At 68.0% G+C, this 113,483-nt stretch carries 100 protein-coding genes (2 of these 100 running past the window's edge); 52 read left to right on the top strand and 48 right to left on the bottom strand.

Translation table 11 applies throughout. The features are described from left to right. Positions 1-499, bottom strand: the 5' portion of a protein-coding gene (locus AB4120_RS11275) for a response regulator (protein ID WP_144197271.1). It extends 191 nt beyond the left edge of the window; only the first 499 of its 690 coding nucleotides appear in the window; its start codon is at positions 497-499; its stop codon lies off the left edge, out of view. 235 nt (positions 500-734) lie between these two features. Between AB4120_RS11275 and recA the strand changes: the two genes are divergently transcribed. The 11 genes from recA to AB4120_RS11220 all read left to right on the top strand — a co-directional run bounded on the left by recA (position 735) and on the right by AB4120_RS11220 (position 11,228). Then, positions 735-1,799 (top strand): recombinase RecA, encoded by a 1,065-nt coding sequence (gene recA / locus AB4120_RS11270; protein ID WP_144197272.1) that lies wholly within the window; start codon positions 735-737, stop codon positions 1,797-1,799. A gap of 85 nt (positions 1,800-1,884) precedes the next feature. After that, entirely contained in the window at positions 1,885-2,343 is a 459-nt protein-coding gene (recX, locus tag AB4120_RS11265) for a recombination regulator RecX (protein WP_441642251.1), read from the top strand. 336 nt (positions 2,344-2,679) lie between these two features. Continuing rightward, positions 2,680-3,354: a DUF2889 domain-containing protein gene (locus AB4120_RS11260; protein WP_441642250.1), complete on the top strand. Its 675-nt coding sequence runs from the start codon at positions 2,680-2,682 to the stop codon at positions 3,352-3,354. Positions 3,355-3,443: 89 nt separating this feature from the next. Further along, the gene (sucC, locus tag AB4120_RS11255; protein ID WP_144197275.1) at positions 3,444-4,610 is read left to right on the top strand and encodes an ADP-forming succinate--CoA ligase subunit beta; all 1,167 of its coding nucleotides are present in this window, start codon (positions 3,444-3,446) and stop codon (positions 4,608-4,610) included. A gap of 84 nt (positions 4,611-4,694) precedes the next feature. Then, positions 4,695-5,576, top strand: coding sequence for a succinate--CoA ligase subunit alpha (gene sucD / locus AB4120_RS11250; protein ID WP_144197276.1), 882 nt, complete (start codon positions 4,695-4,697; stop codon positions 5,574-5,576). A gap of 279 nt (positions 5,577-5,855) precedes the next feature. Further along, the gene (locus tag AB4120_RS11245) at positions 5,856-6,551 is read left to right on the top strand and encodes a TerC family protein (RefSeq protein WP_149136653.1); all 696 of its coding nucleotides are present in this window, start codon (positions 5,856-5,858) and stop codon (positions 6,549-6,551) included. Between the two features lie 260 nt (positions 6,552-6,811). After that, positions 6,812-7,315, top strand: a complete 504-nt coding sequence (locus tag AB4120_RS11240; RefSeq protein ID WP_262389480.1) for a pilin — start codon at positions 6,812-6,814, stop codon at positions 7,313-7,315. 221 nt (positions 7,316-7,536) lie between these two features. Then, positions 7,537-8,064: a pilin gene (locus tag AB4120_RS11235; RefSeq protein WP_149136651.1), complete on the top strand. Its 528-nt coding sequence runs from the start codon at positions 7,537-7,539 to the stop codon at positions 8,062-8,064. Between the two features lie 11 nt (positions 8,065-8,075). Beyond that, entirely contained in the window at positions 8,076-8,600 is a 525-nt protein-coding gene (locus AB4120_RS11230; protein WP_441642249.1) for a pilin, read from the top strand. A gap of 230 nt (positions 8,601-8,830) precedes the next feature. Further along, positions 8,831-9,295, top strand: coding sequence for a pilin (locus AB4120_RS11225; protein ID WP_441642248.1), 465 nt, complete (start codon positions 8,831-8,833; stop codon positions 9,293-9,295). A gap of 148 nt (positions 9,296-9,443) precedes the next feature. Then, positions 9,444-11,228 carry a PglL family O-oligosaccharyltransferase gene (locus AB4120_RS11220; protein ID WP_441642247.1) on the top strand — a complete coding sequence of 595 codons (1,785 nt, stop codon included), beginning with the start codon at positions 9,444-9,446 and terminating at the stop codon, positions 11,226-11,228. A gap of 54 nt (positions 11,229-11,282) precedes the next feature. On the opposite strand, the gene AB4120_RS11215 is transcribed toward AB4120_RS11220, so the two are convergent. From AB4120_RS11215 to moaC, 3 genes are all read right to left on the bottom strand, one after another. Then, positions 11,283-11,807 (bottom strand): hypothetical protein, encoded by a 525-nt coding sequence (locus AB4120_RS11215; RefSeq protein WP_441642246.1) that lies wholly within the window; start codon positions 11,805-11,807, stop codon positions 11,283-11,285. Next, complete coding sequence (locus tag AB4120_RS11210; protein WP_441642245.1) at positions 11,804-12,289, bottom strand: hypothetical protein; 486 nt, start codon at positions 12,287-12,289, stop codon at positions 11,804-11,806. The genes AB4120_RS11215 and AB4120_RS11210 overlap by 4 nt, the downstream gene beginning before the upstream one ends. Before the next feature lie 329 nt (positions 12,290-12,618). Beyond that, complete coding sequence (moaC, locus tag AB4120_RS11205; RefSeq protein ID WP_149136645.1) at positions 12,619-13,095, bottom strand: cyclic pyranopterin monophosphate synthase MoaC; 477 nt, start codon at positions 13,093-13,095, stop codon at positions 12,619-12,621. Between the two features lie 111 nt (positions 13,096-13,206). Between moaC and AB4120_RS11200 the strand changes: the two genes are divergently transcribed. Beyond that, positions 13,207-14,991 (top strand): beta-barrel assembly-enhancing protease, encoded by a 1,785-nt coding sequence (locus tag AB4120_RS11200; protein ID WP_441642244.1) that lies wholly within the window; start codon positions 13,207-13,209, stop codon positions 14,989-14,991. Between the two features lie 9 nt (positions 14,992-15,000). Here the strand turns inward: AB4120_RS11200 and AB4120_RS11195 are convergent, their stop codons facing one another. From AB4120_RS11195 to AB4120_RS11170, 6 genes are all read right to left on the bottom strand, one after another. Beyond that, the gene (locus tag AB4120_RS11195; RefSeq protein WP_441642243.1) at positions 15,001-15,609 is read right to left on the bottom strand and encodes a DUF2946 family protein; all 609 of its coding nucleotides are present in this window, start codon (positions 15,607-15,609) and stop codon (positions 15,001-15,003) included. A 9-nt stretch (positions 15,610-15,618) separates the two neighbouring features. Beyond that, positions 15,619-16,698, bottom strand: coding sequence for a YheT family hydrolase (locus AB4120_RS11190; protein WP_441642242.1), 1,080 nt, complete (start codon positions 16,696-16,698; stop codon positions 15,619-15,621). Positions 16,699-16,711: 13 nt separating this feature from the next. Further along, entirely contained in the window at positions 16,712-17,152 is a 441-nt protein-coding gene (locus AB4120_RS11185) for a YybH family protein (RefSeq protein ID WP_149136641.1), read from the bottom strand. Positions 17,153-17,162: 10 nt separating this feature from the next. After that, on the bottom strand, positions 17,163-18,185 hold the full coding sequence (waaF, locus tag AB4120_RS11180) for a lipopolysaccharide heptosyltransferase II (RefSeq protein ID WP_092292025.1): 1,023 nt from the start codon (positions 18,183-18,185) through the stop codon (positions 17,163-17,165). Between the two features lie 112 nt (positions 18,186-18,297). Continuing rightward, the gene (locus AB4120_RS11175) at positions 18,298-18,492 is read right to left on the bottom strand and encodes a zinc-finger domain-containing protein (RefSeq protein WP_149136640.1); all 195 of its coding nucleotides are present in this window, start codon (positions 18,490-18,492) and stop codon (positions 18,298-18,300) included. A 62-nt stretch (positions 18,493-18,554) separates the two neighbouring features. Further along, positions 18,555-19,475 (bottom strand): branched-chain amino acid transaminase, encoded by a 921-nt coding sequence (locus tag AB4120_RS11170; RefSeq protein WP_149136639.1) that lies wholly within the window; start codon positions 19,473-19,475, stop codon positions 18,555-18,557. Between the two features lie 109 nt (positions 19,476-19,584). On the opposite strand from AB4120_RS11170, the gene AB4120_RS11165 reads away from it, so the two are divergent. The 5 genes from AB4120_RS11165 (at position 19,585) to AB4120_RS11145 (ending at position 27,020) form a co-directional block, all read left to right on the top strand. Next, positions 19,585-22,545: a DEAD/DEAH box helicase gene (locus AB4120_RS11165; RefSeq protein ID WP_441642241.1), complete on the top strand. Its 2,961-nt coding sequence runs from the start codon at positions 19,585-19,587 to the stop codon at positions 22,543-22,545. A 222-nt stretch (positions 22,546-22,767) separates the two neighbouring features. Continuing rightward, positions 22,768-24,306 (top strand): amidase, encoded by a 1,539-nt coding sequence (locus tag AB4120_RS11160; protein ID WP_149136638.1) that lies wholly within the window; start codon positions 22,768-22,770, stop codon positions 24,304-24,306. A gap of 31 nt (positions 24,307-24,337) precedes the next feature. Then, positions 24,338-25,663, top strand: a complete 1,326-nt coding sequence (locus tag AB4120_RS11155; RefSeq protein WP_441642240.1) for an MFS transporter — start codon at positions 24,338-24,340, stop codon at positions 25,661-25,663. Positions 25,664-25,866: 203 nt separating this feature from the next. Further along, positions 25,867-26,700: an AzlC family ABC transporter permease gene (locus tag AB4120_RS11150; protein WP_441642239.1), complete on the top strand. Its 834-nt coding sequence runs from the start codon at positions 25,867-25,869 to the stop codon at positions 26,698-26,700. Next, positions 26,697-27,020, top strand: coding sequence for an AzlD domain-containing protein (locus tag AB4120_RS11145; RefSeq protein ID WP_441642238.1), 324 nt, complete (start codon positions 26,697-26,699; stop codon positions 27,018-27,020). Before AB4120_RS11150 ends, AB4120_RS11145 begins: the two co-directional genes overlap by 4 nt. 32 nt (positions 27,021-27,052) lie before the next feature. Here the strand turns inward: AB4120_RS11145 and AB4120_RS11140 are convergent, their stop codons facing one another. Next, positions 27,053-28,198, bottom strand: a complete 1,146-nt coding sequence (locus AB4120_RS11140) for a helix-turn-helix transcriptional regulator (RefSeq protein ID WP_441642237.1) — start codon at positions 28,196-28,198, stop codon at positions 27,053-27,055. A gap of 129 nt (positions 28,199-28,327) precedes the next feature. Then, on the bottom strand, positions 28,328-29,434 hold the full coding sequence (locus tag AB4120_RS11135; protein ID WP_149136635.1) for a helix-turn-helix transcriptional regulator: 1,107 nt from the start codon (positions 29,432-29,434) through the stop codon (positions 28,328-28,330). 437 nt (positions 29,435-29,871) lie between these two features. Between AB4120_RS11135 and AB4120_RS11130 the strand changes: the two genes are divergently transcribed. The 7 genes from AB4120_RS11130 (at position 29,872) to AB4120_RS11100 (ending at position 37,601) form a co-directional block, all read left to right on the top strand. Beyond that, positions 29,872-31,068, top strand: coding sequence for a phosphoglycerate kinase (locus AB4120_RS11130; RefSeq protein WP_149136634.1), 1,197 nt, complete (start codon positions 29,872-29,874; stop codon positions 31,066-31,068). Between the two features lie 72 nt (positions 31,069-31,140). Next, positions 31,141-32,577 (top strand): pyruvate kinase, encoded by a 1,437-nt coding sequence (pyk, locus tag AB4120_RS11125; RefSeq protein ID WP_149136633.1) that lies wholly within the window; start codon positions 31,141-31,143, stop codon positions 32,575-32,577. Positions 32,578-32,697: 120 nt separating this feature from the next. Then, a complete protein-coding gene (gene fba, locus AB4120_RS11120; RefSeq protein ID WP_144197297.1) occupies positions 32,698-33,762 on the top strand; it encodes a class II fructose-bisphosphate aldolase in 1,065 nt (354 codons plus the stop codon). Positions 33,763-33,879: 117 nt separating this feature from the next. Then, complete coding sequence (locus AB4120_RS11115; protein WP_149136632.1) at positions 33,880-34,788, top strand: phosphoribosylaminoimidazolesuccinocarboxamide synthase; 909 nt, start codon at positions 33,880-33,882, stop codon at positions 34,786-34,788. A 21-nt stretch (positions 34,789-34,809) separates the two neighbouring features. Further along, the gene (gene purE / locus AB4120_RS11110) at positions 34,810-35,307 is read left to right on the top strand and encodes a 5-(carboxyamino)imidazole ribonucleotide mutase (protein WP_092292053.1); all 498 of its coding nucleotides are present in this window, start codon (positions 34,810-34,812) and stop codon (positions 35,305-35,307) included. A gap of 51 nt (positions 35,308-35,358) precedes the next feature. Continuing rightward, positions 35,359-36,603 (top strand): 5-(carboxyamino)imidazole ribonucleotide synthase, encoded by a 1,245-nt coding sequence (locus AB4120_RS11105; RefSeq protein ID WP_149136631.1) that lies wholly within the window; start codon positions 35,359-35,361, stop codon positions 36,601-36,603. Between the two features lie 8 nt (positions 36,604-36,611). Continuing rightward, positions 36,612-37,601, top strand: coding sequence for an L-threonylcarbamoyladenylate synthase (locus tag AB4120_RS11100; RefSeq protein WP_441642236.1), 990 nt, complete (start codon positions 36,612-36,614; stop codon positions 37,599-37,601). A 96-nt stretch (positions 37,602-37,697) separates the two neighbouring features. Here AB4120_RS11100 and dacB read toward each other — a convergent pair whose 3' ends face one another. Further along, positions 37,698-39,290 carry a D-alanyl-D-alanine carboxypeptidase/D-alanyl-D-alanine endopeptidase gene (gene dacB / locus AB4120_RS11095; RefSeq protein WP_149136629.1) on the bottom strand — a complete coding sequence of 531 codons (1,593 nt, stop codon included), beginning with the start codon at positions 39,288-39,290 and terminating at the stop codon, positions 37,698-37,700. An 86-nt stretch (positions 39,291-39,376) separates the two neighbouring features. Further along, positions 39,377-39,823 (bottom strand): PACE efflux transporter, encoded by a 447-nt coding sequence (locus AB4120_RS11090; RefSeq protein WP_092298000.1) that lies wholly within the window; start codon positions 39,821-39,823, stop codon positions 39,377-39,379. A gap of 137 nt (positions 39,824-39,960) precedes the next feature. Between AB4120_RS11090 and AB4120_RS11085 the strand changes: the two genes are divergently transcribed. Then, the gene (locus tag AB4120_RS11085; RefSeq protein ID WP_092298003.1) at positions 39,961-40,872 is read left to right on the top strand and encodes a LysR family transcriptional regulator; all 912 of its coding nucleotides are present in this window, start codon (positions 39,961-39,963) and stop codon (positions 40,870-40,872) included. On the opposite strand, the gene AB4120_RS11080 is transcribed toward AB4120_RS11085, so the two are convergent. From AB4120_RS11080 to AB4120_RS11065, 4 genes are read right to left on the bottom strand one after another with little or no spacing between them, the layout of a single operon-like run. Next, the gene (locus AB4120_RS11080) at positions 40,873-42,366 is read right to left on the bottom strand and encodes an efflux transporter outer membrane subunit (protein WP_149136628.1); all 1,494 of its coding nucleotides are present in this window, start codon (positions 42,364-42,366) and stop codon (positions 40,873-40,875) included. Positions 42,367-42,371: 5 nt separating this feature from the next. Then, entirely contained in the window at positions 42,372-45,686 is a 3,315-nt protein-coding gene (locus tag AB4120_RS11075) for an efflux RND transporter permease subunit (RefSeq protein WP_149136627.1), read from the bottom strand. Next, positions 45,686-48,868, bottom strand: a complete 3,183-nt coding sequence (locus AB4120_RS11070; RefSeq protein WP_441642235.1) for an MdtB/MuxB family multidrug efflux RND transporter permease subunit — start codon at positions 48,866-48,868, stop codon at positions 45,686-45,688. The genes AB4120_RS11075 and AB4120_RS11070 overlap by 1 nt, the downstream gene beginning before the upstream one ends. A gap of 24 nt (positions 48,869-48,892) precedes the next feature. Further along, complete coding sequence (locus tag AB4120_RS11065; protein ID WP_441642234.1) at positions 48,893-50,419, bottom strand: MdtA/MuxA family multidrug efflux RND transporter periplasmic adaptor subunit; 1,527 nt, start codon at positions 50,417-50,419, stop codon at positions 48,893-48,895. A 287-nt stretch (positions 50,420-50,706) separates the two neighbouring features. Here AB4120_RS11065 and AB4120_RS11060 point away from each other — a divergent pair, with 287 nt between their 5' ends. Next, entirely contained in the window at positions 50,707-51,441 is a 735-nt protein-coding gene (locus AB4120_RS11060; protein WP_149137582.1) for a response regulator, read from the top strand. After that, positions 51,438-52,718 (top strand): ATP-binding protein, encoded by a 1,281-nt coding sequence (locus AB4120_RS11055; RefSeq protein ID WP_149136626.1) that lies wholly within the window; start codon positions 51,438-51,440, stop codon positions 52,716-52,718. Before AB4120_RS11060 ends, AB4120_RS11055 begins: the two co-directional genes overlap by 4 nt. Positions 52,719-52,724: 6 nt before the next feature. Here the strand turns inward: AB4120_RS11055 and plsY are convergent, their stop codons facing one another. The 6 genes from plsY to AB4120_RS11025 all read right to left on the bottom strand — a co-directional run bounded on the left by plsY (position 52,725) and on the right by AB4120_RS11025 (position 57,190). Next, positions 52,725-53,333, bottom strand: coding sequence for a glycerol-3-phosphate 1-O-acyltransferase PlsY (gene plsY, locus AB4120_RS11050; protein WP_149136625.1), 609 nt, complete (start codon positions 53,331-53,333; stop codon positions 52,725-52,727). Positions 53,334-53,442: 109 nt separating this feature from the next. After that, complete coding sequence (locus AB4120_RS11045; protein ID WP_144197311.1) at positions 53,443-53,934, bottom strand: aminoacyl-tRNA deacylase; 492 nt, start codon at positions 53,932-53,934, stop codon at positions 53,443-53,445. A 21-nt stretch (positions 53,935-53,955) separates the two neighbouring features. Then, on the bottom strand, positions 53,956-54,894 hold the full coding sequence (xerD, locus tag AB4120_RS11040) for a site-specific tyrosine recombinase XerD (protein ID WP_149136624.1): 939 nt from the start codon (positions 54,892-54,894) through the stop codon (positions 53,956-53,958). Next, positions 54,891-55,370, bottom strand: a complete 480-nt coding sequence (locus AB4120_RS11035) for a methylated-DNA--[protein]-cysteine S-methyltransferase (protein ID WP_149136623.1) — start codon at positions 55,368-55,370, stop codon at positions 54,891-54,893. Before AB4120_RS11035 ends, xerD begins: the two co-directional genes overlap by 4 nt. Positions 55,371-55,469: 99 nt before the next feature. Next, a complete protein-coding gene (locus tag AB4120_RS11030; RefSeq protein ID WP_144197314.1) occupies positions 55,470-56,447 on the bottom strand; it encodes a tripartite tricarboxylate transporter substrate binding protein BugE in 978 nt (325 codons plus the stop codon). A 92-nt stretch (positions 56,448-56,539) separates the two neighbouring features. After that, on the bottom strand, positions 56,540-57,190 hold the full coding sequence (locus AB4120_RS11025) for a chalcone isomerase family protein (protein ID WP_149136622.1): 651 nt from the start codon (positions 57,188-57,190) through the stop codon (positions 56,540-56,542). 151 nt (positions 57,191-57,341) lie between these two features. On the opposite strand from AB4120_RS11025, the gene AB4120_RS11020 reads away from it, so the two are divergent. Beyond that, positions 57,342-58,235, top strand: coding sequence for an AEC family transporter (locus AB4120_RS11020; RefSeq protein WP_441642233.1), 894 nt, complete (start codon positions 57,342-57,344; stop codon positions 58,233-58,235). Here the strand turns inward: AB4120_RS11020 and queG are convergent. Beyond that, positions 58,228-59,394, bottom strand: a complete 1,167-nt coding sequence (queG, locus tag AB4120_RS11015; RefSeq protein ID WP_441642232.1) for a tRNA epoxyqueuosine(34) reductase QueG — start codon at positions 59,392-59,394, stop codon at positions 58,228-58,230. The two genes, AB4120_RS11020 and queG, sit on opposite strands and share 8 nt — an antisense overlap. Before the next feature lie 16 nt (positions 59,395-59,410). Here queG and tsaE point away from each other — a divergent pair, with 16 nt between their 5' ends. Further along, entirely contained in the window at positions 59,411-59,944 is a 534-nt protein-coding gene (gene tsaE / locus AB4120_RS11010) for a tRNA (adenosine(37)-N6)-threonylcarbamoyltransferase complex ATPase subunit type 1 TsaE (protein WP_149136619.1), read from the top strand. After that, complete coding sequence (locus tag AB4120_RS11005; protein ID WP_149136618.1) at positions 59,938-61,437, top strand: N-acetylmuramoyl-L-alanine amidase; 1,500 nt, start codon at positions 59,938-59,940, stop codon at positions 61,435-61,437. Before tsaE ends, AB4120_RS11005 begins: the two co-directional genes overlap by 7 nt. 88 nt (positions 61,438-61,525) lie before the next feature. On the opposite strand, the gene AB4120_RS11000 is transcribed toward AB4120_RS11005, so the two are convergent. Next, complete coding sequence (locus AB4120_RS11000) at positions 61,526-62,554, bottom strand: bile acid:sodium symporter family protein (RefSeq protein ID WP_149136617.1); 1,029 nt, start codon at positions 62,552-62,554, stop codon at positions 61,526-61,528. 94 nt (positions 62,555-62,648) lie between these two features. Here AB4120_RS11000 and AB4120_RS10995 point away from each other — a divergent pair, with 94 nt between their 5' ends. Continuing rightward, positions 62,649-63,557 (top strand): LysR family transcriptional regulator, encoded by a 909-nt coding sequence (locus AB4120_RS10995; RefSeq protein WP_149136616.1) that lies wholly within the window; start codon positions 62,649-62,651, stop codon positions 63,555-63,557. A gap of 9 nt (positions 63,558-63,566) precedes the next feature. Here AB4120_RS10995 and AB4120_RS10990 read toward each other — a convergent pair whose 3' ends face one another. Continuing rightward, positions 63,567-64,340: a class I SAM-dependent methyltransferase gene (locus tag AB4120_RS10990; RefSeq protein ID WP_149136615.1), complete on the bottom strand. Its 774-nt coding sequence runs from the start codon at positions 64,338-64,340 to the stop codon at positions 63,567-63,569. Positions 64,341-64,449: 109 nt separating this feature from the next. On the opposite strand from AB4120_RS10990, the gene AB4120_RS10985 reads away from it, so the two are divergent. Further along, positions 64,450-65,256, top strand: a complete 807-nt coding sequence (locus AB4120_RS10985) for a helix-turn-helix transcriptional regulator (RefSeq protein WP_392388517.1) — start codon at positions 64,450-64,452, stop codon at positions 65,254-65,256. Positions 65,257-65,268: 12 nt separating this feature from the next. Here the strand turns inward: AB4120_RS10985 and AB4120_RS10980 are convergent, their stop codons facing one another. From AB4120_RS10980 to AB4120_RS10950, 7 genes are all read right to left on the bottom strand, one after another. Beyond that, positions 65,269-66,027 carry a 3-hydroxyacyl-CoA dehydrogenase gene (locus tag AB4120_RS10980; protein ID WP_144197324.1) on the bottom strand — a complete coding sequence of 253 codons (759 nt, stop codon included), beginning with the start codon at positions 66,025-66,027 and terminating at the stop codon, positions 65,269-65,271. Between the two features lie 156 nt (positions 66,028-66,183). Next, positions 66,184-66,849 (bottom strand): adenylate kinase, encoded by a 666-nt coding sequence (gene adk / locus AB4120_RS10975; protein ID WP_144197325.1) that lies wholly within the window; start codon positions 66,847-66,849, stop codon positions 66,184-66,186. Between the two features lie 312 nt (positions 66,850-67,161). Continuing rightward, positions 67,162-67,971 carry a 3-deoxy-manno-octulosonate cytidylyltransferase gene (gene kdsB, locus AB4120_RS10970; RefSeq protein ID WP_441642231.1) on the bottom strand — a complete coding sequence of 270 codons (810 nt, stop codon included), beginning with the start codon at positions 67,969-67,971 and terminating at the stop codon, positions 67,162-67,164. An 11-nt stretch (positions 67,972-67,982) separates the two neighbouring features. After that, positions 67,983-68,195, bottom strand: coding sequence for a Trm112 family protein (locus AB4120_RS10965; protein ID WP_092298073.1), 213 nt, complete (start codon positions 68,193-68,195; stop codon positions 67,983-67,985). Continuing rightward, positions 68,176-69,300, bottom strand: coding sequence for a tetraacyldisaccharide 4'-kinase (gene lpxK, locus AB4120_RS10960; protein WP_441642230.1), 1,125 nt, complete (start codon positions 69,298-69,300; stop codon positions 68,176-68,178). Before lpxK ends, AB4120_RS10965 begins: the two co-directional genes overlap by 20 nt. A 188-nt stretch (positions 69,301-69,488) precedes the next feature. Further along, entirely contained in the window at positions 69,489-69,920 is a 432-nt protein-coding gene (locus AB4120_RS10955) for an ExbD/TolR family protein (RefSeq protein WP_144197328.1), read from the bottom strand. A gap of 16 nt (positions 69,921-69,936) precedes the next feature. Further along, positions 69,937-70,557, bottom strand: coding sequence for a MotA/TolQ/ExbB proton channel family protein (locus tag AB4120_RS10950; RefSeq protein WP_144197329.1), 621 nt, complete (start codon positions 70,555-70,557; stop codon positions 69,937-69,939). A 1,075-nt stretch (positions 70,558-71,632) separates the two neighbouring features. Between AB4120_RS10950 and xseA the strand changes: the two genes are divergently transcribed. The 3 genes from xseA to AB4120_RS10935 all read left to right on the top strand — a co-directional run bounded on the left by xseA (position 71,633) and on the right by AB4120_RS10935 (position 74,614). Further along, on the top strand, positions 71,633-73,018 hold the full coding sequence (gene xseA / locus AB4120_RS10945) for an exodeoxyribonuclease VII large subunit (RefSeq protein ID WP_262389477.1): 1,386 nt from the start codon (positions 71,633-71,635) through the stop codon (positions 73,016-73,018). Positions 73,019-73,175: 157 nt separating this feature from the next. Next, complete coding sequence (locus AB4120_RS10940) at positions 73,176-73,754, top strand: superoxide dismutase (protein ID WP_144197330.1); 579 nt, start codon at positions 73,176-73,178, stop codon at positions 73,752-73,754. A 185-nt stretch (positions 73,755-73,939) separates the two neighbouring features. Continuing rightward, positions 73,940-74,614: a response regulator transcription factor gene (locus AB4120_RS10935; RefSeq protein WP_149136611.1), complete on the top strand. Its 675-nt coding sequence runs from the start codon at positions 73,940-73,942 to the stop codon at positions 74,612-74,614. A gap of 29 nt (positions 74,615-74,643) precedes the next feature. Here the strand turns inward: AB4120_RS10935 and AB4120_RS10930 are convergent, their stop codons facing one another. After that, the gene (locus AB4120_RS10930; RefSeq protein ID WP_149136610.1) at positions 74,644-75,018 is read right to left on the bottom strand and encodes a response regulator transcription factor; all 375 of its coding nucleotides are present in this window, start codon (positions 75,016-75,018) and stop codon (positions 74,644-74,646) included. A gap of 303 nt (positions 75,019-75,321) precedes the next feature. Here AB4120_RS10930 and AB4120_RS10925 point away from each other — a divergent pair, with 303 nt between their 5' ends. Beyond that, a complete protein-coding gene (locus AB4120_RS10925) occupies positions 75,322-76,344 on the top strand; it encodes a LysR family transcriptional regulator (RefSeq protein ID WP_149136609.1) in 1,023 nt (340 codons plus the stop codon). A gap of 151 nt (positions 76,345-76,495) precedes the next feature. Then, positions 76,496-82,006, top strand: coding sequence for a trifunctional serine/threonine-protein kinase/ATP-binding protein/sensor histidine kinase (locus AB4120_RS10920; protein WP_441642229.1), 5,511 nt, complete (start codon positions 76,496-76,498; stop codon positions 82,004-82,006). Between the two features lie 85 nt (positions 82,007-82,091). Here AB4120_RS10920 and AB4120_RS10915 read toward each other — a convergent pair whose 3' ends face one another. The 4 genes from AB4120_RS10915 to AB4120_RS10900 all read right to left on the bottom strand — a co-directional run bounded on the left by AB4120_RS10915 (position 82,092) and on the right by AB4120_RS10900 (position 86,075). After that, entirely contained in the window at positions 82,092-84,158 is a 2,067-nt protein-coding gene (locus tag AB4120_RS10915) for a di-heme oxidoreductase family protein (protein ID WP_441642228.1), read from the bottom strand. Positions 84,159-84,629: 471 nt separating this feature from the next. After that, positions 84,630-85,304, bottom strand: a complete 675-nt coding sequence (locus tag AB4120_RS10910; protein WP_441642227.1) for a DsbA family oxidoreductase — start codon at positions 85,302-85,304, stop codon at positions 84,630-84,632. 101 nt (positions 85,305-85,405) lie between these two features. Then, the gene (locus AB4120_RS10905) at positions 85,406-85,690 is read right to left on the bottom strand and encodes a hypothetical protein (protein ID WP_149136607.1); all 285 of its coding nucleotides are present in this window, start codon (positions 85,688-85,690) and stop codon (positions 85,406-85,408) included. A 136-nt stretch (positions 85,691-85,826) separates the two neighbouring features. Further along, complete coding sequence (locus AB4120_RS10900) at positions 85,827-86,075, bottom strand: hypothetical protein (protein ID WP_149136606.1); 249 nt, start codon at positions 86,073-86,075, stop codon at positions 85,827-85,829. Positions 86,076-86,262: 187 nt separating this feature from the next. Here AB4120_RS10900 and AB4120_RS10895 point away from each other — a divergent pair, with 187 nt between their 5' ends. The 3 genes from AB4120_RS10895 (at position 86,263) to AB4120_RS10885 (ending at position 90,221) form a co-directional block, all read left to right on the top strand. Beyond that, a complete protein-coding gene (locus AB4120_RS10895; RefSeq protein WP_149136605.1) occupies positions 86,263-87,279 on the top strand; it encodes a transporter in 1,017 nt (338 codons plus the stop codon). Between the two features lie 88 nt (positions 87,280-87,367). Next, positions 87,368-88,318: a polyphosphate kinase 2 gene (gene ppk2 / locus AB4120_RS10890; protein ID WP_149136604.1), complete on the top strand. Its 951-nt coding sequence runs from the start codon at positions 87,368-87,370 to the stop codon at positions 88,316-88,318. 181 nt (positions 88,319-88,499) lie between these two features. Further along, positions 88,500-90,221, top strand: a complete 1,722-nt coding sequence (locus AB4120_RS10885) for a M30 family zinc metallopeptidase (protein ID WP_149136603.1) — start codon at positions 88,500-88,502, stop codon at positions 90,219-90,221. 57 nt (positions 90,222-90,278) lie between these two features. Here AB4120_RS10885 and AB4120_RS10880 read toward each other — a convergent pair whose 3' ends face one another. Next, entirely contained in the window at positions 90,279-91,379 is a 1,101-nt protein-coding gene (locus AB4120_RS10880) for a helix-turn-helix transcriptional regulator (protein ID WP_149136602.1), read from the bottom strand. A 146-nt stretch (positions 91,380-91,525) separates the two neighbouring features. On the opposite strand from AB4120_RS10880, the gene AB4120_RS10875 reads away from it, so the two are divergent. The 5 genes from AB4120_RS10875 (at position 91,526) to AB4120_RS10855 (ending at position 97,682) form a co-directional block, all read left to right on the top strand. Continuing rightward, positions 91,526-92,029, top strand: a complete 504-nt coding sequence (locus AB4120_RS10875) for a formate dehydrogenase subunit gamma (protein WP_149136601.1) — start codon at positions 91,526-91,528, stop codon at positions 92,027-92,029. Continuing rightward, complete coding sequence (locus AB4120_RS10870) at positions 92,026-93,582, top strand: formate dehydrogenase beta subunit (protein ID WP_149136600.1); 1,557 nt, start codon at positions 92,026-92,028, stop codon at positions 93,580-93,582. The genes AB4120_RS10875 and AB4120_RS10870 overlap by 4 nt, the downstream gene beginning before the upstream one ends. Positions 93,583-93,675: 93 nt before the next feature. Continuing rightward, positions 93,676-96,552 carry a formate dehydrogenase subunit alpha gene (gene fdhF, locus AB4120_RS10865; RefSeq protein ID WP_149136599.1) on the top strand — a complete coding sequence of 959 codons (2,877 nt, stop codon included), beginning with the start codon at positions 93,676-93,678 and terminating at the stop codon, positions 96,550-96,552. Between the two features lie 4 nt (positions 96,553-96,556). Further along, entirely contained in the window at positions 96,557-97,426 is an 870-nt protein-coding gene (gene fdhD, locus AB4120_RS10860) for a formate dehydrogenase accessory sulfurtransferase FdhD (protein ID WP_441642226.1), read from the top strand. A 7-nt stretch (positions 97,427-97,433) separates the two neighbouring features. Continuing rightward, positions 97,434-97,682, top strand: a complete 249-nt coding sequence (locus tag AB4120_RS10855) for a formate dehydrogenase subunit delta (protein WP_149136597.1) — start codon at positions 97,434-97,436, stop codon at positions 97,680-97,682. A 1-nt stretch (position 97,683) separates the two neighbouring features. Here AB4120_RS10855 and AB4120_RS10850 read toward each other — a convergent pair whose 3' ends face one another. The 3 genes from AB4120_RS10850 to AB4120_RS10840 form a co-directional block, all read right to left on the bottom strand. After that, positions 97,684-98,154, bottom strand: coding sequence for an MgtC/SapB family protein (locus AB4120_RS10850; RefSeq protein ID WP_149136596.1), 471 nt, complete (start codon positions 98,152-98,154; stop codon positions 97,684-97,686). Positions 98,155-98,256: 102 nt separating this feature from the next. Continuing rightward, positions 98,257-98,952, bottom strand: a complete 696-nt coding sequence (locus tag AB4120_RS10845; RefSeq protein ID WP_149136595.1) for a transglycosylase domain-containing protein — start codon at positions 98,950-98,952, stop codon at positions 98,257-98,259. 108 nt (positions 98,953-99,060) lie between these two features. Then, complete coding sequence (locus AB4120_RS10840; RefSeq protein WP_149136594.1) at positions 99,061-100,572, bottom strand: DASS family sodium-coupled anion symporter; 1,512 nt, start codon at positions 100,570-100,572, stop codon at positions 99,061-99,063. Positions 100,573-100,866: 294 nt separating this feature from the next. On the opposite strand from AB4120_RS10840, the gene AB4120_RS10835 reads away from it, so the two are divergent. Further along, complete coding sequence (locus AB4120_RS10835; protein ID WP_316248478.1) at positions 100,867-101,625, top strand: tyrosine-protein phosphatase; 759 nt, start codon at positions 100,867-100,869, stop codon at positions 101,623-101,625. An 18-nt stretch (positions 101,626-101,643) separates the two neighbouring features. Here AB4120_RS10835 and AB4120_RS10830 read toward each other — a convergent pair whose 3' ends face one another. Continuing rightward, entirely contained in the window at positions 101,644-102,867 is a 1,224-nt protein-coding gene (locus AB4120_RS10830; protein WP_441642225.1) for an acetate/propionate family kinase, read from the bottom strand. A gap of 40 nt (positions 102,868-102,907) precedes the next feature. Then, positions 102,908-103,876 carry a phosphate acetyltransferase gene (locus AB4120_RS10825; protein ID WP_149136591.1) on the bottom strand — a complete coding sequence of 323 codons (969 nt, stop codon included), beginning with the start codon at positions 103,874-103,876 and terminating at the stop codon, positions 102,908-102,910. A 275-nt stretch (positions 103,877-104,151) separates the two neighbouring features. Here AB4120_RS10825 and AB4120_RS10820 point away from each other — a divergent pair, with 275 nt between their 5' ends. The 4 genes from AB4120_RS10820 to AB4120_RS10805 all read left to right on the top strand — a co-directional run bounded on the left by AB4120_RS10820 (position 104,152) and on the right by AB4120_RS10805 (position 108,410). Further along, entirely contained in the window at positions 104,152-106,440 is a 2,289-nt protein-coding gene (locus AB4120_RS10820; RefSeq protein WP_441642224.1) for a DUF3141 domain-containing protein, read from the top strand. Between the two features lie 13 nt (positions 106,441-106,453). Further along, the gene (gene fabI, locus AB4120_RS10815) at positions 106,454-107,233 is read left to right on the top strand and encodes an enoyl-ACP reductase FabI (RefSeq protein ID WP_149136589.1); all 780 of its coding nucleotides are present in this window, start codon (positions 106,454-106,456) and stop codon (positions 107,231-107,233) included. A 42-nt stretch (positions 107,234-107,275) separates the two neighbouring features. Then, complete coding sequence (locus AB4120_RS10810; RefSeq protein WP_149136588.1) at positions 107,276-107,518, top strand: RNA-binding protein; 243 nt, start codon at positions 107,276-107,278, stop codon at positions 107,516-107,518. An 85-nt stretch (positions 107,519-107,603) separates the two neighbouring features. After that, on the top strand, positions 107,604-108,410 hold the full coding sequence (locus AB4120_RS10805) for a TOBE domain-containing protein (RefSeq protein ID WP_149136587.1): 807 nt from the start codon (positions 107,604-107,606) through the stop codon (positions 108,408-108,410). Here the strand turns inward: AB4120_RS10805 and AB4120_RS10800 are convergent, their stop codons facing one another. From AB4120_RS10800 to modA, 3 genes are read right to left on the bottom strand one after another with little or no spacing between them, the layout of a single operon-like run. Beyond that, positions 108,411-109,136, bottom strand: a complete 726-nt coding sequence (locus AB4120_RS10800; protein ID WP_149136586.1) for an ATP-binding cassette domain-containing protein — start codon at positions 109,134-109,136, stop codon at positions 108,411-108,413. It lies immediately after the preceding gene. 13 nt (positions 109,137-109,149) lie between these two features. Beyond that, positions 109,150-109,866 (bottom strand): molybdate ABC transporter permease subunit, encoded by a 717-nt coding sequence (gene modB / locus AB4120_RS10795; protein WP_441642223.1) that lies wholly within the window; start codon positions 109,864-109,866, stop codon positions 109,150-109,152. A gap of 33 nt (positions 109,867-109,899) precedes the next feature. Beyond that, positions 109,900-110,658 carry a molybdate ABC transporter substrate-binding protein gene (gene modA, locus AB4120_RS10790; protein WP_149136585.1) on the bottom strand — a complete coding sequence of 253 codons (759 nt, stop codon included), beginning with the start codon at positions 110,656-110,658 and terminating at the stop codon, positions 109,900-109,902. A 242-nt stretch (positions 110,659-110,900) separates the two neighbouring features. On the opposite strand from modA, the gene AB4120_RS10785 reads away from it, so the two are divergent. After that, a complete protein-coding gene (locus AB4120_RS10785) occupies positions 110,901-112,988 on the top strand; it encodes a bifunctional 2',3'-cyclic-nucleotide 2'-phosphodiesterase/3'-nucleotidase (RefSeq protein WP_441642222.1) in 2,088 nt (695 codons plus the stop codon). Then, positions 112,988-113,483 carry the 5' portion of a tetratricopeptide repeat protein gene (locus AB4120_RS10780; protein WP_441642221.1) on the top strand. 356 nt of this gene lie beyond the right edge of the window, so only the first 496 of its 852 coding nucleotides appear in the window; the start codon lies at positions 112,988-112,990; its stop codon lies off the right edge, out of view. Before AB4120_RS10785 ends, AB4120_RS10780 begins: the two co-directional genes overlap by 1 nt.

Here is a 113,483-nt window from a genome sequence, read left to right as displayed (position 1 = left end):
GCCCGCAGCGCGTGAGCAGGATCTCCAGCAGGCCGATCTCGCGCGCGGACAGGTCCAGCATCTGCTCGTTCAGATAGGCGATGCGGCCGACCTGGTCGAAGGCCAGCGGCCCGTGGCGCATCAGCGTGGCACCGCCGCCCGCGCCACGCCGCACCAGCGCGCGCACGCGCGCCTCCAGCTCGGACAGCGCGAAGGGCTTGGCCATGTAGTCGTCGGCGCCCAGGTCCAGGCCCTTGACCCGCTCGTCCACGCCGTCGGCGGCGGTCAGGATCAGCACCGGCAGCATCGCGCCACGCGTGCGCAGGCGCTTGAGCACCTCCAGGCCGGGCATGCGAGGCAGGCCGAGGTCCAGGATCAGCAGGTCGAAGTGCTGGGTGGACAGGGCCGAATCGGCTTCCACGCCGTTGGCGACGTGGTCGACGGCGTAGCCGGAATGCCGCAGCGAGCGCGTGAGCCCGTCTGCCAGCACGTCGTCATCTTCCGCAATCAGAATGCGCATGGTTGTCTCCACCCTGTTGCCAGCATCGCACGCCACGCGGTTGCGGAACCGGTGGGGCTTGCCAAGCATACTGTTTTTTTATACAGTACCCGACATTCCGCAGGCTGCCTTGTGGGCAGTCGGGTCGGGTCGCACGCCAGATCACTTTTCAGGCCGATTTCCGTCGGAAATTGCTTAAAAATCAGGCGTCGCGCCGCATGCGGCCTATTTATACACCATTGACTGAAGGACGACCATGGACGACAAGAAGGCCGGCGCCGGCGTGAGCGCTGAGAAGCAGAAGGCGCTTGCCGCCGCGCTCTCCCAGATCGAGAAGCAGTTCGGCAAGGGCTCGATCATGCGTCTGGGCGATGGCGAGATCGAAAAGGACATCGAGGTAGTGTCCACCGGCTCGCTGGGGCTCGATATCGCGCTGGGCGTCGGCGGCCTGCCGCGCGGCCGCGTGGTGGAGATCTATGGTCCGGAATCGTCGGGCAAGACCACGCTGACGCTGCAGGTAGTGGCCGAGATGCAGAAGCTGGGCGGCACGTGCGCCTTTATCGACGCGGAACACGCGCTGGACGTGAACTACGCCGGCAAGCTGGGCGTGAACGTGGGCGACCTGCTGATCTCGCAGCCGGACACCGGCGAGCAGGCCCTGGAAATTACCGACGCGCTGGTGCGCTCGGGCTCGATCGACCTGATCGTGATCGACTCGGTGGCCGCGCTGGTGCCGAAGGCCGAAATCGAGGGCGAGATGGGCGATTCGCTGCCCGGCCTGCAGGCCCGCCTGATGAGCCAGGCGCTGCGCAAGCTGACCGGCACCATCAAGCGCACCAACTGCCTGGTGATCTTCATCAACCAGATCCGCATGAAGATCGGTGTGATGTTTGGTTCACCTGAAACGACCACTGGCGGCAACGCGCTGAAGTTCTACGCCTCGGTGCGCCTGGACATCCGCCGGATTGGCTCGATCAAGAAGGGCGACGACGTCATCGGCAACGAGACCAAGGTCAAGGTGGTGAAGAACAAGGTGTCGCCGCCGTTCCGCGAGGCGTTCTTCGACATTCTCTACGGCCAGGGCATTTCCCGGCAGGGCGAGATCATCGACCTCGGCGTGGATGCCAAGATCGTCGAGAAGTCGGGCGCCTGGTACAGCTACAACGGCGAGAAGATCGGCCAGGGCAAGGACAACGCGCGCGAATACCTGCGCGAGAACCCGGATATCGCCGCTGAGATCGAGAACAAGGTCCGTGCGGCGCTGGGCGTGGTGGCGATGAACGCCGCGGCCGTGGCCGCACCGGCCGAAATCGAAGGCTGAGGCGGATCTTTCTCCGCCCCTCGGAAGCCGTCGCAGATCGTGCGGCGGCTTTTTTTATGGGTACTGCATTGTCGATGACCTCCTGATGGCTGGCTCCCGCCCCCCGCTCTCGCTGAAGGCCCGCGCCGTCGGCTACCTGTCGCGCCGCGAGCACAGCCGCGCCGAACTGCGGCGCAAGCTGGCGCCGCATGCCGAGACGCCCGAGGAGGTGGACACCCTGCTCGACGCGCTTGAGCGCGAGAACTGGCTGTCGAACGACCGGTTCGTCGATAGCCTGGTCCATCGCCGCGCCAGCCGCTATGGCGCCGCCCGGGTGATGCAGGAGGCCAAGACCCATCAGCTTGGCAACGAACAATTGCACGATCTTCAGGATCGACTGCGGGAAACCGAGGTCGAGCGGGCCCGGGAGGTCTGGCGCAAGCGCTTCGGCACAGCCCCGGATTCCCCGGAGGCGCGGGCCAAGCAGATCCGCTTCATGGTCGCGCGCGGCTTCTCGCGCGCCGTGGTCGGCAAGATCATCCGCGGCGCGGAAGATGACGAATGAGGTGACGATTGCGCCGCGTAGACCGCTGTATACCTGCGTGCGCAACAGGGATTTTGTGATCCGGCGCCGGGCGTTGCGGCGCCGCACCACTGGCCGTGTCGCCGGGCACGATCGCGGCCCGCCAGCCCTTGCCGCGCCGTGGTTCGGCGTTGTTACCGGCGCAACAATTCGCCCCCGACATTCCATATCGCAGGATGTTCCCGGTCAAAGCGGCGCGGCATGTTAAACTCTCCCGGTTTTCCGGCCTTGGCGGCCGTGCGGCTGTCGGCCGTCCCGCCCCGGCCGTGAGTTTGCCCCCGGTCACAGCCTCAACATCCCGCGTCAGCCCCAGCTGTCATGCCACTTTCCCCGCCTGCCAACCGCACCTTGCGTCATCGCCGTGCCATCACGGCGGAAGCGTATGCGCGGGAAGACGGCCTGTGGGACATCGAGGCGCGCCTCACCGACACCAAGCCACGTGACATCGAACTCGCCGGCGGCGGCATCCGCCCCAATGGCCAGCCGCTGCACGACCTATGGCTGCGCGTGACGATCGACCTCCGCATGAACGTGGTGGATGCCGAGGCCTGCTCCGATTGGGTGCCGTATCCGACACATTGCGACACGATCGGCCCGGCCTACCGGAAGCTGATCGGCCTGAACCTGACGAAGGGGTTCCGCAAGGCGGTGCGCGAGCGGCTGTCCGGCGTGGCCGGCTGCACCCACCTGACCGAGCTGGCCGGCGTGCTGCCGACTGCCGCCATCCAGGCCTTTGCCGGCGATGTCTTCAATGTGCGCGACGGCGCCACTGTCAACGATCCGAATCCCGAACCGCCTTACCAGCTCCATGGATGCCACGCGCTCCATTTCGAGGGCGAGGTGGTTCGCCAGTTTTACCCGCGCTGGTATGGCTACCAGCCGGCACCGAAGGCCGGCGCTGCGGCGTCATCGTCCCAGACCGCGTCACGCGCCGATGCTCCGGCATCGGGCGGCGACACCCTGGCCCACCGGCCCAACGGAACCTCGGGCTGACCGTCACGGTCCGCCCACAGGAACAGCGAGAGACGAATCGTCTCCCCCATTTTTCCCATCCCTTTACGCCTACCCGAAAGGAAACACGCATGAATATCCATGAGTATCAAGGCAAGGAAATCCTGCGCAAATACAATGTGCCGGTTCCGCGCGGCATCCCGGCTTTCTCGGTTGAAGAAGCCCTGAAGGCGGCTGAGCAGCTCGGCGGTCCGGTGTGGGTCGTCAAGGCACAGATCCACGCAGGCGGCCGCGGCAAGGGCGGCGGCGTGAAGGTGGCCAAGAGCATCGAGGACGTCAAGACCTACGCCACCAACATCCTGGGCATGCAACTGGTGACGCACCAGACCGGTCCGGAAGGCAAGAAGGTCAACCGCCTGCTGATCGAAGAAGGCGCTGACATCAAGAAGGAACTGTACGTGTCGCTGGTGGTGGACCGTGTCTCGCAGAAGGTGGCCCTGATGGCCTCCAGCGAAGGCGGCATGGACATCGAGGAAGTGGCCGCGCACAGCCCGGAAAAGATCCACACGCTGATCGTGGACCCGGCCGTGGGCCTGCAGGACGCCGAAGCCGACGACATCGCACGTAAGATCGGCGTGCCGGACGCCAGCCTGCCGCAAGCACGCCAGGCACTGCAAGGCCTGTACAAGGCGTTCTGGGAAACCGACGCTTCGCTGGCCGAAATCAACCCGCTGATCCTGACCGGCGACGGCAAGGTGATCGCCCTGGACGCGAAGTTCAACTTCGACTCCAACGCGATGTTCCGTCACCCGGAAATCGTGGCCTACCGTGACCTGGACGAAGAAGACGCCAACGAAATCGAGGCCTCGAAGTTCGACCTGGCCTACATCTCGCTGGACGGCAACATCGGCTGCCTGGTGAACGGCGCCGGCCTGGCCATGGCCACCATGGACACCATCAAGCTGTTCGGCGGCGAGCCGGCCAACTTCCTGGACGTGGGCGGCGGTGCCACCACCGAGAAGGTGACCGAAGCCTTCAAGCTGATGCTGAGCAACCCGAACGTGGAGGCCATCCTGGTCAACATCTTCGGCGGCATCATGCGCTGCGACGTGATCGCCGAAGGCGTGATCTCGGCCTCGAAGGCCGTGCAGCTGGGCGTGCCGCTGGTCGTCCGCATGAAGGGCACCAACGAAGACCTGGGCAAGAAGATGCTGGCCGAGTCGGGCCTGCCGATCATCTCGGCGGACACGATGGAAGAAGCCGCCCAGAAGGTTGTGGCCGCTGCCGCTGGCAAGTAAGCCGAAGCCGATACGCCAACAAATGCAAGCGCGCGGTGCGCAGGCCCTGCCCGCGCCGCGCGACGCCAAGCAAAGGATTACAGCATGTCGATTCTGATCAACAAAGATACCAAGGTCATCACCCAGGGGATTACCGGCAAGACCGGCCAGTTCCACACCCGTGGCTGCCGCGACTACGCCAACGGCAAGAACGCCTTCGTGGCGGGCGTGAACCCGAAGAAGGCCGGCGAGGACTTCGAGGGCATTCCCATCTACGCGAGCGTGAAGGATGCCAAGCAGGCTACCGGCGCCACCGTGTCGGTGATCTACGTGCCGCCCGCCGGCGCTGCTGCCGCCATCTGGGAAGCCGTTGACGCCGATCTGGACCTCGTGGTCTGCATCACCGAAGGCATTCCCGTCCGCGACATGATGGAAGTCAAGGACAAGATGCGTAAGCAGAACAAGAAGACCCTGCTGCTGGGTCCGAACTGCCCGGGCCTGATCACGCCGGACGAGATCAAGATCGGCATCATGCCGGGTCACATCCACAAGAAGGGCCGCATCGGCGTGGTGTCGCGCTCGGGCACGCTGACGTACGAAGCCGTGGGCCAGCTGACCGCGCTGGGCCTGGGCCAGTCGTCGGCCGTAGGCATTGGTGGCGACCCCATCAACGGCCTGAAGCACATCGACGTGATGAAGATGTTCAACGACGATCCCGACACCGACGCCGTGGTCATGATCGGTGAGATCGGCGGCCCGGACGAGGCCAACGCCGCTTACTGGATCAAGGACAACATGAAGAAGCCGGTGGTTGGCTTCATCGCTGGTGTGACGGCGCCCCCGGGCAAGCGCATGGGCCACGCCGGCGCGCTGATCTCGGGTGGTGCGGACACCGCCCAGGCCAAGCTGGAAATCATGGAAGCCTGCGGTATCAAGGTGACCAAGAACCCGTCGGAGATGGGCCGCCTGCTGAAGGCGATGCTGTAAATCATGCGTCACATCCCGCGCCATGGCGTGCCGGACCGGGCGCCTGGCGTGTGGTGATTGCATCGCATTGCCCCCGCTTGCCGGGGGCAATGTCATTCTGGCGAGACGTTGACCTAGGGTATTTCCCGAGCCGCCTGCCGGAAGGTTGAAACCGAATCGAAAGGTTCGTGCGATACATCTCCATGTCTGTAAGTTCAGACATCCAAAAGTTCGCAGTGGCGCCGCCTGCCGGGCGGTCGGCGAACGTGGAATAAACCTAGAAATTCGAGGAGTCTTGCCGTGGAATTGTTGTCGAGCAGCGCATTCTGGATTGCGCTGGGATCCATCATCCTGACCAATATCGTGCTGTCCGGCGACAACGCCGTGGTGATCGCGCTCGCCTCGCGCAACCTGCCGCCGGCCCAGCAGAAGAAAGCCATTTTCTGGGGCAGCGCCGCCGCCATCATCATGCGGGTGGTGCTGACCGTGGCGGCCGTGAAGCTGCTGACGCTGCCGTACCTCAAGATCGTCGGCGCCATCCTGCTGGTCTACATCGGCGTGCAACTGCTGACCGGCGATGACGACGAGGAAGGCCACGACGCCAAGGACAACATCTGGCAAGCCATCCGCACCATCCTGATTGCCGACCTGGTGATGTCGCTGGACAACGTGGTGGCCGTGGCCGCCGCCGCCCAGAAGGGCCCCGAGGGCAGCCAGCTGATGCTGCTGGTGCTGGGCCTGGGCCTGTCGATTCCGCTGATCGTGTTCGGCAGCACCATCCTGCTGAAGGTGATGGAGCGCTTCCCGATCATCATCGTGCTGGGCGCCGCGCTGCTGGGCTACCTGGCCGGCGAGATGCTGGTGAGCGACCCCGTGGACGCCGAGTGGTTCCAGGTGCATGTGCCGCACGCCCATCTGGTGTTTGGCTTGGTCGGGGCCGTGCTGGTGGTGCTGGTGGGCAAGCTGCTCAAGCGCCGGAGCGCGCAGGTGGCCTGACACCCCTGACTCGCAGTCTCGTATTGCCTGAAACGGGCGGCCGATCTGGCCGCCCGTTTTTCTTTGGCGGCGCCGGCGCAACAGCGGCCTGTAGGCGCCCACGCCACGAATTCCTGCGGATTTCCAAGCAATTCCCACAAGCCTGTGGGAATTGTCGGAGATCAATCGGAGCAGGGGGCTGACCTCCCGATCATGGGTGCCGTGCCGGTGCGCAACGCCGCGCGGCACGGACATCAACCATCACCATGAAAAGGGTCAATATGCAACGCAAGCCTTCCGCACGCCGCCATCGCGGCTTCACGCTGATCGAACTGATGATCGTGGTGGCGATCATCGGCATCCTCGCCGGGGTTGCCATTCCGCAGTACCAGGACTACGTGGCGCGCTCGCAGTTCGCCGAGGGACTGAGCCTGGCGTCAGGGCAGAAGCCGGCGGTGATCGAAACGTTCTCCTACGGCGGCACCTGTCCCAGCAACGCCAGCGGGGCGGCGGACGGGATTCCGCTGGCGACCAGCATCGCCGGAACGTACATCAAGAGCGTGGTCACGGGCGGCACGCCCACGGCTGCGGGCGGCTGCACCATCGTTGCCAACTTCAAGGACGCGGGTATCGCCAAGGGGCTGGTGGGCAAGTCCATGACGCTGCGCATGACCGGCGCGGACCAGGGCGCCGTGGCATGGCAGTGTGAATCGGGCGCTGACCGGAAGTACCTGCCCAAGGCGTGCCGCCACGTGGCGGCTGCGGCGGCGGCCAGTCCGGCCTGATCTGCGCACCGGCGGCTGACGGCGGCTGACCGAGGGTGGGACCGCTCCTATCCTCGGTCGGCATCGAAAAAATCGGGTTGAAATGCGCCGATTCTGGTGCATTTCCATCAGAGTGAATCAACGTCCGGCGGTTTGCGCGCGATCAAATTCATGGCGCGCAGCCCGCCACAGCATACGACCCCAGTCATCGCGTCGATGACGACAACCAGAAAGGGGGTCCTATGCAACACACCAACACCTATCCACGGCGGCTTGGCCGTCTTGTGCGCGGGGCCACGCGCGCCGGCTTCACACTGATCGAACTGATGATCGTGGTGGCGATCATCGGCATCCTGGCCAGCCTTGCCATTCCGCAGTACCGCGACTACGTGGGGCGGGCCCAGTTTGCCGAGGCGCTGACGCTGGCGTCCGGCCTGAAGACGTCGCTGGTGGAGGCGTACGTGAGTTCGGGATCGTGCCCGGACAACAAGACCGCCAACAACTCCGGGCTGCCCCTGAGCTCGACCATCAATGGCCGTTACGTGGCATCGGTGGAAACCAAGGCCAATGGCGTGGTGGGTGACGCTGGCGGGTGTGTGATCACGGCCCGGTTCCGGAGTGACGTCTCGCGCGCGCTGGCCGGCAAGCATGTGGAGTTGGAACTGAAGGGCTCCGAGGGCTCGTTCACCTGGGATTGCTTCTCCAACGTGGACCACAAGCTGATGCCGAAGTCCTGCAGCGTGCGGGGATCGAGCTCCACCCCGGCCTGAGGCGGTGCGCCATGGACTGCCGCAAGCTTCGTCCACAGCAGGCAGGCTTTTCGCTGATCGAGCTGATGATCGTGGTGGCGATCATCGGCATCCTGGCCAGCCTCGCCATGCCGCAGTACCGCGCCTATGTGGCGCGGGCCCAGTTTGCCGAGGGGCTGTACTTGCTGGGTGGGTTGAAGGTCTCGGTGCTGGAGACATATGTGCTTTCCTCACAATGTCCCGACAACACCGGGGAGAACGATACCGCCTTGCCGCCGGCTGCAACCATTAACGGAAAGTACGTGGAGCGCGTGGTGGCCCAGTCCATGGGCCAGGTTTCAGACGGCGGCGGGTGCTTTCTGCGGGCGTATTTCCGGGAGGATGCGTCGCCGCTGCTCCGGGGCAAGTTCGTGGAGCTTGAGTTGACCGGGACCGGCAAACCGTCTGAAGGCTACGCTGGCGGCGGTGCGGCGTCCTGGGACTGTTATTCGAATACCCGAGAAAATGTGCGGCCTAAGGCATGTCGGTACCGGTGGGGCTATACGCCTGAGGCTTGATGCGCCCACGCCGGTCCACTGCAAAACTTTGGCAGTCCCGTAGACACAAAATGTGACAAATTTTGTTGATTGGCCATCCCTTGGAATCGTAAATCGGCCAAATTTTGTCACTCCCCCATGAGATTATCGGCATTTGCCTGCCTGGCACACTCCCTGCTTTAGGGGTAATGCATCACATGCAAGCAGATGTTTCTTTCTGTAACGAAAATCTCATCGAGGGGTCAATCCTTATGCAACGGGTACAACAAATCAAAAAACTGGGCCGCCAAGCCCAGAAGGGTTTCACGCTGATCGAACTGATGATCGTGGTTGCGATCATCGGTATCCTGGCTGCCATTGCGATTCCGCAATATCAATCGTATGTGGCAAAGTCGCAGGTCAATCGCGCCTACGCCGAGCTGAACGCCTACAGAACCGCTATTGAAGACAACCTTAACCGCGGCAACGCTATCAAGTTCGCGGACACCGATATCGGCTATGTTCAGTCGACGTTGACCAAGACTGCTAATGTGTTCGACTTCAGCGCGGGCGATGGCTCGGGCTCTGCTGTAGCTGTTCTGGACGGCAATGCAAATACGTCAGTCCTGGGCACGACGATCACCTTGTCCCGTGACACCGCTGGCCTTTGGACGTGCAAATTCACGACCACGCCGAAGGCATTCGATGCGACGTGGAAGCCGGGCAACTGCACCTAAATCGAACGCGGCCTCTTCAGCGTGGAAATCTAATCAAACGCTGCTTTCCTCAGCGTGGTGATGAAAAAGCGCCTTCGGGCGCTTTTTCTTTTCCTGCTTCCGTAAGCCGCCAAGCTATCATGGCGCCTTTCCTTCCCCTCGCGCCCGCATGCCGCCATCCAGGGCTTTGCTTCCGGGGTCGGCGATCATCGCCGCCTTTACCCTCCCGCTGCTGGTTTCGAAGCACACGCTTCCGCTCGCCACCTTCTATGGCGAATGGACGGCCGGCGTGCTCGGTGTCGCGCTGGTCTGTCTGCTGGCCTTCCGGCGTTCGGCCGACACCCCCCTAGCCCCCTGGATCGTCCTGCTGCCGCTCTGGCTGATCCTCACCACGCTCGTCCAGTCCGCCGCCGGCATGGCCGATATCACGGGCAGCCGCTTCACCACCCAGATCGTGCTCGCCCTCGGTGCCGCCATGATGGTCGCCGCGTGGCGCCTTGGGCAGGGGTTTTCCACCGAGGAACGGGCCGAGATTGTCGATGCCATCGCCATCACCTTCCTCGCTGCCGGGCTGCTCGGCACGCTGGCGCAGTGGATCCAGGTCTTCCATATGGAAGACCAGATGTTCGGCCTCGTTTCGGTATATTTCTACGACACCAACCGCCGGCTGTGGGGCAACCTGAACCAGCCCAACCATCAGGCGACGATCCACGGCTTTGGCCTCGTTGCCGCGATCTGGCTGGCGCGGCGGGAGCGGCTTGGGTTTGCGGCATGGCTCGCCGCCGTGCTGCTGCTCGAGTCGGGCATCGCGCTGACCGGCTCGCGCACCGGTCTTGTCCACGTTGGGCTGGCCGCCATCTATGCCCTGATCGCCGCCGCCATGGCGCGCGGCGAGCGGCGCGGCCCGAATCCGATGGCGCGCCCGCCCGGTCTGGTGCTTGCCGCCGTGCTGTTGATTGTCGGCATCGTGGTGCTGCAACCGGTCATCAAGAGTGCCGGGCAGGCGTTCGACTGGCGATTATTCGATACCGTCGCGCAACTGAAGGCCGGCGATCAGGTCTCGGCGCGCGGCGCGCTGTGGGCACATGCCATCGCCATGTTCCGATCGCATCCGCTGCTCGGCGTGGGTTACGGGGAGTTCGGCTGGGCGCAGTTCCAGCAGATGTCGCAACTGCGCGTGACGGCCGAGATGTCCCTGCACGCCCACAACGCCGTGCTCGATTTGCTGGCGAAGACCGGTTTGATGGGCACGGCGGGCGTGGGGGTGCTGCTGCTGGCGTGGCTGTGGCGCGTGGTGCGAAGCCGGCTGTGGCGCGCGGCGTCGGCGGAGCGCCCGCAGACCGTGGTGATCCTGCTCTGGCTGGCGATGGTCGGCGCGCATTCGATGCTCGAATACCCGCTCCATTACCTCTACTTCTTCCTGCCGTTCTGCTTCCTGCTGGGATGGCTGGAGCCGTCCGGCTTCGGAAAACGGCGAGTCCCCAAGCTGGTGGCGATGGGCATCGGCATCGCCTTCGTCGCGCTCTCGGCCATCATCCTGACCACGCTCTGGCAGGACTACCGCCGCGTGGAGGCGCGCGAGTATGCGAGCGATGAACGGCGCGATGGCCTGCCGATGCCGCGCCACTGGTTCCGCCAGCACGCCGCGTCGGAGGCTATCGAGCGGACCGTCATCACCGCCCAGAATGCCGTTGAATTGCTACCCGCGCACCTCGATGCGCTGCACCTGCTGCCCACCCCGAACCTGATCGGCCGCACCGCGTGGCTACTGGCGCTGACCGGCCAGCCAGAGCGCGCGCGGCTGTGGATGGATCGCCTGCGCTATTACTATCAGGGCGACGAAGCCGCACAGTTCAACACGCTGGACAACGCCTGCGAGGAAATGGACGAGGCGCACCGTCCGCGCGACTTCTGCGCCTGGGTGCGCGTACGCGCCCGGCAGGGCCACGGCTGATCAGAAAATCAGCCGTGACCAACGCCATCAGCACAATCAGCAACATCAGCACCATCAGCGCACGTAGCCGGGCGGCGGAGGCGGGGGATAGTAAGGCTGGTAGTTCGGCGGCGGCGCCGCGTAGCTGGAGGCGCGCGGCGTGGACACCATCTGGCCGTACACCGGCACGCGGTTGCCGCTGGCGTACATGCACTGGACGTAGGCGGCGTCGTACTGCCGTTGCGAGCCATATCCCGCGTTATACGAGTTGCCGGCCCCCACGGCAGCGCCGGTGAGCAGGCCCACGCCGGCCCCGACGGCCGCACCCGAACCCCCGTCGAATGCCGCCCCGGCCGCCGCGCCGAGCGCCGTGCCGATGGCCGTGCTGCCCACGGCCGCCGTGTTCGATGCCTGCTGGGCGCTCACGCCGCCCACCTGGCCGAGCGCGAACTGGCGGCAGTTGTAGTCATCGCCACGGAACTGGTCGAAGGTCTTGCCGGTGCCCGGCAGCGCCATCACGCTCGGGCCGGACGGCATGACCGCGCAGGCGCCAAGGCCCAGCGTGCCAGCCAGCAACAGGGGAACGAGGCGCAGATTCATGACGTCGCTCCCGGAACATGGCCCTGCGGCGTGGTGGACGAAGACGGCGTGGGCGGCACCCGCTGCCAGCCGGTGGGACATTCGCGGACGTAGGGGTAGAAGCCCTCGGGCGAGTCGCAGTGGTACCACCAGGCGTTCGGCGAGTCATTCGGCGCGCCGCTGGCCGATGGCGCGGGCACCGGATTGCCATCCGCGCCCTGTTCGATGTACTGCGGCGGATTCGGCGCCGGCACCGCGACGACAGCGGGCGGATAGTAGCCGGGCGCGTAATAGGGGCCATAGGCATAGGGTCCCCAACCGGGCCCCCAGCCTGGACCCCAGCCGGGTCCCCATCCTCCCCAGCCCGGTCCCACATAGACACCCACGCCGACGCGCGCGCGCCCCCCGTGGTAGTGCCCGCCGGCGATGGCCGATGTGCTGACGGCGGCCGTGGCCACCGCCGCGAAAGCCAGGGCGATCTGGCAAAGCTTGCGCCCGTTCATGATGTGTACCCCTACCCAATGTGCTGCATGCGTGCCGGCGACATCCCGAAAGCGGCGCTTCCGGCGTTGCGGCCTGTTACCTAAGCCTTCCCCTCAACGCTTGACCCGCCCGATCCGTGGACGGGCCCCGCCAGGCCTTGCTGGTATTCAATACCAATTTTTCCGGAAGTGGCGCCGGCGCGGGGGACTTGGAAATGCGGCGTTACCTTTATTACGGGCGGGACAATGGGGCGATAGGGGGCGACACGGGGGCGATAGGGGGCGACACGGGGGCGACAGGGGGCGACACGGGGGCGATAGGGGGTGACCCGGGGCGACACGCACCCCGATCAGCCCGCCACCCAGTCCCCCGACTTGCCGCCATGCTTCTCCAGCAGCTTCACGTTGCCGATCACCATGCCCCGGTCCACCGCCTTGCACATGTCGTAGATGGTCAGCAGGGCCACCTGCACGCCGGTCAGCGCCTCCATCTCCACCCCGGTCTGGCCGTGGGTTTCGGTGCGTACCACGCAGGCGATAGTGGAACTGGGCCCGTCCAGCGCGAAATCGACGGCTACCTTGGTCAGGCCGATGGGATGGCAGAGCGGGATCAAGTCAGACGTGCGCTTGGTCGCCATGATCGCGGCCACCCGGGCGATGCCGAGCACGTCGCCCTTTTTGGCGGTGCCGTCGCGCACCAGCGCGAAGGTGTCCGGCAGCATGGTGATGGTGCCGGTAGCCACCGCCACGCGATGGGTGCTGGCCTTGTTGCCGACATCGACCATATGGGCTTGTCCGGCGGTGTCGAAGTGGGTGAGCTGGCTCATGGCGTCAGAATTCGAGGAATGAAATGGCGCCCGTCGCAATCCGGGGAGGCAACGCGGGCCAAGGAGTCTGCCGGATTGGGAACGCGCGGCGGAGGCCGCTATCATAGCAATATGCCCAAGACCTCCTGGCGCCGTCGCCTGCCCGCTCCGGCGCGCGCCGCCGACACCGCTCCCGCTGCTTTGGCCGCCCCCGCCATGCGCGCGTCACTTGCCCGTGCCGTGGCGGCCGCGCTCGTGCTGACCATGGCCGCGCCGGCCTGGCCGCAGGGCTTGACTTTGCCCGCCTCGCGGCTCGCGCCGTCCTCGCAGCAGCCGGCGCCCACCACGGAGCTGGCGCCCGATGCCAGCGACCAGGTCTACGACAATCTCAACCGCAGTGTCAGGGCGGGTCAGAAGTCCGAATTCGGATTGCGGACCAACAACCCGGTCGTGGAGGGCGGCAGCCTGCAGCTGCCGGACCTCGGCGACCCGTCCACGGCATCGCTGTCGCCGGACATGGAGCGGCGGCTGGGCGACCGGATCATGCGCGATATCCGCCGCGATACCGACTACGTCTCGGACCCCCTGCTCAACGACTATCTCAACGCGCTCGGCTACCGGCTGGTGCAGGCCGCGCGCCGCCAGAACGTGGCCGGTTCGAATGGCGAGGGCACCTTCGCCACCGGCTTCGAGCTGTTTGGCGTGCGGGACCGCTCGATCAACGCCTTCGCGCTGCCGGGCGGCTATATCGGCGTGCATACCGGGCTGCTGGTGCAGTCGGAAACCGAATCGGAACTCGCTTCCGTGCTTGGCCATGAAATCGGCCACGTGATGCAGCGCCATATCGCGCGTGGCATCACCAAGCAGGATGAGTCGATGTGGATCGCGCTGGCGTCGATGGTGCTGGCCGGGCTGGCCGCCACCAAGAGCGGCGATGCGGCCGCGGCGCTGGCCATGGGCGGGCAGGGCGCGGCGGTGGCCAACCAGCTGTCGTTCTCGCGCGGGGCCGAGCGCGAGGCCGACCGCGTCGGCTTCCAGATCATGACCGCCGCCGGCTTCGACCCGCAGGGCATGCCCGATTTCTTCTCGCGGCTCCAGCGCGTGACCGGTATCTCGGACAACTCGATCCCGGCCTATGTGCGCACCCACCCGCTGACCTCCGAACGTATCGCCGACATGCAGGACCGCGTGCGCCACGTGTCCGTGCGCAAGGTCGGCAACACGCCCGAGTACGAGTTCGCGCGGGCGCGGTCGCGCGTGATCCAGGCCACCACCCCCAACGATCAGCGCAACGTGCTGGAGACGTTCAAGTCGCAAGCGGCGAATGCCTCGCCGGTGCGGCAGCCGGCGATCTACTACGGTATCGCCTTCGCCAACCAGCGGCTGGGCCGCTACGCGGACGCCGACCGGGCGCTGGCCGAGGCGCGCCGGCTCTACGGCACGATTCCATCCGCTACCTCGGGCAGTCCGATGCTCGACGTCATGGCGATCGAGCTGGCGCGGGCCGAGGGTCGTCCGCAGGAGGCGCTGGCGCAGGCCCAGGCCTCGATGCGCGCGTTCCCGCTCTCCCATGCCGTGGCGCTGACCTATGCCGATTCGCTGGTCGCCGCCGGCAAGCTCGACGAGGCCGTGACCTTCCTGCGCGCCCGCACGCGCGAGGAATCCGCGCGCGCCGAATGGTGGGAGCTGCTCGCGCGCGCCTACGCGGCGCAGGGCAAGCGGCTCCAGCAGCATCAGGCGCTAGCCGAGAAATACGCGATGGACGGGTCCTATCAGGCGGCCATCGAGCAGTTGCAGATCGCCCGCAAGGCCAGTGATGGCGATTTCTACTCGCTGTCCGAGGTCGATGCGCGGCTGCACCAGCTCCAGCTTCGCTTCCGCGAGGAGAAGCAGGACAACAAGGGCATGCCGAACTGAGGCTTGGCCTCAGCCAGCTTCGGCTTCCGGCGCGGGCGCGCGGACGAAGCCGAAGCGCGTCGGCACTTCGTCCTCGGCAATCGGTTCGATGTCGAAATCGCGCCCGGCGTGGTGGAACACCCCCAGCGCCGCGCCGCACGCCTCTCCATGCCAGGTGCAGGTGCTGCTGAAGGCGTCGAGATCATGGTCGTGCAGCAGCGCGGCCTGCACCGGCGCGCCATCCCCATCCCCATCCCTATCCTCCAGACCTTCCACCGTCCCCGCCAGCAGCACGTTGCCGTGCTCGTCGGCATGGCAGGCCGTCACGCTGAACGGCCGCCCGGTGGTGGTGGCCAGCGCGCCGTCATGCATCCGCACGATCCACGGTGCGTAGCCGAGCGCGACGAACACGCGCTGCGGCCCGTTCTGGAAGAACCAGGCGCCGCGCGCGTCGTGGGTGTAGTTGCGTTCGATGAAGTGGATCAGCGCCTCGTGGCGGATCGGGTCGCCGGACAGCCCGTGCTCCTGGGCAAACTCGTTGCGCAGGCGCCATTGCCCACGCCGGTCCAGCGCCAGCCATCCGTACGCATTCGGCACGTTGGGCCAGCGGGCCATCGCCTGCTTGACGATGTCATCCATGGTTGTCTCCTACGCCGTCTGGCGCGTGCCGCCCACACTGTCGAAGTAGTCGAGGATGCGCGTGGGCAGCCATTCGATATGGCCCGCCACCGGGAACAGCGGCAGGTGGCCCAGCACACCGGCGCGGGGCGTCATGAAGCCGACGTGGCCGCCGTGCGCCGGCTGCTCCAGCAGCACGTCGGGGCTGACCTCGGCCTGGGTCGGCAGGTGCTGGCCGGGCAGGAAGGGGTCGTTGCGCGCGTTCAGCACCAGCGTGGGAATGCGGATCTCGCCCAGCACCGGCTTGCTGGCGGCGCGCTTCCAGTAGTCATCGGTATCGCGGAAGCCGTGTAGCGGCGCGGTGACCACGTTGTCGAACGCGTACAGATCGCGGCTTGCCAGCATCGTCGCGCGGTCGAACAGGCCCGGAAACTGGTCGAGCTTGGCCAGCGACTTGCGCTTCAGCGTCTGCAGGAACATCCGGGTATAGATCAGGTTGAAGCCCTGGGAGAGCGCCGCGCCGCCCGCCGCGAGATCGAGCGGGGCCGAGATGGCTGCCGCCGCGGTCAGGAAACTCGCGCCGTGGCCTTCCTCGCCCAGATAGCGCAGCAGGGCGTTGCCGCCGAGCGAGATACCGACCGCCAGCATGCGCTGTCCTTCCTTCTGCCCCGGCCGCCCCGGCTGCACCTGCTGGCGCAGCCGCTCCAGCACCCAGCGGATCTCGGCGGAATCGCCCGAATGATAGAAGCGCGGCGCGCGGTTCAGCTCGCCCGAGCAGCCCCGGAAATGCGGGATGGCGCCCTGCCAGCCGCGTGCGCGCAGCGCGTCCATCAGGGTCTGGGCGTAATGGCTGCGCGAGTCGCCCTCGAGCCCGTGGAACATCACCACCAGCGGGGCGCCCGGCGCTACCGGGTGCGTGGTCCAGTCGACGTCGATGAAGTCGCCATCGGGGGTGTCCCAGCGTTCGCGCCGGAACGTGACGCGCCGGTGCCGCGTGAAGCGGGCCGCCAGGATGGTCTGGGCATGGCCGCCGCGCAGCCACCACGGCGTGTGGAAGGTCTCGCCGAAGGGTTTGGGATCGCTAAAGGCGGCGCCCGACTTCAGGCCCATTACGTTGCAGCGCTCAGTGCAGCGCCTGGCCTGGGGCGGCGGCCACGGCGGCTACCTGCACCGCGTTGGCCGGGCTGCAGTGGATGTGGGCCAGGCGCCAGCCCTCGTGGTTCTGCATCAGCACGTAGGTGGTGTGCACGTAGAGGTCCGCTTCCACGCGGTCCGCGCCAAAGCGCAGCGCCTCGGTCACGTCGAAGATCGACACGCCGAGCGAGGCATGGCTGCTGGTCTCGATGGCGTCGATCAGCACCGGCTGCTCCTCCAGCAGCTGCATGAAGGCCTGGCGCAGGTGGTCGTGGCCGATCAGGCGCTGGCCGTCGGGCATCACGCACGTGACCGAATCCTCGTCGAGCCAGAGGCGCAGCGCGCCGTCGGCATCGCGCAGTTTCATGGCTTCGCGGAAGGCATCGACGATGTCTTCGGCGGAATCGAACAGTCGGGCGAAACGGGGCATGTTGGCGTGGTCAGGGTCGATGCAGGAGCTTGCGCAACTCGACGAACACCATTTCGGGTTCGATGTCCTTCAGGCAGCGCAGGTGGCCCAGCGGGCACTCGCGTTTGAAGCAGGGGCTGCACTCGAGTTGCAGCCACATGATACTCGCAGCCTGTGACAGCGGGGGGGTATGGCGCGGGTCGCTGGAGCCGAAGACGGCCACCTGGGGCCGGTTCAGCGCGGCGGTCACGTGCATCAGGCCGGAGTCGTTGCAGACGGCCGCCTCGGACAGCGCGAGCAGGTCCACCGCGTCGTCGAGCGAGGTCTGGCCGCACAGGTTGCGCACGAACGGCGCCCCGGCGACGATCTCCGCCGCGATCTCGGCATCCTTGGCCGATCCGAGGGTGATGATCTGCGCATACGGGAACGAGCGGCGCAGCATCTGCGCCAGTTCGGCGAAGTGGGCGGCCGGCCAGCGCTTGGCCGGGCCGAACTCCGCCCCCGGGCAGAAGGCGATGACCCGGGTCTGCGGCGCAATGCCGAAACGCTCGGCGGTGGCGGCCATGCGCTCGGGCTTCACGCGCAGCTGCGGATCGGGAATGTGCTCCGGCAGGCGCCCGCCGGGCTTCAGGGCCAGCCGTGCGTAGTGCTCCACCATCGGCGGACGCTTGTCGCGCGGCGGGTTGGCGTGGCGCACGTTGAGCATGCCGAAGCGTGCCTCGCCGCGATAGCCGATGCGCAGCGGAATGCCGGCCAGGAACGGAATCAGCGACGACTTGAGTGAATTCGGCAGCACATAGGCTACGTCGTAGCCCTCGTGCTTGAGCTGCTGCGCAAACATCAGCCGGGCCGAGAGCTGCAGCTTGCCGTGTGCAAGGTCGCTCGGGAACACGGTGCCGATCTCGGGCATGCGTGCGAGTACGGGCGCCACCCATTTCGGGGCGAGGGCGTCGATGACCATGCGGGGGTGGCGCGCCTTGAGCAGCGCGAACAGCGGCTGCGCCATCAGCGCGTCGCCGATCCAGTTCGGGGCGATGACGAGGGCTTTTTTCATATTGTGGGTGATGCGTGGCCCGGACATGCCAATGCCCCGGGGCGCAACGCGGCCCGGGGCGGGAGGGGAGTGCGGCGGCGCGCGGCGCGGGCCGCGTGCCTCGGACGCGATCTCAGTGGTGGCCCTTCAGAACGGTGCCCGGCTTGAGCTTGTACACGGTACCGCAGTACGGGCACTTCACCTCGCCGGTGTCGGCCACGTCCAGGAACACGCGGGGATGGTAGTTCCACGCCGGGGTGTTCCCCGTGGGGCAGTGGAGGGGCATGTCTTCAGCGCCGATTTCGACGACGGATGCGGTTTGCGTCATGGTGTTGCGTTTGGCTTGCAGGGTGACTGGCTTTGTTATCGATGCGGGGATGGCGCCGGTGCTCAGACCAGCGTCAGCCACTTCTTGTACTTCTCGTCCGTGCCGCCCACGGCGGCAAAGAACGCTTCCTGGATGCGCTGGGTGACCGGGCCGCGGCGGCCTTCGCCGATGACGCGGTCGTCCAGTTCGCGGATCGGCGTGACTTCGGCGGCGGTGCCGGTGAAGAACGCTTCGTCGGCGCAGTACATTTCGTCGCGCGTGATGCGCTTTTCGCGCACCTCGATGCCGAGGTCGCGGGCAATCGTCAGCGTGGCGTCACGGGTGATGCCGTCCAGGCACGAGGCCAGGTCCGGGGTGTAGATCACGCCATTGCGCACGATGAACACGTTCTCGCCCGAGCCCTCGCTCACGTAGCCGTCGGTGTCGAGCAGCAGCGCCTCGTCGTAGCCGAGGCCGGTGGCCTCCTGGTTGGCCAGGATCGAGTTGATGTAGTAGCCGCTCGCCTTGGCGCGCACCAGCGACACATTCACATGGTGGCGCGTGAACGACGAGGTCTTGACGCGGATGCCGCGCTCCAGCCCCTCTTCGCCCAGGTAGGCGCCCCACGGCCAGGCGGCGATGGCCACGTGGATGGTGTTGCCCTTGGCCGACACGCCGAGCTTCTCGGAGCCGATCCAGACCAGCGGGCGGATGTAGCACGACTCAAGGTTGTTGGCCCGCACCACCTCGCGCTGGGCGGCCTCGAGCGTCGCTTCGTCGAACGGCATGACCATCTGGAAGATCTTGGCCGAGTTGAACAGGCGGCGCGTGTGCTCCTTGAGGCGGAAAATCGCCGTGCCGGCCGGCGTCTTGTAGGCGCGCACGCCCTCGAATACGCCCATGCCGTAGTGCAGGGTGTGCGTCAGCACGTGAATCTTGGCGTCGCGCCACTCAATCAGCTTGCCATCCATCCAGATCTTGCCGTCGCGATCCGCCATCGACATGGTTGTCTCCCTCTGCACCAGAAATGTCACAAGGCCGCCATTGTAAGCCGCGCGCCCTGATGTGCCAACGCGGCCGGGGCCGGGCGGGGGGACTACAATCGCCGTTCCGATGCCGCCCAGCCCCCATTGCCTGTCTTTGCCCTTGTCCGCGCTCCCTTCCACCCCCAATGACGATGACCGCTGGCAGGACGCCCTGGGCGAACTGGCGGCCCTGGCCGGCGCAGAAGCCCCCGTCGAGGGCGGGCGGCGCCGCCTGTTGTGGGCGCTGACTGTGGATGCCGATGGGGTCCTGGGCACGGTGGAACCGCTGGAGCAGGCCCACGGCCCGCGCGGCTGGGGCAAGCCCCGCCCGATCCCGCTGGCCCGGGTGGCCGAGGACGACACCCTGGCGCCGTGGGACGCCCGCGTGGCCCGGGCCATCCGCCGCGACCGCTCGCGCAACCGCCGCCACGTGCTGGACCGCGCCGCCGCCGTGATGGCGCTGGTCGGGCACCCGGGGGTGGTGCTGTCCCACGCGCCGACCGTGCCGATGGAGGTCACCGAGGCCGCCCCCACGCTCGAAGCCGTCCGGGAGGTTGGCAACGGCGGCGACCGCTACGTGCTCCGCATCGCCCCCCCGCTGCGCCCCGCGCCCGCCATGGAAGACCTGCTGCCCCCCGCCGCGCGCGAGGAAGCCGAGGCGCTGCGCCAGATCACGGTGCTCCAGGACGGCCCGCGCCGCCTCCGCGTGATCCGCTTCTCCGCGGCGCAGCAGCAGGCCGCGCGCCTGATTGCCGATGGGCTGGCCGTGCCCGCTGACGCCCACGCCCGGCTGGACACCACGCTGCGCGCGCTGGCCAGTCACTTCCAGGTCCATGCCGATAGCGCTGGCGAGGCGCGCCTGCGCGAGCCGGAAACCCGCCTGCGTGCCGAAGTGGCGCCGGTAGGGCGCGGCATCGGCCTGCGCCTTGTGGTCACGCCGCTGGGCCCCATGGGGCCCCGGCTGGCGCCGGGCGCGGGCCGCGCGCAGTTGATGGCGACGGTTGCCGGCGAGGCGATGGCCACCGAGCGCGACCTGGACGCCGAGCTGGCCCACGTGGCCGAGGTCTTCGCCGCCCTGCCGTTCCTGGTCGAGACCGCACCGCCCGGCGGCGAATACACCTGGACGCTGGACGACCCCGAGAACGCCCTCACCGCCGTGGAGATGCTGCCCGGCCTTGCTGGCGTGATCGACCTGGAATGGCCACGCGGCCGCGAGATCCGGCTGCTGCCCGCCGACCTCCCGCAACTGGCCGTCAGCGTGGAAACCGGCAGCGAGTGGTTCAAGCTGGTGGGCCATCTGCGCGTGGCCGAGGGGCTGGTGATGTCGCTGGAGAAGCTGGTGGCCTGGGCGCACGGCCACGCCGGGCGCTTCATGCCGATGGGGCAGGGCGTCTACGTGGCGCTGACCGGCCAGCTGCGCGCCCGCCTGCGTGACCTCGCCGGGGTGGGGGATGGGGTGCGCGACGGCATCCGCGTGCCGCTGGTGGCCGCGCCCTGGCTGGACGACGTGCTGGCCGGCGCCGGGGTGGACCCGGACGCGCACTTCCGCACCCGCGTGCGCCGGCTGCGCGCCGCGCGCGAGACGGACGCCGTCGTGCCGGCCACGCTGGCCACCGAACTGCGTCCGTATCAGGAGGAAGGCTACCGCTGGATGATGGCGCTGGCCGAGGCTGGCTTCGGCGCCTGTCTGGCCGATGACATGGGGCTGGGCAAGACGCTCCAGTCACTCGCGCTGCTGCTGGCCCGTGCCGCAGGCGGCGCAGCGCTGGTGGTGGCACCGACCTCGGTGTGCGGCAACTGGGCTGCCGAGGCGCGCCGCTTCGCCCCCACGCTCAACGTCCATGTCTATGCCGAGGGGGACCGCGTAGCCATCGTCGAGCAGTCCGGCGCCCATGACCTCGTGATCGTCTCGTACCAACTGCTCCAGCAGGCGCGCAAGGATTTCGGCGCGCGGCGCTGGCACACGGTGGTCGCCGACGAGGCGCAATCGATCAAGAATCCGTCCTCGCGCCGCGCGCAGGCCATGTTCGCGTTGGCCACTGACTGCCGCGTGGCGCTTTCCGGCACGCCGATCGAGAACCGGCTCTCCGAACTCTGGGCCGTGATGCGGTTCTGCAACCCGGGGCTGCTCGGGTCGCTGGTCCGCTTCAACGAACACTTTGCCAATCCGATCGAGCGCAATGGTGCGCGGGAGCCGCGCGTGCGGCTGCGGCGCATGATCGCGCCGTTCGTGCTGCGGCGGACCAAGGCGCAGGTGCTGGACGAACTGCCGCCGCGCACGGAGCTCGTGATCCGCGTGGAGCCCGAGCCGGCCGAGGCCGCCCACTACGAGGCGCTGCGCCGCCAGGCGCTGTCCGAGGCCGAGCGCTCGCTGCTGCGTCCGCCCGCCAGGAAGGGGCGCAAGGCACAGCCGGCAGCGCCGGCCGCACCCGACGCCCGCATCCACGTGCTGGCGCAGCTGATGCGCATGCGCCGCGCCGCGTGCGACCCGCGCCTGGCCACGCCCGAGGTGGCCGCGCCGGGCGCCAAGGTACGCGCCTTCGCCGAACTGGCCGCCACGCTGGCCGCCAACGGCCACAAGACGCTGGTGTTCAGCCAGTTCGTCGATTTCCTGCAACTGATGCGGCGCGCGCTGGACGAGGCCGGACTGGCCTACCAGTATCTGGACGGCGCCACCCCGGCCGGCGAGCGCACCCGCCGCGTGGCCGCGTTCCAGGGCGGGGCGGGCGATGTCTTCCTGATCAGCCTGAAGGCTGGCGGCTTCGGCCTGAACCTGACGGCGGCCGACTACATCGTGATTGCCGACCCGTGGTGGAACCCCGCCGCCGAGGATCAGGCGATGGGCCGCGCGCACCGCATCGGCCAGCAGCGGCCGGTCACGGTCTACCGGCTGATCACCGCCGGCACCATCGAGGAACGCATCGTGGACCTCCACCAGGGCAAGCGCGCGCTGGCGGACGGCGTGCTCGACGCCACCGACGGCGAAGCCACGGGCCGCGCCGCCGCCTTGCCGGACATCGACGAACTGGTCGGTTTGCTGCGGCGCTGATCCCCGCCTACGCACCAAACGGTATACCAAAACGCTCCCGATGATGGTGCAGCGCACCCGCGCCCGCACGCGTCAATCCCTTGAGAAGCCGCTTCCTGCCTTGTTGCGGTGCAAATCACCTTGGCATAAATACTGCCTTGTGATTTTCGGATTGGTGAATATAGTATACCGAACGCTGTAACCGCCGCCGTATCGATAGCGCCCCCTCAGGCCGCCGCACCCATGCGCCGGCCCAAGACAACACACGGAGCGAACGTGACCCTGCCTGACCTGCCGCCGGCCGACCCTGTCCGGCTGGACGACTGCTTTTTGCCGATCTGGGTAGCCGCCGAGCGGCTTGCCCGTGGCGAGACCACCGCGCAGGCGCTGGTGGACGCCTGCCAAGCCGCGTGGGTTGCCCACCATGCGACGATCAACGCACTCATCCTGCCGGACTTCGATGCCGCCCACACGGCGGCCCGCGAGAGTGACCGCCGCCGACAGGCCGGCGCCGCGCTCGGGCCGCTGGACGGCGTGCCGTTCTCGATCAAGGAATCGTTCGACGTGGCCGGCTGGCCCACCACCTGCGGCAGCCCGGCGCGCGCCGATCATCGTGCCGAGCGCGATGCGGTGGTGGTGCAGCGCCTGCGCGCCCAGGGCGCGATCCTGCTCGGCAAGACCAATGTGCCGCTGGGCCTGCGTGACTGGCAGAGCTACAACGCGATCTACGGCACCACACGCAATCCGCACGATCCGTCGCGGACGCCGGGCGGTTCCTCGGGCGGCAGCGCGGCAGCAGTCTGCGCCGGCATGAGCTTTTTCGATGTGGGCTCCGACATCGGCTCGTCGCTGCGCAACCCGGCGCACTACTGCGGCGTGTTCTCGCACAAGAGCAGTCACGGGCTGGTGCCGCTGCGCGGCCACGGCAACGCGCCGGCCGGGTTTGCCGAGCAGGACATCAACGTGGCCGGCCCGGTGGCCCGCAGCGCGCGTGACCTCGAACTGGTGCTGCGCGCCATCGCCGGCCCGGACGTGGACCTCGCGCCCGCCTGGCGGCTGGACCTGCCGGCCTGCCCGCACCAACGTCTGGCCGACTTCCGCGTGGCGGTGTTGCCGAGCCATCCGCTGGCCGATGTCGATGCCATGGTCAGCCAGCCCATCGAGGCGCTCGGCCACTGGCTGGCCGGGCAGGGCGCCAGGGTGGACTGGCACGTGCGCCCGGACTTCGACGCCGCCGCGCTATGGCGCAGCTACGTGCTGCTGCTGCGCGCCACCACCTCCGTCTATATGGATGACGCCGCCTTCGCCGACGCGCTGGCGCGCACCCGCCCGGATGTGGGTGACGATTACGCCACGCTGCAATTCACCGGCGCCACGCTGACGCATCGTGACTGGCTGCGCCTGCAAGCCGCCCGCGACCGCTTTGCCGATAGCTGGCGCCGCTTCTTCGCCGATTACGACGTGCTGCTGTGCCCGGCCGCCGCCACCACCGCGTTCCCGCTGGACGAAGCCGGCGAGCCGTGGCAGCGCACGCTGCCGGTGAACGGCCAGCCGCTGCCGCTGACCACGCAGCTGTTCTGGGCCGGCCATTCGGGGCTGTGCGGGTTGCCGTCCACGGTGGCGCCGATCGGCCCCGCGCGCGACGGCCTGCCGTGCGGCGTGCAGATCGTGGCGCGGCGCTGGGGCGATCTCACGTCGCTGCGCTTCGCCCAACTGCTTGAGGCCGCCGGCTACGCCTACCAACCGCCGCGCGGGCTGGCAGCGGCCGGCATCGATCGATAACAACACAACTGAAAACTGGGAGGAAACCATCATGATGGACTGGTTCAGGGAACTGTCGCGCGCCGAGCGCAAGGGGTTCTACGGCGCGTTTCTTGGTCATGCGGTCGATGTGTTCGACTTCATGATCTACTCCTTCCTCATCTCCACGCTGCTGGCGCAGTGGGGCATGAGCAAGTCGATGGCGGGCGCCATCGTCACCTGGACGCTGGTCTCGTCGCTGGTGGGCGCGGTGGGCGCCGGGCTGCTGGCGGACCGCTTCGGTCGCGTGCGCGTGCTGCGCTGGACCATCATCGTGTTCGCGGTGTCGTGCTTCCTGTGCGGCATGGCGAATTCGCCCGAGCAGCTGCTGGTGTTCCGCATGCTCCAGGGGCTGGGCTTCGGCGGCGAATCGTCGCTGTGCATGGTGCTGGTGACCGAGCTGATCCGCAATCCGGCCCATCGCGGCAAGTATTCGGGCTTCACCGCCAGCAGCTATTCGTTCGGCTGGGGCGGCGCGGCCATCGCCTACGCCATCACCTTCAACCTGTTCGAGCCGGAGACCGCGTGGCGCGTCTGCTTCTTCCTCGGCATCCTGCCGGCGCTGGTGGTGATCTACCTGCGCCGCAACCTCCAGGAGCCGGAAGTCTTCCTCAAGAGCCGGGCCGTGCGCGGCAAGGTCTCGCCAGGGGCCGACCTGGCGCGCGTGTTCCGCGCCCCGCTGCTGCGCAAGACCTTGCTGTGCAGCCTGCTGTCGGGCGGCATGCTGGGCGCCTACTACGCCATCGCCACCTGGCTGCCCACCTTCCTGAAGACCGAGCGGGGGCTGTCGGTATTCGGCACCAGCTCCTATCTGGCCGTGACCATCCTCGGCTCGCTGGTGGGCTACGTGGCCGGTGCCTACGCCACGGACCGCTGGGGCCGCCGGGTGACCTATATGGCGTTCGCCGCCGGCGCCTTCGTCATGGCGATGATCTATATGGTGATTCCGGTCAGCAATACGTCGATGCTGTTCCTCGGCTTCCCGCTCGGGGTGCTGATGCAGGGCGTGTTCTCGGGGATTGGCGCGACGATCTCGGAGTCGTATCCGAGTGCTGTCCGCGCCACGGGGTATGGCGTGTCGTACAACCTGGGCCGGGTGATCGGCTCGTTCTTCCCGCTCGCGGTGGGCTGGCTCAACAGCGGGCGGACCTCGCTGGCACTGGCCATCGCCATGGTGGCCGGGGTGGGCTACGCGCTGGTGATGGTGTCGGCGGCGCTGCTGCCGGAGACATCGGGCATCGACCTGGGCCAGGCCGGCGGCGGGGATGACGAGACCGACCCGGCGCAGGCGCCTGCGACGGAAGCGGCGCCGCTGGCGCCCACCGGCCGACCGGCATAAGGGTTGGAGGAAGGCGGAGCGGGGCAGAGGAGGGACGGGGGCCGATTCTCCGCGAAACAACACTCGGTGCACGCGCTTTTAAGCCGCCGCTTACCAGCGGCGGCCACGCGCCTATAATGTCTGCTTTGCCGCTGGCGCGATGCCGGCGGTGCCCCCCGACGGCCCCGCTCCACGCGCTGGCCGTACCCTTCTCGCCCTCTGCTATGACACCCCGACAGTCGTCCCCGGTGTGGTTGCGCCTCTGGCATCGCTTTGCCGAGGTGGAGCGCAACGGTTTTCTCGACGGCGCACGCTATTTCGCGCCTTCCCTGCCCGCCGTGTTCTCGTGGGGGCTGGTCACCGGGGTGGCCATGAGCAAGTCGGCGCTGACCGTGCCGGAGGCCATCGGCATGTCGCTGCTGGTCTATGCCGGCTCCGCCCAGCTGGCCGTGCTGCCGCTGTTCGCCGCCGGCCTGCCGATCTGGACCATCTGGCTCACCGCCGCCGTGGTCAACCTGCGCTTCGTCATCTTCAGCGCGGCGCTCCAGCCGCACTTCAGCTACCTGCCGATGGGCCGGCGCACCGTGCTGGGCTTCTTCAACGGCGACCTCCACTTCGTCTATTTCATGCAGAAATACGTCGAGCCGGGCTACGCGCCGGGCAAGGAGGGCTATTTCTGGGGGATGGCGCTGGTCAACTGCGCCACCTGGCAGGTCTCGTCGGTGCTCGGCATCCTGCTGGCCAGCGTGTTCCCGGACGCCTGGGGCCTCGGGCTGGCCGGCGTGATGGCGCTGATTCCGGTGATGATCGCCACGATCAACTCGCGCTCCACGCTGATGGCCGTGGTGGTGTCCGCCGTGCTGGCGCTGCTGTGCTTCGACCTCCCGTACCGGCTGGCGCTGGTGGTGGCCGTGGTGGGCGCGCTGGCGGCCGGCATGGCCAGCGACGAACTGGCCGCGCGCGCCACGCTGCGCGGCATCCGCGCCCGCAAGGCCCGCGCGCAGGCGGAGCCGGTGTCCGAGCCGCAGGTGGAACCCCAGACCGGAGACCGCGCATGAGCCACGTTGAAACCTGGGTCGCCATCGTCGGCATGGCCGTGGTGACCGTGTTCACGCGGGCGCTGTTCCTGATGGCCGGCGAGCGCGTGAGCGTGCCGGACCGCCTCCAGCGCGCGCTGCGCTATGCCCCGGCGGCGGCGCTGGCAGCCATCATCGTGCCGGAATTCATGACCTGGCAGGGGCACTTCACGATCTCGCCGATGAACGCCAAGCTGATGGCCGGCATCGCGGCCACGGTGTTCTACCTGTTCACGCGCCGCATGGTCGGGATGATCGTGGTCGGCATGGCGGTGTACACCGCGCTGCGGCTGCTCACCTGAGCCGGCTTTCCCATTTCGTTGTTAACTAATGGCTAATAGCGCGATGGCTCGGTCAGCATCGTGCTGAGCCGGGTCAGCAGGTGTGCCAGCTGCGCCTGCGTGCTGGTGCGGGTCTTGTTGAAGATCGACTTGACCTGGGTGCGGCTGGTCTCGCGCTTGATGCCGAGCTGGACGCACGCGTCCGGCAGGCCAACGCCCTGCGTCAGCAGCGCGGCCAGCCGGGTTTCCGCCGGCGTGAGGCCGAACAGGTCGCGCAGGATGGCCGGCATGGCGCGCGGCGTGCCGTAGCGTTCGTGGATGGCGGCCAGCACGGTGTGGGTCTCCATGCCTGGCAGGCTCTGCGCCATCGGCGCCAGCGCCAGGGACACGATCTGCGCGGTGCGGCCATCCGGGCCGGTGGCCTGGATGGCCTGCGCGGCCTGCAGCGTGTCTGGCGCGGCCATGGCGCGGAGCACCTCGGCGAACGGCCGTGAGAACTGCCAGTAGGCGCTGTCCGTCCACGGGCTGGCGCGCGGCCCCAGGAAGGCGGCCGGCATCAGGCGCCGCACCCACGGCTCGCCGGACTGGTTGGCGAACACCGGCTTGCCGGCCAGATCGAACACCACCACGCCGAAGGGCAGCCGGTTCAGCATGTCTTCCGACAATCGGCCCCGCGCGGCCAGTTCCTGCATGCGCTCGCGCAGGCCGATGGCATTGCGCAGGTGCGGGATCACCCAGTCCAGCGCGAGGGCGTCCGCCTCGGCATAGACATTGGCATCGAGCGGCCGTTGCAGCGACAGGTAGATCTCGTAGGTGGGATGCCGCTCGATCAGGCACGACATGACCGACGCGACATTCAGGCCGCGCAGGAACTCGCCATAGAACGGGCTGGTGCGCATGACCTGCTCGCCCACGTCGCGATGGTCGATATACCAGTCCCCCACGCTCAGGCGCTCGGCGAACGGCCGGCTCGGGTCGAACTGATAGTAGTGCGAGGTGTAGGCCTCCATGGCGTCGGGCTTGTAGTCCACCGCGTGAGTGACCACCACGCGGTCGAGCGCCCGGTTGCGCACGATCAGCGAGGCCTGCGAGCTGCCGCTCGCGCCGCACAGGGCCACCAGGCACCGCTGCCAGGCTCCCGTTTCAAAAACACCTTGGTAGAGACTTCGGATGGTCTCGTGCATTTGTCCGTCGTTCATGCCTTGCAGTCCGGCGTGGCGCGCGCGCAGAGTGTGCCCAGTTCCGGTGAAGAGGGCGGCGCGTCAAGACTTCGCATGCCTGCCACGGGTAGCGCGGCAGGGGGAAAGGGGCGATGCAGGGGAGGGGCGCTAGCCGCCCTCGAGCGCGGTGGCGAGCCGGGTCAGCATCTGCGTGAGGCGGGCCTGGCTGCCGCAGCCCGTCTTCAGGAAGATGGACTTGAGCTGCGTGCGCGCGGTCTCGTGGCGGATGCGCATCTGTCGGCTCGCCTCCGGCAGTCCTTCGCCGCAGGCCAGCCGCGTGGCCAGCCGGGTTTCGGCCGGCGTGAGTCCGTACAGTTCGCGCAGCACGGTATCGAGCAGCACGGATGGGGCGCCGGCCTCGTGCACCACCACCAGCGCGGCTGGCTGCTGCCAGGAGGCGGCGAGGATATGGGTGGGCGGCAGGGGTAGGACCAGCACCTCGGCCGTGGCGCCGGTCTTGTCGGTGGCGCGTGCGGCCTGCGCGGCCTGTGGCTGGTGGGGGTGGCAGGCGGCCTGGACCATCTCGGCAAAGCCGCGCGAGAGGCGCCAGTCGCTGGTCTTGCCGCTGGGGTCGAGCCGGCGCGCCCAGCGCTCGCCGGCCGTGTTGGCCAGCAGCAGACGGCGCTCGGGTGTGTAGACCGCCACGGCGAAAGCCAGCCGCTCCAGCAGCCGTGCCGACAGCGACGCCAGCGCGGACAGCCCGATGGTGCGTTCGCGCAGGGCGATGGCGCTGCGCATATGCGGCACGACCCAGTCGAGCGCGCGGGTGTCCTCGCCCGAGAAGGCATCCTGGCTCAGCGCGCGCTGCATCGAAAAATAGACTTCGTAGTGCGGCTGCCGTTCCACCAGGCAGGCCACGTAGGAGCGCAGGTCGAAGCGATTGAAGAAGTCGCAGTAGAACGGATGCCGCGCCATGGCCTGCGGGCCGAGGTCGCGTGCATCGATATACCAGGCGCCGGGCACCAGCCGGGGCGCGAAGATCTTGGCCGGGTCGATGGCCTGGAATTCGTTCTCGTACACGGTGAACAGTTCCGGCACCGGATTGACGATCTCGTTGACGGTGACCTGGTCGCGCACGGTGTCCCACACCATCATCGAGGCATGTGCGCTACCCGCCATTTCCGTCAGCGTGCACAGGCTCTTGTGCCACGCGCCGGGGTCCAGAATCCCTTCGTAAAGCCCACGGATTGCCCCGTGCATGCTTGCTTGGTCCATCGGATCTACCCCTGCATTCACGACAATGGACCATCCGCCTTCCGGCGCCTCGCAGTGGGGGCGGGTCGGGGGGATGGCTTTTTCGTTTTTGCCGGTCGATGCCGGCTCGCTGACTTCAACTGACGATGCGATGTACCAAATATGCGAGGTTTGCGATGCGTGTCTGACGATGCATACGTTTAGTACATTAGGGCGTACATTACCCCAACCGGGGCGGCACACCAGAGATACCTGTACCCTTCCTTCGAGGGGATTTGCAGTGAAGTTCGATGCGCTCCGGGCACTTTCGCCCATCGGGTAGGTATTAGTGACGTGTGCGGCATTTCGAGGGCCAATCGCATAAAACCGTGACGGCGATCAGGTAAAATGCCGGTTTCCCCGATTTCCAACGCGGCCGCGTGCTGTTGGCGTACCGCCCAGTCCCGTTTCTACTCGCCATGACCTCTGTCCTGCGTCTCACCGATCTCATCTCCCAAGGCAATCTCTCCGGCAAGCGCGTGTTTATCCGCGCCGATCTGAACGTGCCACAGGACGATGCCGGCAAGATCACGGAAGACACCCGCATCCGCGCCTCGGTGCCGGCCATCGAGGCCTGCCTGGGCGCCGGCGCGGCCGTCATGGTCACGTCCCACCTGGGCCGCCCGACCGAGGGCGAACTGAAGCCCGAGGACTCGCTGGCCCCGATCGCCGAACGTCTGTCCGAGCTGCTCGGCAAGCCCGTGCGGCTGGTGCAGAACTGGGTCGATGGCGTGGACGTGGCGCCCGGCCAGGTCGTGCTGCTCGAAAACTGCCGCGTGAACAAGGGCGAGAAGAAGAACAGCGACGAACTGGCCCAGAAGATGGCCAAGCTGTGCGATGTCTACGTCAACGACGCCTTCGGTACCGCGCATCGCGCGGAGGCCACCACCCACGGCATCGCCAAGTACGCGCCCGTGGCCTGCGCCGGCCCGCTGCTGGCCGCCGAGATCGACGCGCTGGGCCGCGCGCTGGGCCAGCCGGCCCGCCCGCTGGTCGCCATCGTGGCCGGTTCCAAGGTTTCCACCAAGCTGACCATCCTCAAGTCCCTGGCGGACAAGGTGGACCAGCTGATCGTCGGCGGCGGCATCGCCAACACCTTCATGCTGGCCGCCGGCCTGAAGATCGGCAAGTCGCTGGCCGAGCACGACCTGGTTGGCGACGCCCAGGCCATCATCGACATCATGGCCAAGCGTGGCGCCTCGGTGCCGATTCCCGTGGACGTGGTCTGCGCCAAGGAATTCAGCGCCACGGCCGCCGCCACGGTCAAGGACGTCAAGGACGTGGCTGACGACGACATGATCCTCGACATCGGCCCCAAGACCGCCGCCCAGCTGGCCGACCAGCTCCAGGCCGCCGGCACCATCGTCTGGAACGGCCCGGTGGGCGTGTTCGAGTTCGACCAGTTCGGCAACGGCACCAAGGTGCTGGCCGAGGCCATCGCCAACTCCAAGGGTTTCTCGATCGCGGGCGGCGGTGACACGCTGGCCGCCATCGCCAAGTACCACATCGCCGACCGCGTGGGCTATATCTCCACCGGCGGCGGCGCCTTCCTGGAGTTCCTGGAAGGCAAGACGCTGCCCGCGCTGGAAGTGCTCCAGCAGCGCGCCGCTGCCTGATTCGCCTGATTGCTCCCGATTGTTCCCAAGCCGCCCCTGTTCGTACCAGTTGCCACTGAGGAAACCGCCCGCATGACTCGTTCCACCAAGATCGTTGCCACCATCGGCCCGGCGTCGAGCACGCTGGACATGCTGACCCGCATGATTGCCGCCGGTGTCGACGTGGTGCGCCTGAACTTCTCCCACGGCACCGCGCAGGACCATATCGACCGCGCCGCAATGGTGCGCGAGGCAGCGGCGGCCTGTGGCCGCGAGGTGGCCATCATGGCCGACCTGCAGGGCCCGAAGATCCGCGTGGGCAAGTTCGAGAACGGCAAGATCACGCTGGCGCCGGGCGATCCGTTCGTGCTGGACGCCACCTGCCCGCTCGGCAACCAGGAGCGCGTGGGACTGGACTACCAGGACCTGCCGCGCGACGTGGGCCCCGGCGACGTGCTGCTGCTCAACGATGGCCTGATCGTGCTGGTGGTGGACCGCGTCATCGGCACCGAGATCTTCACCACGGTGCGCGTGGGCGGCGATCTCTCGAACAACAAGGGCATCAACCGCCAGGGCGGCGGGCTCTCGGCGCCGGCGCTGACCGCCAAGGACATGGAGGACATCAAGACCGCCATGGCCCTCGGCGCGGACTACGTGGCCGTGAGCTTCCCCAAGAACGCCACCGACATGGAAATGGCGCGCCAGCTGGCCGCCGTGGCCGGCCAGCCGCATGGCCACAAGGCGCGCATGATCGCCAAGATCGAGCGGGCCGAGGCCATCCGCCCGGGCGTGCTGGAGGAAATCCTCCAGGCGTCCGACGGCATCATGGTGGCCCGGGGTGACCTGGCCGTGGAAGTGGGCAACGCGGCGGTGCCGGCGCTCCAGAAGCGCATGATCCGCCTCGCGCGGGAGGCCAACAAGCTGACCATCACCGCCACGCAGATGATGGAAAGCATGATCGTGAACCCGGTGCCGACCCGCGCCGAGGTGTCCGACGTGGCCAACGCGGTGCTGGACGGCACCGACGCGGTGATGACTTCGGCCGAGACCGCCGCCGGGCGCTTCCCGGTGGAAACCGTCGAGGCCATGGCCGCCATCTGCCTGGAGGCCGAGAAATCCGAGGTGGTGCAGCTGGACACCGACTTCCTGAACCAGACCTTCTCGCGCATCGACCAGTCGATTGCCATGGGTGCGCTGTTCACCGCCTATCATTTGGGAGTGAAGGCCATCGCGGCGCTGACCGATTCCGGCGCCACCGCGCTGTGGATGAGCCGCCACCGGATTCACGTGCCGATCTACGCCATGACGCCGAACCTGGCCTCCCAGCGCAAGATGCAGCTGTACCGCAACGTGGTGCCGCTGCCGCTGCAGTCGAGCACGGACCGCGACGTGGCGCTGGAGCAGGCCGAGGAGCTGCTGCTGGCCCAGGGCGTGGTGCAGCGCGGCGATTTCATCGTGCTGACCATCGGCGAGCCGATGGGGCAGCCGGGCGGCACCAATACCCTCAAGATCGTGAGGGTGGGCAGTTAAGGTTTAGGAATAAGCGCGCGATGTGGCGCGCCGGACAGACGCGGCACCCTGATGGTGCGAACCTGCCGGCCCGGACATCCCCGATAAGAACCCCCCAAATTTTTCATTCAGGAGTTAGACATGCCACTCGTTTCCATGCGCCAGCTGCTGGACCATGCCGCCGAGAACAGCTACGGCCTGCCGGCCTTCAACGTGAACAACCTCGAACAGGTGCAGGCCATCATGCAGGCCGCTGACGAGGTCAACGCCCCGGTAATCATGCAGGCTTCGGCCGGCGCGCGTAAATACGCCGGCGAGCACTTCCTGCGTCACCTGATCGAAGCGGCCGTGGAAGCCTACCCGCACATCCCCGTGGTGATGCACCAGGATCACGGCCAGTCGCCGGCAATCTGCCAGGGCGCCATCGACCTCGGCTTCTCGTCGGTGATGATGGACGGCTCGCTGCGTGAAGACGGCAAGACCCCGGCCGAGTACGAGTACAACGTCGACGTGACCCGCAAGGTGGTGGCGCTGGCCCACGCCGTGGGCGTGACCGTGGAAGGCGAACTGGGCTGCCTGGGCTCGCTGGAAACCGGCGAAGCGGGCGAGGAAGACGGCATCGGCGCCGAAGGCGTGCTGGACCACTCGATGCTGCTGACCGACCCGGAGCAGGCCGCCGACTTCGTCAAGGCCACCCAGCTGGACGCGCTGGCCATTGCCATCGGCACCTCGCACGGCGCCTACAAGTTCACGCGCAAGCCCACGGGCGACATCCTGGCCATCAGCCGTATCAAGGAAATCCACGCGCGCATCCCCAACACCCACCTGGTGATGCACGGTTCGTCGTCGGTGCCCCAGGAACTGTTGGAAGAGATCCGCAAGTTCGGCGGCGACATGAAGGAAACCTACGGCGTGCCCGTCGAGGAAATCCAGGAAGCGATCAAGTTCGGCGTGCGCAAGATCAACATCGACACCGACATCCGCCTGGCCATGACCGGCGCGATCCGCCGCTTCTTTGCCGAAAACCCGAGCAAGTTCGACCCGCGCGAGTACCTGAAGCCGGCCCGCGAAGCCGCCAAGCTGGTCTGCAAGGCCCGCTACGTGGCGTTTGGCTGCGAAGGCCAGGCCAGCAAGATCAAGCCGGTCGGCCTGACCGACATCGCCTCGGCGTACAAGTCGGGCAAGCTCGCCCAGGTTGTGCAGTAATCACTGTCGTGACGGCGTCGTCCCCAGCATCGGGGGGCGACGCTTTTTTGTTTGGCTTTCCCGGGGCTTTCCCGTTTCGCTTTCCCGTTTGGCTCTCCTGCCGGCCCAGACCCCACCATGTCCCAAGCTCTCTATCAGTCCTCCATCCAGTCCCTGCCGCTGCTCGGCCATGGCAAGGTCCGCGACAACTACGCCGTTGGCGACGACAAGCTGCTGATCGTCACCACCGACCGCCTCTCGGCGTTCGACGTTATCCTGGGCGAGCCGATCCCGGCCAAGGGCCGCGTGCTGAACCAGATGGCCAACTTCTGGTTCCGCAAGCTGGCGCACATCGTGCCGAACCATGAGACCGGCATCAGCGCCGAGAGCGTGGTGGCGCCCGACGAAGTGGCGCAGGTGCAGGGCCGGGCCGTGGTGGTCAAGCGGCTGAAGCCGATCCTGGTGGAAGCCGTGGTGCGCGGCTACCTGGCCGGCAGCGGCTGGAAGGACTACCAGGCCACGGGCAAGGTGTGCGGCATCGAGCTGCCGGCCGGCCTGCAGAACGCGCAGAAGCTGCCCGAGCCGATCTTCACGCCGGCCGCCAAGGCCGAGATGGGCGAGCATGACGAGAACATCTCGTTCGCCGAGGTCGAGGAGCGGATCGGCAAGGAACTGGCTGCCCAGATGCGCGACATCTCGATCCGCCTGTACAAGGAAGCGGCCGACTTCGCCGCCACGCGCGGCATCATCATCGCCGATACCAAGTTCGAGTTCGGCCTGGACGAGAACGGCACGCTGACCCTGATGGACGAGGTGCTGACCGCCGATTCGTCGCGCTTCTGGCCGGCCGATTCGTACCAGGTGGGCACCAACCCGCCGTCGTTCGACAAGCAGTTCGTGCGCGACTGGCTCGAGGCCGTGCGCATCGACGGCAAGCCGTGGCCCAAGACCGCCCCGGCGCCCAAGCTGCCCGAGGACGTGGTGCAGAAGACCGCCGACAAGTACCGTGAGGCGCTGACCCGCCTGACCGGCGAAGCACTCGCCTAACCGCACTAGGAAGGACAGATCGTGAGCAACGCAGCAAAGCCGGTGGTCGGCGTGGTGATGGGCAGCAGTTCCGACTGGGACGTGATGCAGCACGCGGTGGCCATGCTCAAGGATTTCGGTGTCGCGTTCGAGGCACAGGTGGTCTCCGCCCACCGCATGGCCGACGACATGTTCCGCTACGCCGAGTCGGCGCGCGGCCGGGGCATCCGGGCGATCATCGCCGGCGCCGGCGGTGCCGCCCACCTGCCGGGCATGATCGCCGCCAAGACCATCGTCCCGGTGTTCGGCGTGCCTGTGCCGTCGAAGTACCTGCGCGGCGAGGATTCGCTGCTCTCCATCGTGCAGATGCCCAAGGGCGTGCCGGTGGCCACGTTCGCGATTGGCGAAGCCGGCGCGGCCAACGCGGCGCTGCACGCCATCGCCACGCTGGCCACCACCGACGACGCGCTGGCCAGCGCGCTCGAGGCGTTCCGCGCGAAGCAGACCGAGGCCGCGCGCGCCATGACGCTGCCGGCCTGAGTCTCAGTCCCTCTCTCTCTATATATAAGCAAGCCGCCGGAACCGATCCGCATGCCGACCGATATCCATCCCCACCTGTCCGAAGCCCACACGCCGGAGTCGCGCGCCGAGTTCGGCGTGGACAACCCGACCGCGCCGATCCTGCCCGGTGCCTGGCTCGGCATGCTCGGCGGCGGCCAGCTCGGCCGCATGTTCACCCATGCGGCGCAGGCCATGGGCTACCGCGTCTGCGTGCTGGACCCTGATCAGGACAGCCCGGCCGGCGCCGTGGCGGACCGGCATATCTGCGCGGTCTATACCGATGAGGCCGCGCTGGCCGAGATGGGCCAGCTTTGCGAGGCCGTGAGCACCGAGTTCGAGAACGTGCCGTCGCTGTCGCTGGACCGCCTGGAGCAGCTGGGCGCGTTCGTGGCGCCGCGCGGCTATTGCGTGTCGATCGCCCAGAACCGCATCGGCGAGAAGAAGTTCTTTGCCTCCTGCGCCGAGCGCACCGGCGTGCCGCCGGCTCCGCACTGGGTGATCCAGCACGATGCCGATGTGGACCAGATTCCGGACAACGTGCTGCCGGGCATCCTCAAGACCGCGCGCATGGGCTACGACGGCAAGGGCCAGGCCCGCGTGAAGACGCGCGAGGATGTGCGCGCCGCGTGGCGCGCCATGCAGCACGTGCCCTGCGTGCTGGAGCAGATGCTGCCGCTGGCCTACGAGGTCTCGGTGCTGGCCGCCCGTGCCGCCGACGGCAGTACCGCCACCTGGCCGCTGGCCGAGAACGTCCATCGGGACGGCATCCTGTTCTCGACCACCATGCCTTCGTCGAGCGTGTCCGAGGACATCGCCAACCGCGCCCGCGCCGCCGCCGCCACCGTGGCGACGGAGATGGGCTACGTGGGCGTGCTGTGCATCGAATTCTTCGTGCTGACCGATGGCACGCTGGTGGCCAACGAGATGGCGCCGCGCCCGCACAACTCGGGCCACATCACCATGGACGCCTGCGAGACCAGCCAGTTCGAGCAGCAGGTGCGCGCCATGGCCCGCCTGCCGCTGGGCAGCACGCGCCAGCATTCGGCCGGCAAGATGCTGAACCTGCTGGGCGATGTCTGGTTCGAATTCGGCCTGGAGCGCACGCCGGCCTGGGACGCGGTGGTGGCCCAGCCGGGCGCCAAGCTGCACCTGTACGGCAAGAACGACGCGCGGCCATCGCGCAAGATGGGCCATGTGAACTGCGTGGGCGAGCAGGCCGCTGTTGCCGAAGCGGCGTTCAACGCCGCCGCGCAGGCGCTCCATATCCCGGTCTGAGGTTGAAGATGTCTTCACGCATGCCCACGGCGGCCGAACTGGAGGAGGCCGTCCGCCTGCTCGAGGCCGGCCAGCTGGTCGCCTTTCCGACGGAAACCGTCTATGGGCTCGGCGCCGATGCCGAGAACCCCGAGGCCGTGGCGCGCATCTTCGCCGCCAAGGGCCGGCCGTCGAACCATCCGGTGATCGTCCACGTGGTGGATGGCGCCGATGTGGGCTACTGGGCTGCGGAGGTGCCTGAAGCGGCACAAAAACTGATCGATGCCTTCTGGCCCGGTCCGCTGACCATCATCCTCAAGCGCGCCGCCCATATCCCGGCGGCAGTGGCGGGCGGACAGGACAGCCTCGGGCTGCGCTGCCCGTCGCATCCCGTGGCGCAGGCGCTGCTGTCGCGCTTCCGGCGCGGCCGGGGTGGCATCGCCGCGCCTTCGGCCAACAAGTTCGGGCAGGTCAGCCCGACCACGGCCGAGCACGTGCGCGACGAATTCGCGGGCACCGTCTACGTGCTGGAGGGCGATGGGGTGGATATCGGCATTGAATCGTCGATCGTCGATCTGTCGCGCATCGACGAGGTGGGGCCGGTGCTGCTGCGCCCCGGCGCGATCACGGCGGCGATGATGGCCGACGTGCTCGGCACGATGCCGCTGGCGCCTGACGCTGCCGCGCCGCGCGCCTCGGGCACGCTGCGCGCCCACTACGCGCCGCGTACGCCGCTGACGCTGGCCTCGCCGGATCAACTGCCGCGCCACCTGGCGGCGCTGCCGCCGGACGGCCGGCTCGCCTGGGTCGGCGCCGCGCAGGTCAGCGACGACCCGCGCTGCGTGTTCGTGCCAGCCCCGGCCACGCCGGACGCCTATGCCCAGGCGCTCTACGGCCTGCTGCGCAAGCTCGACAAGGAAGGTTTCAGCCGGCTCGTGTTCGAGCCAGTGCCCGACGCCCACGACTGGGACGGGGTACGCGACCGCCTGGGCCGCGCGGCGGCGGCATTCGAAGCCTGATTGCGCCAGGGCCGCCCTGGCCCTACCGGCGCTACCAGGCGCTCAAAGCGCTCAAGGCGCTCAAGGCGCTCAAGGCGCTCAAGGCGCTCAAGGCGCTCAAGGCGCTCCGCGAAACACCCATTCCATCAGCGCATCGTGCGCTTCCTGCGCGGCGGAGGCGTTCGGGTGGTTGATGTACGCCACCACCACATAGCGGCTGCCGTTTGTCGCATCGACATAGCCGGCCAGCGCCCGGACATCGGCCAGCGTGCCAGTCTTCAGATAGGCGTTGCCCGCCGCGTGGGCGCGCGTGAGCCGGTTGCGCAGCGTGCCGTCCACGCCGAGGATGGGCAGGGAATCCACCAGCGTATAGCCCACGTCGCTGGCCAGCGCCTGCTGGAGCAGGCGGGCCATGTCATAGGCGCTGATGCGCTCCTCGCGCGAGAGGCCCGATCCGTTGTCGAGTACCAGCCCCGGCATGTCCAGCCCCTGGCGCGTCAGCCAGCGGCGGATCACCTGCGCGGAACGCGCCGTGCTGGCCGGGCCGCTGCGGTCCATCTCCGCGCCAATCGTCAGGAACAGCTGGCGCGCCATCACGTTGTTCGAGAACTTGTTGATGTCGCGCACCACGTCGCCAAGCGGCTGGCCGTAGTGGCGCGACAGCAGGAACGCGCCACGCGGTACCGCGCCGCTGCGCAGGCCCGGCATGTGCGCGAAGCGGCCGCCGGCCGCCTGCCACTCGGCCACGAACCCACCCCAGATGAAATCGCTGTGCGACAGCGTGGCGAGATTGACCACGCGCTCGCCGCAGTCGCCCGAATAGGTGCCTTCGAAGGTGGCCACCACGGTGCCGTCCGGCTGCGGGGCGATGTTGGGCGTGGCGCGCGAGCGCCAGTCGCCGCAGCGGCCGTTGGTCAGCGTCAGGCGGTTCTCCACGCGCAGCTGCGCCAGCGCGGGCGTGACCGCCACGTCCACGGTGCGGCCGGCGGCGTCCGGAGTGATCGTGAACGACAGGGTCTTGAAGGCGTACAGCAGCGCGTCCGGATTGACGTTGTAGGCGCGCTGGGACTCGCCGTCGATCGTATAAGTGCCTTCGGAGGCATCCGCGAAGAAGCTGCGGTCGAGCACCACGTCACCGTCGATGGTGGTGGCACCCGCGTGGCGCGCCGAGGCCACCAGCTTGGCCATTTCCTCGGGCACCAGCTTGGGATCGCCGCGCCCGCGCAGGTAGACATTGCCGCGGATGGTGCCGTCGGCGCCGGGTTCGCTGTCGGCGTAGAGCGAGGTCAGCCAGCGGTAGTCCGGCCCCAGCAGTTGCAGGCCGGCGAAGGTGGTCACCACCTTCATGGTCGAGGCCGGGTTCATCGGCGTCTCGGCGTTCCAGCTCACGCGGGCCTGCGGCGCGCCGACCTTGACCACGTAGAAGCTGGCGGCGGAAAGCGGCACGTTGGCGCGGCGCAGTGCGGCCGTGACCGAGGCCGGCAGCCCGGTGCGGGCGGCGGCCAGGTCGACGGCGTCGGCGCTCGCGCGGCGCACCGTGGCAGGCTTCGATGCAGTGGCTTTGACGGCCTGCGCGGTTTTGGCAGGCTTGGCGGGTTTGGCGGGCTTGGCTTCAGCACCGGCAATGCCGGTGGAGAGCAGCAGGGCGGCGGCGATGGCGGCCGCAAGCGGAAGGCGAAGCAGGGCGGGACGATTTGGCATGGCGAGCATGTTAACGCATGCCCGCCATCGGCTGGATGACGTAAAACAGCCGCTTCACGTGCCAGTTCGCCTGTGAAGTCGGCTTGGCGTCTCAGTTAGGGGCAGTCGGCGGCGCAGTCGCGCGGGGTGGCGTTCGGGATCGGGAAGATCGCGTCGTAGGCCCAGTTGTAGATCAGCGCGTAGACCATGTAGAAGCCGGCCACGGCGATGTCCATGATGAAGGCATCGATCAGGCTGATGTCGAGGTACCACGCCACGGACGGCAGGAAGACCAGCAGCAGCCCGCCTTCGAACAGGATGGCGTGGAGCACGCGGATGGCCGGCGTCTTCCGCAGCTGCCCCCGGAAGCGCAGCATCGCCTTGTCGAACATCAGGTTGTAGACGTAGTTCCAGACCGCGGCGATCAGGGACGCCACCGCGCCAATCAGGCCCATCTGGTGTAGGGCGAAGCCGAACACCCAGCTGGCCAGCGGCGCGAAGGCCAGCAGGCCGATCAGCTCAAAGCCGACGGTATGGCGGATGCGGTCTCCGGTGGTGCGCATGAGGGGATCTCCTTGGGATCGATGGAGGCCATTCTATCGGCAGGACAACTTAGGACAAGTTGGATACCATCGGCAAAACAGATGGATCGATGCTGGTCGGGCATCGATCTCGCATCGATGTGATGAAAGGAGTACCCATGAGCCTGTCCCTGGACCAGCTGCAAGCCTTCGTGGCCGCCGCCGAGAGCGGATCGTTCTCGGGCGCGGCGCGCAAGCTCGGCAAGGCGCAGTCGGTAATCAGCGCGGCGGTGGCCAACCTGGAGATCGACCTCGGCAACGCGCTGTTCGACCGCACCGCGCGCTACCCGGTGCTGACCCCGGCCGGCGAGCGCCTGCTGGTGGAGGCACGCGTGATCCTGGAGCGCTGCGAGCATTTCCGGGGCGTGGCGATGAGCCTGGGCGAGGGCGTGGAGTCGCGCCTGACGCTGGCCGTGGACGAGCTGTACCCCGAGGAAGTGCTCGGCGTGTTGCTGGACGAGTTCTCGCAACGCTTTCCCGCCGTGGAGCTGGAGCTGCTGTTCCCGCTGATGGAGGACGTCAGCCGGCTGGTGATGAGCCAGTGCGCGGACCTCGGCATCATGTGGCGTCAGGAGGTGCTGCCGCCCGAGCTGGCCTTCCACGCGCTGGGCTGGGTGCCGATGCCGGTGATCTGCGCGCCCGATCATCCGCTGGCCGCCCATGCGCAGGTCGATTTCGAGGAATTGAAGCGCCATCGCCAGCTGATGGTGGCCACGCGCAGCGACAGCGAGGAGAAGAAGCGGCTGCGCGTGGCGGCCGAGGTCTGGTGGGTGGAGAGCCAGTGGGTGATCGTCGAACTGGTCAAGCGGCGGCTGGGCTGGGCCTTCGTGCCGTGGCACATCGCCGCGAGTTCGCCGGCGGCGGCCACGCTGGTATCGCCCCGGCTGGCCTTCCAGGACCAGGACTGGCCCGTGGCGATGGAACTGGTCTGGCACAAGCAGCGCCCGCTCGGCAAGGCAGCCACCTGGCTGCGCGAGCGCGTGCGGCAGCAGCCGTTGCCGCTGGCGCCGGCGCGGTACCAGCAGCGTTGATTACTGCGGCGCGGGTTGCGGGGCAGGTTGGGCGGCAGGTTGCGGCGCCTGCGCCGTGTCCGTCCCCTCCGCATGCCAGCCGCCGCCCAGCGCGGCGATCAGCGTGACGGCCGCCGTGTACTGGCGGCCCGTGATCGACAGCGCCGTGCGCTCGGCCGTGTAGGCGGCGGTCTGTGCGGTCAGCACATCGAGCAGCCCGGCCGTACCGGCCTTGTAGCGATTGTTGACCAGCGCCAGCGCCTCGCGCGCGGAGCGCAGTGCGTCGTTCTGCACGGTGGCTTCCTGCCCCAGCAGCCGCGCGGCGGCAAGGTTGTCTTCCACCTCCTGGAATGCGCCCAGCACGGTCTGGCGGTAGTTGGCCACGGTCTGGTCGTAGGCCGCCACGGCCTGGGCCTTGGCCGCGCCGCGCAGGCCGCCGTCGAACACGGTGCCGGCCAGCCCGGCGCCCACCGACCAGACGCGGTCCGGCAGCGACAGCCAGCGCGCCAGCGTGCCCGCCGTCAGCCCGCCCGTGGCCGACAGCGACAGCGTGGGGTAGTACGCCGCCTGCGCCACGCCGATGTCGGCATTGGCCGAGGCCATGCGCCGCTCCGCCGCCGCGATATCGGGCCGGCGCTCCAGCAGCGTGGAGGGCACGGCCACCGGCACGTTGGGAATCGCATCGTCCACCTCCACCACGGCCATGGTCAGGTCCGCCGGCGGCTTGCCAACCAGCACCGCGATGGCGTGCTCCAACTGCGCGCGCGTGATCTGGATGTCGATCTGCTGCGCCTGCGCGCTCTTCAGCTGGGTTTCCGACTGCAACACGTCCGAGCGCTGCGCCGTGCCGGCCTGGTACTGGTTGCGCACCAGCAGCAGCGACTTCTCGTAGTCGGCCACGGTGCGGTCGAGCAGCGCGCGCTGCGAATCGGCAATGCGCAGCAGGAAGTAGCTCTGCGCCAGCGTGGCCTGCGTGGAGAGCAGCGTGGCGGCCAGGTCGGCCTGGCTGGCCTGCGCACCGGCCTGGGCGCTTTCCACCTGACGGCGGATGCGGCCCCAGACGTCGATCTCCCAACTGGCGGATAGCGTGGCGTTCTGGCCATTGGTGATACGGCCGCCGGTGCTGCTGGCGCCGCGCGAGAGGCCGGCGGACGCGCCGATCACCGGGAAGAAGCCCGCGCGCGCGGCCTGCAGCGAGGCGGTGGCCTGCCGGTACTGCGCCTCGGCGGCCTTGATGTTCTGGTTCGAGATCTGCACCTGCGCCATCAGGTCGTCGAGCGCGGGGTCGCCGAACACGCGCCACCAGTCGGCGCGCGCCGTGGCGTCCTGCGGCTCGGCGGTCTTCCAGTCGCCGGTCCAGGCCGGCATGGCCTCGCTGGCCTCCTTGAATGCCTTGGGGACGGGCGCGTCGGGGCGCTGGTAGTCGGGGCCGACGGCGCAGCCGGCCAGGACCATGCATGCCAGGGCAATGGCTGAGGCGCCTCGTAGCGAAAGGGGGCGGTTCATCTTCATCATGGATGTCAGGATTCCAGCCGCGGCGCGGCGTCCGGGCGTTGGCCGTGGCGCTGGCGGCGGGTGCGCCAGGCCTGCACGCGCAGGCGCCAGCGGTCGAGCGTGAGGTAGACCACGGGCGTGGTGTAGAGCGTCAGGAGCTGGCTCACCACCAGTCCGCCGACAATCGAGATGCCCAGCGGCGCGCGCAGCTCGGCGCCGTCGCCCCGGCCGATGGCCAGCGGCACCGCGCCCAGCAGGGCGGCCATGGTCGTCATCAGGATCGGCCGGAAGCGCAGCAGGCAGGCGCGATAGATCGCCTCGCGCGGGCTCATGCCCTCATTGCGCTCGGCGTCGATGGCGAAGTCGATCATCATGATCGCGTTCTTCTTGACGATGCCGATCAGCAGGATCACGCCGATCAGCGCGATGATGCTGAATTCGGTCTTGAACAGCAGCAGCGCCAGCAGCGCGCCCACCCCGGCCGATGGCAGCGTGGACAGGATGGTCAGCGGGTGCACGTAGCTCTCGTACAGGATGCCGAGCACGATGTAGATGGTGATCAGCGCGGCCAGGATCAGGTACGGCTGGCTCTTGAGCGAGTCCTGGAACGCCTTGGCGCCGCCCTGGAAGTTGGCCTGGAGCGTCTCCGGGGCACCGATCCTGGCCAGCGCGTCGCGGATGGCGTCGGTGGCCTCCGACAGCGAGAACCCCTCGGCCAGATTGAACGAGATGGTGGAGGCGGCGAACTGGCCCTGGTGGTTCACGCCGAGCGGCGTGCTGGTTGGCGTGACGCGCGCGAAGGCCGAGAGCGGTACCTGCCGGCCGTTGCCGGTGACCACGTAGATGTCCTGCAGCGCATGCGGCCCCTGGAGGTACTCCGGGCTCAGCTCCATCACCACGCGGTACTGGTTCAGCGGGTGGTAGATCGTCGAGACCAGCCGCTGGCCGAAGGCGTCGTTGAGCACGGCATCCACCTGCTGGGCGGTGACGCCGAGCTTGGAGGCGGTGTCCCGGTCGATGATCACCGAGGTCTGCAGGCCCTTGTCGTTGGTATCGGTATCCACATCCTCGATCCCCTTGATGTTCGAGATCGCCGCGCGCACCTTGGGCTCCCAGGCGCGCAGCGTCTCCAGGTCGTCGGACTGCAAGGTGAACTGGTACTGCGAACTGCTCTGGCGGCCGCCCACGCGGATGTCCTGCACCGATTGCAGGTAGAGGTTGGCGCCGGGCTCCTTGGCCAGCTTCAGGCGCAGCCGGGCGATGATGGCGTCGGCGGACTCCTTGCGCTCGTTCAGCGGCTTCAGCGTCACGAACATCTGCCCGGTGTTGCGCTGCGAGCCCCCGGTGAAGCCGGTGACGTTGACCACCGCCGGGTCGGACTGGACGATCTTGATGAAGTTGTCGAGCTTGCCGCGCATGGCCTGGAACGAGGTAGCCTGGTCCGCGCGGATGAAGCCGATCAGCCGGCCGGTGTCCTGCTGCGGGAAGAAGCCCTTTGGCACGATCACGTAGAGCCAGACGTTCAGCGCCATGGTGGCCAGCAGGATCACCCAGACCAGCTTGCCGTGCCGCAGCGCCAGGTCCAGCGAGCGCGCGTAGCGGTCGTGCAGCCAGTTGAACACGCGCTCGCTGGCCTGGTAGAAGCGGCCCTGGCGGGCCTTCTGCTCGTCCACGGGGCGCAGCAGCCGCGCGCACATCATCGGGGTGGTGGTCAGCGACACCACCAGCGAGACCAGGATGGCCACCGACAGCGTGATGGCGAACTCCTGGAACAGCCGGCCCACGATGCCGCCCATCATCAGCAGCGGGATGAACACGGCGATCAGCGACAGGCTCATCGACAGCACCGTGAAGCCCACCTCGCGCGCACCGCGCAGGGCGGCCGCACGCGGCTTCATGCCGTTCTCGATATGGCGCGAGATGTTCTCCAGCACCACGATGGCGTCATCGACCACGAAGCCGGTAGCAATCGTCAGCGCCATCAGCGACAGGTTGTTGAGCGAGAACCCGCACAGGTACATCACCGCGAACGTGCCGACCAGCGACACCGGCACGGCCACGCTCGGGATCAGCGTGGCGCGCACGTTGCGCAGGAACAGGAACACCACCATGATCACCAGCGCCACCGAGATCATCAGCGTGTGCTCCACCTCGCGCAGGGAGGCGCGGATGGTGGGCGTGCGGTCCATCATCACGTCCATCGAGATGCTGGCCGGGATCATCTTGCGCAGCTGCGGCAGCATCTCGTTGACGCGGTCCACGGTCTCGATGATGTTGGCGCCGGGCGAGCGGTTCAGCACCAGCAGCACCGACGGCTTGCCGTTGGCCGAGCCGGCATTGCGGACGTCCTGCACGGAATCCACCACGCTGGCCACGTCCTGGAGGCGGATCGGCACCGCGAAGGCGTTGGGGCCGGCGGCGGCGCTGTTGCCGCCCGTGGCGCCCGCGCTGTAGGTGGTGGTGCCGCTGCTGGTGGTGACGGTGGTGGTGGTGATCCCGTTGACCGTCTTGGTGCTCACCCCGCCGCCGGCCGTGGCGTTGGCCGTGCTGGCGATCAGCGCGCCGGCCGAGGCGGACGAAAACGTGCCCGGCGTGGCGTAGCGCACGATCAGCGGCATGTAGTCCTTGGCCGTCATCGCCTGGTCGTTGGCGTAGACCTGCCAGTTGTTGACGTTGTTCTCGAGCACGCCCAGCGGGCGGTTGGCGTTGGTGGCCGAGATCGTGTTGCGCACGTCCTCCAGCGAGATGCCGTACTTGTTCAGCGCCGTGGGGTTCAGCTCCACCCGCACCGCCGGCAGCGAGGCGCCGCCAATCGTCACCTGGCCCACGCCCTCCACCTGCGACAGCTTCTGGGAGAGGATGGTGGAGGCGGCGTCGTAGAGCTGGCCGCGCGTCATGGTGGGCGAGGTCAGCCCGATGATCATGATCGGCGCGTCGGCCGGGTTGACCTTGCGATAGGTCGGATTGTTCGGCAGGCTGGTCGGCAGCGTGCCGCGCGAGGCGTTGATGGCCGCCTGCACGTCCCGCGCGGCGCCGTCGATGTCGCGCGAGAGGTCGAACTGGAGCGTCACGCGCGTGGAGCCCAGCGAGCTGCTGGAGGTGATCTCGGTCACGCCGGCGATGGTGCCCAGCGCGCGTTCCAGCGGCGTGGCCACGGTGGCCGCCATGGTCTCGGGGCTGGCGCCGGGCAGCGACGCCGAGACCGAGATGGTCGGGAAGTCCACCTGCGGCAGCGGCGAGACCGGTAGCAGCCGGAACGCCGCGAGGCCCGCCAGCAGGATGCCGATGGTCAGCAGCGCGGTGGCAACCGGGCGTTGGATGAAGGCGGCCGACAGGTTCATCAGGCGTGCGGCTCCTGCGGGGTTGCGTTCGCGTTCGGGTTCGGATGCGGATGCGGGCGATGCACGCCGTCCTCGTCGTCGCCACCCTCGTCAGGGTCGCCAAAGCGGCGCTTGCGCCACCCCTTGAGCCGCGTCGCCACGCGGTCGAACGCCAGGTAGATCACCGGCGTGGTGAACAGCGTGAGCACCTGGCTGACCAGCAGGCCGCCGACCATCGTCACGCCAAGCGGCCGGCGCAGCTCGGAGCCGATGCCCGTGCCCAGCATCATCGGCAGCGCGGCCAGCAGGGCGGCCATGGTCGTCATCAGGATCGGGCGGAAGCGCAGCAGGCAGGCCTGGAAGATGGCGTCGCGCGGTGTCATGCCGCCCTCGCGCTCGGCCTCGAGCGCGAAGTCGATCATCATGATGGCGTTCTTCTTGACGATGCCGATCAGCAGGATGATGCCGATGATGGCAATGATGCCGATGTCCTGCCCCGAGACCAGCAGCGCCAGCAGCGCCCCCACGCCGGCCGAGGGCAGCGTGGAGAGGATGGTCACCGGGTGGATCGTGCTCTCGTAGAGCACGCCCAGCACGATGTACATCGTGATCACGGCGGCCAGGATCAGCCACAGCGTGTTGGAGAGGGAGGCGCGGAAGGCCAGCGCGGCGCCCTGGAACTCGGTGACCATCGAGATCGGCAGGTTCAGTTCCTTCTCGATCTGCGTGATCTTGTCCACCGCGGCCCCCAGGGACTCGCCCGGGGCCAGGTTGAACGAGACCGTCGCTGCCGGGAACTGGCCCTGGTGGTTGACCACCAGCTGGCCGGTGCGCTCGCTGATGCGGGCGATGGCGCCCAGCGGCACCTGCCCGCCCGACGACGACGGCAGGCGTAGCTCGGCCAGCGACTGCGGGCTGGTGCGGAACTGCGGCATGGTCTCCAGCACCACGCGGTACTGGCTGGACTGCGTGAAGATGGTCGACACCAGCCGCTGGCCGAACGCGCTGTAGAGTGCGCTGTCAATCACGGCGGTGGTGATGCCGAAGCGCGCGGCGGCATCGCGGTCGATGTCCACATAGGCGCGCAGGCCGTTGTTCTGCTGATCGCTCGCCACATCGCGCAACTCGGGTTCCTGGCGCAGCCGCTCCACCAGCCTGGGCACCCATTCGGCCAGCGTGGCCGGGTCCGGGTCTTCCACGGTGAACTGGTACTGCGTGCGCGAGACGCGGTCCTCGATGGTCAGGTCCTGCACCGGCTGGGTGTAGAGCGAGACGCCGCCAAGCTGCTGCACGGCGTCCTGGAGCCGCTGGGTGACCACCGCCATGCTGTCCCGGTCGGCCTTGGGCTTGAGGTTGATCAGCATGCGGCCGGCGTTGAGCGTGGTGTTGGTGCCATCCACGCCGATGAAGGACGAGACGCTGGCCACGGCCGGGTCCTGCATGATTACCTTCTGCACGGCCTCCTGCTTGCGGCCCATCGCCGCGAACGAGGTGGTCTGCGAGGCTTCGGTGATGGCCTGGATCACCCCGGTGTCCTGCACCGGGAAGAAGCCCTTCGGCACCAGCATATAGAGCAGGCCGGTCAGCACCAGCGTGGCCAGGGCCACCGCCAGCGTGACGGTCTGGCGGTCCAGCACCCACTCCAGCGCCCGGCCGTAGCGGTGGATCACGTTGTCGAAGAAGCGGCCCGTGGCGCGGTGGAAGCGCGGCAGTTCCTCCTCGGGCACGTGGCGCAGCAGGCGCGCGCACATCATCGGCGTCAGCGTCAGCGACACCACGGCCGAGATCAGGATCGACACCGCCAGCGTGATGGCGAACTCGCGGAACAGCCGGCCCACCACGTCGCCCATGAACAGCAGCGGGATCAGCACGGCCACCAGCGAGAAGGTCAGCGAGATGATGGTGAAGCCGATCTGCCTGGAGCCCTTGAGCGCGGCCGCCATCGGGGAATCGCCTTCCTCGATGTAGCGCATGATGTTCTCGATCATCACGATGGCGTCATCGACCACGAAGCCGGTGGCGATGGTCAGCGCCATCAGCGTCAGGTTGTTGATCGAGAAACCGGCCATGTACATCACGCCGAAGGTGCCCACCAGCGAGAGCGGCACCGCCACGCCCGGGATGATGGTGGCCGGGATGTTGCGCAGGAAGACGAAGATCACCATCACCACCAGCGCGATGGCCAGCAGCAGCTCGAACTGCACATCCTTGACCGAGGCGCGGATGGTGGTGGTGCGGTCGGTCAGCAGCTGCACGTGCACCGAGGCCGGCAGCGACGCCTGCAACTGCGGCAGCAGCGTCTTGATGCGGTCCACTACCTCGATCACATTGGCGCCGGGCTGGCGCTGGATGTTCAGCACGATGGCCGGCTTGCTGTTGGCCCAGGCGGCCAGCCGGCTGTTCTCGGGGCCATCGACGATGTCGGCCACGTCGGTGATGCGGATCGGCGCGCCGTTCTGGTAGCCGATGATGATCTGGCGGTATTCGTCGGCGGAGCGGAGCTGGTCGTTGGCGTCGATGGTGGAGGCGCGCGCGGGGCCGTCGAAGCTGCCCTTGGCGCCGTTCACGTTGGCGCTGCCGATAGCGGTGCGCAGGTCGTCGATCGACATGCCGAGCGCGGCCAGCGCGGTAGGGTTGGCCTGGATGCGCACCGCGGGACGCTGCCCGCCGCTGATGGTGACCAGCCCCACGCCCTGGATCTGCGAGATCTTGGCGCCCACGCGGGTGTCCACCATGTCCTGCAGCTTGGGCAGGGGCAGGGTGTCCGAGGTCATCGCCAGCGTCATGATCGGCGCATCGGCCGGGTTGACCTTGCTGTAGACCGGCGGCATGGGCAGGTCAGACGGCAGCAGGTTGCCGCCCGCGTTGATGGCGGCCTGCACCTGCTGCTCGGCCACGTCCAGCGACAGCGACAGCTCGAACTGGAGCGTGATGACCGACGCACCGCCCGAGGACGACGACGACATCTGCTTGAGCCCCGGCATCTGGCCGAACTGGCGCTCCAGCGGCGCGGTGACCGAGGAGGTCATCACGTCCGGGCTGGCACCGGGGTAGAGCGTGGTGACCTGGATGGTCGGGTAATCCACCTCCGGCAGCGCGGACAGCGGCAGCAGCCGGTACGCCACCAGCCCGGACAGCAGGATGGCCAGCATCAGCAGTGCCGTGGCCACCGGCCGTTCGATAAAGATGCGTGAGGGATTCATGCCGTCTCGGGTGCGTCGCCGTGCTTACTGCTGCGGCCGTTGGCCGACGGTGCCGGTGGGGTTGGCCGGCGTGTTGGTGGTCGGGTTCGGGTTGGTGTCGGTGTCGCGCGGACGGCGGGCGGCAGCGCCGGAGGCGCCCATCGCCCCACCGGCGCCGGCGGCATCGCTGGCCCCGGCGTGTGCCCCGCTGGCCCCGCTGGCGCCGCCATGGCGCCGGCCACGCCCGCGTGGGGAACTGGCCGGCGTGGTGGCGGCGGCACGCGCGGCCGGGTCCACGGCTTCCACGATCATGCCTTCCTTGAGGCGGTCGGCGCCGTCCACGACCACGCGCTGGCCCGGCTCCAATCCTTTCATGACGGCGGTATGGGTGCCGTCGGTCGGCCCCAGCGTGACCACCTGCACCTTCACCTGGCTGTCATCGCCCACCACATAGACGAAGGTGCCCTGCTGGCCCCGCTGGATGGCGGCCACGGGGATTACGGTGGCGTCTACCAGCGTGTCCACGCGCGTGCGCACGTTCACGAACTGGTTCGGGAACAGCATGCCGTCCGCATTGGGGAAGATCGCCTTGAGCTTGACGGTGCCCGTGGTGGTGTCGATCTGGTTGTCGGTGGTCAGCAGCGTGCCTTCGCCCAGCTGGTTGCGCACCTGGCGGTCCCACGCCTGCACCGGCAGCTTCTCGCCGGCGTTGAGCTTCTTCAGCACGGCCGGCAGGTTGTCCTCGGGAATCGTGTAGAGCACGGCAATCGGCTGGATCTGGGTGATCAGGGCGATGCCGTTGGTGTCGCTGGTGCTGACGATGTTGCCCGGGTCCACCTGGCGCAGGCCGATGCGGCCCGAGGTGGGCGCCACGATCCGGGTATAGCCGAGCTGGATGCGCGCGTTATCCACATTGCCCTGGTCGGTCTTCACGGTGCCCTCGTACTGGCGCACCAGCGCGTCCTGGGTATCCACCTGCTGCTTGGAGATGGAGTCCTGCGCCAGCAGCGTCTTGTAGCGCTGCTGGTCCAGCCGGGCGTTCTGGAGCAGCGCCTGGTCCCGCGCGAGCTGGCCCGCGGCCTGGTCGAGCGTGGCCTGGAACGGACGCGGGTCGATCTCCGCCAGCACGTCGCCGGCCTTGACCATCTGGCCTTCCTTGAATAGCACCTTCAGCAGCGGGCCCGAGACCTGGGCGCGCACGGTGACGTTGGTCACCGGCGTCACGTTGCCCAGGCCGTTGAGCACCACGTCCATATCGCGCCGGGCTACCGTATTGACCACCACCGGAGAGCGCGGCTGCGCGCCGGGGCCCCCCGGACCTCCCGGGCCCCCCGGGCCCCCCGGGCCCATCCGGCGGCCCGCGCCGGGGCCGCTGGCGCCGCCGGTGGCCGCGCCGGCCTCCTGCGCGGCCTGCCGGTGGCTGTGCCAGTACCAGCCGACGCCGGCCAGCACGACGATGACAGCCACGGCGATCCAGGTGCGGCGGCGGGCCGGGCGGGCCGGGCGGGGTGGACGCGGCGGGGCGGGCGGCGGGGCGGGCGGAAGAGATTGACCTTGTTCGGGGCTGGACATAGACCGGGAATCCTGGGGACGGCACGACGATGGGCGTACCTACGGGCTTGCTCGGCATATGGGGCATTCGGCCCCCTATGGCGGCGAAGTTGCAGCAGTATGCCGCATCAGGCGGGCACCGCTGCGGTGCCATGGCCTGAAGGATAATGTGCCGCCGCCATCCCACCTATTTCGTGGCTGCCCGTTTTTATTACATCGGATTACGATGGCGCTGGGTGTAACCTCCGGAAACAAAACGGTCGGGGCAAATCGCCATGTGGCGGCGCCGGCCTGACTATCATGTGGCTATGCGAACGAACCAGCCTACCCAGATCCTCGTCGTCGACGACGATCCCGAACTGCGCGACCTCCTGCGCGAATACCTGACCAGCCAGGGTTTTGCCGTCTCGGTCCTGCACGATGGCGACGGCCTCCAGGCCCGCCTCGAGCGCGAGCGGCCGGCGCTGATCGTGCTCGACCTGATGATGCCGAAGGTGGACGGCCTGACCGCGCTGCGCAACCTGCGCGCCAAGAACGACGACATCCCGGTGATCCTGCTCACTGCGCGCAGCGACGAGATCGACCGCATCGTCGGCCTTGAGATCGGCGCGGACGACTACCTCGGCAAGCCGTTCTCGCCGCGTGAGCTGCTGGCGCGCATCAACGCGGTGCTGCGGCGCAAGCTGGCGCGCCCGGCCGCCGCGCCCGAGGACCGCGAGTCGGTGGCGTTTGGCCCGTTCCGGGTCAATTTCCGGCTGCGCACGCTGCTGCGCAGCGACCAGGCGGTGCAGATCAGCGATACCGAGTTCGCGCTGCTCAAGCTGCTGCTGTCGCACCCGCTGGAAGTGCTCTCGCGCGAACGCATCGTCGAGCTGATGTATGGCAGTTCCAGCGGCATCAGCGACCGCGGCATCGACGTGCAGATCTGGCGCCTGCGCCGCCTGCTCGACGAAGACGCGCAGCGTCCGCGCTATATCCAGACCGTACGGGGCCGGGGCTACACCTTCGTGCCTGACGAAGCCGAGGACAGCATCCCGCAATGAAGCTGAGGATCGACACCCTGTTCGGCCGCATGGCGCTGCTGATCGCGGCCGTGCTGTTCATCAGCCATTTCTCGTGGCTGGCCATCCTGCGCATGGACCGCCGGCAGCAGCAGATCGACTATTCGGTGGAGCAGATGATGTTCCAGCTGAAGAGCATCGAGCGCGCGCTCGACGCGAAGCCGCCGGTGGCGCTGCCCAGCCTGATCGAGGTGGCCGACACCGCCGCGGCTGACGAGCATTCGGCCGAGCCGGCGCCGGGCCGGCCGCGCCGGCTGGTGGAGCAGTTCGTACGCCAGTTGCCCGCCGGCACGCAGATCCGGCTTGAGGACGAGACCACGCCGCGCCTCTGGATCAAGCTGCCCACGCGCGCGCAGTGGATCGCCATGCCGATCCTGTTCGTGCACAATCCCCCGCCCGACAACCGCATGCTGCCCGGTGTGGTGCTGGTGGTGGGCGTGGCGATCGTCTTCGCGCTGCTGATTGCGTGGCAGATCCAGCGCCCGGTGCGCGACATGGCCGAGGCCGCCGAGCAGCTTTCCCGCCAGCACGCGGTCAAGCCGCTGCGCGAGCGCGGGCCGCATGAGCTGCGCCAGCTGATCGTGCGTTTCAATCGGATGGTGGCGGACCTCGCGCGCATTGACCAGGAGCGCAACACCATGCTGGCCGGCATCGCCCATGACTTGAAGACGCCGCTGGCGCGGCTGCGGCTGCGCGCCGAGATGCTGTCCGACCCCAAGGCGGCCGCCGGCGTGACCCGCGATGTGGATTCCATGGCGGCGATCGTCGAGCAGTTCCTCAGCTTCGCCCAGAGCAGCGAGCCGACTGCCCGCCCGGTGCCAGTGGACAAGCGCATCGGCGAACTGGCGTTGTCGCTGCAGGAGCAGGACCGTACCGTGGTGCTGGAGCTGACTGCCGGCGAGGGCTTCCGGATGATCGCCACCCAGCTCGACCGCATCATCGGCAACCTCGTCGATAACGCCTATGCCTACGGCGCGCCGCCCGTCTGCGTGGCGACGGCGCGGGCGCCGGATGGCTGGCGGCTGACGGTGGAAGATCAGGGACCCGGGATTCCGGAAGAGGCGATGGAGCGCGTGACGCTGCCGTTCGTGCGGCTGGACCCGGCGCGCGGCGGCAATGCCCACTCGGGGCTCGGGCTGGCCATTGTGGACCGCCTGGTGCGGCAGGCTGGCGGGCGGCTGATGCTGCTCAACCGGCCCGACGGCGGCCTGCGTGTGGAGATGGTGTTCCCGTTCGCGGCGCTGGCGCAGGCCGCGTAGGCAAACCTAGACCTTCTTCTTCTCGCCAATACGGCTTTCCTTGCCGGCCAGCAGCTTGGCGATGTTCTGGCGATGGCGCACTACCAGCAGCACGCTGATGACGAAGACCGCGCCGGTGATGATGTCCACGCCGAACATCAGCACGTAGAAGAACGGCGCGAAGATGGCCGATATCAGTGCGGCCAGCGACGAATAGCGGAAGAAGAACGCGATGATCAGCCACGTGGCCAGCGTGCCGGCGCCCAGCAGCGGATGGATCGCGAACAGGATGCCGGCGGCCGTGGCCACGCCCTTGCCACCCGCGAAGCGGTGGAACACCGGGAACAGGTGGCCCAGGAACACGCCCAGCGCCGCCAGCGCCACGCCCGAGTCCTCCACACCGTAGCCCGGGCCGAAGTGCCGGGCCAGCCAGACCGCGAACCAGCCCTTCAGGCCATCGCCAATCAGCGTCAGGATGGCAGCCTTCTTGTTGCCCGTGCGCAGCACGTTGGTGGCGCCGGGGTTGCCCGAGCCGTAGCTGTGGGGGTCCGGCAGACCCATGAGCTTGCTGACCACGACGGCAAAGGACACCGACCCGATCAGGTAGGCGACGACGGCGAATAGCAGGTTGACCATTGCAGGGGAATTTTTTGGGGGTTTCGGGCTGGCGCGATTGTAGCGCGCCCGCGCGCCTCAGTCAGTGAGGCAGCATTCAGTCCCGGCTCAGTCCCGACTCAGTCCGATTTCAGTCCGGCAGCGCGCACTCGACCGGCCTGGCATCCAGCAGCCGCGTCAGCACCTCCGGCGCGATGCTGACCAGATAGCCGCGCCGCCCGCCGTTGATATAGATCCGCTCCAGCGCCAGCACGCCCGCCTCCACATAGACCGGCATCCGCTTTTTGGTGCCGAACGGCGACGTGCCGCCGACCATGAAGCCGCTGTGGCGCTGCGCCACCTCGGGCTTGCACGGCTGCACGCTCTTGCAGCCAATCTGCCGCGCCAGGTTCTTGGTCGAGACCGAGCAGTCGCCGTGCATCAGCACGATCAGCGGCTGCGCGCGCTCGTCCTCCATGACCAGGGTCTTGACCACGTCGTGCTCGGGCACGCCCAACTGGCGGGCGGACTCGCCGGTGCCGCCGTGGTCGACATATTCATAGGGATGCTCGCCGAAATCCACGCCATGCCGGCGCAGCATCTGCGTGGCGGGGGTCTCGGAGATGTGTTTCGCTTTGCTCATGAGGCGCGGCGCGGCTGGGGGCTAGCCGCGCGGATGGTGGTGGAGATGCAGCTCGCGCAGGCGCTCGCGCGCCACGTGCGTGTAGATCTGCGTGGTGGAGATATCGGCATGGCCCAGCAGCAGTTGCACCACGCGCAGGTCGGCGCCATGGTTCAGCAGGTGCGTGGCGAAGGCGTGCCGCAGCGTATGTGGCGAAAGCGGCGCATGGATGCCGCCCTCGCGCGCGTGTTTCTTGATCAGGTGCCAGAAGGTCTGGCGCGTCATGCCCTCGCCACGCTGGGTGACGAACAGCGCGTCGCAGGCGCGGCCGGCCAGCAGCGCGGGGCGCGACTCGGCCAGATAGCGGCGCAGCCAGTCACCGGCCTGCGCGCCGAACGGCACCAGCCGCTCCTTGTTGCCCTTGCCGCCCACGATGCGCGCCACGCCCTCGTTCAGGCCGATTTCCACGGTCTTCATGCTGGTCAGCTCGGACACCCGCAGCCCGCTCGCATACATCAGTTCGAGCATGGTGCGGTCCCGCAGGCCCAGCGGCGTGGCGGTATCGGGGGTTTCGAGCAGCGCCTCGACCTGGGCTTCGGAGAGCGTTTTCGGAAAGCGCGGCGGCTGCTTGGCGGGGCGCAGCAGCAGGCATGGATCGGCCTGGATCATGTGCTCGCGCAGCGCCCACTGGTAGAAGCGGCGGAACACCGTGAGCCGCCGGTTGGCCGACGAGGCGCGCGTCTCCAGGTGGCGCGCGGCGAAGTAGGCGGACAGCAGGGTGTCATCCACGCCCAGCAGCTTGCCGTGGGCGGCGCCATGGAGCCAGCGCGCCAGCAGGGCCAGGTCGCGGCGATAGGCGTCGATGGTGTTGCGCGACAGGCCGTCTTCGAGCCACAGCGCGTCGCAGAATTGATCCACCAGCGCGAGATCGGCGCTGGGATCGGTGCCGGCCGGCGCCTCGGCGTGCACAACATCGCTCATAGCAGCATCGCGCCCTCGTGGCGCAGCAGCCAGCGTTTCACGCCGAGGTGGAAGCCTTCCTCGCCATGATGGGCGAAGCCCCCCAGCCCGTTAGCGGCCACCACGCGGTGGCAGGGAATGACCACCGGAAACCAGTTCTGCCCGCACGCCTGCCCCACGGCGCGCGGCATGCTTTGCAGGCTTTTGGCGATGGTGCCGTAGGTGGTCAGGCCGCCACGCGGCACGGCCGAGATGGCGTCCCAGACCTTGCGCTGGAACGCGGTGCCGCGGTGGGCCAGCGGCAGGTCGAACACGGTGTCGGGGTCGGCGTAGTAGGCGTCCAGCTGCGCGGCCACGCGGCGCGCGAGGGCGCTGGCCGGGGCGATCAGGTCGAAGCTGTCGGGCAGGTAGACGATTTCGTGGACGTGCTCGCCATCGGCACGCACGCCGATCTTGCCGAAAGGCGCGGGCAGGATGGCATCGAAGCGGTGGGACATGGCTGGCGGACGGCTGGGGTGATGACCCCGGATTTTATGCCGATTTCCAACCACTGGCTCCCGTCTCCCTTGGGGCGAGGGGAGCCAGTCTCAAGCGGCTTACTGCTCCAGCTTGATGTTCTGCACCTTCACAAGCGTCTTCATCTTGTCGAATTCCTTCTTGATCTCGGCGGCGTGCTGGGCCGGGGTGTTGCCCGACGGCTCGGCGCCGGCCGTGCGCAGGCGCTGGACGAAGTCCTTGTCCTGCAGCGCCTTGACGGCCGCGGCGTTCAGCTTGGCGATCACGTCGTCCGGCGTGCCGGCGGGCGCCACCAGGCCGTACCAGGCCGGGTCATTCGGCTCCTTCAGGCCCATTTCGGCGAAGGTCGGCACGTTGGGCAGGCCGTCCACGCGCTTGTCCCACGCCACCACCAGCGCGCGCAGCTTGCCGGCCTTGATGTAGGGCATCGACGACGGCAGGTTGTCCACCATGATCGGCACCTGGCCGGCCAGCACGTCGTTCAGCGCCGGGCCCGCGCCACGGTACGGAATGTGCACCATGAACGTCTTGGTCGAGACCTTGAACTGCTCGCCCAGCATGTGGCCGAAGCCGCAGGTGCCCGACGACGCGTACGAGTACTTGCCCGGGTTGGCCTTCAGCACGGCCAGGAACTCCTTGTAGTCCTTGGCCGGGAAGTTCGGGTTCACGGCGATCACGTTGGCCACGTTGGCCACGTTCGTGATGGGCTTGAAGTCCTTGATCGGGTCGTACGACAGCTTCGGGTTGCAGGCCGGGTTCACGGCCATGGTCGAGACCGTGGAGATGCCGATGGTGTAGCCATCGGGCGGGGCCTTGGCGATGGCGTCGGCGCCGATCGAGCCGCCCCCGCCGGCGCGGTTTTCCACCACCACGGGCTGGCCGAGGATGCGGCTCATCTGGTCGGCCACGCCACGGCCCACGATATCGGTGGTGCCGCCCGGCGCGAACGGAATGATCAGGCGGATCGGCTTGGTCGGAAAGCTCTGCGCGTGGGCCACGGAGGCCACCGAGGCGATGGCGGCAACGGCCAGGGTCAGTGCGGTTTTACGAGCGTGCATGAGAAGAGAGTCTCCCGTTCTGAAACCCGGACGGATCGCGCCCGGGGAGGTCATAAAACGCCGGCGAGCGTTGCGCCGGCGGCGTTGCGGATTCAGCCGCCCAGCAGGCCGCGCTTGAGCTCGCGGTCCACCGGATGCTCGCCCAGGAAGATGCGCAGCACCGCCTGGTAGAAGTCCTCGCCCGGAATCGGCCGCCCGCGCGGGATGCCGTTGACGGCCACCACGGTGCCGCTGTCGGGGGCGTAGTCGAAGTTGATGACATCGCCCCGGCGTGCCGTGCCGACCAGGGTCATGTTCTGTTCGAGCTGGGTGAGGCGGTCGGCCAGCAGCTTCAGCTGCGGCTCGGAGTGGTTCTCGCGCAGGCCCGAGTTCAGCGCCTTGACGAAGGCATCGGACTCCACCTCGCGCAGCGGGCGGATCTGCAGCCGCTTGGGCCCGTGCGTGCCCAGCGCCACGGCGGCGTTGCGCGCGCGCTCGGGCAGATACAGCCCGGCCGCGTAGCCCTTGATGACGAACACCGCGCGCAGCCCGGCGCCGTTCAGCTGCAACTCCTTGCCGCCGACGCGTGTGGCGTCGTCGAAGCGCACCCCCTCGATCTCCATCGCCATGGCATGCGTGGAGATGGCCGACAGCGGCGACAGCAGCCCCACGGCCACGGCCAGTGCGGCGGCGTGTCTGCGCAGAGCGGTGGACCGGCGGGCGGGGTACTTCATGGGTGCGGCGGGCAAGACGAGATTTGGCATGTCATGTTGCCGGAGTTCTGGAACAATACCCATCCGTATCTGCCCTAGTCCGCACATTTGACCGTGCCTGCCGTGAGGGGTCCCCGCCCGCGATCCCGGCTGTCGCATGCGTCACAAGGGTGGTCTGTTGTGCCATAAAAACTAAAGAGACATGTCTTCAGCACTGCTGCTGGTGCCGGACTTCAGCCTGATCCTGATCGGCTGGCTGCTGGTCCGCTATACGCCGTTCGACCGCGCGTTCTGGTCCGGCGTGGAACGTCTGGTCTACTTCGTCCTGTTCCCGGCGTTGCTGTTGCAATCCACGAACAGTGCCAGGTTCGACTTCTCCTCCACTTCGGCCATGCTCGGGCTGGCGCTGGCCACCACGGCGTTCGGCGTGGTCACGGGCTACCTCGTCAAGTACGTGCTGCGGCCGGCCCCGCTGGACTTCGCCTCGGGGCTCCAGACCGCGTTCCGCTTCAATTCCTATATCGGGCTGGCCCTGGCGTCGCGGCTGGGCGGCAGCGAGGGGCTGGCGCTGATGGCGCTGGTCGTCGGCGTAACCGTACCGCTGTGCAACGTGGTGGCGGTGTGGGCGCTGGCGCGGCACGGCGAGTCGCGGCTGCTGCGCGAACTGGCGCGCAATCCGCTGATCCTGGCCACGGCGAGCGGGTTGATTACCAACCTGCTCGGCCTGCATCCGCCCGAAGTGGTGGCGATGACGCTGAGCCGGCTCGGCTCGGCCTCGACGGCGCTGGGGCTGATGACGGTGGGCGCGGGACTGCAGATGCGCGGCGCCACGGGCACCGTCGGCCCGGTGGCGTGGTGGTGCGGCGTGAAGCTGCTGGCGATGCCGGCCTTCGCGTGGCTGGCCGGACGCTACCTGCCGCTGACGGTGCTCCAGTACCAGATCGTGGTGCTGTTCGCCTCGCTGCCCACGGCGTCGAGCGCGTACATCCTCGCCGTGCGCATGGGCGGCAACGGGCCGATGGTGGCGGCGACGATCTCGCTGATGACCATTGCTGCCATCGTCACCACGCCGTTCTGGCTGGCGCTGGTCAGCTAGAGGAAGTCGGGGAGGGGTCCTGGGCCAGTGCCCAGTCGATATGCTCGCGCACCAGTGGCGTGGCGGTGTCCTGCCGGCCCCGCAGCGCGGCGCGGATGCGCCCGGCCAGCGCCGCATCGGTGCCGGACGCCGCGCGCAGGCTGTTGCCCAGCCCCACGGCGAGGTTGCGCAGCCAGCGTTCATGGCCGATGCGGCGGATCGGGCTGCCTTCCAGCCGCTGGTTGAACTCGGCCTCGGTCCAGCCGAACAGGTCGACCATGTCGGGCGCGTCGAAGCCGTTGCGCACGTCGAAGTCGGGCAGCGTGGCCCGGTGCGCGAATTTGTTCCACGGGCAGGCCAGCTGGCAGTCGTCGCAGCCATAGACGCGGTTGCCCATCGGCGCGCGAAATTCCTCGGGAATCGACCCCTTGTGCTCGATGGTCAGGTAAGAAATACAACGCCGGGCGTCGAGCCGGTACGGCTCCAGAATGGCGGCCGTGGGGCAGATATCGATGCAGCGGCGGCAGTTGCCGCAGTGGGGGGTCTCGGGCGCGTCGGCGGGCAGGGGCAGGTCGACCAGGATCTCGCCGAGGAAGAACATCGAGCCGCCGTCGCGGTCCAGCAGCAGCGTGTGCTTGCCGCGCCAGCCCAGCCCGCCCTGGCTGGCCAGCGCCACCTCCATCACCGGCGCGGAATCGGTGAACACGCGGTAGCCGAACGGGCCAATGGCCTGCTCGATGCGCGCCGCCAGTTGCTGGAGCCGGTTGCGCAGCACCTTGTGATAGTCGCGGCCGCGGGCGTAGAGCGAGAGCACGGCCGTGGAAGGATCGTCGAGCCGCGCGAGTTCGTGCCCGCGCCAGTCGTCGGGGCCCTTGTCGGCCCCCCCAGCAGGCAGATAGGGCATGCGGGCGACGATGGCCCGCACCGTGCCCGGCACCAGTTCGGCCGGCCGGGCGCGCCGCGTGCCGTGGTTGGCCATATAATCCATGTCGCCGTGGTAGCCCGCCTGCAACCACGCCAACAGGCCCGCTTCCGCGTGGCGCAGATCGACATCGGCGATGCGGATCGCATCGAAGCCAAGCGCCGCGCCCCAGGCACGCATGGACTGCGCCAGGGCGGCCAGATCCGGTGGCGCCTGTGGCGAGATTTCAGTGGGGGCGGGTGCTGCGACATCGATCATTCCTGAATTGTACGCAATGCCCCTGCTCGAAGAACGCATCCTGACGCTGCCGGACGAGGCCGCCACCGCACGGTTTGGCGCCGCGCTGGCCGCCGCGGTGCAGGCCATGCCGCCGCGCACGGTGCATGTGCAGCTCTCGGGCGACCTGGGCGCGGGCAAGACCACGCTCTCGCGCGCGGTGCTGCGCGCGCTGGGCCACGCCGGCAAGGTCCGCAGCCCCACCTACACGCTGTGCGAGCCCTACGAAGTGGCCCGCGCCGATGGCTCGCCGCTCACCGTCTACCACTTCGACCTGTACCGCTTCGCGGACCCCGAGGAGTGGCTCGACGCCGGATTCCGCGACTGTTTCGCCGAGCCGGCGTTCAATCTCGTCGAATGGCCGGAAAAGGCGGGCCGCCTGCTTGGGGAACCGGACCTCCACGTGTTGCTCCAATCGGACATCCGCGCGCTGGAATCCGCCGCGGGCGCCGATCCGGAAGGCGCCGACCCCCGCATGGCCACGCTGCGGGCCTATACTCCCACTGGACTTATCCTGCTGAACGCATGCTGATCAAGCGACTCGCCACCGACCGACCCGATGGACCCGACGGACTGCTGCAGGCCCGGCGCAAGTGGATGGCGCAGGCTGCGCGGTTTGGCGCCGGCACAGTGGTGCTGACCCTCGTCGGCCCGCAGATCGCGCGCGGCGCCGGCATCGTGGCCGTGCGCGTCTGGCCTGCCGAGGATTACACGCGCGTGACCATCGAGTCCGATGCGCCGCTGGCCGCGCAGCACCAGATGATCCGCAGCCCGGACCGCCTGGTGGTGGATATCGACGGCCTTGACCTCTCGCCCACGCTGCGCGAGCTGGTGGCCAAGATCAGCACCAACGACCCCTATATTCAGACCGTGCGCGTGGGCCAGAACCGGCCGCGCGTGGTGCGGATGGTGTTCGACCTCAAGGAGGACGTCTCGCCGCAGGTGTTCACGCTGGCCCCGATCGGCAACTACCGCAACCGGCTCGTGTTCGATCTCTACCCGGTGAATCCGCCCGATCCGCTCTGGAAGCTGGTGCGCGATACCGAGGACAAGCAGCGCCGCTTCGCCCAGAACCCGCCGGCGGCGGGCAGCGAGGGCGTGGCCGGCGCACCGCCCGGGGCCGAGGAAGATGCGATTGGCGCGCTGGTGCGCAAGTTCGATGACAAGAACCAGCTGCCGCCCGCCACCACGGCGCCGCCGCCGGCTGTCGCGCAGGTCAGGCCCAAGCCTTCGGCCCCTTCCGCGCCCTCGGCGCCACCGGTGCCGCCGCCGATGGCCCAGACCAATGTGCCGCCGCCCAGCCAGTTCAAGATGCGCCGCCTGCTGACCGTGGCCCTGGACCCCGGCCACGGCGGCGAGGACCCCGGCGCCATTGGCGCGGCGGGCTCGCGCGAGAAGGACGTGGTGCTCCAGATCGCGCACCGGCTGCGCGCCAAGATCGACGCCCAGCCCAATATGCGCGCGATGATGACGCGCGACTCGGACTTCTTCGTGCCGCTGAACGTGCGCGTGCAGAAGGCGCGGCGCGTGCAGGCCGACCTGTTTGTGTCGATCCACGCCGATGCCTTCCTGTCGCCCGAGGCGCGCGGGGCGTCCGTGTTCGCGCTGTCCGAACGGGGGGCGTCCAGCTCGGCCGCCCGCTGGCTCGCCAACAAGGAAAACAACGCCGACCTGATTGGCGGGACCAATATGGGCAACAAGGATGCCCAGGTGGCGCGCGTGCTGCTGGACCTCTCCACCACGGCGCAGATCAACGACAGCATGCAGGTCGGCAAGGCCGTGCTGGGCGAGATCGGCGGCATCAACAAGCTGCACAAGGGCAGCGTGGAGCAGGCCGGGTTTGCCGTGCTCAAGGCGCCGGACATTCCGTCGATCCTGATCGAGACCGCCTTCATCAGCAACCCGGAAGAGGAGCGCAAGCTCAACGACGACGCGCACCAGGAGCAGCTGGCCAACGCCATCCTGCGTGGCATCAAGGCGTACTTCGCGAAGAACCCGCCGCTGGCGAAAAACCCGTCGGTGTAAGCCTTCTTTCGTACTGGTCAGAAACAAAAAGCGGCGCCCGAGGGCGCCGCTTTTGTCATGCGGAAAAGATTCAGACTCAGACTTAGACTCAGGCGCGGGCCGTGCCGCGCGCCTCGGGGGCGTCGTCGCGGCTGGCGTAGCGGCCGGCGATCACCGAGCAGACGATCAGTTGCAACTGGTGGTAGACCATCAGCGGCAGCACCAGCAGGCCCAGCGCGGGATGGCCCGCGAACAGGATCTTGGCCATCGGAATGCCGTTCGCCAGGCTCTTCTTCGAGCCGCAGAACACCGCGGTGATCTCGTCTTCCACCGAGAAACCCAGGCGGCGTGCGACGAAGGTGGTAGCCCCGAGCACCACGATCAGCAGGATCGCCGCGATACCCATCACCGCGCCGATGGTCTGCCAGTGGTACTGGTGCCACAGGCCGGCGGCCGTGGCATCGCAGAACGACGAATAGACGATCAGCACGATCACGCCACGGTCGATCTTGCTGGTGATCTGCTTCTTCTTGGCCAGCCAGTTGCCGATCAGCGGACGGGCCAGCTGGCCCAGTGCGAACGGCAGCAGCAGTTGCAGCGCCACGCCAGTCAGCGCGCGGCCCAGCGGCATGTTGCCGGTGCCGGAAGCACTGATCACCAGGCCCATCAGCAGCGGCGTGAGCGCCATGCCGATCAGGCCCGAGATGGTGGCGTTGAAGATGGCGCCCGGCACGTTGCCGCGCGCCATCGACGTCATGGCTACCGACGAGGACACCGTGGACGGCAGCACGCACAGGAAGAACACGCCGAGCAGCAGGTCTGCCGGCAGCGTGTCGCGCAGCGCGAACATCAGCACCACGCCCACCACCGGGAACACCACGTAGGTGAACGCCTGGACGAACACGTGCAGGCGCCAGTGACGCGCGCCGGCCACGAGCTTGTCGCGCGAGAGCGCTGCGCCGTGCAGGAAAAACACCAGCGCGACGCCAAGGTTGGTGACAATGCCAAGGTGCAGCGGACCGTCGCCGGTGCCGACCTCGGGGGCGATCAGCGCCACCGCAATCGCGGTCAGCATGATCAGCACGAAGCCGTCGATCAGGTCGTAGAGCTTTTTGAAGGGAGTCAGGATGGCGGACATTGGGGATAGTGCTTAAGGGTTTCCGCTTGGTATTGGACGCGAACGGCGTCTAGAATGCAAATTCATTTATCGTATTGATTCATCTGATCGTTGCATGAATTACACATTGCGGCAGTTGCGGGTCTTTCTGGCGGTGGCGGCGCATGGCAGTTTCAGCCGGGCGGCGGATGCCGTCGGCCTCACGCAGCCGGCGGTGAGCCGGGGCGTGGCTGAGCTTGAGGAAGCACTTGGCGTGCGGCTGCTGGATCGCACCACGCGCGAGGTGGTGCTGACCGATGCCGGTACGGCGCTGGTGCCGGCACTGGAGCGGCTGCTCGGCCAGCTGGACGACACCCTAGAGGAAACCCGCCAACTGGGCGAGCGCTACCGGGGTCGCGTGGTGATCGCCAGTGCACCCACTATCTCCGCCCGCCTGATGCCGATGTATGTGGCGGAATGCGCACGTCAATACCCTGAGATCCGCCTGTTCGTGCGCGACAACGTGCAGGCCGATGGCCTGGAGCAGATCCGCGCCGGCGCGGTGGACTTCGGCGTGCTGATTGATCCGATGGCGCGGGAAGGGCTGACCATCGCCCCGCTGGCCACCGATCCGTTCTGCTTTGTGTGTCGCCGGGATCACCCATTGGCGGACGTCGAATCGGTTTCGTGGACCGCCTTGCATGGCCAGCGGCTGGTGCTGCTCGATTTCGCGTCCGGCAGCCGGCCGCTGATCGACCGGATCTTCGCGCGCCATGGCGTGGCGCCGCATGTGGTGCAGGAGCTGGGCCATTCGGCCAGCGTGTTCGGGATGGTAGAGGCGGGGATCGGGGCGTCGGTGCTGCCGTCGTTCTCGCTGCCGCTGCCGGAGGCGTCGCCGCTGGTGTCGCGCCCGCTCACGCCGCGCGAAGAGCGCAGCATCGTCATGGTCCGGCGCGAGGACCGCTCGCTCTCGCCGGCGGCGGCAGCAGTCTGGCAGATGGTCCAGACGCTGCCGATTCCGGCCGAAGCGGTACTGACTAATTAGTTAACCGCCTTATCCGATGCGCGGCGTGGCGGTCACCATGACCGCCTCCAGCGAGAAGCTGCCGTCCGGCTGCACCCGGTAGCGCTCGCGCACCTCGGCAGGCGCCTGCTGCCAGAGATGGCGGATGGCGGCCACCGCCACCTCGGGCGTGCGCATGCGCGCCACCCAGGAATCGAAATCGAGTTCGATCCGCCAGACCGGCGACACCGTCACGTCGAACCCCGCCGCCTCGCACAGCACCGCCCATTGCGTGGGCGAATAGTCGTGGATGTGGGAGGGATCGCGCAGCAACTCCACCGACTGGAGCCACGTATCGCAGAGCGGATCGTCGGCGCCGGCAATATCGATCATCACCAGCTTGCCCTGCGGCTTCACCACGCGGCGGATCTCGCGCAGCGCGGCGGGCACGTCGCGCCAGTGATGGGCGCTCATGCGGGAGACCACGGCGCAGAAGCTGGCATCGGCGAACGGCAACGTCTCGGCCGCGCCCTGCTGCGTGGTGATGTTTGTCAGTCCTCGCTCACGTGCCGCGCCTGCCACCACGTCGAGCATGGACTGCGACAGGTCGTACGCCACCACCGCATTGGCCTGCGTCGCCGCCGCGAAGCTGGCATGGCCGGCGCCGCAGCCCAGGTCGAGCACGCGGCTGTGGCCCACCGGCTTCAGGTGGGCGAGGGCGGCCTTGAGTTGGTCGAGATCCGCGCCCTGGGCGTGGACCGCGCTGGTGAGATATGCCTGGGCGGTGGCGCCAAACTGCGCCGCGACGAGTTCCTGCTGTTGCATGGGGTGCCTCATTGTTCTATCTGGACGGGAGAAAACTTGCCTTGGGCCCAAGGGTTCACGTACTGTAGACGGCACGTTTTCCCGGTACAAGTGACCGATTTATCCTGGTATAAGAAGCACCACCATGCCTGAGCCATCGACACCCACATCGCGCGAAGCCGAACTCGGCGCCTTCCTGCGCGCGCACCGGGAGCGCCTCACCCCTGCCGATGTGGGCCTGCCGCCCGGCCGGCGCCGCCGCACGCCGGGCCTGCGCCGCGAGGAAGTGGCGCAACTGGCCGGTCTCAGCGCCACCTGGGTGACATGGCTGGAGCAGGGCCGGCCAGTGTCGATGTCCGCCCGCGCGCTGACCAGCCTGGCCCAGGCGCTGCGGCTCTCGCGCGCCGAGCACGCCTACCTGTTCGCGCTGGCGGGGCGTCCCGCGCCGCGTGACGACGCTGAACCCGCCGTGCCGCCCGCGCTGCTGGCCAGCGTGCACGCCGTCGCCGGGCCGGCCTATCTGCTCGATCGGCAATGGAATGCGCTGGCGTGGAACGCGGCGGCGGCAGACCTGTTCGTCGGCTGGCTCGATCCGGCCAGTACGGAGCGCAACCTGATGCGCGCGATGTTCCTGTCGCCGGCCTTGCAGGCGCTGGTCGAGGATTGGCCGCACCGGGCGGCGCGGCTGGTGGCGGAGTTCCGCGTGCACAGCCTGCGCCATGCCGAAGACCCGCCGACGCGGGCGCTGGTGGAGGGACTGCGGGCGGAGAGCGCGGCGTTTCGCGCGGCCTGGGCCTCGCAGGATGTGGAGGAGCGCCAGGGCGGCCGGCGCGGGTTTCATCACCCGACGCGCGGCCTGCTTACCTTCGAACAACTGACGATGGTGCCGCCAGCGGCGCCGGGCCTGATGCTCGGCATGCTGCTGCCGGCGGCGTAGCAGCGCTCTTACTTACTTCGGCTGCATCCGGATCGCGCCGTCGAGGCGGATCACTTCGCCGTTCATCATCGTATTGACGACGATGGCGTGCACCAGCTTCGCGTACTCCGCCGGGCGGCCCAGACGCGGGGGGAACGGCACCATCCGGCCGAGCGCGTCCTGCACTTCCTGCGGCATGCCCATCAGCATCGGGGTCTCGAACAGGCCCGGGGCGATGGTCATGCAGCGCACGCCGTCGCGCGCCAGGTCGCGGGCGATGGCCAGCGTCATGCCGACCACGCCGCCCTTGGACGCCGCGTAGGCCGCCTGGCCAATCTGCCCGTCGAACGCCGCCACGGAGGCGGTGTTGATGACCACCCCGCGCTCGCCATCGGCGTCCGGTGTGTTGCGCACCATGGCAGCGGCGGCCAACCGGATCATGTTGAACGTGCCGATCAGGTTGACACGCACGGTCTTCTCGAACGAGGCGAGCGGGTGCGGGCCATCCTTGCCGACGGTCTTGGCCGCCACGGCGATCCCCGCACAGTTGACCAGCCCGGCCAGCCGGCCCAGCTTCAGCGCGGCATCGACAGCCGCCTGGCCATCCGTTTCGGACGCCACATCGCACTTCACGAACTGGCCGCCCAGTTCCTCGGCCAGCGCGGTGCCAGCCGCCTCGTTCAGGTCGGCGATGACGACCTTGCCACCGGCTTGCGCCAGCATCCGCGCGGTGCCCGCGCCCAATCCCGATGCGCCGCCAGTGACGATGAATACGTTGTTCTGGATGTCCATCCGCCTGTCTCCTTGATTTGCTGTGGTCAGATTGCCGTTTACGTTAACGTAAATCGAGCGTTATGGGAAAGCCGGGAGGATAAAAAACGAACGCACGAACGGAAAAAGGCGACCCGGAGGTCGCCTTTTCTTTTCTGGTGCAGCGGTGTGGCGCGCTTACTTCAGCGCTTCGAACACGGAGGCCGTGATCTTGTCCACATCGCCCACGCCCACGATCTTGCGGTACTTGGGCGGCGACACCTTGGCCGACGCATCACCGTTGGCGGCCCAGTTCGAGTAGTAGTCGACCAGCGGACGGGTCTGCTGCGAGTACACGTCCAGGCGCTTGCGCACGGTCTCTTCCTTGTCGTCGTCGCGCTGGATCAGCGCTTCGCCGGTCACGTCGTCCAGCATGTCCTGCTTGGGCGGGTTGAACTTGACGTGATAGGTGCGGCCCGAGGCCACGTGCACGCGGCGGCCGCTCATGCGCTCGATGATGGCGTCGAACGGCACGTCGATCTCCAGCACGTAGTCGATGGCCACGCCGGCTTCCTTCATCGCCTCGGCCTGCGGAATGGTGCGCGGGAAGCCATCGAACAGATAGCCCTTTTCGCAGTCGCACTCCTTAAGACGGTCCTTCACCAGGCCGATAATGATGTCATCGGACACCAGCCCGCCCGCGTCCATCACCTTCTTGGCTTCGATGCCCAGCGGCGTACCGGCCTTCACCGCGGCGCGCAGCATGTCGCCCGTGGAGATTTGCGGAATGCCGAACTTTTCGCAGATGAACTTGGCTTGCGTGCCTTTGCCGGCGCCAGGTGCGCCCAACAGGATCAAACGCATTTACGGGTCCTCAGAACAATTTGAATTCGGTCTTGCGGGGGTATCGAAGGAGGGTAACGCCGCAACTTGACGCAGGACTTACGCCGGCGGGTAATGCCGGCGTCACGTCTTGGTTGGCGCCCGGGCGCACTCGGCTGCCGAAGGCAGCGGGGCTCACGGTCTGGCTCGCTTTCTCTATCTCCCCACCGAGCCTTGTGCGGACGCGCAGCACACGCGCCCACGGGCTCTGTTTCGGCAAGCATTATGCCACGGGCAGTACGGTTCGGATTCCGTTCAGGTTGCAGCAGTATGAACTTCCGTGCAGGAATGCTGTCACGGACCTTCCTGCGCCACGCTGCCGGCCCACAGGGCACGCACGCGTTCGAGGTCGGCCTGGGTGTCCACGCCGGGGGCGGGTGCCGCCCCCGTCACCAGCACGCCAATCCGCTCGCCATGCCACATGGCACGTAGCTGTTCGAGGGCCTCGGCCTGCTCGATCGGGGCGACGGCCAGCGTCGGAAACCGGCGCAGGAAGCCAGCCCGGTAGGCATAGAGGCCGATATGGCGCAGCACCGGCATGGCCGGCAGCGGCACGCTGGCGGTGGCCGCAGGCTGGGTGGGCACGGCGGCCCAGGCATCGCGCGCCCACGGAATCGGCGCGCGCGAGAAGTACAGCGCCCGGCCCAGGTTGTCGCACACCACCTTCACCACGTTCGGATTGAACACCTCGGCCACGTCATGGAGCGGGTGCGCCGCCGTGGCGATTGCGCAATCGGGGTGGGCGGCCAGGTGCAGCGCCACCTCGTCGATCAGGTTCGGGTCGATCAGCGGTTCGTCGCCCTGCACGTTGACCACGATGTCGTCGTCGGCCAGGCCCAGCAGGGTGGCCACTTCGGCGAGGCGGTCGGTGCCGGACGGATGGTCGGCCCGCGTGATCACCGCCTCCACGCCGTGCGCGGCACAGGCGTCCGCCACGGCGGCGGCATCGGTGGCCACCACGGTACGGCGCGCGGACGAGGCGTGGGCGCGTTCGGCCACGCGCACGATCATCGGGTGCCCGCCGATATCGGCGAGCGGCTTGTTCGGCAGGCGCGTCGAGGCGAGCCGGGCCGGAATCACGACGGTAAAGGCGGGAATGCTCATCGCGGGAAAACTCAGTTGCCGGCGGCCGGGGCGGACGGCTCCACGGGCACCACGCGGCCCGGCACGGTCTGGCGCGCTTCATCGGCCAGCATGACCGGAATGCCGTCGCGGATGGGGTAGGCCAGCTTGTCCGCGTGGCAGATCAGTTCCTGCGCGGCGCGGTCGTATTCGAGCTTGGCCTTGCAGAGCGGGCAGACGAGGATTTCAAGCAGCCGGTTGTCCATCGTGGGATTCCTTGTCGAGCCCGGTCGTCGCCCCGTTTGCTGCGGGGGCGGCTTGCCCCACGGTGACGGGCGTGGCGAGAGCCGGGTTGCGCGCCTGCACGGCGCGGCGGATTTTGTCGATCAGGCCCGCGTCGATCACGGGCGTGGTGGGGACGACCCAGATGCGCGGGTCGTCGAAGCGGTCGCATTTTACGGCATCCTTTTCGGTAATCAGGATGACGTCGGCATCGAGCGCCGCCGGGTGGTCCGCGAAGGGGTCCTCGGCAAAGTCGTAGTGGTCCGGCAGCGGCAGCGTGGCGGGCTGGAGCCCGGCGCCGCGCAGGCTGGCGAAGAACCGTTCCGGATTGCCGATGCCGGCCGCGGCCAGCACGCGCCGCCCCGCGAAGGCGGAGAGCGGGCGCACCATCGTTGGGTCGCTCAGCTGCCAGGCATCGTCGAGTTCCAGGCGCATGCCGTAGACATCGGGTTTGTCCGGCGTGGCGCGGAAGTGCGGGTCGTTGATCAGCGTGGCGTCGCGCGGGCGGGTCAGCGGCTCGCGCAGCGGGCCGGCCGGCAGCAGCATGCCGTTGCCGCCCATGCGGGTGTCGAACATCACGATCTCGAAGTCGCGCTGGAGCTTGTAGTGCTGCAGGCCATCGTCGAGCAGCAGCACGTTCACGCCGGGGTGGGACACCAGCATGGTCTGCGCGCACAGCGCGCGGTCCGGATAGACCCAGACCGGTACGTCGGTCGCCCGCGCGATCAGCAGCGGTTCGTCGCCCACCTGGCTGGCCTGCGAGGTGGGTTTCACGCGGCGCGGATGCTTCAGCGACACGCCATAGCCGCGCGAGACCACGCCGGGCCGCAGCCCCGCCTCGGTCAGCGCGCGCGCCAGCGCAATCACGGCCGGCGTCTTGCCGGTGCCGCCCACGGTGACATTGCCCACCACGATCACCGGCATCGGCATCCGGGTGGATTGGAACCAGCCGTTGAGATAGCCGTGCCGGCGCACCCGGGCAATCAGGCCGAACAGCAGCGAGGCCGGCCACAGCAGCCACGCGAACCAGCCGCGGCGCTGCCACTGGGCGGTGACGAAGTCGGCTACGGCGTGTCGGGGAGCGGGCATGCGGGCGGCGGAGGCGACGATAGGGCGGACGGAATTCGGCGACGGCGCGCCGGCTGGCGCCCCATCGATCAGTATGCAGACATTATGGGCATTGCGCGGCGCACGCCGCAAGCCCGGTGCGGATGGTACACCAGGTACACCAGCGGCCCGGCGCCGCCGGCGTGGGCCGCTGGGGATGCAACCTCAGGTCAGCGCGGCTGGGTGCTCTGCGTGGCGAAGGTCAGGCGCGACAGACCGGCCACACGTGCGGCCTCCATCACATTGATGACGGCCTGATGGCTCGCCTGGGCATCGGCATTGACGATGACCACGGGCGGCGGGCCGTTGCCGATGGGACCGGCCGCGTTGCGCAGCTGGTCGGCCAGGCTCGTTACGTCCTTCTGTTCGAGCACCTGCTTGTTGACCGAGTAGACGCCACGGGCCGAGACCGACACGACGATCTCGCTCGGCCGTTGCTGGGCGCGCTCGGCGTCGGCGGTGGGCAGCTGGATCTGCAGCTCGGTGTAGCGCGAATAGGTGGTCGTGATCATCAGGAAGATCAGGATCACGAGCAGGACGTCGATGAGCGGGATCAGGTTGATCTCGGGCTCCTCGCGCCGCTGGCGGGAACGGAAATGCATGGCGGCTCCCCGCGGCTCAGGCCCGCCGCTGGGGCAGGATCGCGTCGAGGAACGTGGTGGCGCGGAATTCCAGTTCGGCCACGTAGTCGTCCACGCGGCGGCGGAAGTAGCGCCAGAAGATCAGCGCCGGAATGGCCACGATCAGGCCGAAAGCGGTGTTGTACAGCGCCACCGAGATGCCGTGTGCCAGTTGCTCGGGGTTGGCGCCGGTGCCGCCCTGGCTGCCGAAGATCTCGATCATGCCGATCACGGTGCCGAGCAGGCCCATCAGCGGGGCCACCGAGGCAATCGTGCCGAGCGCGTTCAGGTAGCGCTCCAGCTCGTGCGCCACGGCGCGGCCGGCTTCCTCGACCACATCCTTGGCGGCATCGCGCGAGGTATGCGGCTGCAGCACCACATGGCGCAGGCCGGCGGCCAGCACGCGGCCCAGCGGGGAATTCTTTTCGAGATTGTTCACCACCTCGGGCGTGGCCTTGCGCTGCTGGGCGGCCGACAGGGCCTCCTCGTACAGGCGGGCCGGCAGCACCTTGCTGCGCTTGAGGGTGAGGAAACGTTCGACGATCAGCGCGAGGGCAATGATCGAGGCGAGCAGCAGTGGCCAGATCGGCCAGCCGGCCGCTTGAATGATGGAAAACACGTGGACCCCCGAAATCTACAGAACCAACAGACCCGAAACGGACAGCGAGGTACCGGTGCGGTACCGCCAATGCGCGGCAGCCTTTGTTGCGCACCGATGGACCGGCGCGCCGCGGCAATGCTCGAAAAATGCAGGCGCCACTCTAACCCGCCCCTCGGCGCGCGGCAAGACACTCGCGCGCGTGCTGTCTCGGGCGCGCGTCGGCCTGCCCCGGGCGGCTTGCGCGGCTGTCTGTGCGGCTTTCCACACTGGCGCGGGACAGTGCTGTGGACGGGTTGTGGAAAGCTGCCTGAAAAGCGGGCTAAGTCCTTGATTGGAAAGGGGGTCCGGGGTGTTGCACAAAAAACAGGCAAACGCGGCAGGTGCGCGATGCACCCCGGCGGCGCGGGAGCGCGGATGCCGGCCCGGCGCCACTGTCCACAGCCGGGCGGGACAGGACTGTGGACCCGCTGTGGACAGCGTTCTGAGAAGCCGCCTAAGCCGTTGATCCATAACGGGGATCGGGGTCCTGCCTAAAAACCGGGCAAACGGGTGATTGGGGGGAGGAAGGTGGCCGAAGCGGCCCCTCGCACCGACCGCCCGGCGAAAGTCGACCGCTTTCCACATGGATGCGGGACAGTGCTGTGGATCGGCTGTGGATAAGCGCCGGACAAGCGGACTAAGTGATTGATCGATATAGTATTCCCTGCGATTGCTGAAAAATCAGGCAGTTTTGGTGCGCTGCGGCATCGCGGTGAGGGTGGGGCGACATCATTCCCGCCACCTGTTGCTGTAGCGCAAGCCGCGCGCAGCGGCAGAAGTTCTCCACAGGCAAAACGCTTGACAAATCGATTATCCAGAGCTTCTGTGGATAACTTTGTGAACAAGATGCGGCCGCTGGCCGTAAGTGGTTGACGCGTAAGGTTTTCTCTTACATTGCCTGTTTTTTGGTCCGACCCGATTCCTCATAAGAATCAAAGGCTTGTACGGATGGATGCGGCAATCCGAGCGATCGCCACGGCGCGGGGTGAACCACTTGACACAGCGGGTATGCTGTGGACATGTCCATTCCACGCCGCCTGTGCGGCCGTGCGCCATGCCCGACTTTGAGAACCTTCCGCGCAACCTCCCGCCCGCCATGCCCGCGCGAACCCGCGAGGTGATCCCGGTCAGTGAACTGAACCATGCGATTGCGGGCGTGCTCGAGCGCAGCTTTCCGCTGGCCTGGGTGCGGGGAGAAATCTCAAACTTCACGCGTGCGGCGAGCGGCCATTGGTATTTCTCGCTCAAGGACGCCCGCGCGCAGATCCGCTGTGTGATGTTCCGGGGGCGCAACCAGCACGTGGATTTCGCCCCGCGCGAAGGGGAGGCAGTGGAAGTGCGCGCGCTGGTATCGATGTACGAGGCGCGCGGCGAACTGCAACTGGGCGTGGAAGCGATGCGCCGCGCCGGCATGGGCAATCTTTACGAGGCTTTTCTGCGTCTCAAGGAAAAACTTGCCCAGGCCGGTCTGTTCGATACCGAACGCAAACGACCCATTCCGAGCCACGCGCGCACGATTGGCGTGGTGACCTCGCTCCAGGCCGCGGCCATGCGCGACGTGCTGACCACGCTCCAGCGCCGCGCGCCACATGTGCCGGTCATCGTCTATCCGGTGCCGGTGCAGGGTGCCGGCGCGGCGGAGAAGATCGCCGCCATGCTCGATCTCGCCAGCGCGCGGCGCGAATGCGACGTGCTGATCCTGTGCCGGGGCGGCGGCAGCATCGAGGATCTCTGGTCGTTCAACGAGGAAGTGGTGGCGCACGCGATTGCACGCAGTGCGGTGCCAGTGGTGTCCGGCGTGGGCCACGAGACCGATTTCACGATTGCCGACTTCGTGGCCGATGTGCGCGCTCCCACGCCCACGGGCGCGGCGGAACTGGTCAGCCCGGACCGCGCGCACCTGCTGCAGGCGGTGCGCCGCGCGCGCGATGCGCTGGCGCAATCCCTGGACCGGCAGATGGAACGCCGTGCGCAGCACCTGGAATGGCTGGCGCGGCGGCTGCGCAGCCCGCAGGCGCAGCTGCAGGAGCGGCGCGCCCGGGTCGACAATCTGGCCCGGCACTTGCGTGCAGCGCTGCGCGACACGGTCTCCGCGCAGCGCCATCGGCAGGACGTGCTGGCGATGCGCTGGCGCGCGTGCCGCCCTGACGTGGCGGCTGCGCAGGCCGATCTGGGCCGGCTGGCCGCGCGGCTGGAAGCCGCCGCCGTGCGCCGCCACGAGCGCGAGAGCCAGCGGCTGGGCCGTGTGGCCGGCGCGCTGGAGTTGCTGGCGCCGCAGCGCACGCTGGAGCGCGGCTACGCGGTGCTGCTGGACCAGCGCGGCCGGGCGCTGCGCTCGCCGGCCGAGTTGCGCGCGGGCAGCGTGGTGGAGGCGCATCTGGCCGACGGCGTGGCAGATCTCGAGATCGCCGGCGTGCAGGCCAAGCTGGCGGCATTTTGAGTCCTGCCGGGCCGGGATGGGACTGATTCTCAATCGACCCACCATTGTCTTCCGCGCAAACTAACATGAGTCCAGGGGGCATTCCGCCCGCGTTTGCGCGGGTCTGGCAAGTCACCTACAATCGGCAACTCCCCACCCCAAACCTAGAGACAGAACAATGGAACACAAGCTCCCCCCGCTCCCGTACGCGCATGATGCCCTGGCTCCGCACATCTCCAAGGAGACCCTGGAGTTCCATCATGACAAGCACCACCAGACCTACGTCACGAACCTGAACAACCTGATCAAGGGCACCGAGTTCGAGAACGACACGCTGGAAGCCATCGTGAAGAAGTCGTCGGGCGGCATCTTCAACAACGCTGCCCAGGTGTGGAACCACACGTTCTACTGGGAATCGATGAAGCCCAACGGCGGCGGCCAGCCGACCGGCGCGCTGGCAGATGCCATCAACGCCAAGTGGGGCTCGTTCGACAAGTTCAAGGAAGAGTTCACGAAGACCGCCGTGGGCACCTTCGGCTCCGGCTGGGCCTGGCTGGTGAAGAAGACCGACGGTTCGCTGGACCTGGTCTCCACCTCCAACGCCGCCACGCCGCTGACCACCGACGCCAAGCCGCTGCTGACCTGCGACGTGTGGGAACACGCCTACTACATCGACTACCGCAATGCCCGTCCGAAGTACGTGGAGGCATTTTGGAACGTGGTGAACTGGGACTTCGCGTCGCAGAACTTCGCCTGAATCCAGGTTCCGCAAGCGTGACAAATTCGTCACGAAGGCGGTAGGAAAAGGCCCCGGCACGGGGCCTTTTTTGCGTCTGCAACCTCCGCCCGGTGACGTCCGTGCGGCAACGCCTGCACATAGTAAATCTCCTACAATAGCGAGAAGAGCGAAGGTAATAGGCGGCAGTAATCCCAGGAGGCAAGATGAGTGCGTGGTCGCAATCGACGTTGGCCCAAAGCCCGCAGGACAGCAAGGAGCGCGTGGTCTACGTGGTCGATGACGACGAGGCGGTCCGGCTCGCCCTGAGCGGGTTGCTGCGCTCCACCGGCCTGCGCGTGGAGACCTTCGAATCGTCGCAGGAATTCCTGGCTTTTCCCAAGCATGACGCGCCGAGCTGCCTGATTCTCGATGTCCGGCTGCGCGGCGAAAGCGGTCTCGCCTTCCAGGAGCAGATCGCCAAGAGCGGCGTGCGCATGCCGATCGTGTTCATGACCGGTTATGGCGATATTGCGATGACGGTGAAGGCCATGAAGGCCGGCGCGGTCGATTTCTTCGCCAAGCCGTTCCGCGACCAGGACATGCTGGACGCGGTGGCCAACGCCCTGGCCCGTGACGGCGAGCGGCTGGCCGCCGAGCAGTCGGTGGCGGGCCTGCGCACGGCCTACGAATCGCTGACCCCGCGCGAGCGCGAGGTGCTGGTGTTCGTGGTGGCCGGCCTGATGAACAAGCAGATCGCCTATGAGATGGATCTCACGGAAGTCACCGTGAAGATCCACCGTGGCCGGGTCATGAAGAAGATGGGCGCGCGCTCGGTGGCCGATCTGGTCCGCAAGGCCGAGTCACTGGGCGTCCAGCCGCAGCCGCGCAAGCCGGCCTGAGCCGGCGCATCGCTCCAGAATTCGTCAATTTACGATGGCAGATCCAGCGCTACGCTGAGCCAGTGGGCGATGGCGTCCGGGTCCACCGGCTTGTCGAGCACGGCCAGCGCGCCGTTCTCGGCCGCGCGGGCCTTGAGGTCTGCCGTGGGGAAGGCGGTGATGAAGATGGTCGGCGGCGCATAGCCGAGCGACAGGATGCGTTCATGCATCGCCACGCCGGACATGCCGGGCATCATCACGTCGGAGATCAGGCAGGCGGTGACGGCGAGCAGGCCCGATTGCAGGAACTCCTCCGCCGAGGCGAACAGGCGGGTCTGCCTGCCGAACGAGCGCACCAGGCTCTCCGTCGCGAGGCGAACCGCCTCTTCATCGTCGACAATCGACACAATTTGATCAGAAGACAAAAGATCGACCTCGACCCTTGGGGATGGATATGGCACGCGGCAGGCGTGCACCCGCGCGTGAATGTGTTGACGTTTCCAGCGTAGCGCTCATGCCTGCGGCGGAGCATTATACAAACGTATTACGCCTTGCCCGGTGGCCTCGGGTAATACCCCAGTATGACGTTGCGCATCCTAGGTAGGACGTGCCGCTACCCGTCCGCAGAATAGTTTTACGCCCCTCCGGCACGTAACCTTGTGTCATGGCCGGTGCGAGTGCGCAGTGCACCCGCAGACAGCCGGCACGCTTGATAGGGGGGCCATCAAATGCATCAGACGGTGACATCTCAGTGTGGTTTTCGCGTGGGCACGGCCAATCGCGCCGACGCGCTGTCCAGTTGCTTCGCCACCAGCTACGCCGGCATCATCGCGTTCATGGCGGTGGCCACGGAGGGCAGCTTCGTCCGCGCCGGCGAGCGGCTGGGCATCGGCCGCTCGGCGGTGTCCCGGAGCGTGCAGAAACTGGAAGAGCAGCTAAGCACCCGCCTGTTCCTGCGCACCACGCGCACCACGAACCTGACCCGCGAGGGCGAGCGCTTCTTCGAGAACTGCAACCTTGGCGTGACCCAGATCGTCGGCGCCATGAACGACATGCTCGACCTGCGCAACGGCCCGCCGCGCGGCATGCTGCGTGTCTGCTCCACCGTGGGCTTCGGCCGCAAGGTGGTGGCGCCGCTGCTGCTCAAGTTCTCCGAGGCCTACCCCGAAATCTCGGTGGATCTGCTGCTCGATGACCGGCCCGCCAACTTCGCCGCCGACCAGGTCGACGTGGCGTTCCGCGACGGCTATATCGAGGACTCCAGCATCATCGCCAAGCAACTGATCCCGATGCAGATGGTGGTCTGCGCGGCGCCGGCCTATGTCCAGAAGCGCGGCCTGCCGGCCACGCTGGACGAACTCGGCCAGCACGACTGCATCAACCAGCGCTTTACCGGCGGGCGCGTGGCCGAGTGGGAATTCAAGGTGGACGGCCAGTTGCGCAAGGTACTGCCGACCGCCCGGCTGACCTTCAACGATGCCGACCTCGTGCTCCAGGCCGTGCGCGATGGCCGGGGCATCGCCCAGATGCCGGCGCACCAGGTGTCCGACTACCTCGCGCGCGGGGAACTGGTCATGGCCCTGCACCAGCATGTGCCGAGCGACCGGGGCCACTACATCAGCTACCTGTGCCGCCAGCACCTGCCCACCCGCATCCGGGTGTTCGTCGATTTCATGACCGAGCAGATCCGCGCGCTCGACCTGCTCCAGCTGGCCAGTAGCGACACCGCACCGGAGCGGCTGGCGGCTTGATTCCCGAGGTGATCGATCGGGCATCCCTCATCACGCCGGGCCCGGCTCTCCGCAGGCCTGCGCGTTCCGCTGTACCGGCCAGCGCACACCTCATGGCGTCCGGTTCACCTTGGTATATGCTGACGCAGATCCCTCATGTTTGTCGGCGCCAATGGGTAACAGACTGCACGTCCTGTGGGACGACGGCGAACGCGTGTTCTGTCGAGACAAGCTTCCAGGCGAGGGCGGCGGCCACGCGGTGCTGCTGGCACGCCCGGCGGCGGAACACCCTTTGCCCGCCACGCTGGACCGCCTCGCGCACGAGTTCGCGCTCCGGGACGAACTGGACGGCGCCTGGGCGCTGCGCCCGCTGGAGTTGTCGCGCGATGGCGGGCGGACGGTGCTGATGTTCGACGATCCGGGCGGCGCGCCGCTCTCGACGATGCTGGGCACGCCGATGGATGCCGGCACCTTCCTGCGCCACGCCACCGGCATTGCCCTGGCGCTCTGCAAGCTGCACCAGCGCGGCCTGGTCCACAAGGACCTCAAGCCCAGCCATATCCTCGTGAACTGCGCCGACGGCCAGGCCCGGCTGACCGGCTTCGGCCTCGCCTCGCGCCTGCCACGCGAGCGTCAGGCCCCGGAACCCCCCGAGACCATCGCCGGCACGCTGGCCTATATGGCGCCCGAGCAGACCGGGCGGATGAACCGGTCGATTGACTCGCGCAGCGACCTCTACGCCTTCGGCGTCACCCTCTACGAGATGCTGACCGGCGCGCTGCCCTTCACGGCGACGGACGCCATGGAGTGGGTGCACTGCCATATCGCGCGGATGCCGCCGTCGCCCCGCATGCGGGTGGAGACCGTGCCGGCCGCGCTGTCCCGCATCGTCATGAAGCTGCTGGCCAAGACCGCCGAGGAGCGCTACCAGACCGCCGCCGGGGTCGAGCACGACCTGCGGCGCTGCCTGGAGGAGTGGGAGCGCCAGCGCCGTATCGAGGACTTTCCGCTCGACGAGCACGGCACGCGCGACCGGCTGATGATCCCCGAGAAGCTGTACGGGCGCGAGCAGGAGGTCGACACCATGCTCTCGGCCTTCGCGCGCATCATCCGCACCAGCACGCCGGAACTGGTGCTGGTGTCCGGGTATTCGGGCATCGGCAAGTCCTCGGTGGTCAACGAACTGCACCGGGTGCTGGTGCCGCCGCGCGGGTTGTTCGCCTCCGGCAAGTTCGACCAGTACAAGCGCGATATCCCGTACTCGACGCTGGTGCAGGCGTTCCAGAGCCTGGTGCGCACGCTGCTCGGCAAGTCGGACACGGAGCTGGCGCGCTGGCGCGGTGCGCTGCTGGAGGCGCTGGAGCCCAACGCCCGGCTGGTGACGGACCTGATTCCCGAGCTGAAGCTGATCATCGGCGAGCCGGAGCCGGTGCCGGACCTGGAGCCGCAGCAGGCCCAGCAACGCTTCCTGCTGGTGTTCCGGCGCTTTATCGGCGTGTTTGCCCAGCCGGAGCACCCGCTGGCGCTGTTCCTCGATGACCTCCAGTGGCTGGACGCCGCCACGCTAGACCTGATCGAGGACGTGCTGGTCCGCGCCGACCTGCGCCACCTGATGCTGGTGGGCGCCTATCGGGACAACGAGGTCGATGCCACCCATCCGCTGACCGGCAAGCTGCTGGCCATCCGCAACGCCGGGGTCAGGATCGAGGACATCAAGCTGGCGCCGCTGAGCCGCGCCCACATCGAGCAGCTGTTTGCCGATTCGCTCCATTGCGAACGGGCGCGCATCGCGCCGCTGGCCCAGCTGGTGGAGGACAAGACTGCCGGCAACCCGTTCTTCGTGATCCAGTTCCTGCAGGCGCTGGTGGAGGAGGACCTGCTGGCCTTCGACCACGACGCGCGGCAGTGGACCTGGGACCCCGACCGCATCCACGCCAAGGGCTACACCGACAACGTGGTGGACCTGATGGTCGGCAAGCTGGCCCGCCTGCCGGCCGAGACCCAGCAGGCGTTGCAGCAGCTGGCCTGCCTCGGCAACGTAGCCGAGATGGCGACCCTGAGCACCGTGCTGGGCGTGCCGGAGGCGCAGGTCCACGCGGCGCTGTGGGAGGCCGTCCGCCAGGAGCTGGTCGAGCGGGCCGATGGCGCCTATGCCTTCGCGCATGACCGGGTCCATGAGGCGGCCTACCTGCGGATTCCGGAAGCCTCGCGCGCCGCCGCCCATCTGCGCGTGGGCCGGTTGCTCGCCGCGCAGACGCCGCCGGAGACGCTCGACGAGGCCATCTTCGAGATCGCCGGCCAGCTCAATCGCGGGGCGGCGCTGATGACCGAGCCGGACGAGCGCGAGCGGCTGGCGGCGCTGAACCTGATGGCCGGGCAGCGCGCCAAAGCCTCCACGGCCTACGCCTCGGCGCTGGCCTACCTGAGCACGGGGGCGGAGCTGCTGGGCGACGAAGGGTGGGCGCACCGCCACGCGCTGCGCTTTGCGCTGGAGCAGCACCGGGTGGAATGCGAGTTCCTGACCGGCCAGCTGGATATCGCGGACGCGCGCCTGGGCGCGCTGACCCCGCGCGCCACCACCACAGTCGAGAAGGGCCGGGTCGCCTGCCTCCAGATGGACATCTGCCTCGTGCTCGACCAGAGCGACCGCGCGGTGGCCGTGTGCCTGGACTACCTGCGGCATGTCGGCATCGAATGGACGCCTCACCCGGACGACAACGCCGTCCGGCGCGAATACGACGAGATCTGGACCCGCCTCGGCGACCGCCCCATCGAGGCATTGATCGACCTGCCGCTGATGGACGACGCGGCGTCCCTCGGCACCGTGGAGGCGCTGAGCAAGCTGTTCGCGCCCGCCCTGCAGACCGATGCCAACCTGGCTTGCCTGACCATCTGCAAGGCGGTCAGCCTCAGCATGGAGCGCGGTAATTGCGATGCGTCCTGCGTGCTCTACGCCAATGTCGGCCGGGTGGCCGGGCGGCGATTTGGCGACTATCAGGCCGGCTTCCGCTTTGGCCAGCTGGGCTGCGAACTGGTGGACCGGCGCGGCCTCACGCGCTTCGAGGCCAAGACCTACCTCTGTTTCTCGATCTTCGTCATGCGCTGGCTGCGGCCGGTGCGCGAGTGCCAGCCGCTGCTGCGCCGCGCGTTCGCGGCGGCGAACCGCATCGGCGACCTGCCGTACGGTGCCTACGCGGGCAACAGCCGCAACTCGGACATGATCTTTGCCGGCGAGCCGCTGGCCGAGGTGCAGATGGAGGCCGAGCGCGGGCTGGCCTACGCCGAAAAGGTGCGCTTCGGGCTGGTGATCGACTTTATCGCCACGCAGCTGGCGCTGGTGCGCATGCTGCGCGGCCTGACGCCGGTCTTCGGCAGGCTGGATGGCGAGCCATTCGAGGAGGCGCGCGTCGAACAGCATCTGGCGGCCAGCCCGGACCTCGCGCTGGCCGAGTGCTGGTACTGGACCCGCAAGCTCCAGGCGCGCTACCTGTGTGGTGATTACGTCACCGCCATGGCCGCCGCCGCGCGGGCGCAGGCGCTGCTCTGGACTTCGTCCTCGTTTTTCGAGGAGGCGGAGTATCACTTCTACGCCGCGCTGGCCCAGGCCACCGCCTGTGACAGCGCCCCGGCGGACGAGCGCCAGCCCCATCTGGACGCGCTGGCCGCGCATCACCGGCAACTCGCGCACTGGGCCGAGCACTGCCCGGAGAACTTCGCGGACCGCGCCACGCTGGTCGGCGCCGAGATCGCCCGTGTGGAAGGCCGTCTGGTGGATGCCGAGCATGGCTACGAGCAGGCCATCGACGCGGCGCAGGCGAGCGGCTTCGTCCACATCGAGGCGCTGGCCAACGAACTGGCGTCGCGCTTCTACACGGCGCGCGGGCTGGGGAAAATCGCCCGCATCTACCTGCAGGATGCGCGCTACGCTTACCTGCGCTGGGGCGCCGATGGCAAGGTGCGGCATCTGGAGGCCCAGTATCCGTACCTGCGCAATGAAGACCCTGCGCCGGGCCCGACCACCACCATCGCCACGCCGGTGGAGCACCTCGACCTGGCGACCGTGCTCAAGGTGTCTCAGGCCGCCTCGGGCGACATCGTGCTGGAAAACCTGATCGACATGATCATGCGCACGGCCATCGAGCAGGCCGGCGCCGAACGCGGCTTGCTGGTGCTGTCCGGCGCGGGCGAGTACCGGGTGGCGGCGGAAGCCACCATTGGCACGGATGCCACTCAGCTTCAGTTGCGCGACGTGCCGGCCAGCGCAGAGCTGCTGCCGGAGTCACTGCTGTTCCATGCGCTGCGCACCCGGGAGAGCGTGGTGCTGGACGATGCGGCGGCCGATTCGCCGTTCGCCACCGACCCTTATGTGCGCCAGCATCGCGCCCGCTCGATCCTGTGCCTGCCGCTGATGAATCAGGCGCGGCTGACCGGTGCGCTCTATCTGGAGAACAATCTCACGGCGCGCGCGTTCAGTCCGGCGCGGATCGCGGTGCTGAAGCTGGTGGCCTCGCAGGCCGCCATCTCGCTCGAAAACGCGCGGCTGTACCGCGATGTGGCCGAGCGGGAGGCGAAGATCCGGCGGCTGGTGGAGGCCAATATCATCGGCATCATTGTCTGGAACGTGGCCGGCGACGTGCTGGAAGCCAACGACGCCTTCCTGCGCATGGTGGGCTACGAACGCGAGGATCTGGTCTCCGGCCGGGTGCGCTGGCGCGACCTGACCCCGCCGGAGATGCGCGCGGACAGCGAGCACGCGCTGGCCCAGAGCGAGCAGTCCGGGCACGCCGCGCCGTTCGAGAAGGAATACATCCGCAAGAATGGCACGCGGGTGCCGGTCATCGTCGGCCTGGCGTCGTTCGGCGCCGGTCGGCAGGAGGGCGTGGCCTTCGTGCTTGACCTGACCGAGCGCAAGCAGGCCGAGGAGCGCGTGCGCGAGGGCGAGCGGCGCTACCGCGAGGTGCAGACCGAGCTGGCGCACGCCAACCGGGTGGCGACCATGGGACAACTGGCGGCGTCGATCGCGCACGAGGTCAATCAGCCGATTGCGGCGACGGTGACCAACGCCCAGGCCGCACTGCGCTGGCTGGGCGCCCGGCCGCCCAATGTCGACGAGGTGGGGGAGGCGCTGACCCGCATCGTCAAGGACGCCAACCGGGCGGGCGATGTGCTGGGGCGCATCCGCCAGCTGATCAAGAAGTCGCCGCCCCGCAAGGCGCCGGTGGACATGAACGCCGCGATCCGCGAGGTGGTGGAACTGACCCGTGGCGAAGCCGCCAAGGGCCTTGCCACGGTGGAGACGGAGCTGGCGGATGGCCTGCCGCACATCGAGGGAGATCGTGTCGAACTGCAACAGGTGCTGCTCAACCTGATCATCAACGCGCTGGAGGCGATGGGGGGCGTCAGCGATGGCGGCCGGCATCTGGTGATCCGCACCGCGTCCGCCGAGGACGGCTGCGTGAGCGTGACCGTGTGCGACTCGGGGCCGGGCTTCGGCGCCGACAGCGCCGACAGTGCCGAGCGCGTGTTCGCCCCGTTCTACACCACCAAGGACACCGGGCTGGGGATGGGGCTGTCGATTTGCCGCTCGATCATCGACGGGCACGGCGGCCGGCTCTGGGCCAGCCCCAACACCCCGCGCGGGGCGGTGGTGCAGTTCACGGTGCCCGCGCGGCAGACGGCCTAGCCAGGGCGGGCCGGGGGAAAAGCAAAAACCGGGGCACGTGGCCCCGGTTTTTTTCAACGGCTGTTACCGCAACACTTCATCGACATCACAGCGACTGCAGGAACGCGACCACCGCGTCGCGGTCTGCCTTGGGCAGCGCCTCGAACTGGGTGCGGCTGCTGTCCGCCTCACCGCCGTGCCAGAGGATGGCTTCCAGCATCGAGCGCGCGCGGCCGTCGTGCAGCAGGCGCACGTTCTGGTCGCCGCCCTGCACGAAGCGCAGCGAGCCGACGCCCCACAGCGGCGCGGTACGCCACAGGTTCGGCGCGGCGTTGGCTTCGCGCAGCGAGTCGGCCAGGTTCGGGCCCATGTCGTGCAGCAGCAGGTCCGAGTACGGGTGGATGGTCTGGTTGCGCAGCTCGGCAAACGGGTGCGTATTGCCAGTCTTCATCGTCGCCGTGTGGCAGGCCACGCAGCGTACCTGGTTGAACAGGGCGGCGCCGCGTGCGATCAGGGGCGGGTCCACGTCATGCTCGGGCGACACGCGGATGCCGTCCGGGAAGCCGCTGCGCAGGCTGCGCTGGGCCGGCACGCCGATGAGCGACAGGTAGTGCGTGAGCCGTTGCAGTTCGCCCTCCGTCACCGAGGTTGCCGAGGCGCTCCGGCAGTCCGGCGCGCCGCGCTGGCAGCCGCGCGTCGGGAACGTCGGCGAGGTCACGCCCATGTCCTTGATCAGCGCATCGCCCACCTGATGGCGCAGGCTGGCCTTCGACGCCTTCCAGCCAAAGCGGCCCAGGTGCGTCTTGCCGGTTTCCGGATCGACGATCCAGTTCGGGATGCCGCGCACGCCGTCGCCGTTGGCGTCGTTCGGGTCGGCCTGGGCCAGGATGGTGGTCTCGGCCAGGGCCTCGATCAGGCCCATGCCGATCACCTGCGGCGCCTGGCGCGCGGAGAACTGCGCGGGCGTGGGGCCCTTGAAGGCGAACACCGGCTTCACCAGTTCCACGCGCTCGCCGTCAGGCAGCGTGCGCACGGTCTTGTCGAGCGCCTGGAGCGTGACGTCGAACGGCGTCGCCGTCGGGTCCTGGGCGTGCTGCTGCACGTTGTAGCCGTAGGTCGGATCCGCCTTGCCGTCGGCGCCGTTGGTCAGCATCGACATGGTGTCGAGCTTCGCCCCGATGCCGGCGGCCACGCTGCGGCCATTGTTCGTATGGCACTCGATACAGCGCGGCTGGTTGTAGCGCGGCCCAAGCTGCCCGATGTGGGCCGTGAAGACCGGGTTGTCGGCGTCGTGCTCCGAGTGCTTGCCGTCCAGGAACGAGGTGTGGAACAGCCGGCGGCCTTCCACGAAACGCTGCGTGTTGACGATGCCGATGTTGTTCGCCATCTGCTGGAACACGCGCATCGGCTCCTCGGAGTAGTTGTACGAGATGCTGGCCTGGCCGCCGAGCAGCGTCTCTTCGGGCAGCGGCTCCGAGTCGAGGTTCGGGGCGATGCCGTACCACGGCCGCATGCCCACGCCCACCACGTAGAGCTGCTCGAACGAGTAGTAGCGGCTGCCGCCGCCGTCCACCACCGGGTCGCGCTTGAGGCGCGGCGCCGGGGCCAGCTCGACCTTGTCGCCGATCTTGAGCGGGCTGTGGGGGTCGGTACGCCAGTTCGAGTCGAAGGACATCATGCAGTCCTCCTTCGGCTGGCCCTCGCTACAAATGGGCAGGCCGCCCATCTTCGGGTTGTTGAAGCCGTAGTTCAGGGACCAGCCGTAGTCGCGCACGGTGGTATCCAGGATGTTGCGGAACAGGCTGAACGTGGTGCCGTCGAAGATGCCCTGGTTCACGCGCAGGTACACGTCCACGCGCGAGATGCCGGCCGGCACGTGATCGTGGATCTCGAGGCCGAAGGTGCGGTTCTGGAAGTAGAACGTCGGGAAGGTCAGGTAGCGGCCCGGGCCTGCGTCGGGGGCGTCCCACGCCTCGCCGCGTTCGCGCGCGTGGCGCTCGGTCGGGCGCGAGCCCATCATCGTGACCAGCGTGCCGTCGGGCTCGCGGTACTGGATCTGCTCGTTCATCGGCGTGTCTGCCGAGAACAGCGGCGTGTAGCCCAGGGTATCGCCGGCCGGCGTGCCCGAGGGCGCGCCGTCACCGCCGCCGCCGCCACAGGCGGCCAGCAGCATGGCGGCGGAAAGGCAGACGGACAGGGCGGATAGACGCGATAGGCGCGACAGGCGCGATTGGCGCGATAGATGCGATAGATGCGATAGATGCGATAGGCGAGACGCGGCGCGATGCCCGTCGCGCCCCGGCTGAGGGCGTGGTGTAAGGACCTGCATGGTGTTGACCCCTTCGTTTTTGTTGAACATCTTCCCGTTACTGCCGGCGGTCACTCTTCGGTGCCGCTCGTGTTTATCGCCGGAACGATGACAAGTACATGACAAACGTCATGTATTGACATGGGCCGGCGCCCTGGTCGCATCGTCGATGCGCAGGGCTGCCCCTACTTAATGGGGGTGAAAGTTAGCAAATGTGAACGGGAAAGTGTGAGCGACGTAGAGGGGTGTCGCGTTGGCGTCACACCGCCAACGCGATAAGCGTGTACTCAAAAGAGTCAATGCGAGTCCACGCGAGACCAATGAGGGGCAGGGCGATCAGCCGGAGGCCGCTTCGCCGCCGCGCTCGGCCAGGATCTGGCGGATGGCCTGCTCGAACGCCTCGGGCGCCTGGCCGCCGGTGACGAGGTAGCGGTTGTCGAAAATGATCGACGGCACGGACTGGATGCCCATGGCCTGGGACTGCTGCTCCTCGGCGCGGACTTCCTCGGCAAAGTCGTCGCTATTCAGCACGGCGCGCGCCGCGGCGGCGTCGAGCCCGGCCGACTGGGCAGCTTCCACCAGCACGGCGTGGCGGCTCGGGTCCTTGCCTTCGCCGTGATAGGCGCGCAGCAGCGCCTCCTTCAGCGCCAGTTGCCTGGCCGGCGCCTGCTGGCCGGCCCACTGGAGCAGGCGATGAGCGTCGAAGGTGTTGTAGATCCACTCGCGCGGGCCGAAGGTGAAGCCCACCTCGGCGCCGCGCGTGCGGATCATCGCCTGGGTCTCGGCGATCTGCGCCGGCGTGCGGCCGTACTTCTTGCTGATGTAGCCGACGATGTCCTCGCCCTCTGGCCCCATCTGCGGGTTCAGTTCGAACGGGTGGACGACGATCTCGGCGTCCACGGCGTCGCCCAGGCGGGAGAGCGCGAGCTGGAGCGAGGACAGGCCGATCGCGCACCAGGGGCAGGCGATGTCGGAAACGAAGTCGATGCGGAGGGGTTGGGCTTGGGTCATGGCAATCCTGTGCGGCGCGCGAAAGAGGCGATGGCCGACAGGGTAGCCCGATTCGCCGCCCCTTGCAGGAGGCGGGTATTCAGTCGCGGAGGGGGGCGGGGCTACAGCCCCGAGATCGACTGCCCGGGCACGTGCCCGTCGATGATTTCGGTGCCGGCCTGTACCGCCGCGCGGCGTGCGCCGCCCAGGCTGTCCCACTGGCGGGCCAGCATCGGAAAGACCCGCACCAGGTCCGATACCGGATCGGTCCCTTCGCGGCAGATCACCACGGAGGCACTGTAAGTGCGGTCCGGGCGGCGTTCGTACCATTCGTGCGTCGCGGCATGTGTGTAGACCAGCGGGTAGATGTCGTACCCTTTGTAGCTGGCGCTCGGTGAAGTGTCCATGGCCGCCTCCGGGAAAGTGGATGGGCCAACTGTACGCGCAATTCCGCACCAAAACGGGCGCGGCCCGGGTTTATTTCGCATGGCTTTCCGAAAGATGCCCCGGGCGCGCTTTATGGCTGCCAAGCCGCGTCACGCCTCACCCGCGCGGCGATTCCTCGGCGATGTTGAACTGCTCCTGCAGCGCGCGGATCTTCGACGCCAGCGCCTCGAGGCAGGCCGCGCCGCTCTCGCCCTCCATCTTCGAGACGCTCCAGTTGCAGCCGTCGCCATCCGGCGCGTGCCAGCAGACATCGCCGAAGCAGCATCCCTTGCACGCCGGCAGCTTCTCCTGCTCGGCACGGATCATCGCGCGGACTTCGGCCTTGTTCTTGATCTGTCTCGACATGTCCCCTCCTGGTGGGCGTCGGGCGCCCGGTGTTGTGGTGATGCGTTAGTTATAGTGCATGCGGCGCATTCGCAATTGCGCCGGATGGGGGGTCTGTCGCCGTCTGTCACCGACGTATCACGCGGGTGTGCTAGCGTCGCGCGCTGGCGCACATGGTGTCGATCGTCGACGAAGGGACAGGGGGTTTATGCAATCCGGCATTGTCGAATCCGGCTATGGTTCCGATCCGGTGGGGCTCGTCAGCGGGTTCCTGTTCGAGCCGGGGCAGCCGCCGCGCGAGATTCCGTCCGCGGAGGCGGTGGCCTGGCTGCAGCGCCAGGATGCGCCGGGGCCGTTCCTGTGGCTGCATTTCAACCTGTCGCACAGCGCCTGCGAGCGCTGGATGAAGACCCACCTGGGCCTGCCCGACGATTTCTTCGAGGCGCTGCGGCAGGGCTCGCACTCCACGCGCATCGAGCGCCAGGAAGACGCGCTGCTGGCCGTGGTCAACGACGTGATCTACAACTTCGGGGTGACCTCGACGGACATCTCCACCCTCTGGGCCAACGCCGATCACCGCCTGCTGGTGACCGCCCGCATGCGCCCGCTGCGCTCGGTGGACAAGCTGCGCGCCGCCGTGCGCCGTGGCGAGGATTTCCGCTCCCCGCTGGATCTCGTCGTGCATCTGCTGCGCGATCAGGCCGACGTGCTGGTACAGATCGTGCGTGAAACCGGGGTCAGCGTGGATCAGATCGAAGACCGCCTGCTGGCCCAGCGGCTGCAGGGCAACCGGGCCGACCTGGGCGCCATGCGGCGCGGCCTGGTGCGGCTGCAGCGCCTGCTGGCGCCCGAGCCCGGCGCGCTGTTCCGCCTGCTGAACCGTCCGCCGGCCTGGCTGCGCGAGTCCGACCTGCAGGCGCTGCGCGAATCCACCGAGGAATTCTCGCTCGTGCTTGATGATCTGGCCGCATTGGTGGAGCGGATCAAGCTGCTGCAGGAAGAAATCGCCGCCAAGCTAAACGAGCAGACCAACCGCACGCTGTTCACGCTGACGCTGGTGACTGTGCTGGCGCTGCCGATCAATATCGTCGCCGGCTTTTTTGGCATGAACGTGGGCGGCATTCCGCTGGCCGACCATCCGCATGGTTTCTGGGTGCTGGTGGCGGTAGTGGGCAGCTTCTCGGTGCTGGCCGGGCGGTGGGCGTTTCGCAAGCAGGCGGAGTGACCCGCACCACGCAAATTCATGCAATTGCCATCGGTCAGGCGTACGATATTTCCCGATAGCCGATGCAGGGACGAGACGGAGGAATGCCATGGATTACAACGACGAAGCGCTGATCCGGCGCATCCACCGCGAGGTGGCGGACTACTACGACGAGGAACTGGAGCTGGAGCTCGAAGACCGGGATCCCGCGGTGATCCAGAGCCTGCTGGCGCGCGAATCGGGTGGCCCCGGCGATAACACCGGCGTGACCGACAGCGAGGCCGAGCGCGCTGAACGTCACATGTATTTCCGCGAACTGTTCCGCCTGCAGGGCGAACTGGTGAAGCTCCAGAGCTGGGTGGTGGCCACCGGCCACAAGGTGGTGATCCTGTTCGAGGGGCGCGACGCCGCCGGCAAGGGCGGAGTGATCAAGCGCATCACGCAGCGGCTGAACCCGCGCGTGTGCCGGGTGGCCGCGCTGCCGGCGCCCAACGACCGCGAGCGCACGCAGTGGTACTTCCAGCGCTATGTGTCGCACCTGCCGGCCGCGGGCGAGATGGTGCTGTTCGACCGCAGCTGGTACAACCGCGCCGGGGTGGAGCGCGTGATGGGTTTCTGTACTGACGACCAGTACGAGGAGTTCTTCCGCTCGGTGCCGGAGTTCGAACGCATGCTGGTGCGCTCGGGCATTCAGGTCATCAAGTACTGGTTCTCGATCTCGGACGATGAGCAGCACCTGCGCTTCCTGAGCCGCATCCACGATCCGCTCAAGCAGTGGAAGCTGAGCCCGATGGACCTGGAGTCCCGCCGCCGCTGGGAGGACTACACCCGGGCGAAGGAGATCATGCTCGAGCGCACCCATATTCCCGAGGCACCGTGGTGGATCGTGCAGGCCGTGGACAAGAAGCGCGCGCGGCTGAACTGCATCCGCCACCTGCTGGGGCAGATGCAGTACGTGGAGCCGGCGCAGCCGGTCATCGTGCTGCCCGAGCGCGAGCGCCACGCCGACTACACGCGCCAGCCGGTGCCGGACGCGATGATCGTGCCGGAAGTCTACTGACCGGGCTGGCAGGATCGGCACCCCCGATCCGCCGATCCGCCAGATCTGACGTCAAAGCGGTAAAAACGACAGAACGCGACAAATCCTGACAAATCCCTAAAGCACGGGCGACACCCGCCGTTAAGACAGGACGCACCCCGGCACCCTGCCGGGGGCTCACCTTTTTCTCGGGAGTGTCCTGATGCGTCGCCTCGCAGTGCGTGGTTCTGATCTGTCCCTGTTTTCGCGCGGGCTGCCCGCGCTGACCGTCCTGGCGGCGCTTGCGCTGACCGCCTGCGGCGGCGGCGGCGACAATGCCGCCACCACCACCACGACGCAGCAGGCCGGCGACACCAACACGCCCGTGACCCCGGCGCAGCCGGTGCTGGTGACCGGCCTCGACCAGGCGTGCAGCGGCACTCAATGCAGCGCCGCCACCAGCGCTGCCTTCTCGGGCGCGGGCACCGGCGTCTGGGGCCACACCGCCGGCAGCGCGTCGGAGGATGTGCAGTTTTCGATCTCGGGCCTGGCCGGCACCTCGATCTCCCTGCTGCTGACCAACCTGAACAACACCCTGGCGCTGCTGCCCAGCGGGCTCTCCGCCAGCATGCTCGACGCCACCACGGTGACCCGTCTGTCGCCGCAGGCGCTGAGCGCCGACGCCGAGGCGGAAGCCCGCCGCCGCGAGATCGCCGAATTCAACCGCACCGGCTGGGCCGAGAAGGTGGCCGCCGCGCAACCGCTGCGCCAGACCCTGGGCGTGCCGGCGCCGCGGGCCGTCGCGATCCCGGGCGTGGGGGCGACCAAGTCCTGGTACCACACGGACGGTTCCACGCGCCCCGCCACGCTGCGCAAGCAGATGACCGCCACCGACGGCACCATCGTCAATGTCTGGGTGGAAGACTCCCAGTACAACATCGTCAACGGTATCGACTCGACCATCGTCGACGACCTGGGTGCCGCCTTCGCCGGCACGGGCAAGATCTATGACCTGCTGACCGGCATCGGCGGCGCGGTCTGGGGCGCGAACGCCCATCCGGACACCGTGCTGCCCGCCGGCCAGCCGATCGACATCGTCATCCTGAACTTCGACGGCAACGGCGCCCCGGGCGGCACCGTGGGCTACTTCTGGGGCCTGCACAACCTGCTGAAGACCGCCGATTCGCGCAGCAACGAGTCGATTTCGCTGTATCTGGACAGCGAGACGCTGGCCCTGGGCGGCGCCACCGGCATGAAGGCGATGAAGATGACCATGGCGCACGAAGGGACGCACATGCAGAACTTCTACCGCCGCGCCGTGAAGATGGGCACCGCCTACGCCTACGACGACTGGCTCGAGGAAATGACGGCGATGCAGATGGAGGACTTCCTCAGCTTCAGCATCGACCCGACCTACAACGCGATCCGCGATGTGCGCTTCCCGGACTTCTACCGCTACAGCGGCTTCAACTGCCCGCTGCTGACCTTCACGGGCGGCGGCACGTGCGAGAGCTACTCGGTGTCCGGCAGCTTCGGCGGCTTCCTGGACCGCCAGCTCGGCCTGCCCTTCTATAAGGACCTGCTGACGCGCCAGGTGGTGGGCTCGAAGACGGTGCTCGACCAGGCGATCCAGGCCACCCAGCCGGGCCTGACGTTCAACCTGGCGCTGACGCGCTGGGCGGCGACCAACGGCAGCGGCATGCCGGCCGCCAAGGCGCCGACTGGCTACGGCTATCCGCGATGGACCGACGGCACCTTCGAGCTGCCGGAGATCGACCCGGCCTCCACCGCCAATGCCGCGCTGCGCAAGCTGCCGGCGTCGGTGCCGAGCTTCCTGCAGGGCCTCGGCACGCTGCCGCTGAAGCGCACGGCCACCACGGATGGCGTGTACAGCGACAAGGTGCGCCTGCCGGCCGGCGTGACGCTGTCCGTCGTCGCCTACTGACCGGACCGGCCCGGTTCGGCCCGGGCCGACCTCTCCCGGCATCCTGCTTTCTGTTACTTATAGCGGGATGCCCGGGAACGCCTCTTCGAAGGTCAGCACGGTTCCCGTCAGCGCGCCGTCGTAACCCGGCAGCGCGTTGACGCGCTCGCGGTAGGCCGCGCTGCGCATGGCCGACACCGCGCCGGACAGCGCCGGACTGTGCAGCGCCGTCTTCTCGATCGCAAAGAAATAGCGCTCCTTGAGCACGGGCACGAATTCGAGCCCGAAGCGGCGCGCCGCCGTCTCCACGCCGAAGCCCACATCGGCCATGCCGCTGCCGATATAGGCCGCCACCGCCGCGTGCGTGAATTCCCCGTTGCTGAAGCCCTCGATCCGGTTCGGGTCGATGCCGCGCCGCGCCAGCATCAATTCCAGCAGCAGCCGCGTGCCCGAGCCCACCTGCCGGTTCACGAAGCGCACATCGGGCCGGACCAGGTCTTCCAGTGTTCCCACCCCGAGCGGGTTGCCGGGCCGTACGAAGAGACCCTGGGAGCGCACGGCGAGGTGGATCAGGCAATGCGTCTCGGGCCGCAGCCAGGCGGCGAAGCGGTGCAGGGTGTCTTGTTCGAGTGCGCCGATCGGCACATGAAAGCCGGCCACGTCGCACGCGCCCTCGGCCAGGGCCGCCGCGGCTTCCAGGCTGCCGCAGTACTTCAGGTCGTGCCGCACCTTCTGTTCGTCGAGATAGTCGCGCAGCGCCGCCACCGCGAAACCGTGGCTGGCGTAGAGCCGCACGGCCGGGTCGGTCGCATCCATCAGCTTCTTCAGTTCGATTTCCAGCTCCGACGCCAGGCTGTCCAGCGTGGGCGAGAGCCGCGCCGCGATGCGCTTGCTGGCCCACACCAGTTGCTGGGCCATCGGCGTGAGGGTGGATCCCCGTCCACGTGTCTTGGCGATCAGGGCGCCGCCGAACAGCGTTTCGGCGTCGCGCAGGATGCCCCAGGCGTAGCGGTAAGACAACGACACGGCCTCGGCCGACTGGGCGATGTTGCCGGTGGCCTCGATATGGCCAAGCAGGGCCACCAGCCGTGACACATCAAGGCTGGGCGCGGCCCGCGCGGCATCGGGAGTGGCGTCGTCGCGGATCTGGAGATGGGGCTCGATCGAGATACGTAGCATATGCGGAAAATAGCATATTGAACGCCAGAAATCACGGGCATATAGTCGCGAAAAGGCCCAAAGAGCCAGCTGCGAAACCCCGGAATATGAAATAAATAGCCTATATGGGCTCCGGGGCCAGAACGATGACAAGCACGGAGACAACCATGCCGGACATCCCCAATCCCATTACCCGCATCGTCGATGCCCGGCGCGACATGCCGGGCGCGCTGCTGCCCATCCTGCACGAGATTCAGGACAGCCACGGCTTCATTCCCGCCGATGCGGTGCCGGTCATCGCCAAGGCGTTGAATCTCTCGCGCGCCGAGGTGCACGGCGTGATCACGTTCTACCACCATTTCCGCGAGCAGCCGGCGGGCCAGCACGTGGTGCAGGTCTGCCGCGCCGAGGCGTGCCAGTCCGTGGGCGCCGACGCGCTGGCCGCGCACGCCAGCCGGGCGCTGGGTTGCGGCTTCCACGAGACCACGGCCGATGGCCGCTTCACGCTGGAGCCGGTCTACTGCCTGGGCCAGTGCGCATGCGGCCCGGCGGTGATGATCGGCGAACAGCTCCACGCGCGCGTGGATGCGAAGCGCTTCGACGCGCTGGTGGCCGCGCTGCCTGCATCCACCGAAACCACCGAAACCACCGAGGCGGAGGTCCAGGCATGAGCACGACGATCTTCGTCCCGCGCGACTCCACCGCGCTGGCCCTCGGCGCCGACGATGTGGCGCGCGCCATCGAACAGGAAGCCGCCAGCCGTGGCGCAGACGTGCGCATCGTGCGCAATGGCTCGCGCGGCCTGTTCTGGCTCGAGCCGCTGGTCGAGGTGCAGACCGCCGCAGGCCGCGTGGCCTACGGCCCGGTGGCCGCCAGCGATGTGCCCGGGTTGTTCGAGGCCGGCTTCCTGACCGGCGGCGCCCACGCGCTGGCCCAGGGCCTGACCGACGAGATCCCGTTCCTGAAGAAGCAGGAGCGGCTGACCTTCGCGCGGGTGGGCATCACCGATCCGCTCTCGCTCGACGACTACATCGCCCACGAGGGCTACGCGGGGCTGACCCGCGCGCTGGCCATGGCGCCGGCCCAGATCGTCCAGGAAGTCACTGACTCGGGCCTGCGTGGCCGGGGCGGCGCGGCGTTTCCCACTGGCATCAAGTGGAAGACCGTGCTGGGCGCGGCATCCGACATCAAGTACATCGTCTGCAATGCCGACGAGGGCGACTCCGGCACCTTCTCCGACCGCATGGTCATGGAGGACGACCCGTTCATGCTGATCGAGGGCATGACGATTGCCGGCCTCGCCGTGGGCGCCGAGCACGGCTATATCTACACGCGCTCCGAATACCCGCACGCGATTGCCGTGACCGAGGCGGCCATCGCCCTGGCCACGCAGGCCGGCTGGCTGGGCGACGACATTCGCGGCAGCGGCCGGCGCTTCCACCTGGAAGTGCGCAAGGGCGCCGGCGCCTATGTCTGCGGCGAGGAAACGGCGCTGCTGGAGAGCCTGGAAGGCAAGCGCGGCGTGGTGCGCGCCAAGCCGCCGCTGCCGGCCATCGAAGGGCTGTTCGGCAAGCCGACCGTCATCAACAACGTGATTTCGCTGGCGACGGTGCCGGTGATCCTGGCGCGCGGCGCCACCTACTACCGCGACTTCGGCATGGGCCGCTCGCGCGGCACGCTGCCGTTCCAGCTGGCCGGCAACGTCCTGCAGGGCGGGCTGGTGGAGAAGGCGTTCGGCATCACGCTGCGCGAACTGCTGGTGGACTACGGCGGCGGCACGCGCAGCGGCCGGGCCATCCGCGCGGTGCAGGTTGGCGGGCCGCTGGGCGCCTACCTGCCCGAGTCGCGCTTCGACACGCCGATGGACTACGAGGCCTTCGCGGCCTTCGGCGCGGTGGTCGGCCACGGTGGCATCGTCGTGTTCGACGAGACCGTGGACATGGCCAAAATGGCGCGCTACGCCATGGAGTTCTGCGCGATCGAGTCCTGCGGCAAGTGCACGCCGTGCCGCATCGGCTCCACGCGCGGCGTGGAGGTCATCGACCGGATCATTGCCGGCGAGCAGCCGGTGAAGCAGGTGGCGCTGGTGCGCGACCTCTGCGACACCATGCTCAACGGCTCGCTCTGCGCGATGGGCGGCATGACGCCGTACCCGGTGCTGTCCGCGCTGAACGAGTTTCCGGAGGATTTCGGCCTCGCGCCGAAGCCCGCCAAGGCCGCCTGAGCCCGATCACCGAGCCGGATCACCGAGCCAGATCAAAGAACGACGCGCCCCTCAGGGGCGCGCAGCCCTACGAAGTTTGACGGGAGACATCCCTTGAACGCACGCGACGATTTCGATTTTGGAACCCCGGCCAGCCTGTCCGAGACGCAGGTGACGCTGGAGATTGACGGTGTGGCCGTCACGGTGCCAGCCGGCACCTCGGTCATGCGGGCGGCGGCCGAGGCCGGCGTGGGCGTGCCCAAGCTGTGCGCCACCGATTCGCTGAAGTCCTTCGGATCGTGCCGGCTCTGCCTGGTGGAGATCGAGGGGCGGCGCGGCTATCCGGCCTCGTGCACCACGCCGGTGGAGGCGGGCATGAAGGTCCGCACCCAGAGCGACAAGCTCGGCGACCTGCGGCGCGGCGTGATGGAACTCTATATTTCCGACCATCCGCTCGACTGCCTGACCTGCCCGACCAATGGCAACTGCGAGCTGCAGGACATGGCCGGCGTGGTCGGCCTGCGCGAGGTGCGCTACAACGACGGCGCCAGCGCGGTGCCGGTGGCCACGCACACGGCGCTGGCCAAGGACGAGTCGAACCCGTACTTCACCTACGATGCCTCCAAGTGCATCGTCTGCAACCGCTGCGTGCGCGCCTGCGAGGAGACCCAGGGCACCTTCGCGCTGACCATCAGCGGGCGCGGCTTCGAGTCCCGCGTGGCGGCCGGCACGAGCCAGTCGTTCATGGAGTCGGACTGCGTGTCCTGCGGCGCCTGCGTGCAGGCCTGCCCGACCGCCACGCTGACCGAGACCTCGGTCATCAAGCTGGGGCAGGCATCGCACAGCACCGTGACTACCTGCGCCTACTGCGGCGTGGGCTGCTCGTTCAAGGCCGAGATGAAGGGCAACGAGGTGGTGCGCATGGTGCCGTACAAGGACGGCCAGGCCAACGAGGGCCACGCCTGCGTGAAGGGCCGCTTCGCCTGGGGTTACGCCACGCACAAGGACCGCATCCGCAAGCCGATGATCCGCGCGAAGATCACCGACCCGTGGCGCGAGGTGTCGTGGGAGGAAGCCATCGGCTACGCGGCCGCGCAGTTCAAGCGCATCCAGGCCGAGCACGGCAAGGATTCGATCGGCGGCATCGTCTCGTCGCGCTGCACGAACGAGGAAGGCTATCTGGTGCAGAAGCTGGTGCGCGCGGCCTTCGGCAATAACAATGTCGATACCTGCGCCCGGGTTTGCCACTCGCCCACCGGCTATGGCCTGAAGACCACGCTGGGCGAGTCCGCCGGCACGCAGACCTTCCGCTCGGTGGCCAAGGCCGATGTGATCATGGTCATTGGCGCCAATCCGACCGACGGCCACCCGGTGTTTGCCTCGCGCATGAAGAAGCGCCTGCGCGCCGGCGCCAGGCTGATCGTGGCCGATCCGCGCCGCATCGACCTGGTCGATTCGCCGCACATCCGCGCCGACTATCACCTGCAACTGCGCCCCGGCACCAACGTGGCGCTGGTGACATCGATGGCGCACGTGATCGTCACCGAAGGGCTGCTGGCCGAGGCGTTCATCGCCGAGCGCTGCGAGGACCGCGCGTTCCAGCAGTGGCGCGACTTCGTGGCGCTGCCCGAGAACTCGCCCGAGGCCATGGAAGCCGTGACCGGCGTGCCGGCCGACCAGCTGCGCGGCGCCGCCCGGCTCTATGCCACCGGCGGCAACGCGGCGATCTACTACGGGCTCGGCGTGACCGAGCACGCGCAGGGTTCGACCACCGTGATGGGCATCGCCAACCTCGCCATGGCCACCGGCAACATCGGCCGCGAAGGTGTGGGCGTGAACCCGCTGCGCGGGCAGAACAACGTGCAGGGCTCGTGCGATATCGGCTCCTTCCCGCACGAACTGCCGGGCTACCGCCATGTGTCCGATTCGACGGTGCGCGGCGCCTTCGAGGCCGCCTGGAACGTCGAGATCAACCCGGAGCCGGGCCTGCGCATCCCGAACATGTTCGAGGCGGCGCTGGCCGGCTCGTTCAAGGGGCTGTACTGCCAGGGCGAGGACATCGTGCAGTCTGACCCGAACACGCAGCATGTGGCCGAGGCGCTGTCGTCGATGGAATGCATCGTCGTGCAGGACATCTTCCTGAACGAGACCGCCAAGTACGCCCACGTGTTCCTGCCGGGTTCGTCGTTCCTGGAGAAGGACGGCACGTTCACCAACGCGGAGCGCCGCATCTCGCGCGTGCGCAAGGTCATGCCCCCGAAGGGCGGCTATGCCGACTGGGAGGCCACCATCCTGCTGGCCAACGCGCTCGGCTACCCGATGCACTACAACCATCCGTCCGAGATCATGGACGAGATTGCGCGGCTGACGCCGACCTTCTCGGGCGTGAGCTACCAGAAGCTCGATGCGCTCGGCAGCATCCAGTGGCCGTGCAATGCCGACGCGCCGAGCGGCACGCCGACCATGCACGTCGATGCCTTCGTACGCGGCAAGGGCAAGTTCATCATCACCAAGTACGTGGCGACCGACGAAAAGGTCAATCGCAAGTACCCGCTGATCCTGACCACGGGGCGCATCCTGTCGCAGTACAACGTGGGCGCCCAGACGCGGCGTACCCACAACGTGCACTGGCACGACGAGGACCGGCTGGAGATCCATCCGCACGATGCCGAGGAGCGTGGCATCAAGGACGGCGACTGGGTGGGCGTGCAGAGCCGGGCGGGCGAGACGGTGCTGCGCGCCATCGTCAGCGAGCGGATGCAGCCGGGCGTGGTCTACACCACGTTCCACTTCCCCGAGTCCGGCGCCAACGTGATCACCACGGACAACTCGGACTGGGCCACCAACTGCCCCGAGTACAAGGTGACGGCGGTGCAGGTGATGCCGGTGGCGCAGCCGTCGTCCTGGCAGCGCGAGTACCAGGCCTTCAACCGCGAGCAGTTGGCGCACCTGCGCGCGGCCACCGAGCCGGTGCAGGCGTCGGCGGAGTAGGGCGATGAAGCGCTGCATGCTGCCGCACGAGACCTTGCCTGATGAGGCCGGGGAGGCCGGGGAGATCCCAGCGACCCAGCAGTCGATGGCGGTGACGCGCTGGCGCGGTGGAGAGGCGACGGCGGCGACGGCGGAGATCGACCATATCGCCGAGGAAGTGCCGGTGGCGCTGGAGTACAACGGCGTCTCGCACGCGGTGATGCTGGCCACGCCGGCCGATCTGGAGGACTTCGCGCTGGGCTTCAGCCTGAGCGAGGGCATCGTGGCGGCGCCGAGAGATGTCTATGGCATCGACGTGGTCACGCGCCCGAACGGCGTGGCCGTGGAGATCGAGATCGCCAGCGAGGCGTTCGTGGCCCTGAAGGCGCGGCGCCGCGCGCTGGCCGGCCGTACCGGCTGCGGACTGTGCGGCACCGAATCGCTCGACGAGGTCATGCGGGCGCCGCACGTGGTGCAGAGCGAGGCATCGTTCGACCCCGCCGTGCTGCACGCCGCCTTCGCCCAGTTGCAGCGCCGCCAGGCCCTGCTGCGCGACACCGGCGCCACGCACGCGGCGGGCTGGCTGCGCGCCGATGGCGAGGTATCGCTGGTGCGCGAGGATGTGGGCCGGCACAACGCGCTCGACAAGCTGGCGGGCGCGCTGGCCCGTTCGAACGAGGACATCGGGCGCGGCGCGGTCATCGTGACCAGCCGCGCGAGCTATGAAATGGTGCTGAAGACGGCCGCCATCGGGGCCGGCGTGCTGGCGGCGGTGTCCGGCCCCACGGCACTGGCGGTGCGCCTGGCCGGCACGGCCGGCGTCACGCTGGCGGGATTCGTGCGCGCGGGCGGCCTGGTCGCCTATGCGCATCCACATCGACTACGGATGGCTTAGACCTGTCATGCACATCGACAACCTGATCAAGATGGCCAACCAGATCGGCAGCTTCTTCGAGGCCATGCCAGACCGAGACGAGGCACTGGCCGATATCGCCAGCCACCTGAAGCGCTTCTGGGAGCCGCGCATGCGGCGCGCGCTGCTGGCGCACGTGGACGCGACGAAGGGCGGGGAGGGGCTCGACCCCATCGTGCAGGCGGCTGTGGCGAAGCATCGTGACAAGCTGGAGATCACGCTGCGGGCTACCGCGTGACCTACTTCTTGAGCCGATACAGCACCTGAAGAATCACCAGGCCGAACAGCGTGCCGACAACAGCCGTGCTCTCGCGGCCGAGCCCGCAAGCCACGCCGATGGCGGCCACGGTCCAGATGCTGGCCGCCGTGGTCAGGCCCTGGATGTTTTCTTCGCTGTTGAGCTTGATGATGGCGCCCGCGCCCAGGAAGCCGATGCCGGAAGCCACACCCTGAAGCACGCGGCTCATGTCCGCGACCGGCATGCCGGCCATGAGCGGCACGAGCACGAACAGCGCCGATCCCAGCGCCACGAGCATGTGCGTGCGCAAGCCGGCGGCCTTGCCGGCCGCTTCCCGCTCGAACCCGATCAGCCCGCCCAGCACGATGGCGAGCGTGAGCCGCGTGAGAACGCGGGTCAGTTCCGCGACATCGGGGATATCGGCAAATTCCGAACGCAGCGTGCTGTAGACCTCTCCCCAGACTCCATCCATGGCGGGCTCTCCGTGGTCGTGATGCGGGGAGGCTAGCATGCAGGGCGCGGCGCGCGCAGTCGGGCGCCGGCTGACAGGGGAAGTGCCGAGGTCAGCCCAAATTCAGCGCAGGCGCAGCGGCTCGAGCAGCGCGGCGTCGTACTGGGCGCGCGAGATGCGGCCCAATTCCATCATCCGCAGCAGGATATAGGTCTGCCGCTGGCGCGCCCGGCGCGGGTTGACCACGGGATTGTTGGCCGATGGTGCCTTGGGCAGGCCGGCCAGCATCGCGCATTCGGCCAGCGTGAGCTGCGCCACGGGCTTGCCGAAGTAGGTCTGGGCGGCCTCGTCGAAGCCATAGGCGCCCTGGCCCAGGTAGATCTTGTTCAGATAGATCTCAAGGATCTCGTCCTTGGTCAGCGCGCGCTCGATCCGGTAGGCCATCAGGACTTCGTAGAGCTTGCGCGTGTAGGTCTTCTGGCGCGACAGGAAGAAGTTGCGCGCCACCTGCATGGTGATGGTGGATGCGCCCTGCGAGAGGTCGTCCGAGAGATTGGCGATGCCGGCCCGCATCACGCCAACATAGTCCACGCCGTCATGGAGATAGAAGCGGTCATCCTCGATGGCCACCACTGCCTCACGCAGCGCGGGTGGGAACTGGCGCAGTTCAACGTAGTCCGGCGTCTTGCGGAACGCGGTCAGGGAGTCGAGGGATGGCAGCTGGCGGTCGGCAACCAGCACCGCGAAGGCGATGAGCAACGCACCGCCGAGCACGGCGAGCAGGATGAGTTTGACGAAGGCGGACCAGAGGCGTTGCATGGCGCGTATTTTGCCATGGGTCCGACGACGATTCGGAAATCGCCGACTGCCAGCCTGAATTCGAGCACGGGTTTCGTGATGGGGGCGTCTTGTTGTCCGGGGCGGCGGTCAGACCCAGCCGAGCCAGCGCCAGTACGTGGCCGCGAACACCAGCATCAGCCCATAGCCGATGATGGTCAGTGGAATGCCCACGCGCGCGAACTGCCGGCCGTTGAAGGTGTCCGTGCCGAGGCAGACCATGTTCTGCGGCGCGTTGATCGGCAGGATGAAACCGAAGCTGACCGTGAAGCCGAGCAGCATGGTCATGCCGACCTTGTTGATGTCGCCGGGCAGGGTCTGGAGTACCGAGATCAGGATGGGCAGCAGTGCGGCGGTCAGCGCCGTGGCACTGGCGAACCCCAGGTGGATCAGGATCAGGAACGCGGACAGTACCGCGAAGACCATCAGCACGCCATGGTCGGCGAGGCCGGAATGCGTGACCACGAACTTGCCGAGCCACTGGCCGGCCTGCGTGGTCAGCAGCGCGGTGCCAAGGCTGATACCGACGCCGAACACGATCAGCGTGCCCCATGGGGTGCGTTGCTGCATGGTCTTCCAGTCCATCACGCCAAAGCGCGGCAGCATCAGGATCACCAGGCCGATGAAGGTGATCGTTGCCGTGTCGAAGCTGTGCAGCTTGCCCTCGGTCGCCCAGAACACCAGCAGGCCGATGGCGACGGCGGCGAGGCGCTTCTGCGGCCCGGTCATGGGCCCGAGCGCGGCCAGTTCGCGCTGCACGGCTTCCTTGCCGCCGGCAATCGCATTGGTTTCGGGCGGCAGCAGCCAGCGCACGAGGAAGTAGAGCACTACCGACATGACGAGCGCCCACGGCGCGCCGGCGATCAGCCATTGCAGCCAGGTCACGCGCTCGCCGAGCAGCTTGTCCATGAAGCCTGCCGTCAGCAGGTTCTGCGCGGCGGCGGTCTGGATGCCGACGTTCCACACGCTGGTGGCCATGGCCACCATGATCATGATGCCGGCGGCGGTGTTGGACTTCTTGTCCACGCCGAACGCGGCAATCACGCCCATCATGATCGGCACCGTACAAGCACTGCGTGCGGTGGCGCTGGGCACGACCAGGCTCAGGATGATCGTGACGGCGATGGTGCCGATGAGGATGCGGCGCGTGCTGGTGCCGATGGCAGAGAGCGTGACCAGCGCGATGCGCCGGTCGAGCCCCGTCACCGTCATCGCAGCCGAGATAAACAGCGCCGCCGCCACCAGCGCGAGCGCCGTGTTCGAGAATCCGGCCAGCGCCATGCCCAGCGCGCGCGAGGTGCCATAGTTGACCGTGGGATCGGCCACCGTCGGCGCGAAGCCGATCAGGCCCGCCATCAGCGAGGTGATCATGATCGCGCTGGTTTCGTAGGTCACCGCCTCGGTAATCCACACGACCACGGCGAAGGCGAGGATGGCGAGCATGCGCTGCCCGGCAACGGGAAGCCCTTCGGGCGTGGGAATCAGGAGTACCGTGACGAGTACGGCGAGGGCGAGGTACAAGCCCCAGTGGAGGGCCACCTTGGGGGTGACCGGCGCTGGAATGGCGGCGGCGGGAGCAGCAGGGATATGCGAGTCAGGCATCTTGACTTCCTAAGTGGATGAGCCTGTCGACGCGGTCGTCACGCAGGGTCGCCGCGGTCGACCCGTTCATTATGAGAAGCGTGCCTGCCCATGCCAAGGCACGGCGTCAGCGCGACTTGTCCAGGATCAACTCTCTGCAAGGTCAGGGACCGGTGACGACGCACGGCGCGTCACGGTGGCACAACGGATTGCGGACATTGGGCGATACCCGATGGCGCCGCGCGGCCTCGATCTGAAATAATTGAGGGCAATGCCGAGATCTTTTCGACCCACTCTTAACCGGACACCGACATCGTGACTCACGCAACACACATCCGTCCGTGCCTGCCGCTGGAGACGATCAGCAACGCACGTGACCTCGGTGGCCTCGTCGGCGCGCTTGGGCGCCGCGTACGCCACGGCAAGCTGTTCCGCAGTGGCAACCCGGCGCTGGCCAGCGTGGCAGACCTGGATCGCCTGCATGCGCTGGGGCTCGACATGGTCATCGACTTTCGTTCCGCAGGCGAGAAATCCCCGCAGGAGGCCGCCTTCGGTGAGCGCTTCCGCTGGGTTCCGGTGCCCGTGCTGGAGGGCAGCATGGCGATGGACGTGCTGATGCCGCGCCTGCGTGACAGCACGCCGGCCCAGGTCCACGCCTTCATGGTCGATGTCTACCGCGATTTCCCGGTGCGCTACCGCGACGCGTTCGCCGGCTTCCTGCGCAACGCGGAGGCGGGCGGCACGCTGTACTACCACTGCACGGCCGGCAAGGACCGCACCGGCTTTGCGTCGCTGCTGCTGCTGTCCGCGCTCGGCGTGGCGCGGGACGACATCGTTGCCAATTACCTTGAGTCGAATCACTGGAACCGCCGCTTCAACGAGGCGATCCTCGCGCGCACCGAGGCGCTGGGCGTGCCGCCCGACGTCATCATGCCGCTGCTCGACGTGCGGCCGGAATACCTGGAGGCGTCGATCGCCGCTATCGAGCAGGCCCACGGCGGCCTGGAGGCCTATCTGGCCGATGGGCTTGGCGTGGATATCGACCGCCTGCGCGGCCACTATCTGGAAGCCTGAGCGCCGCCGCTCCCACCGCTATAGCCCGCCGCGCTCGCGCAGGATGCGCGCGGTGGACAGCGCGATCATGCCTTCCTCGTCGGTCGGCAGGACCAGCACGGGCACGCGGCTGTCGTCGCGGCTCACGCGCTGGGTGTTGGCGGCATTGGCCTGCGCGTCCAGCCGGATGCCGAACAGCCCGTCAAGGTAGGCGCAGATGCGCGTGCGCACCTCGGGGGAGTTCGCCCCGATGCCCGCCGTGAACACCAGCGCATCGATCCCGCCCAGCGTGACGGCCAGCTTGCCGATCTCCTGCGCGGCGCGGTAGGCGTAGAAGTTCACCGCCAGCACGGCGCGCGGGTCGTTGCTGGCCAGCAGGACGCGCATGTCGCTGCTGATGCCGGAAATCCCCTTGAGGCCCGACTGCCCGTACAGCATGGCCTGGATCGCGTCGGCTTCCATGCCTTGCGCGGCGAGCCACAGCACCGCGCCCGGATCGATGTTGCCGCAGCGTGTGCCCATCGGCATGCCATCCAGCGCGGTCAGCCCCATCGTCGATTCCACGCTCCGGCCTTCGCGCATCGCGCAGAGGCTGGCGCCGTTGCCGAGATGCGCCACGATGACGCGGCCCGCCGCGAGATCCGGCGCCACCTGCCGCAGCCGGCGCGCGATATACGCATACGACAACCCGTGAAAGCCGTAACGGCGGATGCCGCGCTCGTAGTACTCGTACGGTAGGGCCATCAATTGCGCGAGCGGGTCGTGGCCGGCGTGGAAGGCGGTGTCGAAGCATGCCACCTGCAACAGTTCCGGCACGGCAGCGCGCACCGCGCGGATCGCCGTCAGGTTGTGCGGCTGGTGCAGCGGGGCGAGCGGCACGAGGGCTTCGAGCCGCTCGATCACGGTGTCGTCGATCGCCACCGCGTCGGCGAAGTCCGCGCCGCCATGCACCACGCGATGGCCCACCGCCACCGGCGGCGTATCGCGCAGGCCCACGCTCAGCGTCAGCCGAATCAGGCGGAAGGCGGCGTCATGGTCGGCCACCTGCTCCACGGGGAACTGCTCGTCGGCCACGACACGGCCATCGGCCATGCGTGCCATCAGGCGTGGCGCCACGCCGATGCCCTCGATCTGCCCGTGCGCGGCCAGTTCGGGCTGGATATCGACGTTGTGGTGCGCCGACTCGGGCACCACGTAGATGGAAACCTTCACGCTCGACGACCCGGCGTTGACGACGAGGATCACGGGATGGACGGTACTCAAGATGATTCTCCTGGCGACAGTGTCGGCGCTGGCATCGCGCTCAGGCGGGCACGGCGGCGGCGGTGCGGCGCGCGTGCGCAAGCAGCACGGCGATGGCACAGCTGCCGATGCGCGCGCGCACGCTGTCGGCGCGGCTCGTCAGGATGATCGGCACGCGCGCGCCCAGCACGATGCCCGCGGCCTCGGCGCCGGCCAGGAAGGTGAGCTGCTTGGCCAGCATGTTGCCGGCCTCGAGGTCGGGCACCAGCAGGATGTCGGGGTCGCCAGCCACCTCGGAGTGAATGCCCTTGGTGTCCGCCGCCGCCTTGCTGATGGCGTTGTCGAAGGCCAGCGGGCCGTCGAGGATGCCGCCTTCGATCTGTCCGCGCCGGCTCATCATGCAGAGCGCCGCCGCGTCGATGGTCGACGGGATCTTGTCGGTCACGGTTTCCACGGCGGAGAGGATCGCCACCTTGGGCGTCTCGATGCCGAGCACGCGTACCAGGTCGATGGCGTTGCGCACGATGTCGGCCTTCTCGTTCAGCGTGGGGAAGATGTTGACCGCCGCGTCGGTGATGAACAGCGGCTTGTGATAGGCGGGCACGTCCATCGCAAACACGTGCGAGAGGCGCCGGCCCGTGCGCAGGCCGGTGGTGGAGCTGGCCACCGCATGCATCAGTTCATCGCTGTGCAGGCTGCCTTTCATCAGCAATTCGGCCTCGCCCGCGCGCACTGCTTCCACGGCACGCGCGGCGGCGGCGTGGCTGTGCGGGACGTCGATGATCCGGATGCCTTCCAGCGACAGGCCGTGTTCCGCGGCCACATGGCGGATGCGGGCTTCGGGGCCGATCAGCAACGGCACGATCAGGCCGAGCCGCGCGGCCTCGAGCGCGCCATCGAGCGAACTGTAGTCGCACGGATGGGCCACGGCGGTGGGAATGGGGGGCAGGCCCGCGCAGCGCGCGAGCAACTGGGCGTATTTGTCGCCGGTGGGGGGCAACGCGGACGGGTCCAACGTAGGTGTGAGCATGGGCAGCGTTCCCTGGAACCAATATTCTGGAGTCGGGCATGCATCCCCCGGGGGCCAAGGATGCTGCATTGCGCAAACGGTATCAGCGAGTATAGGCCGGACGACGATGACACGCCAGCGTCATATCCGGCGCGGAAATTGCACGAATCTGCGACGTCGGTTGTCTTCGCCCCCCGAGGCTGGTAGATTTTTACTTGCTGCATCGCAGCAGGCGCCTAGTACGCCGCTGCGACCCGTCTGACCATCTCTACACCTTCCCAAAGGGGAGAATCGGAATGAATGCACGCCAACCTGCCGGGAGCGGTCTTGCTCCCGCGCAAGATGCTCCCGCATCGCCTTCGCCGTTTCCTGATCTCTCGGCAATCTCCGCTTACACTGCCCATCCCCTGGCCCAGGCCGCCTGGGAGTATGGCGTCGACGCCTGGCAGCGCAGCATCCTGTTCCTCGACATCCTGCGCCGGCGCGGCAACGAGACGGCCGAGCATGAGCGCGGCGGCATGCCGCCCGTGCTGGTGTTCGAGCATGAAGTGCTGATGGACGGGCGCGACATGCCCAAGCCCGTCAACTACGCGCTGCTGCGCATCGTGCCGCCGGACGCGAATCCGACCGATCCCGACAAGCGCCCCTTCGTGGTGATGGACCCGCGCGCGGGCCACGGCCCCGGCATCGGCGGCTTCAAGGAGGACAGCGAGATCGGCAACGCCATCCGTGGCGGCCATCCGTGCTACTTCATCACTTTCTTCCGCGATCCCTGCCCGGGGCAGACCATCGAGGACGTGGCGCGACTCGAGGCCAGCTTCCTGAGCGCGGTGGCCGAGCGCCATCCGAACGCGCCGGGCAAGCCGTTCGTGGTCGGCAACTGCCAGGCCGGCTGGGCGCTGCTGATCCTGGCCGCCGCCGCACCCGACGTGACCGGCCCGATCCTGCTGGCCGGCGCGCCGGTGGCGTACTGGTCCGGCGTGCGCGGCAAGAATCCGATGCGCTACAGCGGCGGCCTGCTCGGCGGCTCATGGCTCTCCTCGCTGGCCGCCGACATGGGCAACGGCCGCTTCGACGGCGCTTGGCTGGTGCAGAACTTCGAGAAGCTCAACCCGGCCAACGCACTCTGGGAAAAGCTCTACAACGTCTACGCCAAGGCCGACACGGAAGGCCCGCGCTTCCTCGAGTTCGAGCGCTGGTGGGGCGGCCACTTCCTGATGAACCGCGAGGAGATCGACTGGATCGTCCAGAACCTGTTCGTCGGCAACCACCTCACCGCCGGCGAGATCCACAGCACCGACGGCCAGACCCTGATCGACCTGCGCAACGTGCGCTCGCCGGTGATCGTGTTCGCGTCCTGGGGCGACAACATCACGCCGCCCCAGCAGGCGCTGAACTGGATTCCCGATCTCTACGCGAACGTGGACGAGATCGTGGCCAACCAGCAGACCATCGTCTTTTGCCTGCATCCGTCGATTGGCCACCTCGGCATCTTCGTCTCGGCCAGCGTGGCCAACCGCGAGCACACCGAGCTGTTCTGCGCGCTCGACCTGATCGACGTGCTGCCGCCCGGGCTTTATGAAGCGAAGATCGAGGACGTGGCGCCCGGTACCTCGCACCGCGACCTGATCCAGGGCCGCTACCTGGTCCGCTTCGAGCGCCGCACCATCGACGATATCCTCGCCCTCGACGATGGCCGCGAGGACGAGCGCCCGTTCGAAGTGGTGCGCCGCGTGGCAGAGATCAACCAGCATCTGTACGACACCTACGCGTCGCCGTTCGTCCGCGCCGCCGCCACCGAGGTCACCGCCGAGGCGATCCGCGAGACCCATCCCGCGCGCATGGAGCGCAAGCTCGCCAGCGATACCAATCCGCTGATGGCCTGGGTGGGTGCGCTGGCGCCGATGGTGCGCGAGCACCGCCAGCCGGTCTCGGCCGACAACCCGTTCCTGGCGATGCAGACGGCGATGTCGGACCAGATCGTCTCGATGCTGAATCAGTACCGCGACGTGCGCGACGCCTGGCAGGAGCAGTGGTTTGAATCGCTCTACGCCTCGCCGTGGCTGCCGGCGATGCTCGGCATGGAGTCCTCGGTGCGGCGCGCGGAGTCACCGGCCATCCTGGCGTTGCGCGCGGAGGTGGCCGAGCTGCGCAAGCGCGAGGCGCTGGCGCACATGGGTGAAGGCACCTCGCTGGACGCCTTCACGCGCATCCTGGCCTACGTGACGCAAGGCAAGTCCGCCATCGAGGAGCGGCCGTTCAACCTGCTGCGCAAGCTCGCACGCGAGCATCCGCCGGAGAAGCGTGTCACGTTGGCGCAGTTCAAGGACGCGGTCTGGCGCCAGAACTACGTGGTGAGCCTCGATCCAGCCGCGGCGCTCCAGGCGCTGCCGGCGCTGGTGCCGGACATGAAGGAGCGCCGCCGCGTGATGGTGCTCGCGCATCGCGTGCTGACCGTGGGCGGGCCGCTCGATGACGACTGGCTGGCGCGCTACCGCGAGGTGGCGGCGGTGCTCGGCGCGGACCACAGCGGCCCGGCCACGCACGACGCCGAGGCCGGTGCAGCCGCCGATTCCGCCACCTGAGGAGGGCCGCGCCATGGTACAGGTACCCAATCCGCCGCTGGCCGGCGCCCGCGTGCTGGTGGTGGGCGTGGCCAATGAAGACTCGATCGCCTGGGGCTGCGCGCGCGCATTCCGCGAGCTGGGCGCCGAGATCGCCATGACCTATCTCAACGACAAGGCGCATCCGCACGTGGCGCCGCTGGCGGCGCAGGTCAACGCGCCGATCCTGATGCCGCTGAACGTGGAGGACGACGCGCAGATGGCCGCGCTGTTCGCCCGCATCACCGAGCAATGGGGCCGGCTCGACGCCATGGTGCATTCGGTGGCCTTCGCGCCGAAGGCCGACCTCCAGGGCGGGCTGCTCAACTCGTCGGCCGAGGGCTTCGCGCGGGCGATGGACGTGTCGTGCCACTCCTTCATCCGCATGGCCCGCCGCGCGGTGCCGTTGATGACCGCAGGCGGCACGATGTTCGCGATGAGCTACGACGGCGCCAACCGCGTGGTGCCGAACTACAACCTGATGGGCCCGGTGAAGGCCGCGCTCGAGGCCAGTTGCCGTTACCTCGCGCACGAACTGGGGCCGCAGGGCATCCGCGTGCACGCGATCTCGCCGGGGCCGCTGAAGACGCGTGCGGCGTCGGGGCTCAAGGACTTCGACCTGCTGCTCGCGGAGGCCGCCGGCCGCGCACCGCTCGGCGAGCTGGTCGACATCATGGACGTCGGCTTCGCCACGGCCTTCCTGGCCACGCCGTACGCGCGCCGGCTGTCCGGCAACACGGTCTACGTGGACGGTGGCGTGCACATCATGGCGTAGCGCCGGCGGCGCAAGACTTATCGGCAACCAGGAGAGGCTGCAATGCAGGTACTGATCCGTGGGCTGCATCGGGATGTGACCGAGGACATGCTGCGGGACAAGCTCAAGGGTTACGCGCCCGTGAACTCGGTGGAACTGGTGCGCGAGGGCGATCCCAACCACCCGTGGGCCTGGGTGGACCTGGCGGTGGACCCGTTCACCGCATGGCGCCTGCTGCGCCAGTTCGACAAGCAATACTTCGCCGGCAGCGTGATGCGCTGGTACATCCCCGCGTACCAGAGCTGAGAAGGATGGCGGGGAGAGCAGGGAGGTCGCCGGTGGGGCCGCTTCGCAGTACCATAGCCGCACCTCGGCAACCGTACACCTCCACATGCTAGAACTCCAAGGCGCCATCTGGTTTCGCGCCGGCACGCAGGACTGGGGCGGACGCGACCGCATCGCGCTGCTGGCCGCGATTGGCGAGCACGGCTCGATCACTGCCGCCGCGCGTGCCGTGGGCCTCAGCTACAAGGCCGCGTGGGACGCCATCGACGCCATGAACAACAGCGCCGGCGAGCCGCTGGTCTCGCGCGCCGCCGGCGGCAAGGGCGGCGGCGGCACGCGGCTGACCGAGCGCGCCGAGCGGCTGATCCGCACCTATCGGGCGATGGAGACCGAGCACGCGCGCTTCGTCGCTTATCTCGACAAGCTGGGCGGGGCGCTCTCCGAAGCCGATCCCGATGACATCCACCTGATGAGGCGCCTCATGATCCAGACCAGTGCGCGTAACAAGCTGTTTGGCCGCGTGGCCGCTGTGCGCGGCGGGGCGGTCAATGACGAGGTGACGCTGACGCTCGCGGGCGGCCAGCAGGTGGTGGCGACGATCACCCACGAGAGCGTGGAGACGCTGGGCCTGGCGCCTGGCACCGAGGCGTTTGCGCTGGTCAAGGCCTCGTCGGTGCTGATCGGGCTGCCCGATCCGGGCATGCGGCTGTCCGCGCGCAACCAGCTGCCGGGCGTGGTGGCGCGCGTGGTGCCGGGTGCGGTGAATGCCGAGATCGTGCTCGACCTCGACGGCGGCGGCACCGTGGCGGCCATCATCACCCATGGCTCGCTGGCCGACCTGGGGCTGAAGGAAGGCAGCCGCGCCCTGGCGATCTTCAAGGCCTCCAGCGTGATCCTCGGGACGATGGCCTGACTAGATGGCGTGCGCCGGCTGCTGCGGGGCGTAGACCGGTGGATGCTGGCGCCCGCGCCCGCCGCCGTGAATGTGGCCGTCGCGGATCTCCAGCACATGGTCGCCCAGCACCTCCACGTCCTTCGGGTCGTGCGAGATGACGACCATCGGCACGTCCAGGCTTTCCTGCAGGGCGCGCAGCTCGGCGCGCATGCGCGTGCGCAGCGCGGGGTCCAGCGCCGAGAACGGCTCGTCCAGCAGCACGATGTCCGGCTGCGCCACCAGCGCGCGCGCCAGTGCCACGCGCTGCTTCTGTCCCCCCGAAATCTGGATCGGATACTGGTTGACGATCTCGCGCAGCCCGAATGCATCGACCCAGCGCGCGGCCTCGGGCGGCAGCGCGCGGCGCGCCGGGTTGCGCCAGCCCTTGCTGAGGCCGAACGCAATGTTCTGGGCCACGGTCAGGTGCGGAAACAGCGCGTAGTCCTGGAACAGGTAGGCCACGCGGCGCTCCTGCGGGCGCACATCCACGCCGGTCTCGCTGTCGAACAGGATGCGGCCGTTCAGGACGATGCGGCCGCTGTCGGGGGCCAGCAGCCCGGCAATCGCGCGCAGCGTCAGGCTCTTGCCGGCGCCGGAGGGGCCGAACATGGCGATGCGCCGGCTGTCGGAATCGAAGTCGATGTCGAGCGCGAACTGGCGGTCGGCCGTGACAATGCGCTTGCGGATGGTGACGTGCATGCTCATGGCGATCTCACCGTCAGCGCGTGGCCGGGCCGCGCCGGAAGCGGCGCCGCTCGTAACTGTCGCCAATGCCGCGCGCGGCCGGCGGCACGAGCCGGCCGGCAATCACCAGCAGCAGCACGCAGGTGACCGACGTCACCAGCACCAGCAGGTTGGCGGTGTTGTCGTCGCCGGCCTGCACCGCCTCGTAGATGGCCACGGACAGCGTCTGGGTACGGCCCGGCAGGTTGCCGGCGATCATCAGCGTGGCGCCGAACTCGCCCAGCGCGCGCGCGAAGGCCAGCAGCACGCCGGCCACGATGCCCCGCAATGCCAGCGGCAGCGTGACACGGAAGAAAATGCCGGTCTCGGAGACGCCCAGCACCCGCGCGGCGTTTTCGAGCTGGTGATCCACCCCCTCGAAAGCGGCCCGCGCGGACTTCAGCACGAGCGGGAACGCCACCACCGTGGAGGCCAGCACCGCGCCCTGCCAGGTGAAGACCAGCGTGATGCCGATGGATTCGAGCCACGCGCCGAACACGCCCCGCCGGCCCACCAGCACCAGCAGGTAGTAGCCGAGTACGGTGGGCGGCAGCACCAGCGGCAGGGTCAGGATCGCGTCGACGAGATCCCGCGCCGACGAGCGCCAGCGCGCGATGCCATACGCCGCCGCCACGCCCAGCACGGCGTTGAGCAGCGTGGCCCAGCCCGCTACCTTGAGCGAGAGCAGCAGCGGGGTCCAGATGCCGTCCATGTCGATGTGGGATGTGGGATGTGGGGCAGGGGCTTACGGCTTCTGGAAGCCGTACTTCGCCAGCACGGCCTGCCCATCCGGCGACAGCACGTACTGCACGAAGCTGGCGGCCTGCGCCGGCTGCCGGGTCTGCGTGGTGAGGGCGATGGGGTAGGTCGCCGGCGTGCGGTTCGGCACGCGCACGGCCACCTTCACCTTGTCCGGCATGACGGCGGCGTCCGTGGCAAACACGAAGCCGGCGTCCACCTCGCCGCGCGCCACGTAATCCAGGCTCTGGCGCACGTTCTGCGCCGGCACGCCCTTGGCGGAAACGACTTCCCAGAGGTTCTCGGCCTCCAGCGCGCCCTTGGTGTAGCGGCCCACCGGCACCGACGACGGATTGCCATAGGCCACGCGCTTCACGTCCGTACGGGTCAGGTCGCGCAGTGCGCCAATCCCCAGCTTGCTGTCGGCCGGCACGATCAGCACCACCTGGTTGGCGGCGAAATCCTTGCGCGAGGCCGGCTGGATCACCTTCTCGGCTTCGGCGCGGTTCATCGCGTCCTGGTCGGCGGAGGCAAATACGTCCGCCGGCGCGCCGCGCACGATCTGCTGCATCAGCACGTCCGAGGCGCCGAAGTTCAGGACGATCTTGGTGTCCGGGTGCCCCTTCTCATACTGCTCGGCCAGCGTCTTGAACGCGTTGGTCAGGCTGGCGGCAGCCGACACCACGAGGTCGGCGGCGAACGCGGAAGGCGCGGCGCCAAAGATCAGGGCGGCGGCTAAGACGGTGCGGCGGAGGAACGGTGTCATAAGAGATGGCTAGATCGCCTGGACGGCACAGGCGCAATATAAGTTGCTATATAGCGCTGCGTCAATCCGCCGGCCGTATAGCCGGCTTCATCCGAATCGAATAGTCCTGTCGGTGTTTATGTGTCTTAAACAGCACAATTAAACGCGAGCGGCGGCTGTCACAGCGTTGACGCCTTGGCTCCCCAAAATCCCCAGCGCAGCAGCAAACAACAAAAAACAACGCGAAAAGGGAATCCGAGACCATGTCACAGCGCATCTCCCCTCTGCAGTCCGCCGCCCTCGCGGCGCTCCTGGCCGGCACGGTGGCCTTGGTGGCCGCGTGCGGCGCCGATGACGATACCCCGGCCTCCGGCGGCGGCAATGGCGGCAATGGCGGCACCCCGGCGGCAACGGTGCCGGCCGGCACCAAGGCCACGCTGGCGCTGCTGGAAACCACCGACCTCCACACCAACGTCCGCAGCTACGACTATTTCAAGCTGGCCGATGACCCATCGCTCGGCTTCGAGCGTGTGGCCACGTTGATCAAGGCGGCCCGCCAGGAATTCCCGAACAGCCTGCTGCTGGACAACGGCGACACCATCCAGGGCACCGCGCTGTCCGACTACCAGGCGCTGGTGAAGCCCGTGGCCTGCAGCGAGACGCTGGCGATGTACAAGGTGATGAACGACGCCGGCTACGACGGCGGCGGCATCGGCAACCACGAGTTCAACTACGGCCTGCCGTACCTGAGCCAGGTCACGGGCAGCCGCTTCAATGTCGATGGCCTGCCCGAGCCGGGCACGCAGACGGTCTGCGCCGGGCCGAAGTTTCCGCAGGTGCTGGCCAACGTCTACAGCGTGAAGACCCGCGCGCCGCTGTTCCAGCCCTATGCGATCCTGACCAAGACCGTCACCGCCACCGGCCCGGACGGCAAGCCGGTCACCGCGCCGCTCAAGGTCGGCATCATCGGCTTCGCGCCGCCGGCCATCCTGAGCTGGGACAAGCGCTGGCTCGACGGCAAGGTCTATACCGAGGGCGCGGTGGAAACCGCCCAGAAGTACATCCCCGAGATGCGCGCCAAGGGCGCAGACCTGATCGTGGTGATCTCCCACGGCGGGCTGGACGCCTCCACCTACTCGCCGGACATGGAGAACGGCAGCTACCACCTGTCGAAGGTGGCGGGCGTGGATGCCATGCTGATCGGCCACTCGCACCAGGTCTTCCCGGACGCCACCAGCACCGTGCCGCAGTTCAACCTGCCGGGCGTGGACAAGGTCCGCGGCACGGTCAACGGCGTGCCGACCGTGATGGCCAACTACTGGGGCAAGCACCTGGGCGTGATCCACCTCGCGCTGGCCTATGACGGCAGCAAGTGGTCAGTGGACCGCGCCGCCACCACGGTCCAGGCGCGCTCGATCCAGAACGCCGACAAGAGCTACGTGGCAGCGGATGCCACCGTGGCAGCCGCCATCGACACCGAGCACCAGGCCACCATCCAGTACGTGAAGACGCCGATCGGCGCCACGAACTACCGCATGTCGAGCTACTTTGCCGATGTGGGCGACCCCGGCGCCATCCAGATCGTCAACATGGCCCAGGCGCAGTACGTCAAGGACTACCTCACCGCCAACCAGCCCGCGCTGGCCAGCCTGCCGGTGCTGTCGGTCTCCGCGCCGTTCAAGAGCGGCTTCGGCGGCGGCAGCGACTACACCGACGTCTCCGCCGGCAACCTGGCGATCAACAACGCGGCCGACCTGTACCTGTATCCGAACACGGTCTACGCGGTGAAGGTGAATGGCGACGAGGTCAAGGCGTGGCTGGAGACGGCCGCCAAGCGTTTCAACCAGATCAACCCGGCGCTGGCCACGGACCAGCAGTTGATCAGCAGCTTCCCGGGCTACAACTTCGACATGTTCACCTCGACGGACATGCAGTACGAGATCGACGTCACCCAGCCGGTGGGCAGCCGCATCAAGAACCTGACCTACCAGGGCGCGCCGGTCACGGCGGCCATGTCGTTCATCGTCGCCACCAACAACTACCGCGCCAGCGGCGGCGGCAACTTCCCGGGGCTGGACGGCACGAAGACTGTGTATGCGTCGCCGGACGCCAACCGCGACGTGCTGATCGCCTACATCAAGAACGCGGCGAATGTGACGCGTGCGGCGCACGGCAGCGCGCGTAGCTGGCGCTTCACACCCGTGGCGACGGCCGGCAAGGTGGTGTTCAGCTCGGGCGTGGGTATGCTCCAGCAGGCGGTGGATGCGGGCCTGACCAATATCACGCTCGACAAGGCCGACGATGGCTCGAACAAGAACCTGTCGCAGTACAAGATCGACCTGAGCCTGTGATGCGCGCCGCTACCGTTACCGCCACCACCACTGCTGCCACCGCCGCTACCGCCACGTTCCCGTCCGCCTTCCGGCGCCGCCGGGCTCATCCGCTGTTCGCCGCCGCGCTGGTGGCGGTGACGGTGGCCGCAGCCGGCGTGGCCGGTGCCGCCGCGTGGCGCCACCATGCCGAAGCGCGCCAGGCCGAGCTGGCCCAATGGCAGCGGATGGCCAGCACGGCGGCTGATGCCGACGCGCTGTCGCGGCTGGCCCGGGCGGCGGATGCCGGCGAGACCGCCGCCCGCGCGGCGCTGGGCGAGACGCTGCTGGCCCGGCCCGACGCGCTCTCGCGCGCCGACGGCGAGCGCTGGCTGCGCCTGGCCGCCGACAGCGGCAGCGTGCGCGCCCACTTCGTGCTCGGCAAGGCGGCGATGCTGGGGCAACTGCTGGGGCAACTGTCGGTGCGCCAGCCGGACCTCCCGCGCGCCTGGACCCACCTCGAAGCCGCCGCCCGCG

Source organism: Cupriavidus sp. 2KB_3 (genome assembly GCF_052115685.1).
Lineage (GTDB): Bacteria > Pseudomonadota > Gammaproteobacteria > Burkholderiales > Burkholderiaceae > Cupriavidus > Cupriavidus campinensis.
Note: the sequence above shows the minus strand (reverse complement) of the source record. Positions and strands in the feature narration are given on the sequence as shown.

Bases quoted from the DNA above. Each gene is read 5' to 3' on its own strand.
- recA (WP_144197272.1), top strand. From the start codon at position 735: ATGGACGACAAGAAGGCCGGCGCCGGCGTGAGCGCTGAGAAGCAGAAG.
- recX (WP_441642251.1), top strand. From the start codon at position 1,885: ATGGCTGGCTCCCGCCCCCCGCTCTCGCTGAAGGCCCGCGCCGTCGGC.
- AB4120_RS11260 (WP_441642250.1), top strand. From the start codon at position 2,680: ATGCCACTTTCCCCGCCTGCCAACCGCACCTTGCGTCATCGCCGTGCC.
- sucC (WP_144197275.1), top strand. From the start codon at position 3,444: ATGAATATCCATGAGTATCAAGGCAAGGAAATCCTGCGCAAATACAAT.
- sucD (WP_144197276.1), top strand. From the start codon at position 4,695: ATGTCGATTCTGATCAACAAAGATACCAAGGTCATCACCCAGGGGATT.
- AB4120_RS11240 (WP_262389480.1), top strand. From the start codon at position 6,812: ATGCAACGCAAGCCTTCCGCACGCCGCCATCGCGGCTTCACGCTGATC.
- AB4120_RS11235 (WP_149136651.1), top strand. From the start codon at position 7,537: ATGCAACACACCAACACCTATCCACGGCGGCTTGGCCGTCTTGTGCGC.
- AB4120_RS11230 (WP_441642249.1), top strand. From the start codon at position 8,076: ATGGACTGCCGCAAGCTTCGTCCACAGCAGGCAGGCTTTTCGCTGATC.
- AB4120_RS11225 (WP_441642248.1), top strand. From the start codon at position 8,831: ATGCAACGGGTACAACAAATCAAAAAACTGGGCCGCCAAGCCCAGAAG.
- AB4120_RS11220 (WP_441642247.1), top strand. From the start codon at position 9,444: ATGCCGCCATCCAGGGCTTTGCTTCCGGGGTCGGCGATCATCGCCGCC.
- AB4120_RS11215 (WP_441642246.1), bottom strand. From the start codon at position 11,807: ATGAATCTGCGCCTCGTTCCCCTGTTGCTGGCTGGCACGCTGGGCCTT.
- AB4120_RS11210 (WP_441642245.1), bottom strand. From the start codon at position 12,289: ATGAACGGGCGCAAGCTTTGCCAGATCGCCCTGGCTTTCGCGGCGGTG.
- moaC (WP_149136645.1), bottom strand. From the start codon at position 13,095: ATGAGCCAGCTCACCCACTTCGACACCGCCGGACAAGCCCATATGGTC.
- AB4120_RS11200 (WP_441642244.1), top strand. From the start codon at position 13,207: ATGCCCAAGACCTCCTGGCGCCGTCGCCTGCCCGCTCCGGCGCGCGCC.
- AB4120_RS11195 (WP_441642243.1), bottom strand. From the start codon at position 15,609: ATGGATGACATCGTCAAGCAGGCGATGGCCCGCTGGCCCAACGTGCCG.
- AB4120_RS11190 (WP_441642242.1), bottom strand. From the start codon at position 16,698: ATGGGCCTGAAGTCGGGCGCCGCCTTTAGCGATCCCAAACCCTTCGGC.
- AB4120_RS11185 (WP_149136641.1), bottom strand. From the start codon at position 17,152: ATGCCCCGTTTCGCCCGACTGTTCGATTCCGCCGAAGACATCGTCGAT.
- waaF (WP_092292025.1), bottom strand. From the start codon at position 18,185: ATGAAAAAAGCCCTCGTCATCGCCCCGAACTGGATCGGCGACGCGCTG.
- AB4120_RS11175 (WP_149136640.1), bottom strand. From the start codon at position 18,492: ATGACGCAAACCGCATCCGTCGTCGAAATCGGCGCTGAAGACATGCCC.
- AB4120_RS11170 (WP_149136639.1), bottom strand. From the start codon at position 19,475: ATGTCGATGGCGGATCGCGACGGCAAGATCTGGATGGATGGCAAGCTG.
- AB4120_RS11165 (WP_441642241.1), top strand. From the start codon at position 19,585: ATGCCGCCCAGCCCCCATTGCCTGTCTTTGCCCTTGTCCGCGCTCCCT.
- AB4120_RS11160 (WP_149136638.1), top strand. From the start codon at position 22,768: ATGCGCCGGCCCAAGACAACACACGGAGCGAACGTGACCCTGCCTGAC.
- AB4120_RS11155 (WP_441642240.1), top strand. From the start codon at position 24,338: ATGATGGACTGGTTCAGGGAACTGTCGCGCGCCGAGCGCAAGGGGTTC.
- AB4120_RS11150 (WP_441642239.1), top strand. From the start codon at position 25,867: ATGACACCCCGACAGTCGTCCCCGGTGTGGTTGCGCCTCTGGCATCGC.
- AB4120_RS11145 (WP_441642238.1), top strand. From the start codon at position 26,697: ATGAGCCACGTTGAAACCTGGGTCGCCATCGTCGGCATGGCCGTGGTG.
- AB4120_RS11140 (WP_441642237.1), bottom strand. From the start codon at position 28,198: ATGAACGACGGACAAATGCACGAGACCATCCGAAGTCTCTACCAAGGT.
- AB4120_RS11135 (WP_149136635.1), bottom strand. From the start codon at position 29,434: ATGGACCAAGCAAGCATGCACGGGGCAATCCGTGGGCTTTACGAAGGG.
- AB4120_RS11130 (WP_149136634.1), top strand. From the start codon at position 29,872: ATGACCTCTGTCCTGCGTCTCACCGATCTCATCTCCCAAGGCAATCTC.
- pyk (WP_149136633.1), top strand. From the start codon at position 31,141: ATGACTCGTTCCACCAAGATCGTTGCCACCATCGGCCCGGCGTCGAGC.
- fba (WP_144197297.1), top strand. From the start codon at position 32,698: ATGCCACTCGTTTCCATGCGCCAGCTGCTGGACCATGCCGCCGAGAAC.
- AB4120_RS11115 (WP_149136632.1), top strand. From the start codon at position 33,880: ATGTCCCAAGCTCTCTATCAGTCCTCCATCCAGTCCCTGCCGCTGCTC.
- AB4120_RS11105 (WP_149136631.1), top strand. From the start codon at position 35,359: ATGCCGACCGATATCCATCCCCACCTGTCCGAAGCCCACACGCCGGAG.
- AB4120_RS11100 (WP_441642236.1), top strand. From the start codon at position 36,612: ATGTCTTCACGCATGCCCACGGCGGCCGAACTGGAGGAGGCCGTCCGC.
- dacB (WP_149136629.1), bottom strand. From the start codon at position 39,290: ATGCTCGCCATGCCAAATCGTCCCGCCCTGCTTCGCCTTCCGCTTGCG.
- AB4120_RS11090 (WP_092298000.1), bottom strand. From the start codon at position 39,823: ATGCGCACCACCGGAGACCGCATCCGCCATACCGTCGGCTTTGAGCTG.
- AB4120_RS11085 (WP_092298003.1), top strand. From the start codon at position 39,961: ATGAGCCTGTCCCTGGACCAGCTGCAAGCCTTCGTGGCCGCCGCCGAG.
- AB4120_RS11080 (WP_149136628.1), bottom strand. From the start codon at position 42,366: ATGATGAAGATGAACCGCCCCCTTTCGCTACGAGGCGCCTCAGCCATT.
- AB4120_RS11075 (WP_149136627.1), bottom strand. From the start codon at position 45,686: ATGAACCTGTCGGCCGCCTTCATCCAACGCCCGGTTGCCACCGCGCTG.
- AB4120_RS11070 (WP_441642235.1), bottom strand. From the start codon at position 48,868: ATGAATCCCTCACGCATCTTTATCGAACGGCCGGTGGCCACGGCACTG.
- AB4120_RS11065 (WP_441642234.1), bottom strand. From the start codon at position 50,419: ATGTCCAGCCCCGAACAAGGTCAATCTCTTCCGCCCGCCCCGCCGCCC.
- AB4120_RS11060 (WP_149137582.1), top strand. From the start codon at position 50,707: ATGCGAACGAACCAGCCTACCCAGATCCTCGTCGTCGACGACGATCCC.
- AB4120_RS11055 (WP_149136626.1), top strand. From the start codon at position 51,438: ATGAAGCTGAGGATCGACACCCTGTTCGGCCGCATGGCGCTGCTGATC.
- plsY (WP_149136625.1), bottom strand. From the start codon at position 53,333: ATGGTCAACCTGCTATTCGCCGTCGTCGCCTACCTGATCGGGTCGGTG.
- AB4120_RS11045 (WP_144197311.1), bottom strand. From the start codon at position 53,934: ATGAGCAAAGCGAAACACATCTCCGAGACCCCCGCCACGCAGATGCTG.
- xerD (WP_149136624.1), bottom strand. From the start codon at position 54,894: ATGAGCGATGTTGTGCACGCCGAGGCGCCGGCCGGCACCGATCCCAGC.
- AB4120_RS11035 (WP_149136623.1), bottom strand. From the start codon at position 55,370: ATGTCCCACCGCTTCGATGCCATCCTGCCCGCGCCTTTCGGCAAGATC.
- AB4120_RS11030 (WP_144197314.1), bottom strand. From the start codon at position 56,447: ATGCACGCTCGTAAAACCGCACTGACCCTGGCCGTTGCCGCCATCGCC.
- AB4120_RS11025 (WP_149136622.1), bottom strand. From the start codon at position 57,190: ATGCCAAATCTCGTCTTGCCCGCCGCACCCATGAAGTACCCCGCCCGC.
- AB4120_RS11020 (WP_441642233.1), top strand. From the start codon at position 57,342: ATGTCTTCAGCACTGCTGCTGGTGCCGGACTTCAGCCTGATCCTGATC.
- queG (WP_441642232.1), bottom strand. From the start codon at position 59,394: ATGATCGATGTCGCAGCACCCGCCCCCACTGAAATCTCGCCACAGGCG.
- tsaE (WP_149136619.1), top strand. From the start codon at position 59,411: ATGCCCCTGCTCGAAGAACGCATCCTGACGCTGCCGGACGAGGCCGCC.
- AB4120_RS11005 (WP_149136618.1), top strand. From the start codon at position 59,938: ATGCTGATCAAGCGACTCGCCACCGACCGACCCGATGGACCCGACGGA.
- AB4120_RS11000 (WP_149136617.1), bottom strand. From the start codon at position 62,554: ATGTCCGCCATCCTGACTCCCTTCAAAAAGCTCTACGACCTGATCGAC.
- AB4120_RS10995 (WP_149136616.1), top strand. From the start codon at position 62,649: ATGAATTACACATTGCGGCAGTTGCGGGTCTTTCTGGCGGTGGCGGCG.
- AB4120_RS10990 (WP_149136615.1), bottom strand. From the start codon at position 64,340: ATGCAACAGCAGGAACTCGTCGCGGCGCAGTTTGGCGCCACCGCCCAG.
- AB4120_RS10980 (WP_144197324.1), bottom strand. From the start codon at position 66,027: ATGGACATCCAGAACAACGTATTCATCGTCACTGGCGGCGCATCGGGA.
- adk (WP_144197325.1), bottom strand. From the start codon at position 66,849: ATGCGTTTGATCCTGTTGGGCGCACCTGGCGCCGGCAAAGGCACGCAA.
- kdsB (WP_441642231.1), bottom strand. From the start codon at position 67,971: ATGAGCATTCCCGCCTTTACCGTCGTGATTCCGGCCCGGCTCGCCTCG.
- AB4120_RS10965 (WP_092298073.1), bottom strand. From the start codon at position 68,195: ATGGACAACCGGCTGCTTGAAATCCTCGTCTGCCCGCTCTGCAAGGCC.
- lpxK (WP_441642230.1), bottom strand. From the start codon at position 69,300: ATGCCCGCTCCCCGACACGCCGTAGCCGACTTCGTCACCGCCCAGTGG.
- AB4120_RS10955 (WP_144197328.1), bottom strand. From the start codon at position 69,920: ATGCATTTCCGTTCCCGCCAGCGGCGCGAGGAGCCCGAGATCAACCTG.
- xseA (WP_262389477.1), top strand. From the start codon at position 71,633: ATGCCCGACTTTGAGAACCTTCCGCGCAACCTCCCGCCCGCCATGCCC.
- AB4120_RS10940 (WP_144197330.1), top strand. From the start codon at position 73,176: ATGGAACACAAGCTCCCCCCGCTCCCGTACGCGCATGATGCCCTGGCT.
- AB4120_RS10935 (WP_149136611.1), top strand. From the start codon at position 73,940: ATGAGTGCGTGGTCGCAATCGACGTTGGCCCAAAGCCCGCAGGACAGC.
- AB4120_RS10925 (WP_149136609.1), top strand. From the start codon at position 75,322: ATGCATCAGACGGTGACATCTCAGTGTGGTTTTCGCGTGGGCACGGCC.
- AB4120_RS10920 (WP_441642229.1), top strand. From the start codon at position 76,496: ATGGGTAACAGACTGCACGTCCTGTGGGACGACGGCGAACGCGTGTTC.
- AB4120_RS10915 (WP_441642228.1), bottom strand. From the start codon at position 84,158: ATGCTGCTGGCCGCCTGTGGCGGCGGCGGCGGTGACGGCGCGCCCTCG.
- AB4120_RS10910 (WP_441642227.1), bottom strand. From the start codon at position 85,304: ATGACCCAAGCCCAACCCCTCCGCATCGACTTCGTTTCCGACATCGCC.
- AB4120_RS10905 (WP_149136607.1), bottom strand. From the start codon at position 85,690: ATGGACACTTCACCGAGCGCCAGCTACAAAGGGTACGACATCTACCCG.
- AB4120_RS10900 (WP_149136606.1), bottom strand. From the start codon at position 86,075: ATGTCGAGACAGATCAAGAACAAGGCCGAAGTCCGCGCGATGATCCGT.
- AB4120_RS10895 (WP_149136605.1), top strand. From the start codon at position 86,263: ATGCAATCCGGCATTGTCGAATCCGGCTATGGTTCCGATCCGGTGGGG.
- ppk2 (WP_149136604.1), top strand. From the start codon at position 87,368: ATGGATTACAACGACGAAGCGCTGATCCGGCGCATCCACCGCGAGGTG.
- AB4120_RS10885 (WP_149136603.1), top strand. From the start codon at position 88,500: ATGCGTCGCCTCGCAGTGCGTGGTTCTGATCTGTCCCTGTTTTCGCGC.
- AB4120_RS10880 (WP_149136602.1), bottom strand. From the start codon at position 91,379: ATGCTACGTATCTCGATCGAGCCCCATCTCCAGATCCGCGACGACGCC.
- AB4120_RS10875 (WP_149136601.1), top strand. From the start codon at position 91,526: ATGCCGGACATCCCCAATCCCATTACCCGCATCGTCGATGCCCGGCGC.
- AB4120_RS10870 (WP_149136600.1), top strand. From the start codon at position 92,026: ATGAGCACGACGATCTTCGTCCCGCGCGACTCCACCGCGCTGGCCCTC.
- fdhD (WP_441642226.1), top strand. From the start codon at position 96,557: ATGAAGCGCTGCATGCTGCCGCACGAGACCTTGCCTGATGAGGCCGGG.
- AB4120_RS10855 (WP_149136597.1), top strand. From the start codon at position 97,434: ATGCACATCGACAACCTGATCAAGATGGCCAACCAGATCGGCAGCTTC.
- AB4120_RS10850 (WP_149136596.1), bottom strand. From the start codon at position 98,154: ATGGATGGAGTCTGGGGAGAGGTCTACAGCACGCTGCGTTCGGAATTT.
- AB4120_RS10845 (WP_149136595.1), bottom strand. From the start codon at position 98,952: ATGCAACGCCTCTGGTCCGCCTTCGTCAAACTCATCCTGCTCGCCGTG.
- AB4120_RS10840 (WP_149136594.1), bottom strand. From the start codon at position 100,572: ATGCCTGACTCGCATATCCCTGCTGCTCCCGCCGCCGCCATTCCAGCG.
- AB4120_RS10825 (WP_149136591.1), bottom strand. From the start codon at position 103,876: ATGCTCACACCTACGTTGGACCCGTCCGCGTTGCCCCCCACCGGCGAC.
- AB4120_RS10820 (WP_441642224.1), top strand. From the start codon at position 104,152: ATGAATGCACGCCAACCTGCCGGGAGCGGTCTTGCTCCCGCGCAAGAT.
- fabI (WP_149136589.1), top strand. From the start codon at position 106,454: ATGGTACAGGTACCCAATCCGCCGCTGGCCGGCGCCCGCGTGCTGGTG.
- AB4120_RS10810 (WP_149136588.1), top strand. From the start codon at position 107,276: ATGCAGGTACTGATCCGTGGGCTGCATCGGGATGTGACCGAGGACATG.
- AB4120_RS10805 (WP_149136587.1), top strand. From the start codon at position 107,604: ATGCTAGAACTCCAAGGCGCCATCTGGTTTCGCGCCGGCACGCAGGAC.
- AB4120_RS10800 (WP_149136586.1), bottom strand. From the start codon at position 109,136: ATGAGCATGCACGTCACCATCCGCAAGCGCATTGTCACGGCCGACCGC.
- modB (WP_441642223.1), bottom strand. From the start codon at position 109,866: ATGGACGGCATCTGGACCCCGCTGCTGCTCTCGCTCAAGGTAGCGGGC.
- modA (WP_149136585.1), bottom strand. From the start codon at position 110,658: ATGACACCGTTCCTCCGCCGCACCGTCTTAGCCGCCGCCCTGATCTTT.
- AB4120_RS10785 (WP_441642222.1), top strand. From the start codon at position 110,901: ATGTCACAGCGCATCTCCCCTCTGCAGTCCGCCGCCCTCGCGGCGCTC.